Genomic DNA, 115,343 nt, shown 5'->3' with positions numbered 1-115,343 from the left:
TATCCACTTTCTGCTCCAAATCGGGGAAGGCTACCGAATGGTGCTCTATCCTGTCGCCCAGTTGGCTGGTGTAATAACCATTCTTGGGCGTTATTTTTTTGAGGTCGATAGGTGTAAAAAAATCGGATAGAGACATATGTTTTTAATGTGCAGATATGCGGATGTGCAAATGTGCAGATTTTTTTGGACGTGCCGATGTGTGGATGTTTTAATTGCGTGTACCTATCACTAACAATGTTGCGCTTTCATCTGCACATCTGCACATCTGAAATCTGCACACCTGCACATCTTTCGCACATCTGCACATTAATTTACATATTTGCACATATGATCTTAGTTACTGGTGCAACAGGTTTTTTAGGGGCCGAACTGGCGAAGGAGCTTATCCTGCGCGGCAATACTATCCGTTGTACCAAACGGGCAAGTTCTACCATTCCCGAAATACTGATACCCTACCCCGGCAAAATAGAATGGGTAGAGGCCGACCTGATGGATGCCTTTGCTCTGGAAGCTGCATTGGAAGATGTTACGCAAGTTTACAATTGCGCGGCCTGGGTATCGCTCAAAGCTGCCGACAAAGAGCCCATGATACGCACCAACGTTACCGGCACAGGGTACCTGGTTGATCTTTGTACCGAACGCGGCATCCGCATGGTGCACACCAGTTCGGTAGCAGCCGTGGGCGAAGCAAAACCCGGCGAACTCATCACCGAGAACCACCATCTGGACCCAACGCTGGAAGAAGATGGTTACGCCATATCCAAACTGGAAAGCGAGATGGAAGTATGGCGCGGCATTGCCGAGGGGTTAGATGCCGTCATAGTAAACCCTACCATCATCATCGGCCCAAGCGCCGGCATCGAGGGCAGTGGGCAGATATTCGAGACTGTGCGCAAAGGCTTAAAATTTTATACCCGCGGCACTATTGGCTTTGTTGATGTGCAGGATGTGGCCAAATGCATGATAGCCCTGATGGAAAGCGATATCACCGCCGAACGTTACATTATTAACGGCGAGAACCGCCCCTATCAGCAAATATTTACCGAGATAGCCAATTGCCTTGGCGTACCGGCGCCGGCAACATTAGCCAAACCCTGGATGATGGAACTGGCCTGGCGCGGCGCAGCTTTCTGGGGAAGGCTTACCCGGCAGGCACCTGCTATTGATAAAACCAGCGCCCGTGCCGCATCTGTAACCCGCGAGTTTGATAACAGCAAAATAAAGAAGGCCATCGGGTTCGAGTTTAAGCCGGTGAGTGAGACGGTGAAGGAAGTTTGCGAGGTGTTAACTAAGTAAATACAGGCATTACGCTTGCGTTGTGGCTAACCCCTCCCTGCCTTTGCGCACATCCGGCCTCACCCCTCCCCGAGGAGGGAGTTTTGAAAACTCCCTTTATTAATTGTCGTTTCTCAATTTCAACAGCACCACATTCTCCACGTGCTGGGTATGCGGGAACATATCAACCGGTTGAATTTTTACGGTGTCGTATTTCTCTTTTAGCACCAGCAGGTCGCGGGCCTGGGTGGCGGCGTTGCAGCTTACGTAAACTATTTTTGGTGCTTCAATTTCCATCAGTCGGGCCACAACATCGGCATGCATACCGGCCCGAGGCGGGTCGGTGATGATCACATCGGGTTTACCGTGCTCGGCCACAAAATCGGCTACCAGCACATCTTTCATATCACCGGCGTAGAATTTTGTATTGGTGATATCGTTTATCTGCGAGTTTACCTTGGCATCCTCAATAGCAGTTGGTACATACTCCACCCCTACTACCTCGCGCACGTGGCCGGCCACAAAGTTGGCAATAGTACCCGCGCCGGTGTAAAGATCGTAAACCAGCTCGTCGCCTTTAAACTCGGCAAAATCGCGGGTTATCTCGTAAAGTTTTAATGCCTGTATAGAGTTGGTTTGATAGAACGATTTGGGGCCGACCCTAAAGCGCACCACTTTGCCGCCAGCAGCGGGCATTTCCTCGTGGATGTATTCGGGGCCCTTCCAGCTTTTTACCTCCTGGTCGAAAATGGTGTCGTTCATTTTAGTGTTCAGGATGTACAGCAGCGAAGTTATCTGCGGGAAGTTAGCATCCACAAAAGTCATCAGCGTGCTTACCTGCTCCTCGGATGCATGGGCAAAAACTACGATCACCATTATTTCGCCGGTTGATGCCGTGCGGATAATGAGGTTACGCAACGCGCCGGTATGCTGGCGAACGTCGTAATAATCAATGCCCTGCTCTTTGGCGAAGGCGTTAATGCTGTTGCGCAGATCGTTAGATGGTTCGGCCTGCAGGTAGCAATGGTTTATATTCAATATCTTATCGAACCTGCCGGGGATATGGAAACCCAGGGCGTTCATATCCAGCGTTTCGTCCTCGCGGTTCTCGCCATCGAACAACCAGCGTTTGCTAGAAAAGGTGTATTCCAGTTTGTTGCGGTAGTAGCGGTCGGCAGGCGATGGTACTATGGCGTCCATGTGGCCAACTTCTATCTTGGCAATGCGTGTTAGGGCATCGTGCACGGCTTTTTGTTTAAATTTCAGCTGTGCCTCGTAGGTCATGTGCTGCCATTTGCAGCCGCCACAAATACCGAAATGTTCGCAGAAGGCATCGGTGCGGTATTCAGATGGCTTTGCAAGTTTTATGATCTTGCCTTCGCCAAAGTTCTTTTTGCTGCGGTAAACCTCAATATCTGCCACATCGCCGGGTACGGCCTTTTCTATAAACAAAACAAAATCATCTGCCTTGCCTACGCCTTTACCCTCTTCGGCTATATCAATAACCTCAACGTTCTCAAATACTTTATTTACCCTTGGTTTGCCCGATCTGCCCATAAGGGTGCAAAGGTAAGGGAAATTATTATTTTTTAAATGTGCTTACCGCCATTAGAAAATGCTTACAAGTTTCAAGCATAATACAGCCCCTGGAAGTTAATCTGCCAATTGCAAATTACCCTTTTTAGCAGTATTTACCGGCTGAGGAACTTTTACATAATAGCCCGTACCATCGTATTGGCGTTTGCGCGGGTGCTCTTTACAGGCATCGCTGCAGCAGCCTTCCATGGCGGTGCCGCATTCGTCGCACTGGGTGAAATGCTCGTTGCACTCGGGGTTGGCGCAGTTGATCATTTTTGGCGTAACCTTGCCGCAGTTGAAACAGGTAGATATCACCACCGGGTTCACGCTGTTCACTTCAACCGAAAGGCGGTTATCGAAAACGTAGCATTTGCCGTCAAAATCTTCACCGCCGGCTTCTTTGCCATATTTAATAATGCCGCCGTGTAGTTGGTAAACATCTTTAAAACCTTCGTGCAGCAGCAGGGCCGATGCTTTTTCGCATTTGATGCCGCCCGTGCAGTAGGTGAGTATCTTTTTATCTTTATACTGGGCCAGCTCGTTTATCATGGCCGGGAAATCGCGGAAGTTCTCGATATCCAGGGTTACGGCGTTTTTAAATTTGCCCAGGTTGTGTTCGTAGTTAGAACGTACATCCAGCACCACAACATCTTTCTGGTCTTTCATGGCCAAAAACTCGGCAGGCTCCAGGTGTTTGCCGGTTTGCTGTTGCGGGTTTATCACGTTAGGGTCGCGCAGGCCCGAGTGTACGATCTCTGATTTATATCGACAGTGCATTTTAACGAACGAAGGCTCGTCTACCTCATCTATTTTAAACTCCAGGCTGCCGAAACGGCCATCGGCACGCACAGCATCCATATAGGTTTGGCAAGCCTCGACCGTGCCCGAAACAGTACCGTTCAAACCTTCTTCGGCAACTATAATGCGGCCGGTTAACCCTAAGCTTTTACAAAATTTTAAATGATCGGCAGCAAATTGCTCCGCATTGGCTATTGTTGAATAACAATAGTACAGTAGTGTGTTATACTTTGCCATAAATACATTGATACCGCTGCAAACGGTGTTAAATGAGGTGCAAAGATAAGTGTTTTTAGTGAATGGTGAAATGGTTGATTAAGTGAGTGGTTTGCATGGTTTAGTGGTTATGGCAACCACTCACCACTCTCTCAATCAACCATTCACTCAACGTTACCTTATACCATAAAATATCCTGAATCCCTGCAGGTACTTTTTGTTCCCGGCGTAGGATATACCATAATCTACACGGAATATCAGGCGCTGTACGCCTACATAGAACTCACGGTAGTTGGGGTTGCCTTTGGTGGTTAAAAAGTTGGCACCTATTACTTCTTCCAGTTTCAGGCGGCGCAGATAGGGCACCTTGTTGAGCAGCGAACCGGCGAAGTTATGCTGGTAGTGCGCCTCCAGGAAGCCGCCATTGGTGCTATAGGTGTAAAACGGCAGGAAGTGGAAGCTACCGATGTAGGTAGGGTCGAACGTGGTACCCTGGTTACCCAAATAGTGGTAGTAATCCATAAAGTACACGCGTTTGTTATTGAAGTAACCGCCTGTGGTTAGCTTGAACGACGAGAAGCCCGATAGGCCGATACGCATGTTGTATTGAGAAATATCGGCCGAGGCAAAATCGTAATTAACATCCGACCCTAATACCCCCTGGAAGCCTTTGCGGTAGGTAACCGTAAGCGTTGGGTATTTTGATGGCAGGTTGAATTTGCCGGTAGGGCGGGTGATATATTGCTGATCGAACGTAAAGGTAGCCGCCGTTGTGAAGGATAGTGCCTGGTGCTCGGGGAACAATGGCGTGCGGTCGTCAGGTGGCGTACCTGCCGGTACCAATGGGTTGTTGGAAGTAAATTCCCGGTCCTTTACATCAACCAAATGCCCCAGGTTGGTATTGTATAACTGGCTGCGGCTTGAGTAGTTCAGGCTGGCACTCCATAATACACCGTTGGCCACCTCGCGCTGGTAACCGCCGCCAAAATAGTGCGAACGGTAGTATTTTACGTAGTTGTTCTCGCTCAAGATGGTACTCAGCGTGTTGAAGTATAGCGAACGCGTACCCACGTTGTTCAAATCGAGCACATCGCTACCGAAGCTTACCCAATACTTAGCGTTATGGAAAGGGTCGTTCTTATATTCGGCGAGCATATTAGCGCTGAATATTTTGTTGGAGAAACCATAGCGCAAGGCGGGCGTAATAGCCAGCGAATGGAAGTCGTCTATAGTGCGGGTATACCTCACCTTGGCGTTTATGCCGAAACCCTCCACCGTATTGTAGTAGAACGTTTGCAGGAAAGGGAAAATGTAAAGCGAGTCGCGTTCGGTGCGGTCGCTGGCGCTGTAGCCGAATATCAGGTACCCGGGATAGTTAATGTGATTTTTAGTGTGCTGCAACGTATCAAGGTAGGCCTCGGTTTTATGGTAAGCTGCTACGCTATCCTTTTTCTGAAAATCGCGTGTTTCCTGTTTGGTAAGCGGTACGGGGCGGTTGGCATACCAATAGCCGGCGTTCTTCATGTTCGCAGCGGTATCAACCCGCAGTATTTCGCCGGTGAAAAAGCCTTCCGGGAAAGTTGGGTTAATTTTATAGTTGTTGTAAATGCCCTCGTAATACCCGCCGAATTTAAAACCCAGCACCGAGCCTTTAAAGTTGAAAAGCGTTGAAACCGGCATCCAAACACTATCGGTTATCGGGATGAATTGCTGGCGCACCTGCAGGGTATCCACCAGGTTAAGTGAGTTGGCCTTACCTTCCAAAAGCAGGTCGGCACTATAAATGCGCCAATCGCCCTCTACAATGTAAATGCTGCCGTTAAAGCACTGGCTCAGTTCGCTACGCGGAATAACCTGAATTTTATCTATAGTAAGTCCGTTTTGTACTGTGCTGCCGATGAGTTTGTAGCGGTAGAACCTGAAGGCGTCTGATGCCACCGGCGAAACATAACCGCGTGTGCTTAGCCCCGGTATGCTGAAAATGTTTCGGTAGAAATTTGCCTGCAAGTCCGATGCCTTGTTGTAGCCAAAGGCGGTATTGATACCCGCATTGCGCGATGCAATGGTAACCTCGTGCACTTTATCCGGTTCTTCGTAATTGAAGGTAGAAAGTGATTCTGATTGGTAGAGGATGCCCCGGCCCAGAGAATCGAGGTCGAGCGCGCGGGTAACGGCTGCACTGCGTAAAGATTTTGGAGTACTCAACAATTTCTGTACGCCCTTAATATATACCGCGCAGGAATAGCCTTTTACTTCGTTGAGGTGTTTAAGGCGGTTTTTGATAACCATGCGCATAATGGTATCGCCGGGGTCGGTATTGTTGCGCCACCTCTCCGATACCTGTGTAAATCGGAACTCCTCGCTCTGCATTTGTACGTTGTGCAGCTCATCCTGCTCACCTATGGTAATTTGGTCGGTTTGTACCGCATAGCCCGCAAGGCGGTAAACTACCGTATAAGTGCCGGGGGCTAACTTTAGGGTATAAACGCCTTCCTCATTAGCGGTTGTGCCATAAGTTGAGTTGCGCACATAAACTGACGCGAAAGATACCGCTTCGTTTTTAGGCCCCGTTATTTTTCCCGATAGGGTATATTGTTTTTGCTGCGCCGATACGCTGAGGGCGGCAAGTATAAAAACGCAGAGGAGTAGATATCTTTTCATAGGTTTTTACTTTAATATCTTTTAGCGCAAAATGTTTGTTTACAATGGTAATATATTAAAAATGTTGCAGGTAGGCATTCCTTTCGGCATTATGTTTAATTTTGCGGCCTAAACAGCTATTTTATGTATACAACATTGCAGCCGGTTTTACAACAGGAACTTGCCGGGATAGAAGAAGCAGGGCTTTACAAACGCGAACGTATCATCACCTCGCCGCAGGGCGCAGATATTACCGTACAAGGCGGTAAAGAAGTTATAAATTTTTGTGCCAACAACTATTTGGGGCTATCGGGCAACCAACGTGTAATAGATGCGGCCAAAGCAGCTATGGATACGCACGGATACGGTTTATCGTCGGTACGCTTTATTTGCGGTACGCAGGATATACATAAACAACTGGAACAAAAGATCGCCGAATTTTTAGGCACCGAAGACACCATTCTTTATGCAGCAGCATTTGATGCCAACGGCGGCGTGTTCGAGCCTTTGTTCAATGATCAGGATGCTATTATCTCGGATGAGTTGAACCATGCCTCTATCATCGATGGCGTACGCCTGTGCAAAGCTCAGCGCTACCGCTACAAGCACGATGACATGGCAGATTTGGAAGAGAAACTGAAAGCAACGCAGGAGCTTCGCCACCGTATTATTGTTACTGATGGCGCATTCTCGATGGATGGCACCATTGCCCAACTGGATAAAATTTGCGCACTGGCCGAGCAATACAATGCTTTGGTAATGATAGACGAGAGCCATTGCAGCGGCTTTATGGGCAAAACCGGCCGCGGCACGCACGAACACCATAACGTAATGGGCAAAATAGATATCATCACCGGTACGCTGGGTAAAGCCCTTGGCGGTGCGTCGGGTGGTTTTACATCGGGCCGTAAAGAGATCATTGATATGCTGCGCCAGCGTTCGCGCCCGTACTTGTTCAGCAACACGTTGGCTCCGGCTATTACCGGTGCCTCGATAGCTGTACTGGATATGCTGAGCGAAACTACCAACCTGCGCGATAAACTGGAAACCAACACTCAATACTTCCGCGAGCAAATGACCGCCGCCGGCTTTGATATTAAGCCGGGCGTGCACCCCATAGTACCGGTAATGCTTTACGATGCTAAGCTGGCGCAGGAGTTTGCTGCCAAAATGCTGGACGAAGGTATTTATGTTATTGGTTTTTACTACCCGGTGGTGCCTCAAGGCAAAGCCCGCATAAGGGTGCAGATATCTGCCGCTCATGATAGGGAGCATCTCGACAAAGCTATTGCTGCCTTTACCAAGGTAGGTAAGGAGCTTAGGGTGATTAAATAAATTCGTAAATTGCAGGTTTAAAGCAAATATGAAAAAGCGAGTTGTCTTAGATCTACCGGAGGAGACCATCAAGTATTTGAAAGCCTTGGCAAAGGCCAATAAAACTACGGTTTCGCGATTAGTTGAAGACAAGTTCAGGAGCTATCTTATTAGCTTAGATAATAGAATATAAGTAATGCAAAACATAATAGACCAATATACCAGCGAGATAAAAGCTTTCACCGCTGCTAAGGCGGAGGAACTGGAATCTTTCCGCATTAAATTTTTAGGCACCAAGGGTATCATTAAGGACCTTTTCGAACAGTTCAAAACTGTTAGCAGCGATGAGAAACGCACCTTTGGTAAAGTGCTTAACCAGTTTAAACAACTGGCCGAAGCACGTTACGAAGAAGTGAAAGAAGGTTTGGGTTCAGCGACTGCTGATACTAAATCGGATATCGACCTTACTTTGCCCGGCGATGGTTTGGAAGTTGGTTCGCGCCACCCGCTATCGTTGGTACGTAACGAGATCATCGATATATTCAAACGCCTTGGTTTTGTGGTTGCCGAAGGCCCGGAGATAGAAGACGACTGGCATAATTTCTCTGCCCTTAACTTCCCCGAGGAGCACCCCGCCCGCGATATGCAGGATACCTTCTTTATCCGCAAAGGTGATAAAGAACAGGGCGATATCGCTTTGCGTACGCATACTTCATCGGTACAGGTGCGCATGATGGAGAATGGTAAACCGCCGTTTCGCGCCATTATGCCCGGCCGTGTTTACCGTAACGAAGCTATCTCTGCACGTGCACATTGCTTCTTCCACCAGGTAGAAGGTTTATATGTTGACGAGAACGTGAGCTTCTCCGACCTGAAACAAACCCTTTACCACTTTGTGCAGGAGCTTTACGGCGAAGGCACCAAAGTAAGGTTCCGTCCGTCGTACTTCCCGTTCACCGAACCATCGGCAGAAATGGATATCTCGTGTACCATTTGCAAGGGCAGTGGTTGTAATATGTGCAAATACAGCGGCTGGGTAGAAATATTGGGCTGCGGCATGGTTGACCCTAACGTTTTGGAGAACTGCGGCATCGACAGCAAGAAATACACCGGCTTTGCCTTTGGTATGGGTATGGAAAGAATTGCCAACTTAAAATATGTAATACGCGATCTGCGTTTATTCTCTGAGAACGACGTTCGTTTCCTGAAACAATTCCAAACCGAAATTATATGAGGCAGGCACTTATCATCTTTTTTGCTGCTATGTTGTTTACCGCCTGTGGCAAAGTTGAAGGTGTAGTGCCAAGCGTGCCTGTTAATTTCCGGGCCTCAAGAACCGACCCGCGTTTCACTGCATTGAACAGCGTTGGCGGGTCGGTTGTAATATCAGGCTATGGAGTGGCCGGCTTGTTATTGTACAAACAGGCCGACGGCACGATATCCTGCTACGACCGTTGCAGCAGCTACCAGCCCGAAAAACTCTGCGCCATAACGCCGGACGAAACGGGTTTTACAGCTACCGACCCCTGCAGCGGAGCAAAATTTTCATTGTCGGACGGGAGCCCCGTTAAGGCGCCCGCCACCAAATATCTCCGCTCGTACCTTGTAAATACCACGCAATTTGAGATATTTGTATCTAACTGATGCATGGAAGCCGATAAAATTAAAGAAAGTATTAAGCGGGCAGCGCAGGATCTGTTCCGCAAATTCGGTTACCATAAAACAAGTGTAAACGAAATAGCCAAGCGCGCAAAAATTGCCAAGGCCACTATTTATAAGTACTTCGAGAGCAAAGAGGCCATTTTGCATGTGCTGCTTATGGATTATATTAAAGCCAGTGTAGATGACCTGGTGAATACCAATATCCCCGAGATGGATGAGGAGGCACAACTGAATAACCTCATCATGAAAACCTGCCGCCTCTCGTACACCGTTTGCAACGAATTTATCGGTTGGGATTTTATCCGCGAGAGCACCAACTCGCAGGATTTCCTGAAAAACTTATCGAACGAACTGGAAGACCTGCTGGTAATGAGCTTTACCCAACTGGCCGGTATCCGCAAGCACGAAACCTACCAGCAACGCATCCGCTTTTTGATCAAGTGCAGCAAAAGCATCGTATTCAGCTTTGCCTTTACCTCGGTAAGCGATAGCGACGTGCGAAAAAACTTCGTATCCTTCCAAAAAGAGATATTGCCTTATTTGGTAAAGGCGGCGATATTGGTGTAGTATCCTGCAGCGGAAGTGCAATAGTAACTGTTTCGCCTTCCGGCAACCAAACCCATGAATTCGTGGTATCGATAGCATTTACATTCAAAAAGGAATCTATCTGTTTTACAAGTTCTTCTTCTGTATATGCTTCCCCAAGACGAGGCAACTCCAGTATTGATACATCCCCGGCTTTTAAGAGCCTAATCTTATCCTGAATAAATTCAACAGAACCAGGCGAATAGCCAGACACTGTACCTTCTGCAAGATCAAGATTTTCGTCGAACATGAAATAATCGCAAAGGTGTATGGAGAAGAATACCGCCTCTCTTTTATCAAAATAATACAACTCGGTAAAATAGGTAGGGGATTGCGAGAAAGCGTTTCTAAGCCAGTTTACTATTTGCCCCCTGAGTGCCATACCAACTAAAGTATTAAAAATATTAGGAAGTATGATTTTGATTTATTTACTTTGTTATTCAAAGTACTTTATATCATTAGAAGAATAGCCGCTTTGCCATGAGCGGTATATTTTTAAATGTATACTTTGAACTGCAAAGAACTTTCAAATTAAATCATGATAGAATACTACGAACCTCCGAAAAACAAATGGTACCAGGGTTCCATTTTTGTGAAACTATTAGTGATGACGCTGATAACGCTTGCCCTGCTCATTCCATCTACATGGATACAGGGGCTGGTAGATGAGCGGCAGGATATCCAAACCAAAATGCTGAGCGGGGTAGCTGATAGCTGGTCGGGCAGCCAGTTGGTGCAAGGGCCTGTGCTGATCATCCCCTATAATAAAAACCCGGGGGCGATCGCCAATGCTACGGGATACATTTATTTGTTGCCCGATAACCTGTATATAAACGCCAAACTAAAAACACAACCCTTTACGCAGGGCGTGTTCGATGTAACGGTTTATGGTTCGGCAATTGAAGTGCAGGGCAATTTTGCGCAGCCCGACCTAGCCAAGCTGGGTATAGATGCGGGGCAGGTGATGTACGATAAGGCAAGGTTGTTATTCGGAATATCGGACATTAAAGGGCTGCTGAATAACCCTTCGGTGAAGATACAGGGGCAAACCTATACGCCCGAATCTGCGCCGGCAGATAACAACCCTTTCGAGCAGGCCTTACAGGTGGGTTTTACCGCCGCAACCAACGGAAACATCGCTTTTAGTTATAACCTCGACCTGAAGGGGAGCAATGATATCAACTTTCTGCACCTGGGTAAAACTACCGATGTGCAGTTCAAGAGCGATTGGCCAACGCCGCAATACACCGGGCATTACCTGCCCGACATGCGCGACAGTACCGCCACCGGTTCGGGCGCCAAATGGCACCGATTGTATTACAACAGGCCCTTCCCGCAGCAATGGCTTAATGATAACTCGGTGCTGAATAACCCCAAATCAATTGCCGAAGCCACCTTTGGCGTAAAGCTGCAGCCCCCGGTAGATGAGTACCGTAAAGTCACCCGCACCAACCGGTATGCTACGCTAATCATTGTGCTAACTTTCGTATCGCTGTTTTTAACCGAACTGATACGCAAGCAGCCGGTACACCTGTTCAATTATACGCTGATAGGGGCGGCGATGATTGTATATTACATATTGCTGCTGTCGCTGGCCGAAAAAATAGGTTATAACTATGCTTACCTCATTTCATCGGTAGCTACTATAGGGCTCATTGCTACGTTCACGGCATCGCTGCTGCACAATAAGGCGGCCGCTGCACTGTTCGCCTTTATCCTCAGCATTTTCTACGGCTTTATTTTCATCATTATACAGTTAGAAAGCTATGCGCTGCTGGTTGGTGCAATTGCACTGTTCATTATTGTGGCCTCGCTAATGTATTTCTCGAGGAAGATAAACTGGGATGCCCAATAAAAATTTACCTAAACCCTATCACCTAAACCTTGCGCCCGCCGCTGCAATTGCATGCGGGCGCTAATTAACCTTAACAAACTATTTTACCATGCATACAAGTAATTATTGGATAAGGCATTTCAGGGAAAATGCCCGCCATCAGCGGATTGATTGGCACCTGTACCCCAAGCTCAGCAAAGAAGAAATGGACATTATCTTGCCATCGCTGCAAGCCTGGCAACTCGGCGAAACTTCTGAAGGAAAGCACCTGATAGCTGCATCGGCCAAATACGCCGCCAAAATTGGCGACCCGGATTATGTGGAGGCCGTAAAGCTGTTTATAAAAGAAGAGCAAAAGCACGGCAACAACCTGGGCAGGTATATTGATGGCATTGGCAAAACCCGTATACAAAAAGATTGGGGCGATACGCTTTTCCGTAAAGTGCGCTACTACAACACCAATATGGAAATATGGACCCTGGCCGTAATTGTAGTGGAAAGTACCGCCCAGATATTTTACCAGGCATTAAAAGATGCTACCGGTTGCCGCCTACTGAAACAAATTTGCACTGATATTTTAATAGACGAAGCGCCGCACATCACTTTCCAAACCGAGCGGTTGGCCATTATATACGAGGGCAAAGCGGCATGGTCGAAAGCATGGCGGAACTTTGCGTACAAGGCCTTCTTCTTTTCAACGGCCTGCGTAGTTTGGGCGGGGCACCGCAGGCTGTTCATAGCAGGTGGCAATACCTTTAACTCGTTCACCCGTAAAATGATATTTAAATACCGAAAAACCATCAAACAAATAACCGAAAGGCCCGCAGAAGCGGTATCGTGGGTAGATGAAAAACAAAATACCATTTTGGTTTTTGGTATAATTTTACTATGCTTGCATAATAAAATACAAGTGCCATGAGTGTAGAATTAATAGAAGTTTCGGAGCAGATAGATGAACTTTTCGAGATGGAGGATATAAGTTTTGAAGGAGTGATGGGGGTGGTTCATTTTTTAAAACCATTGTTGTAAAACTTCCCTTTAGGAAAGGAAGCGCATTGGGCTTAACCGAAACGGCAGGGAAGCTTAGCCCCTTATTTCTTTTTATTCAATCGCAAAACTGTATTTTCGTGTTGTAAATGGCAGCAACCCATCGCTGCATAAGCCTATGCGTAAATACGTTCTGCCGTTAATACTCTCTCTGTTCATTGCTATTGGCGCGTTTGCTACCGATATAAAAAGTATTGGTGTGCCCTATGTACAAAATTATACCAAGGCGCAATACCAAAGCGGCAACCAAAACTGGTCGGTAACACGGGATGAGCATGGCGTAATGTATTTTGGTAACGATGAGGGACTGCTCTCATTCGATGGTAAATACTGGCAGCTAAACCGTATGCCCAATGGGCTCATCGTACGTTCGGTAGCGGCCGATGGCAAAGGCAAAATATATTCGGGTGGCTTTGGCGAGTTTGGTTATTGGGAAAACCAAAATGGCTTCCTGAAATACCGTTCGCTTACACACCTCGTCCCTAAAAAATACCAGCCCGTTAACGAGGAAACCTGGAAAATATACATCGAACCAAACCGCGTTATCTTCCAATCCTTCGGCTCTTTATACATCTATTCCGGCGGCAAAATAAGCGTAGTAAAGGCACCTAAACCATTCCTGTTCCTGTTCCGCACGGCGGGAAGATATTTTGTTGAGGAAGTGGATGCAGGGCTGTTCGAGCTAAAAGGCGAAAAGCTCACTTACATCGAGGGCAGTAATATTTTAGGTAGTCGCGTACTTTCGGTACTCCCCTTCCGTCCCGGCCAATACCTCATTGGCACAGCAAAAAACGGCTTGTTTATTTACGATGGCAAGCAAGTAACTCCATGGCAAAACCAGGCAACTGATTTCCTGAAGAATGCGCAACTAAACAATGGCGTAGTAATAGCAGGCAAGTACTTTGCCTACGGCACCATCCTGAATGGTATTGTCATCATAGATAGTGCGGGCAACGTGGTGCAACACATCAACAAATCGGGCGGGCTGCAAAACAATACGGTGCTGAGCCTTTATATAGATGCACAGCAAAACCTTTGGGCCGGCCTGGATAACGGTATCGACCGTATAGAGGTAAACTCACCCCTCTATTTCTATTTCGATAAAAGCGGCCGCTTTGGTACGGTGTATTCCAGCATTATTTTCAACAACAAAATATACCTGGGCACCAACCAAGGCTTGTTCTATAGCGATTGGCCGGGCGCCGGTGCCAAACGCTTGTTCCAAAGCTTCGATTTTCAACTGATACCCGGTTCTCAGGGGCAGGTATGGGAATTATCGCTACAAGACGGCCGCCTGCTTTGCGGCCATAATGATGGCACTTTCCAGGTAAATGGAGGCAGCATCACCAAAATATCTTCGCTCAACGGCGGCTGGACGCTCAAAAAATTCAATACCGATAAACTGATACAGGGCACCTACACCGGCTTGCTCATATACCATAAAGATGCCGCCGGCAATTGGGTTTTCGAAAATAAAATAGAAGGCTTCGGCGAACCATCGCGCTATGTAGAACAGGATAGTAAAGGTCAAATATGGGTGAGCCACGCTTACAAAGGTATTTATAAAGTTACCCTTACGCCCGACCTGAAACGCGTAGCCAGCAAAAAGTACTACGACAAAAACTCGGGCCTGCCCGATAGCTACAACATCGGCGTTTTCAATTTAGATAACCGCGTGGTATTCTCGTCCGAATCGGGTTTCTACGTTTACGATGATATTACCGACCGCTTTTACAAATACACCCAGCTCAACAACAGCTTGCATACTTTCTCATCATCGAACAAAGTAATAGCTGCTGTTGGCAAAAAGTACTGGTTCATCAACCATGGCAAAGTAGCACTTGCCGACTTATCAGTCCCCGGCAAACTGAATATCGATTCGGCCCGCTTCAGTATGTTAGATGGGCAGATGCTGCGCAATTACGAGAATATCAACCTTATTAATAACCAGGTGTATCTCATCAGCGTGGATGATGGCTTTGTTATTTTAAATGATGAAGACGCCAGGCAGCAGCAACGCCAAAAACTACCGGCAGTGCTGATGAGGCAGATAGAAAACATTACCGATAAGGTTACCGTGATAAGCGATATTGGTGCCGGTAACAACAACCTTGAGTTACCTTACAACCAAAACAACATCCGCATATCCTATAGCTTGCCTTATTACCGGCAGGGCAAGGTAAAATTTCAATACTACCTTGATGGTTATTCGCGCCAATGGAGCGATTGGACGCTGCAAAGCCAAAAAGATTTTACAAACCTGCCGCAAGGCACCTACAGCTTTAAAGCCCGTGCAAAAATTAACGATGAGAACGTATCCGAAATAACTACGCTCACCTTTACCGTTCTGCCCCCGTGGTATTTAAGCAAGATTGCCTTTTTGTTTTATGCTGCGCTGGCGGTACTGGCTTACTATGTTATCAGGCATTATTACCGCCTCAAACTTCGCCGCCACCAGGCCCAGATACAGCAAAAGCTACAACGCGAGCACGAAGAGTTTTTGCAGCGCGAAGCCATCGCCAATGAGCAGCACATCGTCACCATAAAAAACGAACAATTGCAGGCCGACTTGGCCAGCAAGAACCGCGAACTGGCCAACAGCGCCATGAACATTGTTTACAAAAACGAGCTCCTGCAAAAGCTGAGCGAAGAAATAAACAAGCTGAAAGATAACGCCGGCAAAAAACTTCCTGAAGAGCAGCTCAAAAAGATACATCACGTAATAGACGAGGGCATGAGCGATGAGCGCGACTGGAACATTTTCGAACGCAGCTTTAACGAAGCACACGAAAACTTCTTTAAAAAGCTAAAAACAGGCCACCCCGACCTGGTACCCAACGACCTTAAACTATGCGCCTACCTGCGCATGAACATGAGCAGTAAAGAAATGGCCTCGTTGCTCAATATCTCGCTCCGCGGGGTCGAAATTCGGCGTTACAGGCTGCGTAAGAAGCTCAATCTGGAGCACGATAAGAACCTTGTGGAGTTTCTCATCGAGCTATAACACTACATCATTACCTCTCATAGCACATAGTGTAAAAAATACATCTTTTAATAAGTTTGTAGTATGTATTTTATACACTATCTATAGTTCAAATAGTTGATTATCTTTTGTTTATATTTTTCATTAGAATTTCATGAGAAAGTAAACAGTTGATGATGTAATAATGTAGAGTAACATTATTTGATAAAATTATTTTAACTCCGCAATTTCGACCTCACAAAAAACCAATTAACCCAAGTACTAACAAACCAATTACCCACTATGAAGAGAATTTACAAAATCTCAGGGTTACTTCTATTGTTTACTTTTTTCTCAACTTTCGCTTCAGCGCAAAACATTATCGTAAAAGGTAAAGTTACCGACGCTAAAACCGGCGAGGCGCTTATTGGCGTTACAGTTGGCGTACAAGGTACATCAGCAGGTTCCCAAACAGATGTTAACGGCAATTTCTCGGTAAATGCCGCATCTACCGCAACACTCCAGGTATCTTATATAGGCTATACCACCCAAACCGTGCCTGTAAGCGGGCGCACCAACATCGATATTAAATTAGAATCATCAGCCACCGAATTACAGCAGGTAGTGGTAGTAGGTTACGGTACCCAGCGCAAGCTGGATGTTACCGGATCTGTTGCTTCTGTGAAGGGGGATGACATATCTAAGCAAGCATCTACCAATGCAATAAGCTCGTTACAGGGTAAAGTTGCCGGCGTACAAATCACCAATAATGGAAATCCAGGTGCTTCACCGGAGATTCGCATTCGCGGTGTTGGTACAGTATACGGTAACGCCAACCCTCTGTATGTGGTAGATGGTGTATGGTTTGATGATATCAGCTTCCTGAACCCTAACGATATCGAGAACATGAGCATCCTTAAAGATGCTTCTTCTGAATCTATCTACGGTGTACGCGCCGCCAATGGTGTTGTACTTGTTACTACTAAAAAAGGTAAGGGTGCACCAACCATCAATTACAGCGCATATGCAGGCTGGCAAAAAGTAACCAACCAACCGGCGTTAGCAAATGCCACCGAGTATGCAACCATGATAAACGAACTGAATAAAATACAGTTCCCAAATGATCCGCTAACCTTTGCCGACCCTAATAAGTTTGGGCAGGGCACCAACTGGCTTAATACAGTTCTGCGCGACGCATTTACCATGAAGCATGACCTAACCGTTAGCGGAAGCACCGACAAATCGAGCTATTCGTTCTCAGCGGGCTACCTTAAACAGCAAGGCGTAGTAACCGGTAACAATTACGACCGCCTTACTACCCATATGCAACAGGATGTACAGGCAACTAAGTTTTTAAAATTAGGCTACAACGCTGTTATTCAGCACAGCTTCTCTAAAGATGCACCGGGCGGCCTTATTTACAAAGCGTTTACAGCCGCACCTGTTGTACCGGTATTTTACGCCGATGGCACTTACGGCGACCCTGCCGATTTCCCTATTGGCAACGCTACCAACAACCCCAAAGCACAGTTAGATTTCTTTAATCAGCGCTCTAAAAACTACCGCATTACAGGTAATATGTTCGCCGAGATAAAGCTGGCCAGCTTTTTAACTTTACGCAGCAGCTTTGGTGGCGAATTTGGCGAAGGCGAAGTGTTGGGTTACAGCCCGGCTTATAAAGCTACGGCGGCACAATTCAATGACAACAGCGACCTCAACGTATCAAGGGCAGAGGTAAGGAATTGGATACAGGAGAACACGCTTACTTTCGATAAAACGTTTAAAGACCACCACCTAACCGTGCTTGCCGGCCAATCCTCTCAGCGTTACAAATCGTATAACATTGTTGCTACCGCACAAAATGTACCTTACACCAGCGATGCCGACCTTTACCTTCGCGTTGGTTCTAACGACCAGCAATTCCCTAACACGGTAACTGATAGCGGCGACCTTGCAACCTATCAATCTTACTTTGGCAGAATAAACTATTCTTTCAAAAACAGGTATTTGCTTAATGCCTCTATGCGTGCCGATGGTTCTTCTAAATTCATCGGCAACCAGCGCTGGGGGTACTTCCCGTCGGTAGGTGCCGGCTGGGTTATCAGCAGCGAGCCTTTCATGCAAAACCAGCACATTTTTGACAATTTGAAACTTAGAGGTAGCTGGGGTAAAATTGGTAACGCATCGGTGCCAGCCAACCTTTCGGTACAAACTGTTAACAATTCGGCAGGTTTTGCCGCTATTTATAATGGCGTAGCTTCTACAGGTGCTAACATTACTACTATTGTACCACCGGTTACTTATTGGGAGCGCGGCGTTGGTACAGATATAGGCCTTGAAATGGCCTTCCTGAATAGCCGCTTAACCTTCGAGGCCGATTATTACAAAAAGAAAACGGAGCAAGGCATATTTGCCATACCTATTTTAGGGTCGTTAGGTACAAGCGGTGGCACCATCATTGGCAACCAGGCCACCTTCCAAAACGAAGGCTTTGAGTTTTCTGCCGGATGGCGCGGCCAAATAAATGCCGATTTCTCATACACCGTCAACGGTAACTTTAGTATCAATAACAACAAAGTATTATCTACCATTACAGGCCAAAACCCTATTTATGGCGGTGGCGCAGCGGCAACAGGTGGCCAATTGAGCACCCGTACCATTTTAGGCCAGCCTATTGGCCAGTTTTATGGTTTGGTAGTAGACGGCGTATTCCAAAATGCTGCGGAGATAGCTGCATCCAGCCAAAAAGATGCAAAACCAGGCGATTTCAGGTATAAAGACTTGAACAACGATGGCGCTATAGATGCCAAAGACCGCGCGGTTATTGGCAACCCTAACCCTAAATACCTTTATGGCTTAAACACAACCTTGAATTATAAGGAATTCGACCTTACCATCGACTTGCAAGGTGTTGCCGGTGTTGATGTTTATAATGCCAATAAAGGCCTGCGTTACGGTTCTGAAAACTTTACAAAAGATTTTTATGACAACCGCTGGCATGGCGAAGGTACTTCTAATACCTACCCATCTGCCAATATCGGCGGTGGCAACAACTATAAACCAAACTCATTTTTTGTAGAAAGCGGCGCTTACTTCCGTATCCGCAACTTGCAGTTGGGTTATACTTTGCCATCGGCCCTGGCCACAAAAATGTTCATGAAACGGGTGAGAGTATATGCGAGCGCTCAAAACATTTACAATTCATTTAGCTACAAAGGTTTCAACCCCGAAGTTGGCGGCTCGCCTACCAATGCAGGTATCGATAATGGCGCATTCCCGCTATATGCAACCTACAATTTTGGTGTAAATGTTTCTTTTTAACCGTAAAAATACGCTAAGTTATGCTTAACAAAAACTTTAAATACGCACTGGCTTTAAGTACTTGCGCGGTGCTGATGATATCGCAGGGATGCAAAAAAGATTTTTTAGATGTCCCACCTCAGGGCCAATTGCCCAGCCAGGAATTTTTTAAAACTCCTGAAGATGCCGCTAAGGCAGTAAATTCAATATATGGTAACCTGCGCGAATGGAAACAAACCGCATTTGCGCCCATGGCCGTAGAAAGCCTTGGCTCAGACGAAACTGAAAAAGGCAGCACGCCTGCAGATGCCAGTTTTATGAACGCTTACGATAACTTTACCGTAACCGCAACAGATGGCCAATTAGAAGACTTTTGGAAAGGCCAATACCAAAGTATAAACCTTTGTAATCAGGTATTGGACAACGTTCCGGCTATTGCCATGGATGCCAACCTGAAGTCAAGATACTTGGCCGAAGCAAAATTTGTACGCGCCTACAATTACTTTAGGTTGGTACGCGCTTTTGGCGATGTAGTTTTAAGAGACCATGTGCCTGTAGATGCAAGCGAATATAACTTGCCTCGCACAGCCAAAGCAGATGTTTACGCCTTTATTGAGAAAGACCTTACTGAAGCCGCAGCTGTTCTGCCACAAAGTTATGGTGCAGCCGATATAGGCCGTGCAACAAAAGGGGCAGCACTTGCCTTACATGCAAAAGTGGCCATGTACCTTAAAAAATGGGCGGACGTTTTAAATTACACCAACCAGGTAATGGGCATGGGTTACTCATTGTTCCCTGATTTTGAAAAATCATTCCGCATTGCCAACGAAAACAATTCGGAGTCGGTATTCGAGGTGCAATGCCAAAATTTGGCCAGTATTCCGGGTGCTTCAACAAGCCAGTATTCGCAAATACAAGGTGTACCTGGCAACCTTAACCTGGGCTGGGGCTTCAATGTACCTACCGATGCTTTGGTAGCCGCATTTGAGCCGGGCGATCCGCGTATGGATGCAACCATCATCTTCCGTGGCGAAACTACTCCGCAAGGCGATGTAATTGAGCTTACCGGGCCAAACCCACGTTACAACCAAAAATCGTACGTACCTAAAAGCGTGCCTTTTACCTCTAACCAGGGCGAAGACCAAAACGTAAGGGTGATACGTTACGCCGAAGTATTACTGATGAATGCAGAAGCGGCCAACGAAACCGGTAACGCTGCACAAGCAATCGCTTCCTTAGAGGTGGTAAGGGCACGTGCACGTGCAGGCAACGCGGCAATATTGCCAAAAGTAACCACTACCGATCAGGGCGCATTACGTACCGCCATATGGCACGAGCGCCAGGTTGAATTGGCTATGGAGTTTGACCGCTACTTCGATGTGATACGCCAGGGCCGCGCGGCCGAAATATTTGGCCCTAAAGGCTGGAAGGCTAATAAAAACGAAGTTTGGCCTATACCGCAAAACGAGATCGACCTTGCAACAGGCGTTTTAACACAAAACCCGGGTTATTAATCATTCAGAAAAGATCATCATGAAAAAATTAAATATAAAATTGATGGCCCTGGCACTTATCGGGGTTGGGTTGGCATCATGCCAAAAACAATTTGACGCTTCAACTTATGCGCCGCCGCTGGATATTGGCGGTTACACCAGCGCTAATGAAGTAGCCACATCAAACCTGGTGGCAAAATGGTCGTTCGACGATAATTTGGTAGACAGTGTATCTAAAACAGCGGGCACCGCTACCGGCACCACGTTCAATACAGGTGTTAAAGGCAGCGCCTTACAAGGCGCCAGCAACGCCTGGGTGCTTACCGATCCATCGGCAAGCGTAACAGGCCTTAAAAGCTTTACACTTACCGAATGGGTAAATACGCCCCCGCCATCAAACGGTGTTATCGGCTTATTCAGCCTGGCTAACACAACCCAGTTTTGGGGTAATTTGGAAATATTTATTGAGAACGGCAGTACTAACGCTGCAGGTAAATTAAGAATACACATGTTCAACGGCACTGATGATAAAACCTTTGAGGTGAACGATGTGCCAAACCTGTTTGATAAGTTTGTGAACATCGGTGTATCGTATGACGAAGCCACCGGTAACTGCAAACTTTATGTTAACGGTTCGCGGGTGAAACAAGCAACGGTTGGCGGGCTTACCGGTCCGTTAAACTTCAAAAACACCGGCAAAATTGTATTTGGCTGCGTGCAGTTCATGACCTCACCAAGCCAAACAACATCGCATGGTGCCGAACCTTGGGCAAGCTACTTAACGGGTAAACTTGATGAGGTAAGGATATATAACAAAGCCTTAACAGATCTGGAAGTTAGTGCCATCGTAAAACTGGAAGGCCGCGGAAAGTAATATTGGGTTAATTTGTAGGTTGCCCCGGCGTAATGGCCGGGCAGCCTTTTTTTATGAACTTTTTGAGGCTGCGGCCGGTTAATATAACACGTGAGAGATGAGAGAATTAAAGCAATTTGCCGGGATATGTTTATTGTTTGCGCTGGCCGCCTGCGGTAAAAGCAGTACGCCTACGCCAACACCGCCGGTAAACCCGCCAACGGCTACCTCGTTCAGCTTTAATACGCTAAAGGTTGATGGGGTTACCAACGGGCTCACTTACAACAATGTTGGCAAAGCCCCCTCTATCGAAATTTCGTTTCTGGCAGCAGTAGACCATAATTCGGTTAACAACGCATTGACTTTAAAAGACCGTAGTGGCGCAATGGCCCCCTTTATGGTGACCTACAAAAACGGCGATAGCACGGTGGTAGTTGCACCTACTCTTGGTGCTATCCAAAAATATACGTTAAGCGTTACTACGGCCTTAAAGTCTACCAAAGGCGGTTTTCTGCAGTCGGGTGTTGATGTTAGCCTGACCACCGCTGTTGACCCTAACGACAAATTCCCCACCATTTCTGACGATGCCCTGCTTGAGCTCGTTCAAAAGCAAACCTTTAAATACTTTTACGATTTTGGGCACCCTACCAGCGGCCTTGCGCGTGAGCGTAACAGCAGCGGCGATGTTGTAACTACCGGCGGCTCGGGCTTCGGCATTATGGCTTTGGTGGTTGGCGTTAACCGCAACTTCATTAGCCGTGCCGATGGTTTGGCCCGTATGCAAAAGATAGTGGGCTTTTTAAAAACTAAGGCTGCTACTTTTCATGGCGCATTCCCGCATTGGCTGAACGGCGCTACAGGTGCCGTACAACCCTTCAGCGCACTGGATAACGGCGCCGACCTGGTAGAGACAGCTTACCTGATAGAAGGATTGCTTACTGCCCGCCAATATTTTAACGGTGCCGGTGCTGATGAAACCGCTTTGCGTGCCGATATCAACACCATTTACCAAAATGTAGAGTGGGACTGGTTTAGGCAAGGCAACCAAAACGTACTGTACTGGCATTGGAGCCCAAGCAACGGCTGGGCCATTAACATGAAAATTGCCGGCTGGAACGAAGCGCTTATGGTGTACGCCCTTGCAGCGGCATCTCCAACCCACAGCATCCCTAAAGAAGTGTATGATAACGGCTGGGCACAAAACGGCGGCATGAAAAATGGCAGCACCTATTACGGTGTGCAACTACCCTTAGGCCCTGCACAGGGCGGTCCGTTGTTCTTCGAGCATTATTCTTTCATGGGTATAAACCCTACGGGGCTTACCGATGCTTATGCCAATTACGAAGAGCAGGCCAAAAACCATACGCTCATCAACTACAACTACTGCGTGGCCAACCCCAAAAGCTATAACGGTTACAGCGCCAATTGCTGGGGCCTTACCGCCAGCGACATTGAAAACGGCTACACGGCAAGCGCGCCTAATAACGATGTAGGGGTAATTGCACCAACGGCGGCAATATCATCGCTGCCTTATACGCCAACCCAATCTATGGCGGCACTGCGCTTTTTCTATTACAAGCTGGGCGATAAGCTTTGGGGCGATTATGGCTTTTATGATGCCTTTAACCTGAGCAACCCATGGTTCGCTAACTCGTATTTGGCTATTGACCAGGGACCCGAGATAGTGATGATAGAGAACTACCGTAGCGGCTTATTGTGGAACCTGTTCATGAGCTGCCCCGAAGTAAAAACCGGTATGAAAGGCCTCGGCTTTAGCAGCCCTAACCTCTGATAATTTAAAAAAACGTTATGAAAAAAATTTCCTCCTTATTGCTGCTATCGCTGATAGCACTGGGCGGTTTTGCTCAAAAAACCAAACAAGCCGCCGATGGCATTAAGCCGGTAGGCATTATAAAAAACCTGGGCGACAGCGCGCTTTTAGATGTAGTGCAGCGCCAAACTTTCCGTTATTTTTGGGATTTTGGGCACCCCACCAGCGGGCTTGCGCGTGAACGCAGCAACGTTGCTTTCGATTATGGTAACGAGGTAATTACCACCGGCGGCTCGGGCTTCGGCATTATGTCGCTCATCGTGGCCGACCACCGCAAATTCATCACTCACGAGCAGGCGGTAGACCGCATGACCAAAATGGTGGATTTTTTATGGAAGGCAGATGCTTACCACGGCGTTTTCCCGCACTGGCTAAATGGCGAAACGGGTAAAACCATCCGCTTTGGCCGTAAAGATGATGGCGGCGACCTGGTAGAAACATCGTACCTGTTCCAGGGGCTTTTATGCGCTAAGCAATACTTCACTGCCAATACACCAAAAGAACGCCACATACGCGATGTAATAAGCTGGATGTGGGGCGAAATTGAGTGGAGCTGGTATACCCAGGGCGGCCGCGATAACCTTTATTGGCACTGGAGCCCCAACAACGGCTGGGTGATGAATTTCCCTATCCGTGGCTTTAACGAGTGTTTGATCACCTACATCCTTGCCGAATCGGGCGAGCGCTACCCTGTGAGTGCCGACCTTTACCACCGCGGCTGGGCCCAAAGCGATTTCTTTAAGAACGGGCAAACTTTTTATGGCCATAAGTTACCCTTGGGCTTCGATTATGGGGGCCCGCTGTTCTTCTCGCAGTATTCGTTCCTGGGCTTAAATCCTACCGGGCTTAAAGACCGCTATGCCGATTACTGGGAACAAAACCTTAATCATACTTTGATCAATCACGATTACTGCGTAGATAACCCTAAAAAGTTTAAAGGCTACGGCGAAAACTGCTGGGGCCTAACCGCCAGCGATAATTACGAGGGTTACAACGCCCACTCGCCCACTAACGATTTGGGGGTAATTACGCCAACGGCAGCGCTATCGGCATTCCCGTACACGCCAAAACAATCGATGCAGGCACTTCGCCATTTCTATTACGACCTGGGCGATAAGATTTGGGGCGAATATGGCTTTACCGATGCTTTCAGCGAGCAGAAAGATTGGTACGCCAAATCATACTTAGCCATCGATCAGGGGCCGATAGTGGTAATGATTGAGAACTACCGCAGCGGCTTACTCTGGAACCTTTTCATGAGTTGCCCCGAAGTACAGAACGGTTTGAAGAAACTGGATTTCCAAAGCCCGTATATCAGCAAAAAGTAAGCAGTTTTAAGGTGCCGGCGGTTTAAATGTTTAGGTAGCGTAGATTAATTTCAATTTATTTGCGTTTACTAAACATGTCCGAGGCCCTGAAATAAGAAGATACGTCATGCCGAATTTATTTCGGCAACCCACACGGCAGGTAGCCCGCATGCAAATCGGAAGTGCAATGCGGCTTATATGATGGGGGGCTGAAACAAGTTCAGCATGACGTGGTTTATATCGGGCTGGGATAAACATATACAGCTTACCTTAAACTGATAACATGACGCTAAAGAAACTATTAATAACCGGAATGCTGGGTGCTTTGTACCTGGCATTTCCTTTTTTTGCGCAGGCGCAGATACAGGACAACTCTGCTTTCGACAGGGGCACCTTCATCAACAAAACCGATACCCTACCCTACCGCATCCTGTTCCCCCGCAATTTCGACCCAAAGCAGCAATACCCGCTGCTATTTGTATTGCATGGTGCAGGCGAGCGCGGTAACGATAATAATGTACAGTTAGCCTATGGCCCTAAGCTATTTTTGGCTGATACCGTGCGCGATAAATACCCCGCTATTGTAGTGTACCCGCAATGCCCCAAAAACAGCTACTGGAGCAATGTAAAAATCGATACCAACCAATTTGGCAAACGCCAGTTCCATTTCCAGGAAGGCGGCGAACCTACGGCTGCTATGGCCACATTGCTTGGTCTGGTAGACCAAATGCTGGATAAACCCTACATCAACAAAAAGCAGGTTTACATAGGCGGCCTATCCATGGGCGGTATGGGCACGTTTGAGATGCTGCGCCGTAAGCCAAAAGTATTTGCAGCTGCGTTTACCATTTGCGGTGGCGATAATACTAACAATGCCGAAAAGTATGCTAAGAAAGTACCTCTGTGGATATTCCATGGCGGCAAAGATGATGTAGTACCGCCAGATCATTCGGAAGTGATGGTAGCAGCCCTTAAAGAGGCTGGTGCCGAGCCAAAGTTCACACTCTATCCCGATGCCAACCACAACAGCTGGGACAGCGCATTTGCCGAGCCCGGGCTAATTCCCTGGCTATTCTCGCACAACAAAAAATAAAAAAGCAACGGCCCCGAAAACTCGGGGCCGTTCTTACATAAAAACTATAAACTCAACTAAACAAAGGCTTTTAGTTTACCTTGCCGCTAAAGGTTCCGTTCTCAACAAAGCCGTCTTTACCTGCCGAGTTATGCCCTACAATGTAAAAAGTACCTTCTGCAGTAGTACTGGTTAAGGTGGTAATTTTTACTTCACCGCCACCTTTTACGCCGGTAGGGCTTGGCAGGCTGGTAGAGTAATTTAATGTGCCATCTGCCGGTTGGGTGTAATCTTTAGAAAGTATTGCCCCGTGGCCTGCGCTATTGTCTTGCAGCAGGCCGAATGTACCTGTACCGGTTACATTTTGTAACACAATGGTAATAGATTCTTTACTGCCTTCTTTTATTGCCGTAATGGTAAGCATGTTGCCTACTTTTACAATGCCTGCAGCTGTGCTGGAAAAGGTTGTTCCGCTGGTGCCGTCGAAACCGTAAAGTGATGCTTTCACGGTGGCTGCTCCTTTGCCTGATGTATTGCCGTTACTATCTTTTTTGCAAGAAGAGAAACCGGTGGTGGCAACTATCAGTGCCAATAAAATTGCGCTTTTAAGCTTTTTCATGGTGTATTTGTGGGTGTTAGTGTACACCAAAATTGCCAAAGAAAGCTGTGCGCTACAATGCCGCCATACGGGCATATTTAAGTACGTGCTAACACGTATGTGGCAACATGTAAAGGGCTTGAGGATTAAATGATCTTACGCTCGTAAGCGTATTTAAGCAACCCCACTACCGATTGTGTGTTGGTTTTGCGGAGGATATTTTTGCGGTGAGTTTCTACCGTGCGCTCGCTGATGAAAAGCATATCCGCTATTTTTTTATTACCAAAATCCTGCTCTATCATCCTGATGATCTCTATCTCCCTGTCGGTAAGGCGGCTTTCCTCCTGGTTGCGTTTGAATGATTTCATCAGCTGCATGGTGATATCCGGCCCAAAATAGTTTTCGCCTGTAGCTACCTTGCTCAAGGCCTCAATCAGTTCCTGCTTGCCGGTGTTTTTAAGGATATAGCCTGATACACCTGCGTCTATCATTTCGGCAACTACCTGGCTCTCGCTGAACATGCTTAGGGCTATAACCTTTATCTGCGGGTATTTTTTGCGCACCAGCCGGGTAAACTCAATGCCGCTCATTTCGGGCATACTTACATCGGTAAGCAATATATCGGGGTTAGCCGTGGCCAGCATATCTAAAGCCCGTATGGCGCTAACGCTTTCGCCAATAACATCAAAGCCGGTTATGGTACTGATGATGAGTTTTAACCCGTCGATAACCATCTGGTGGTCATCCACAATAAAAATAGTTTTGGTGCTGCCCATGGTTTAGTTCAATGGTATAAGGATAGCTACCAACGCCCCGGCCCCCGGCGATGAAGAAATGTCCACCGTCCCCTTCAGGTACTCTACCCTTGTAATTATATTTTTAAGCCCTATGCCTTCAAAATTCTCCTTGTCGTTACTGTCGAAGCCTATGCCGTTGTCTTCAATAGTAACCGATACCTCGTCGCCCTCCAGCATCAGCTGTATATCAAGCAAAGTGGCTTTGGCGTGTTTTATCACGTTATTCACCGTCTCCTGTATCACGCGGTAAAGCACCACCTCTACATTATTGCTCAGCCTTTTATCCAGCCCCGATGTTTCTAAAACTATCTTCAACCGCTGCGAATCTATCTTATTCACAAAATCGCGCAGGGCCGATACCAGCCCCATCTTTAGCAGCACATTCGGCATCATCTGGTGCGCAATAGTACGCACTTCTTTGCAACTCTCGTCAACCATGGCCATTGTTTTGTAGGCCAGTTCCAGGTTCTCGTCGTTATTATGCTTCAGCCTTTCCAGTAAAGTGTCAAGGTTCATGCGCGTGGCCGATAATAGCTGCCCCACGCCGTCATGCAGGTCGCCTGCAATGCGTTTGCGTTCGTTCTCTTCAGCATCAATAATACCCTTTGTGGCAATATCCTGCTGTTTGATCACCGCATTCTGTAATATAGCTAATTGTTTTAGGCGGTATCGGTTATAAAACAGGTAGCCAAAGGCCACTGCTGCAATAAATATAATGCAAATTATAATGATAGTAGTATTACGTTCATTTATTTGAAGTTGCTGAATAACAGTTTGCTTATTAAGCAAGTTTATCTGTTGCTCTTTTCTTTCGGTTTCATATTTGGTTTGTATCTCGGCGGCTTGCAAGGCCGATGTTTCGTTCAAAATAGAATCCTTATAAGCATCGTAAAGGCGGTAATAGCTGATAGCCTTCTCAAATTGTTTCTTATCGTTATACAGATCGAACAGGCCCAGGTAGCCATCGCGCAGGCCTTGTTTAAAATTAAATGCCTTTGAAAGTTCTATTGCCTCCAGCAACATTTTCTCGCCTTTGGGTAATATCTTTTGCTGGCGGTACACATTGGCAATATTAATATACGAGGTAGCAATGCCTACTTTATCTCCCTGCTCGCGGCGTATGGCCAACGACTTATTATAGTAAGCCAAGGCCTCTTCCATTTTGCTGGTATAAAAATACAGGTTACCAATATTGTTATAAAGCGAGCCCAATCCGCGCACATTATTCAATTTCAGTTTGATTTGTAGCGATTTTAAATAATACCGCAAGGCTTCGTCATAAGCCTTTTGATACATTAATACGTTGGCAATATTGGAGTATATGTAGCTTTGGTTTAGCTCGTCGCCCATTTGTAACGATATATCCAGTGCCTTTTGGTAGTAGCTCAATGCCAGCGGATAATTAACAATGCCCTCGAGATAAACATTACCGATCCAGATGTATGAGCCCGAGAGTCCCTTTTGGTCATTTATGCGCTGGCGGATGCGCGCCGCCTGAGTATAATACCGCAAGGCGGGCACAAAATTATTCTGGTCGTAATTGTTGTGCCCCAGGTTCATGAGCGAATAGGCGGCCCCCATACTATCTTTAATGGCCAGCCTTATTTTGAGTGCCGAATTGATAAGCGAATCGCTTTTCCGGCGGTTGCCCCGGTAATTGTAGAAGGTGCCAAGGTTGTTTTCGATGTCTGCTTTCAGTTTATAAGCTTTGCTGTTAGTGGCCAATGCAAGCCCGTTAGTGGCATATTTCACCGCAGCAACACTATCCGCATCAACAACGGCCATCATCAGTTTATAATAAAGCCGCGCACGTGAAGAATCCACCTGCGTAATTTTCAGCCTTGCCGACAGCGAATCGATGACATGCTTATCCTGCGCGAAAAGGCTGTTCGCGAGCATGCAGAGGAGCAGTAATAGCAGGGGGCGTCTTAATTTAAACATACCTTGTAGAGCGATGCCGAAAGGGGCACCGGTATGCTTATAAAATTAGCCTCGCCTGCATTTTTCTATATACCGTATTCAGGGTATTTAAAGCTGCGCTTTCCCGAAACGAAAAACGGGTTTTCGTACGCCACTTTGGCGCGCAAAAACCCATCCCGAAAAATTAATTATTATTTCAATTCACCACGGGCTCGTCGCCGTTGGCATCATCGGTATTGGTAATAGCAGTATCGGTATTCAGTGCAGTATCCGGCTGGGCCTCGCTTACAGGGCTTTCGGCGGCTTCCTCTTCAGCGGGCACTTCATCGGTATTTACAATTTTGCCCGCTTCTTCGGCATTGGTAACCACTTCCTGTTCTGATGCTTCGGGCGTAGCATCTGGTTGGGATTGCGGGGTTTTATCTTTAGGGTCGGTCATGGGTGTTACGTTTTTAGGGATAACGCGTGGCAATAGTTGTTGTTTGAATATACAGGGCACGCCCCTTACCCGAATTAGTTATATTTGATAAAAAATTAACGCCCATGCGATCTGCACCATACCTTTTACTTGTTGCTGCATTTTTGATAATGAAAACAGAATTGTATGCACAAGAATTGATCGATGTAAAAGTTGAACCACAATCGGTAGAATTTAACCTGTACGCTGCACAGCAATCTATCAAGAATATAAAAACGCTTGTTTTTATTAATAAGCTCGACCAATATAAAGGTAGCCGGGTAGATACTTCGAGGCTTGAATTTTACGACAAGGCTGGCAACAAAACAAAAAGTTATTCTTTCTCGGCCGGCAGGCGTACTGGTGAACTTAACTTTCAAACACTTTACAACAACAAGGTATGGCAGTGGCAAAGCACCAGCTTTAACGACAAAAACAGGGTATCAGTAAGCCAATCGATACGAGACGCAAAAGGGAAAGACCTGATGTACCATAACCGCGATATTATGAATGGTGATACCATGAGTTTCGGCGACGCCATTTTTACTTACAATGCTTCGGGACAATTGATAAAGCGCGATGATTTCAGGAATGGCAAATTAGTGCTCCGGAAAACATTCGAGTACAAGGGTACAGATATGGTGCTGGCGCAGGTGCGCTCGAATTTCGACCCGCAAGATTTCCACCAGGAATACCGCTATACTTATAACAGCGATCACCTGCCTGTAGAAAAAAGCTATTCGCTTATACGATATGGCAAGCCCGACCCGGCACAGGTAACTTACTTTACTTATAAAGGCAAAAACCTGGTAAACGAACGCTATCCAGATTACTCAGTAGCCGGGAAATATATTGCCGTTGATTACACTTACGATGCACAAAACAGGTTATCAGAAGCGATGGCTAAACAGGATACCCTTTACAGGCACATCACCTACCAATACGAAGGCAACAAACTGGTAAAAATAAATGCCGAGACCAATTACTGGCTTAAGTTTACTAAGGAGCTAAATATTCCGGATGCTAATTCGCGCACACCTCTCCCTATGAAGTTTGAGCGGGCGTACACTTACGACAGCCACGGTCATATAGCAACAATTACCGAAAAGCTAAACGGGGAATTAAAAACTGAACGTTACTATTCCATAGCGTATTACGAATAAAAAAGCCGGCTTATTTTGCCGGCTGTAATTCTATTTCAAAAAGTGCTCGAACGTATCGCTCCTGATACCCAAACGCAGTGTTTCCAGCGGGATAATATCTGCCGGGGCAATATTCCCCAGGCTCACGTTGGCACCTATCAGCTTTATGAACCATACCTGCTGCGCCTTTTGGGGGGCCTCCCAAATAATGGTCTCTTCAGGTATCTGAGTGAGTATCTCGTCGACCAAGCCCTGCCTTACCTCGCCCGAATCGCGATAGATGCCTACGTTGCCACTTTCGCGGGCCTCGGCAATTACCTTCCAGCTGCCGGCCTCAATTTCGGCGCTCATCAGCTTTATCCATTTATAAGGGGCGAATATCTTTTGTACGTCTTTTGAACCTACTTCGGATATCACGGTGGTGAGTTTACTCAGTTTGCGGATGTATTCGCACTTCTCATCGTGCTCAATGGTGATGCTCCCGTCAGATACTTCGGCGTACTCCATTTGGTATTTATCCAGTATGCGGCAATAATCATCAAACTGCCCTCGCACGATCATCGCTTCGAAAAGCGTACCACCGAAATACACCGGCAGACCGGCTTCTTTGTATAACTTCAGCTTAGCATCAAGGTTGGGGGTAACGTATGATGTTGCCCAGCCCAGCTTCACCAAGTCGGTATAACCCGCGCCTACTTCAATAAAATCTTTCACCTGGCGCAGGCTAAGGCCTTTATCCATTACCATGGTAAGGCCGCTGTTGCGTGGTTTGGCGGTACGTTCGGGCAATCCTTTTATCTCGTAGTTCATCGCAGATGTGCTTATTTGTTATAGCTTATAACTAAAAGTATTAACGGCGCAAAATTGCCAAAAAAAAGCGATAAGAAAAAATTAGAATGAGAGTGGTTGAATGGTTGATTAAGAGAATGGTTGATTGAGGAATAGAACTACTCACTCAATCAACCATTCTCTAATAACTACTTCGTGTACCTATTGATAATATCAATGATCACCTTGTTCTCCTGCAATTGGGGCAGGTAATCGAACAGGATGTAATGCTTCTCCGGATCGGAGGTTAAAGCCATCTCCAAATGATTCAGGGCCTCGTTATACTCGCCGCGGGCGAACAGGTAAGCCACCATTCGGTAATAAAGCTCTGCCGCTTCAGGATTGTTTTTTATAGCCGAGGCCATGATCTCGATAGCTACATCCAACCGCTGTTGTTCGTACAGTATCGACGAATAATCCAACCATGCATCCACATCAAGCGGATTTAGTTCTACCACCTTTTCGTAGGCAGACTCCGCTTCGGGCAGGTGGCCCAGTTTATATTCAGCATCGGCAATGGCAAACCAATAGTCGGCATTGGCAATATCAAGGTCTAAAGCTTTTTTGTAAAAGTGCAGGGCTTCAAAGTAGCGTTCCTCAAAATCAAGCGTTACGCCTATCCCGAACCAGGCATCAGCCAGTTTAGGATCCATCTTAACCGATTTTTTGTAGAACGAACGCGCTTCATCCATCTGCTCCAGCTTTTCGTAGCACTCGCCAATAGCGCAATAAGTATCAGCATTGGGTTGCTCGTACTCAAAAGTCTCGCGGTATACTTCTATCGCTTCGGCATACTTCTCCAAATTCACCAATGCATTACCTTTATTAAAGTAGGCAGATGCAAAGCTGTCTTTAATGAGTATGGCGTAATCGTAAGCATCAATAGCTTTCTCAAACAGGCCCAGCTTGGTAAAGGCGTTGCCCAGGTTATACCATGCGGCATAGCTGTAAGGCTCGTTATCAATATACTGCTGGTAAAACTGCACACTCTCCTGCTGGTTATCCAAAACATCATAACAGAAGGCCAGTTCGTACAGGGCATCCTGGTTCTCCATGTTCTGTTTCAGGCACAGCTTCAGGTAAGTTATGGCCGTATCGTAATCGCCCATGTTTTGGTGCACGTAGGCTATATGCAGTAAAATTTCGTCGGTTTCTTCGGCAAGGTCCAGCGCCTTTTCGTAGTTCTCCAGGGCCTCGGCGTTGCGCTCCATACTCTCGTACAGGTTGCCGCGGATAATGTAGATATCCGCATCGCTGGCTTCCAGCATGGCTGCCTTATCAAGGGCGGCAAAGGCTTCCGATGTGCGGTTGGTTACAACCAGTAGCTGCGCTTGCTTTATTAAAAAAACCGCGGCAAAGGGGTGCTGGTTGCGTGCGTATTCTGATACCTGCAAGGCTTTCGCCGGATCGTTCTTTTCGATGTAGTAGTCGATGATGTTTTCAAAGGCCTGCGCGTCGAAAAAGTATTGATCGTGGTTGCGGATCATCTCTTCGTAACGTTCTACCGAAAACTTTGGATCTTCGGTAAAACCAAATTCAAATTCTTCTTCCATTCAAGTTTATTAGCAGAACACCATTTACCATGTTATGACGTTTAGGGGCCGTCAAGGTTTGATCGAATGAGTTCAAATTACAACAATAAGCGGCTTTAAAACAATTAAGTTTTCAACATACGCACATTCTTAACACCGTTTTATACAAGTGCCTGATAATAAATAGGAAGCATTTGACGGCGTGGGCGGTTGGTGAAATTTAATTTGCCCTAAAGATTTTTACCTTTGACAAAAGTAATAATTATGAGCCTGATAATTTCTGATATCCTTGATCATTTACATATCAACGACACAAACGAGGCCTTTAGTACAAGCAGTAATTGGGGCAGCAGCCCTGAGGCTGAGGTGAAAGAGATATTTTCGCCAACCGACGGAAAAAAAATCGCTTCAGTAAAATTTGCTACGGCAGATGAGTACAATAGTGTTGTAGAAACGGCGGCAAAGGCTTTTAAAACCTGGCGCAGCATCCCCGCCCCCAAGCGTGGTGAAATTGTAAGGCAGATAGGCGAGCAACTACGCGCCAACAAAAAAGAGCTGGGCACGCTGGTAAGCTACGAGATGGGCAAAAGCCTGCAAGAGGGCTACGGCGAGGTGCAGGAGATGATAGATATATGCGACTTTGCCGTTGGGCTTAGCCGCCAATTATACGGGCTTAGCATGCACAGCGAGCGCCCCAGCCACCGCATGTATGAGCAGTACCACCCGCTGGGCATTGTGGGCGTAATATCGGCCTTCAACTTCCCGGTGGCGGTTTGGAGCTGGAACGCGGCATTGGCCTGGGTTTGCGGCGATGTTTGCATTTGGAAACCATCCGAAAAAACACCTTTAACCGCCATTGCCTGCCAGCATATAGCACAGCAAGTTTTTAAAGCAAACAATATTGATGAAGGCGTAAGCTGCCTGATCATTGGCGGCCGCGAAATTGGCGAACTGATGGCCAACGATACCCGCGTGCCTTTGGTTTCGGCAACGGGCTCTACCCGCATGGGCAAGGCTGTTAGCGCGGCAGTTGGCGCACGTTTAGGCAAAAGCCTGCTTGAACTGGGTGGTAACAATGCCATCATTATTAGCGAGCAGGCGGATCTGGATATGTCGCTCATTGGTGCCGTTTTTGGCGCTGTGGGTACCGCCGGGCAACGCTGCACCAGTACACGCCGACTTATTATTCACGAGAGCGTTTACGATGCCTTTAAACAAAAACTGGTTAATGCCTACAAACAAATAAAAATTGGCAATCCGCTGGACGAGAACAACCACATGGGCCCCCTGATAGACCAGGACGCTGTAAGCCTTTATTTAGCATCGATAGAAAAATGCAAAGCCGAAGGCGGCAACTTTGTGGTAGAAGGCGGCAAACTGGAAGGAGATGCTTATGCATCGGGTTGTTACGTAAAACCCTGCATTGCCGAAGTGGAGAACCATTATGAAATAGTGCAGCACGAAACCTTTGCGCCTATCCTTTACCTCATTAAATACAAAACCTTAGAGGAAGCCATAGAATTGCAGAACAGCGTGCCACAAGGCCTATCATCAGCCATCATGACGCAAAACCTGCGCGAGGCCGAAACATTTTTATCGGCAGCGGGTTCTGATTGCGGCATTGCCAACGTGAACATTGGTACTTCAGGCGCAGAAATTGGCGGCGCATTCGGCGGTGAAAAAGAAACCGGCGGGGGCCGCGAATCGGGTTCGGATGCCTGGAAAGTGTACATGAGGCGCCAAACAAATACTATTAACTACTCAAAAACGTTGCCTTTAGCACAAGGTATCAAATTCGACCTTTAATATTTATAAACCGATAAATTGTTATATGCACAAATTTGGAAAGATATTCCCGGGCGCTTTATTGTGCAGCGCCCTGTTATTAAGCGGCTTTAACGGGCTTGCCCAAACCGCCGCCCCCGAGCCGCCAAAGGCCTGGCACATGATGGACCTGAAAACCGATGGTTACTACGGCATCAGCCTGAAACAAGCCTACCTGCACCTCGCCGGCAAAAAAAGCAAACAAGTAGTAGTTGCCACTATTGATAGCGGGATAGATACTGCGCAAAAGGACTTAGCCCCCATCCTTTGGGTAAACACCAAAGAGATACCGGGTAATGGTATTGACGATGACCATAACGGTTACGTTGACGATATACATGGCTGGGACTTTTTGGGTGGCCCCGACGGTAAGTGCGATTTTACCGAAACTACCGAAGAGGTACGCGAGTACAACCGCCTGAAAGAAAAATACGGCAACGTGGCAAGCGCTCCTGCAGGCAGCGAAAAAGAGTTTGCTTACTGGGAGAAGGTAAAACTTACTTACGAAACTACCTTCAAGAAATCGTCGGAAGAGCTCACGCAGATGCAGCCCAACCTGAACATTTTGATGGCTACCAGCGGCTACATTAAACGCGCATTGGGCTTAAAGGCAGATGCTTCGTTTACCGCCAAAGACCTCGATAAACTGAAAACCACCAACGATACCGTTAGGCGCAGTAAAGTGGTATGGGCCTCTATTTTTGAGCAAAGCGGCGGCACCGATAATGCCTCGTTGTTGAAAGACTGGACCGAATACATGGCCAAGCTAAATAACGATGTAAACCCCGACCTGGACGCCCGCAAACGCATTGTAGGCGACGACCCCAATGTGCAGGATGGCAAACCTTACGGTAATGGTATACTGAAATTTGCCGATGCATCGCACGGTACGGGCGTAGCCGGCTTAATTGGCGCCGTGCGTAACAATGGCTACGGCATAAACGGTGTGGCAGATAACGTGCGCATTATGGCCATTAAAGCTGTACCTAACGGCGATGAGTACGATAAAGATATTGCTAACGCGATACGTTACGCGGTTGATAATGGTGCCAAGATCATCAACATGAGTTTTGGTAAAAAGCTGTCGCCGCATAAGGATTGGGTTGATGCTGCCTTTAAATATGCAGCATCTAAAGATGTGCTGTTGGTACAGGCATCGGGTAACGACAATCAGGATGTAGATGCGAAACCGGAGTTCCCGAACGATATGTTCGAGGATGGCTCGGCTACTGATGCAGATAACGTGATCAGCGTAGGTGCCTCGGGACCAAAATTGGGCGAGGACCTTGCGGGCAGCTTTAGCAACTACGGTAAAAAGAATGTAGATGTATTTGCGCCTGGCGTAAAAGTAACGTCGGTAGATACCGATGCTGAATTTAATACGGCAGATGGTACCAGCTTTGCTTCGCCTATCACAGCAGGTGTGGCAGCGTTGGTATTGGAATACTACCCTAACCTAAGCGCCAAACAACTAAAGCAAGTGATACTGGAATCGGCCACGCCGCTTAATGGCACCATGGTGAATAAACCCGGCGAACAGGTGAAAGTTGATTTTACCACGCTATCAAAAACAGGTGGCATTGTTAATGCTTACAAAGCCTTGGTTATAGCTTCGAAACTAAAAGGCGAAAGAGCAGGGATATAGATTTGCGCTAAGCCTAAAATGAAAAGAGCCGGATCGTATGAGCCGGCTCTTTTTGGTTTCCTCCCCCCGCAATGTCATTGCGAGGAGCGGAAGGGAATTGTGTAGTGGGGCGACGCGGCAATCTCGTCGTTATGCATAGCGGTAATGCTTAGCGACGAGATTGCCACAGCCCTCCATCGCGCCAAGCCACCTAAGGGCTTCGCAATGACAAAGTTTTATAGCTATCCCTAAAATATCGCCTGCGCTATCCTCTTGGTTGGCCCCGCAGGGTTGCTCATGGTGTAGAAGTGCAATACCGGTGCGCCGAATTTTACCAGCTCTTTACACTGGTTGATGGTCCACTCGATGCCAATCTCTTTTACATCTTTTTCTGACTTGGCGGCGTGTACTGCATCACTCAGGTCGTCCGGGATATCGATATGGAAAGTTTTTGAGAGGTTAACCAATTGCTTCGATGTAGTTAACGGTTTCAGGCCCGGTATAATGGGCACATGGATATCGTTCGCGCGGCAGGCGTTCACAAAATCGAAGTACTTCTGGTTATCGAAGAACATTTGGGTTACAATAAAGCCTGCACCCATATCAACCTTTTGCTTCAGGTATTTAAAGTCTGTTTTCAGGTTCGGTGCTTCGAAGTGCTTTTCGGGGTAACCGGCAACGCCTATGCAGAAATCTGTTTTCAGGATACCTTCGTGGTTTTCGTGCAGGTAAATACCCTTGTTCATGTTAGTTACCTGTTGCAGCAGGTCAGTAGCGTAGCAGTGGCCGTTTGGCGTTGGTACGAATGATGCATCACCACGGCGGGCATCGCCTCGCAGCACCAGCACGTTCTCTATGCCGAGGAATTGCAGGTCGATGAGGCCGTTTTCTGTCTCATCCTTGGTGAATCCGCCACACAGCAAATGCGGAACAGTATCTACCTTGTACTTATTCATGATAGCCGCGCAAATGGCAATAGTACCCGGGCGTTTGCGGTAAGCCAATTTCTCCAGCAGGCCGCTATCGTGCTGCTTATAAATGTAATCTTCGCGGAGCGACGTAACATCTATAAAAGGCGGTTTAAACTCCATCAACGGATCGATGGCGTTATAAATGCCCTGTATACTTTCGCCCTTTAAAGGCGGTATCAGTTCAAAAGAGAATAAGGTTTTGCCGTTCGCGTTGGCAATATGTTCGGTTATTTTCATGCCCCCTACCCCCCTGAAGGGGGAATTTTGGTTTTAATTTTATTTTACACGTTGCCATTGCGAGCGAAGCGTGGCAACCTCGTGGTATGCACGGCGTTCATGCTTATCTACGAGTTTGCTTCGTCGTCCCTCCTCGCAATGACAAATTTATTTAATAGTTAAGGTTAGGCCCTAACCATCTTTCAACGGTTTCAATATCCATGCCTTTCCTCACCGCATAATCTTCCACCTGGTCTTTACTTATTTTGCCCAAACCAAAGTACCTCGATTGCGGGTGGGCAAAGTAAAAGCCGCTTACCGATGCGGCCGGCATCATGGCCAGGCTTTCGGTAAGGTGCATATTGGCATTGTCTTCTGCATTCAGTATCTCGAATAGCGTTGTTTTCTCGGTATGATCCGGGCAGGCGGGATAACCCGGTGCCGGGCGTATACCCTGGTAGCCTTCTTTTATCAACTCCTCGTTGCTCAGATGCTCATCTTTATCGTAGCCCCAGTATTCTTTACGTACCAGTTCGTGCATTTTTTCGGCGAAGGCTTCGGCAAGGCGGTCGGCAATGGCTTTGGCCATAATGCTGTTGTAATCGTCGTGGTCGGCCTCAAACTCAGCAACCAGCTCGTCGCAGCCAATACCGGTGGTTACGGCAAAGCCGCCCCAATAGTCGGGTACGCCGCTTTCTTTCGGTGCGATGAAATCCGACAGCGCATAGTAATGATCGTTCTTCACCTTTTCTGCCTGCTGGCGAAGGGTGTGAATGGTGGTCAGTACAGTTGTACGGCTTTCGTCGGTATACACCTCAATATCGTCGCCCACGCTATTCGCCGGCCAAAACCCTATCACGCCATTGGCGGTAAGCAGCTTTTCGTCTAATACACGTTTCAACAGTACCTGCGCATCATCAAAAAGCTTTTTGGCTTCATCGCCTACGTATTTATCCTCAAATATCTTTGGATAGCTGCCGCGCAACTCCCAGGTATGGAAGAATGGCGTCCAGTCGATATAAGGTACCAGCTCTTCCAGCGGGAAGCCTTCGAAAACTTTGGTGCCGGTTACGGCAGGCTTTGGTGCCACATCGCCATCCAAACTGATCTGGAATTTCTGAGCGCGGGCCTCTTCTATGCTGATAAAGCGCTTATCATTCTTTTTATTGGCGTGCGCCTCGCGTGCTTTGGCGTATTCGTCTTTTATGCCCTGTATGTAAGCGTCGCGGCCGTCTTTGTTCATCAGGTTGCTGCACACGGTAACACTTCGCGAAGCATCAAGCACGTGTATGGCTGCACCCGAATAATTAGGCGCAATTTTAACGGCAGCATGTATGCGCGATGTGGTAGCACCACCTACTATCAGCGGAATGGTAAATTCCTGGCGCTCCATCTCTTTGGCAAAATGCACCATCTCATCAAGCGAGGGGGTGATCAAACCGCTCAGGCCGATGATGTCTACATCCTGTTTCTTAGCTTCTTCTATAATTTTTTGCGCAGGCACCATCACCCCAAGGTCAATGATCTCGAAGTTGTTACAGGCCAGCACTACGCCTACAATGTTTTTACCAATATCGTGCACATCGCCTTTTACGGTGGCCATTAATATTTTGCCTGCATTGCTTTTGCCTTGCCCTTCGGGGTTGGCTGCTTTCTCTGCCTCGATAAAGGGCAACAGGTAAGCCACGGCCTTTTTCATCACACGGGCCGATTTTACTACCTGCGGCAGAAACATTTTGCCGGCGCCGAACAGGTCGCCCACCACATTCATGCCGTCCATCAGCGGGCCTTCTATCACTTCAAGCGGACGGGCAAATTTCTGGCGGGCCTCTTCCACGTCACCGTCAAGGTACTCCACGATACCTTTCACCAGCGCGTGCGACAGGCGTTCTTCTACCGTGCCTTTGCGCCACTCTTCATCGCGCACCACCTCTTTGCCTTTGCTTTTTATGGTATCGGCAAACTCCACAAGGCGCTCGGTAGCATCCTCGCGGCGGTTCAGCAGCACGTCTTCTACAAGTTCCAGCAAGTCTTTTGGTATCTGCTCATAAACTTCCAGCATGCCGGCGTTTACGATACCCATATCCAAGCCTGCCCTGATGGCGTGGTACAGGAATGCCGAGTGCATAGCCTCGCGCACCACGTTATTACCGCGGAACGAGAAAGAAATATTACTTACCCCGCCACTCACTTTGGCGTAGGGCAGGTTTTGTTTTATCCAGCGGGTAGCTTCAATAAAATCTACGGCGTAGTTGTTATGTTCTTCCAAACCGGTTGCCACGGTAAGGATGTTCGGGTCGAAAATGATATCCTGCGGCGGGAAGCCTACTTCATCAACCAAAATGCGGTAGCTGCGTTCGCAGATTTCTTTACGGCGCTCCAGCGAGTCGGCCTGGCCGGTCTCATCGAAAGCCATTACTACGGTAGCAGCACCGTAGCTTAATATTTTGCGGGCGTACTCTTTAAACTTCTCCTCCCCTTCTTTCAGCGAGATAGAGTTTACGATACCTTTCCCCTGCAAGCATTTCAGACCTGCTTCCAGTACGGTCCACTTACTCGAATCGACCATGATGGGCAGTTTGGCAATATCCGGTTCGCTGGCCACCAGGTTCAGGAATTTCACCATAACGGCTTCAGAGTCTATCATCCCCTCATCCATGTTAATATCTATCACCTGCGCACCGCCTTCTACCTGTTGCAGGGCAACGGTTAGGGCTGCCTCGTAATCTTCGGCGAGGATGAGTTTGGAGAATTTTGGCGAACCGGTGATATTGGTACGCTCGCCTATGTTCACAAAGTTGGTTTCGGGCGTAAGGGTTACGGCCTCCAAACCACTCAGGCGCAGGTAAGGCTCTACCTCGGGCTTTTTGCGCGGCTCGTGTTTGGCGGCTTTTTCGGCAATGCACTGGATATGGTCGGGCGTGGTGCCGCAGCAACCACCAACAATGTTCACCAGGCCGGCTTTAATAAAATCATCAACCTGGTGGGCGGTTTCGTGCGGGGTTTCGTCGTACGCGCCAAACTCGTTGGGTAAACCGGCATTAGGGTATGCAGAAATATAAACGCCTGCTTTTTCGGAAAGCTCTTCTAAGTGCGGGCGCATTTCGCGTGCACCCAAAGCGCAGTTCAAACCTACCGAAAGTAAGTTCGCATGACGAATAGAGTTCCAGAAAGCCTCCACCGTTTGGCCCGAAAGCGTACGGCCCGAAGCATCGGTTATGGTACCGGATATCATCACACCACCGCTATCGCGGAAAGCAGGGTAATCTTTCCCTGCTTCTTTACATTCTTTTTTATAACGGTCGATAGCGAACAAAGCCGCTTTGGCATTCAGCGTATCGAAGATGGTTTCAACAAGCAATACATCCGAACCACCATCAACCAAGCCACGTACCTGCGCGTAGTAAGCTTCGGCAAGGTCATCGAAGGTAACGGCACGGTATCCCGGGTCATTCACATCGGGTGATAGTGATGCTGTACGGTTTGTCGGACCAACGGCACCTGCCACAAAGCGCGGTTTTGCCGGGTTTTTAGCCGTGTATTCATCCGCTACTTCGCGGGCTATGCGGGCGCCTTCGTAGCTTAGTTCGTAATCAAGCTCCTCCAGGTGGTAATCTGCAAGGGATATTTTTTGGGTACTGAAGGTATTGGTTTCAATGATATCTGCGCCGGCATCCAAATACTCGGCATGTATGGCTTTTATCACATCCGGACGGGTGATATTCAGCAGGTCGTTATTGCCTTTCAGGTCGCTGGCATGATCGCGAAAACGCTCGCCGCGGAAATCATCCTCGGTAAGCTCATACCGCTGTATCATGGTACCCATTGCGCCATCAATAACCAGGATGCGTTTTTCTAATTCTTCTCTTATATTCATTGTTTCAGTGCGCAGTTGCCGGTTTACAGTGGGCAGTTATAAAATACCGCATAGCAAAACTGCCAACCGTACACTGATAACTGCAAACTGGTATATAGCTTATCTCGAAAAGTCAGGTGTTAGTATTTTGACTTTCGCTTATCTGTCCTAACCTGTTTTTGTTGTTGGTTAAGTAGAATGTAGCACCTTGTAAGCACAGGTTGCTAAGACATCGCAGGGTCTAATCCCTCCGCCTTTCTCCATAAGCAATACAAATATGAATATTAATGTTGTAAAGTGCAAGGGTGTGCAACAGAGGGAAAATAAAGTTGCCATAAGATAAGATTGCCGTCATTTCAAAAGGTTTGTCATGCTGAGGAACGAAGCATCTATTCGCGGATTAGCATAGCGGCAATTGCTTGGTGGCTATTAGATCCTTCGCTATCGCTCAGGATGACAAATAACATGGCGATATATAAAAAAAGCCGCACAAGGCGGCTCTTTCAATATCGTTATGCAAGGCTATTACCTTCTGTTACCACCGAATATACGGAGCAGCATCAGGAACAGGTTCACAAAATCAAGATAAAGGGTTAAAGCGCCCATTATGGCTATCTTTTTGCCTTCGGCATTGCCGTATTCTATACCGGCACCAATGCGTTTTAGTTTTTGCACATCGTAAGCGGTTAAGCCTACAAATACGGCAACACCTACATAGCTAATGATCAGATCCAGGCCGCTGCTGTGGAAGATCAATAAATTAAGTATCGATGCTACAATGATACCTACCAACAGCATGATCATGATAGAACCGAAGTTTGTCAAGTCCTGGTGGGTGATGTAACCACCAATGGCCATTACGCCAAATACTATGGCAGTAGTGATGAACACGCCCGAAATAGTACCGATAGAATACATCAGGAATATGTAGCTTAAGCTAATACCCATAACAGCCGAGAAGGCGATAAATATGAGCGCCAGCGCGAAAAAGCTAAGCTTATTAAAGCTGAACCTTACGATCAAAACAAAAATAAGCGGCGCGAACATAGTGAGTGTACCCAACAGGTTATTTCTGCCGGTTTCAGGATCGCGCAGTGCGTTGCTCAGTTCGGGCACAAAAGCGAATGTATAAGTACAAAGGGCAGATATACCCAATGCCACAAACATCCACATAAATACGTTAGCTATAAATTTACGCGAAGCCTCGGCGTTTTCTACGTGGCTTACACTATCGTAAATAAAATCAGTTGATTTGGTTTCCATTTTTTATTGAAAATTAATTAGTTCGAATATAGTGATTGTTGTAACGTTTTAAGGTTTAAATGTTTTTAAGTCTAGCGCCTATTTTACAATGCCCTTACAGATGCAGGCAACTTAAGTAAGCCGTTTGGTCAATTGTTCTTCTACCAGTTTAAATACCTGTATAGGCTTTTGCGAACGCCAGTTCAGCTCATCCAATTGCCCGCCAAAGTTAATATAGTAATCAATATTACTGCGTTTAAACTCATCTATCACATGCTCGCGGAAGTTTACGCCGGCTATCCAGCCATCCTCTACTTCCTGGAACCACTCTTCGTAATAGCTATCGTCGGAGTAGTGGAAATTGAGCACATTCTCGCCTATCAGCACAAACTTATTGATGCCATTATCCATCATCAATTCCAGTATCTCGCGCTTCAGCATCATAATATCGTTGTTAATGGCATCGTTCCATTCGCCAATAAATTCTATGATGCTGTACCCCCGGTCGTAATCAGCAAAAAGCACCTTCAGGTAAAGCGTGTTAGAGCCGAACGAATCCCACTGCGGGTGCAACAGGTAATTGTATATCTGTTTATCAAATTCAAATTCGCTGTATTGCGTAGCATAAAAAGGCGAATACTCGTCTTCCGATGCTACATAATCATCGCGCCATTTGTAATATGGTTCTATCTCGTGCATTTCTTCTCTTTCTCAATTGAACTTTTCCCAAAGCTTCGGATAAAGCTTGGAAAGGTCTTCTGTTTTCCAGTCCTTGCCCTTAGTCGGTGGCGCCCCAAAATCATAATCGAGCCCCTTCTCGTAGGCTACATCTCTCGGGAAGGACTCGTCTTCTTTTTGCCTACCCGTTTTCTTCATGTAAGCCTTGGTAGAAACATAGAGCAAGCTTTCGAAATCCGGCTCTACTCCACTATCAACAACGTCCGCCAGGTAGTCGGGATTTTTCAATGCCTCTTTAAAGGTTTTTTCACCTAAACCAATCAACCAAAACCTGAAATAAAGGTAAGGGTCATCGGTAACTACCCCATCAATTATTTTAGCAGCAGCCATAACTTTGTAGTCGTCGGCCTCTATTACTTTCTTTCTGAAGATAACTTCAAACTCAATTATCTGCTCCGGCGTGTAGGCTGATAGTTTTTGCGTGATGATGTCGTCTTGCTTCTGTTTGTTATCGCCAGCCACCGAGTAGGAGTGATCAATGATCTTCCAAAATTCCTGTTCATCCATTTTGTCAGCTTTTTCATAAGATGCCTGCGCCCGGGGCGTCTTTTTTTGAGCATTGGGTTGGCTGCATCCAAAAACCAAACACAAAAGCAAAAGAGCGAAAATCGGTATCGATCTCATTGCAACTACTTCTTAAAATGAAAATCTACAGCGCCGCGTACGCTGCCATGCTCTTGCAGAAGTTTGGCGGCGGTTTTTTCATCGAGCCCTGTTTCGTTCATTACCATGCGGGTGCCGCGGGCTACCAGTTTGTTATTGCTTAACTGCATATCCACCATTTTATTACCCTTCACACGGCCCAGCTGTATCATTACGCTTGTGCTCAGCATATTCAAAACCAGCTTTTGTGCGGTGCCTGCCTTCATGCGGGTGCTGCCGGTAACAAACTCGGGGCCTACAATTACCTCAACCGGGTATTGCGCTTCGGCGGCTACCGGGCTTTTGCCGTTACATACAATGCAGCCTGTGGCAATATTATGCTCGTTAGCCATTTGCAGGCCGCCAATAACATAAGGCGTAGTACCCGATGCTGCTATGCCCACCACTACGTCGTTCTCGTTTATATTAAATTCCAGCAGATCCTTCCAGGCTTGTTCGCGGTCGTCTTCGGCAAACTCAACGGCTTTGCGTATAGCGGTATCGCCACCGGCTATAATGCCAACCACCCAGTCGAAGGGTACGCCAAAGGTTGGGGGGCATTCTGAGGCATCAACCACGCCCAGCCTGCCGCTGGTGCCTGCGCCAATGTAGAACAGGCGGCCGCCGATGCGCATTTTTTCGGTAACGATGGTTGCCAGGTCCTCTATCTGCTCCATGGCTTTTTCAATGGCCTGGGGAACGGTTTTATCCTCGTTGTTGATATTGCGCAGGATATCTGCCAAAGGCATTTTCTCCAGGTTATTGTATTTCGATTCCTTCTCGGTAGTTATTTCCATTTTAAGGCAGCAAATTTTTAACAAAATTGAACAAAAAACATCAAAGCAAAGAAGAAGCAGCCAAAAGCATTAAAATTTACGCTGCGTAAAATTCAACAGGTGTGAATTTCCGTAAATAAAACAAATAGGCCTGTTGAGTCTTTAATACAATGTATTATAAACAACATCATATATAATTATAGGCAATAAAGCTTATTATTTAAATTTGCAGGTATTACCTACATGAAACAAACCGCCGGCGTAATATTCCGTACACTTATACTCATCCTTATCGGGATATGCATTGGGCTCATTATCAGCAAAAACAACAATGCCGGGCGCAGCTTTGGCTTTGGTTTTTCGCAGGGCGATGATAAGGTATCGCGCGTATTGCAGCTGGTGCGCGAAAACTATGTGGATTCGGTAAACGTTGATAGCATTGAAGGCGTAACCCTTAACGAGATGCTGCAAAACCTCGATCCGCATTCGGTTTACCTGCCCGCCCAACAGGCACAAAACATGAGCGAACGACTCGGCGGCGGCTTTAACGGCATTGGGCTGGAGTACCAGGTACTGCGCGACACGTTAGTAATTACACAGGCATACGCTGGTGGCGCAGCGCAAAAAGCAGGGCTTAGCCCCGGCGATAAGGTGCTGACGGTAGATGGTAAACCTTTCTCGGGCACCAAACTCACCCAACAGCGCATCAGCAAAAGTTTCCGCGGCGAAAAGGACTCGCAGGTAACGCTTGGCGTTATCAAATTCAACGGGCAAAAACATAGTTACCTACTCAAACGCGGGCGCGTTACGCTCAGCAGTGTAGATGCTTATTACTTAAGCGGCACTACGGGTTATATCAAAATAAGCAAGTTTGGTTACACTACCGATGCCGATTTCCGCGAAGCACTGGCCAATTTAAAGGTTGATGGTATGAAGAAACTGGTATTAGACCTGCGCGGCAACGGCGGCGGTTACCTAAACACCGCAACAGCTATGGCCGACGAGTTTTTACCCAAAGGCAAACTGATAGTTTATACCGACGGCGTTCACGAACCACGTACCGACTACACCGCTACCGACTCGGGCAGTTACGAGCAGGGCGACCTGGCCGTGCTGATAGACGAATATTCGGCAAGTGCCAGCGAGATACTGGCGGGTGCCTTGCAGGACCTTGACCGCGCCACCATTGTAGGCCGCCGCTCATTTGGCAAGGGCCTGGTGCAGCAGCAATTCCCGTTTGGCGATGGCACGGCCGTTAACCTAACCGTGGCAAGGTATTACACCCCTTCGGGCAGGTCGATACAAAAATCGTATAAGAACGGCATACGCAGTTACCATGCGGAGCTGGCCAACCGCATCCGCAAGGGCGAACTGCTTTCTGCCGGGAACAGCCTTGCCGATAGTGCCTTTGTTGGCGCATCAACCTTCCACACCACCAAGGGGCGCAAAGTTTTTGGCGCGGGGGGTATTATGCCCGATGTATTTGTACCGGCAGATACCACCCGCGAAACGCAATTGATAGGCACATTGGCCGATAAGCAATTATTTTCGGCCTATGTGATAGATAAGCTGCAAGCCGAATTACAAAACTTTAAAAGCGAGGCCGATTTTATGAGGCAGTTCAGCATCAGCGATAACGAACTGATGGCCTTTGTACGCTATGCCGAAAAAACTACCGGCCTACTTGATGCACGCGAGTTGCGGATATCATCCAACACCATTAAAACCCTGCTGAAAGCTAACACCGCACGCTTTAAATGGGGCAACAACGCCTACTTCCGCGTACTGAACGAGAACGACGAAACCTTTAAAAAAGCAGCGGAACAATAATTAATTAGTTACCGTCATGATGCCGTTGAAATAAGAAATGGTTGCGGCATCGTCATCTTTAAAATAAGCAACCGGGTATTCGCGGTTAGCTGGCGTAACTTTCCAAACTTTTGCCCAAACGGGTTTTGTGGAAACCGAAGAATGATCGAGGTTTAAATAACCAAACTCGGCTTTAAAGCACGAATCTTTTAGCGAATGGTTTTCTGTGAAACCATCTTTTTCTATTTCGTTCAGAAACAGCTTACGTACCTGTGCAACTTTTAAATGCTTACTTGTGTTTAAGTTAACGCCATCGTATTTGGTACCGATAACCACCGTAAACTGGCCATTTTTGAAATGGTAGCCAATATCGCCGTTAAGCACCGGCAAACCGTTAAAGTATTGCAGAGCGGTGTAGTGGTAGTAAATATTGGTTTGCCCGTCGAGGTGAATGGTGTCGTTCTCGATAGCGCCATAAAAACTCAGGCTCTCGGTACTGATGCCATTGTTTTGGAAAACGGTTTTGATACGGGCATAGGTTGCTACACCAACGGGGTTTAAAGGGCGCACATATTCGCTTATGCAGCCGCCATCTTCGCCCAGTGGGGCTTTTTTGCATGCGGCATAAACGAGTATACAAGGCAATACTAAAAAAAGGAGGGCTTTTTTCATGATCATAATTGGTTTATAAAAGGCATTACGCCCATGCCCGGCGAAACGCTACAAACAAACCAAAAAAATCGCAATTAAACCACTGGTGTTTAAAGGCTTGCGCCGGCTCCCGTTGTAAAATAGGTATTCACGCTTACGGGCAGCTTTCCGGTCGGTTTTATTTTACCGGTAATAGCCTTTACTGCAGCGCGCTGCATGGCATCATCTTTTTGGTAGGCCACTAGTATCGAACCGCTTTTTTCTATACCAGGCAGGCCGGCAATGGTATAGGCATTGGCAAACACGCTGATTACCGAATTGCTTTTGGCAGCCAGATCGGCAATCAGTAGCTTCACATCGCTGCTGTAATCGAGCTTGCTTTGGGGGCGCAGGCGGGTATCATGTATGCCCACAAACACCTGCTCGTATTGCTTCAGGTTTTCCAGCATCTTGTTCAACGCAGGTACGGGGGTATCTTTACCTACCAAAAACAACATACTGTTAGGGTAGCTTTTTGATAGCTCCTGCTGAAAAACGGTTTGCCCCGTTACGCCAATGCTAATGATGGCGGTCTTTTTAGTCGTGTCTTGTTTCAACAAGCGGCTATCGCCTTTAATGAGGGTGATGGCGGCATCGCTTAGCTGCTGCACCAGTTGGGTAGCCTCGGGGCGGTTAAGGTCCTGCACCACGTTGTCGGTATTGGCGGGCGTATAGTTGCTCAGCCCGGCCCAGTATTTGGCAGCTAATATCCTTTTCACTTTCGCCTCAAATTCTTCCGGTGCAATTTCTTTATGGCGTACAGCTATACGTATCAGTCTTGCGGCTTTTTTGGAGTTTTCTGATAATTCCAACAGATCCAAACCGGCCATAAAAGCATGCAGATCGGCTTCTCCGTCGGGGAAGTATTTGGTAACGCCTTTCATTTCCATAGCATCAGAGGCCACCAGCCCTTTAAACCGCAGCGAATCTTTTAATATGCCGGTGATGATGGGGCGGGATAGTGTCGATGGTAAATTCTTCGTCGTATCCAGCGCGGGGATGTTCATATGGGCTATCATTACGCCGCTGATGCCTGCATTGATTGCTTCGTGGAAAGGGTACATCTCCAGCGAATCGAGCCTTTCGCGGGTGAAGGGCAGCAGCGGCAGATCGAAGTGTGAATCAACATTGGTATCGCCGTGGCCGGGGAAGTGTTTGGCAATGGTGATAAGCCCCGCATCCTGCATGCCTTTAAAGTAGGCAATGCCTTTGCGGGCAACGTTGTATTTATTATCGCCGAATGAGCGGTAATTGATCACCGGGTTATTGGGGTTGTTATTCACATCAAAATCGGGCGCGAAATTGATGTGGGCACCTATCCTTTTAAAATCATAAGCTACCATTTGCCCCATTTTGTAAATGAGGTTATTATCCTGCACGGCACCTAATGCCATTTGGTAGGGGTAGGATATGGTAGAATCTAAGCGCATACCCAGCCCCCACTCGCCATCCATGGCAATAAGCAGCGGTATCCGCGATAGTTTCTGGTACTCGTTAGTGAGAATAGCCTGCCTGCCCGGTCCGCCCTGGAAAAATACCAGTCCGCCAACGTGTTCGTGCTTGATCACTTTGCCTACCGAATCGGAATAGGCTTGCCCGCGGTTGGTATGCGCCCGCACAAAAAACAGCTGACCTATGCGCTGCCTGCGGCTAAGTTTATGAAAAACCGAATCTACCCAATGATTTTGCTGTTGCATGGCATCAATAAAACTTACCTTTTGGGCAAAGCTATTATCGGCTAACAAAACAAGGACGAGGGCAAAGGCGCGGAGGATGTATTTTTTATAATGCATGGCGATGTAAATGTAGCTTAAATTGTAAAAACGGGTAATTGTTTTTTGGAGGGATAGAAAAGTTTGGAGAGGACTAACGCCTTGCCGAATTTATTTCGGCACCTCACACGGCGGGCTCTTGTTCAAGCACTGTGGCTTGTATGATGGGGTGCTGAAAAGATTTCAGCATGACGTGGGGAGGGAGGGGCGCATTTGTAAAAAACACGCTACATCCCATCGCCCCAAATAAACCTTGACGAAAAAAATCACTCTATAGGCTATAAATCAACAACAGAACCGGGCGTGCATAACGGAATTGTGCGGTGCCGCCCCAATTAAAACACATCAGAAAAAAACATGAAAAAATTACTCTTTTTAGCCTTAGCCCTCTTTACCATTGCGGGCTCGGTACAAGCGCAGGATGGCCCCCGCCGTTATCCGCGCCGTGTGGTTAGGCGCTTACCTCCCGGGCAGCGCCCGCAGCGTTACCGCCAGGTTGATGATTGGTACAAACCCAAAGTAGGTATTGCCGGCGGCCTCAACATTAGCAATACGGTTGATGCCTACAATGCCGATTTTAGTACCAGCAGCATTGCCGGCGCGCATGTAGGTTTAACATTCGAGGTACCTATTGCCTACCCGCTTTCCTTCGCACCTGAGTTTTTATTTTCGCAGAAAGGCTATAAAGCTCAAACACCGGATGGAACTTTCCGCCAGCGCACCAACTTTATCGATATCCCGCTGTTAGCCAAATTCCGCGTAACAAGGGGCTTCAATTTTGTGGTTGGCCCGCAGCTTACCTTCCAAACATCAACCCGTAATACTTACGATGATGGTTTCAGCACCATTTACAAGGATAACTACGACGGGCTGCGCGATAAAAGCTATATCTCGGGCTTAGTGGGTGTTGGTTTCGATCTCAACCGCAATACCGAACTACGCTTCCGCTACGCCTTAGACTTTAATCAAAACCGTGGCGACTACAACTCCAGCCTGCCCGATTACCGCAACCAGGTATTCCAGATAGGTATTGGCTTTAAGTTCCAGTAAAAGCACTGAAATATTATAAAACAAAGAACGCCGGTTTGTTGCCGGCGTTCTCTGTTTATAGCTAATTTTTAAATATCATAGCCATAACCCTTAAATATCGGGCGCCAAAAATCGAGGTGCCTATCGAAGGCGTGGCAACCAAAGGGCAATTTGTTGTGATTGAGCTCCAGCCCGCGCTCGGGGTGGTTTTCTATGGCAAACTGCATGGCCTTGCGGTAGCCGGGGATATTTAAAACCTTGCGTTTGCGGTTAACTTCAATGCTCCAAAAAACATCCTCGTTATACAGGTGATGCGGGCGCTCAAAATAATGTGCTATTTCTGCCTGCATCTTAATGGTAGCATCGTAAAACTTGCGTACGTGGCGCAACGAGAAGCCGCCGTTACCTACTTTGTTCTCCAACTGCATTAGCGATGGCAGGTCATCTTTCATTATATTAAAGCGCGTGTGCAAATAGCTGATGAGTTTTGATTTGGTTGCCTTTACCACATCCGGGTAATCGTACTTATGTATCCATGGGGCGCCAATGTAATCGTAACCTTGGTTGCACCAATGCTGTAGCTCGTCGCGGAAAACGAATACATCCAGCTGGTATATCAGCATAAAATCGTACGCTAAAAACCGCTCGTAAAACTCGGTAGTCATTACCAGGTTATTGTAGCCTTTGGGGTCTTTAAAATACTTATCGTCGAACGCCTCCGTTAAAAAAGGCGCTTCGGTAAGTTCCGGCGGCATTTCGCGCGATTCGGGCTTTACCACCACCATGGGGTAATTGGGCAGTACTTTTTTTAACTGCTGTAACGATACCATTTCCAGCGGCGACAGCGTGTTTTTATGAAAGGGGATAACAATAACTACTTTATGGTCAGTCATAGATGTGGGGGTTAATGTACATTCCGGTTATTCGGCATTAAATGCCTGCATATCTATCAGTTTGCGGTAAAGCCCGTTTTGCTGCATTAGTTGCTGGTGTCTGCCTTGCTCTACCACCTTGCCGCCTTCCAGTACAATAATAATATCAGCGTTTTGGATAGTGCTGAGGCGGTGCGCTATAATAAGCGAGGTCCGGTTCTTCATCAGGTTGTTCAAGGCTTCCTGAACCAGTTTTTCCGATTCGGTATCCAATGCCGAGGTAGCCTCATCAAGCAGCATTATAGGCGGGTTGTTTAATACCGCACGCGCAATACAAATACGCTGCCTTTGCCCGCCCGAAAGTCTGGCTCCCCTATCACCTACATTGGTTTGGTAGCCATTATCGGTATCCATTATAAAGTTATGGGCGTTAGCAATACGGGCCGCAGCTTCTACCTCCTCGGGCTTTACATCTTTTTTACCGAAGGCTATGTTGTTATAAATAGTATCGTTAAACAAAAGCGATTCCTGGTTTACTATCCCCATCAGCCCGTGTAACGAATCGGCCGTAACGTTTTTAATATCGTGCCCATCAAGCGTTATGCGGCCCTCCAGGGGGTCCATAAAACGGGGTATCATATCCATCAGGGTCGATTTACCGCCGCCCGAGGGTCCTACCAAGGCTACCGACTTGCCGCTCGGGATGGTAATGTTTACATCTGAAAGTACCTGCCGCTCGTTGTAAGCGAAGGATACATGCTCAAATTTTATCTCTTGCGTAAAGTCATTTAACACTTCGGCATTCGCAACATCGGTTATCAGCGGCTTCTCGTCTATCAGCCCCAGCACGCGTTCGCCGGCGGCAATACCCGCGTGAATATTACTGAACGAATCGGACATGGCCTTTGCCGGGCGCATCACCTGCGAAAACAGGGCGATGTAGGTAATAAACTCGGGAGCCGATAGCGTTGATGTTTTATTCAGCACCAAATGCCCGCCGTATAACACGATACCCGCAACCATTGATACACCAAAAAACTCCGACACCGGCGAAGCCAATTGCTGCCGCCTGGCCATGGCGCGGGTGATTGATGAATACTTGCGGTTCTCGCTGTGGAACTTGTTTTTTATAAACTCAACGGCATTAAAAGCTTTGATGATTTTGATACCCGATAGCGCTTCATCGAGGTAGCTCGTCATGTTAGAGGCAGATTGTTGCATAGCCGCGGCCTGTTGTTTAAGCCTTTTAACAATGCGCGAAATAACCAATGCCGATACCGGTATAACAATAAGCGAGTAAAGCGTTAACGTTGGCGATATAGCAAACAGCCACCACAGGTAAGCGATGAGCGTAAGCGGCTCTTTAAAAACCACCTGCAAGGTAGCCGTAACCGAAAATTGCACCACCTGCACATCTGATGCTACCTTGGTGATAATATCGCCCTTACGCTCGTTGCTGAAAAAGCCGAGGTGCAGGTTCATTACATTATCAAAAACGGTGCGGCGTAGGTTAAGCAATGTATGCACACGCATATTCTCCATAATGCGCTGCGAAAGGTATTTGAACAGGTTACCCAAAAAGGCCGATAATACGATGGCTCCGCAAACAAACTGTAACGCCCCCCATGCGCCGTAACTGTTAATGCAATACTGCACGTAGTGTTTAAACGTGCCCATTACATCGAGGTACGAAGGTTGTGCACCAAGCGGCTTCAGCACCTCGCCTGTATCAGAAAAGAGGGTCTGCAGTAAGGGCGCAAGCAAAGCAAGGTTGAGCGTACCGAATACAATGGCCAGCAGCGTGGTAAATATATAAGGGATAGCAAACTTCTCGATCGGCTTGGCGAACGACAGCAGACGAAAATATGTCTTCATTAAAATTATTAAGCCGCAAAATTAGGCAAAATTAGCCATTAAGGCACATCTGCGTGTTTTGCATAATATCACTAAACTTATAAAACAGAACTATATACCCCTAAAGTATCGGTAACGCATCTTTTTACCGTAAACTGTTCAAGGCGTTCAGCACCCGCGTTTATAAGGTTCTGCCGCAAAGCCTTATCTTGTAAAACTTTACTTACAGCTTCAGCAATACTAAACTCATCCTCCGGGTCAAAATAAAGGGCGGCGTTTGCAGCAACTTCGGGCAGGCTGGTGGTTTTACTGCAAACCACGGGGCAGTTATTACCAAATGCCTCCAGCAGGGGCAGCCCGAAGCCTTCCTGTAATGATGGAAATACAAATACAGATGCCTGCCGGTATAATTGCTTCAGTTCGGCTTCGGAGGCAGATATTTGCCGGCATTTTTTCCAAATGCCCAGTTGCTGCAAGTGTAATTGCTCATCGTTTCCAAAAGGCCCTCCACCGGCACATACCAGTTGAAGACCTTGGCCTGTTGTTAGCAAAGGAGCCACGGCCTGTGCAAAAAGCTTAAAATTTTTATAATGCCAGCGCTCGCCTACAAAAAGCAGGTAATGGGCGGGTAGGTTCAGGGTAGCAGCGGCAATATCTGCCTGCATGTAACCATGATAAACTACTGATATTTTATCGGCCACCTGCGGGAAGAATTTCAGGATATCGGCTTTGGTATGCTGCGATATGGCAATGATGGCGTTAGCCTGCTCTATCAGCTGTTTTTTTTGCGCTATGATCTGCTCTGCATCAGGAAACAACCCGGGGAAGAGTTCGTGTATCATATCGTGCACCGTTATTATCAACGGCTTTCTCAGCACATCCAAAAAATAGGTATCGTAGTAAGTAGGATGGAAAATATCGAACTTGCCCGCTTTAATTTTCCAGCTGCAGTAGCGCGTATTCCAACGGATGATGCGGTTACGATGATGCCTGAACAGGCGATGGCCTAAGGCATTGTTAAACGGAAGATCGTAGTCTTTTAAGTATTCGTTCTCAGAATAAAGCGCACAAATGTGGCTGCCCACGCCGGGCTGCCGGTTAAGTCCCTCGTTCAGCCCCGCGAAATAACGGGATATCCCTCCGTAACGCTGCAGCGAAAACTTCTGATGATCGAATAGTATTTTCAATGCTTATTAAGGTTTATATTTTTTCGGGAACAAGTCTTCCTTCAGTTTCCTGAATTTAAAGCGGGCCCATATTTTAAAGCCGTGGTATTTTAATACCAATGCAGCCTGGTCGCGTTTAAAGGCGGTGTCGGTTTGCGTCATGGATACGCCGGTATCATTAAAGTGCGCCACCATTAGGTCTGCAAACTCAAAACTGTAATTCTTATCGGCCCAGCATTGCATATTCAGCACATGGTCGGCGGCTATGGGGTACCGTGTATCAAATTGGTACTTTTTAAATACCGATGCCGGGTAAATAATAGCCTGGTGGCAAATGGTATCTTTAGCATGCTTATAAGCATCCACCGGTCCGGGGGTTGGCTGGCCTTTTATCAGCACGCGCCCGTAATATATTTTGGATGCATCTTGTAACTCGTTCGCCAAATCCGAAAAACCCGGGTAAAGCTCATCATCGGCACCAATGAAATACACCCAATCGCCGGTGGCATAACTTAAAGCAATGTTCATGGCATCGTAAATGCCTCCATCCTTTTCACTCTTCCAAACGGCTATTTTACCGGCATTTGCCTTAATGATATCCAGCGTGCCGTCGGTGCTGCCGCCATCCTTTACCACTACTTCCAGGTTGGGGTAGGCCTGTGCAAAAATGCTATCCAAACAGTTTTGTAAAACAGGGGCAGCATTAAAGGTTACGATGATGACGGAAATTTTGGCTGGCATTTATTGCGGTATAAATTTCGGCAAACAGCTATTTTAGCTTATAATCGCCAAATATAGCTAACCATATTTATGAATGCTGCACAAAAAGCTACGGCCGAAACCGGCAGGGTATCCGTTATAGTGGTTACCTACAATGCCGCTGCAACCCTACAGGCTTGCCTCGATAGCATATTTGCGCAAAGCTACCCGGATATAGAAGTGGTTGTTATAGATGGTGCCAGCACCGATGGTACCGTTGATATTCTACAAGCGAACACCACGCGCATCGCTTATTGTAAAAGCGAACCCGACAAAGGCATTTACGATGCCATGAACAAAGCGCTGCGCCATATTACCGGCCAATGGGTTTACTTTTTAGGTGCCGATGATGAATTACTGCCCGCCTTCTCGGATTTTGCCTCCGCGCTCGACGACGGGCATGCTATATATTACGCCAATGTGTTGCACCGCGGCGTAAAGCGCGCCGGCGAGGTTACCCCCTACTACATGGCCAAAGTTGGCATTTACCATCAATCTATTATTTACCCTGCCATTGCCTTTACAGGGCACCAATACGATACCCGCTACCGCGTTTTTGCCGATTGGGCCTTCAATATGCAATGCTACGGACGCGGCTTTACCTTTACATACCGCGACTTAATTATTGCCAATTACAGCCACACCGGCTTATCATCGCACGCTGCCGACCCTGCCTTTGAGCGCGACCGGCAGGAAATAATCCTCAAAAACTTCGGGTTAAAAATCTGGATGCGTTACCGTTTCCGTCGGTTTAAAGAGAAACTTAAAAAGAAAAGTTAGCCTGCCAGCACCTCGGCATAAAGCGCCAGGTATTGCTTCGCGGTTTCGTCCCAGTTGTATTTGGCAGCATGGGCTATGGCTTTTTCGGCACCGTTGTTTTCGGCAAAATGCCTTAACCCTTCGGCAAAGGTTTGCTGCATATCTTCAGCATCAAAGCTTTTAAAATAGTACGCAGCATCGCCCGCAACTTCGGGCAGCGAAGTATGGGTAGAGCAAAACACAGGCTTACCAAAATGCATGGCCTCTATCACGGGCAGGCCAAAGCCTTCGGCTATCGAAGGAAAAACAAAGGCCAAACAGTTTTTATAGTACCAGGCCTTATCCTCATCGCTTACAGTACCTACAATTTTTATCCTGTCTTCGCAGTTCCATTTTTTGGCTTCTGCCAATATCTCATCTTTATAAGGCGTTTCAATACCGGCAATTACCAGTTCGTAATTATTGCCATGCAGCAGGGCGGGCAGTACCGCAAAATTCTTCTTTGGTGCAACATGGCCTATGGTGAATAAAAACGGATTTGCCGGGGTGTATGCAGGTACATGCCCTTCGGCAACTACCAATTTATCGGCACCGTTGTAAATAACTTCTATTTTGCCCTGCGCCGATGGAATGTGCTTTACAATATCCTGCGCTACAAAATGAGAGATGGTTACCACCTTATCGCACATGCCAATAAATCGGGTTAGCCGGTTCAGCTTTTTGTTTACCTTTTTGGCAGGCAGGTTCTCGTGCATAAAATTAATATCGTGCACGGTCACTATTTTTTTGCCCTTTACCCTATGCGGGCGCAGGCGAAGGTATTGATCTGTAAAGTGGGCCAAATCGTACCTGCGCGAACCGAGAAAAAGTATTTTATGCAATTTAGAGAGGTATTCAACTTTCACCCGCCCCTCAAACTGGTAAATAGCACGGCGATGCAGATAGTACGTCAGATCGAAGCGGCCGTTATTTTGATGTAGCAGGCAATCGCCCAGGCTTTTGCCAAAGTAGAAAAACCCGGAGTTTGGGTATTTCATCGAATCGAATGTGACTAAAACCTTTGGCTGCCGCATTTATCTTATTTAACTATCTTATAATTTTTGTACTCGCCAATTCGCCAGCCGGTAACGTCTTCTATCCATTGGAGTGCCTTGCGGCGGAAGTCCATGCGCGACATTTTCTTAACGTCGATATTCAGTTTCCAGTTTGCCCGGGCCACGCGCGCCTGCATAACAGCCGGGTGCGTATCTGTAAAACGCAGCAGCCTATCGGCATTGCCATAATCAAACTCGCTTTCTTCAGCAGCTTTTTCGTCGGGCACGTATTCGGGATTATAAAACTGCGTAAAGTTCTGTCCTTTTTGTATCAACCCTTTCGATGATTTTACCCAACCGTAATGGTAAATATAGGCATCAATTAATTTCACATTCAGCTTGCGCTCGTCGGACCAACGGAAGCCTTGTGCATCCCGGTACGAGCGGATGTTTTTATCATTCCGTACTATCCGTATCTCACGGCGGTAATACCTGCGCGATTGTGCATAAAAATCGTACGAGCCATAAAAATGCAGGTACTTAAATAATAGCCCCTCTATGCTCTTATCGGCAAGGCAGGCCTGCATTTCCTGTTTTATAGTAGCGTGATATTTTTCGTGCACGCACTCGTCGCCCTGTATATAAAAAGCCCAATCGGCATCCGGAGAAATAGCGTCAAAGGCCTTGTCGGTTTCTAAAGCAAACACCCGCCCGCCATCGCGCAGCCCGTTATCCCATGTGGTATTAACTACTCTTATTTTTGGCGAACCAATACTGTTGATAAGCGCTTGGGTACCATCATCGCTTTGCCCAAGCGCTATCACAAACTCGTCGCACAGGGGAAGCACCGAGGTTATAGCCTCCACAACGGGGTAATCGTTTTTTACGGCATTGCGTATAAATGTAAAACCAGCTATTTTCATTCGGGGCAAATATACTTATATAGCGGTTGCAATATAATGGTGTTTATTTAACTTCTATTTTTGTTTCTTTACAGCAATGGCAGCCCCCGATAAACATATAACAAGCAGTATCAACTTCCGTAAAGTAGCGCGGCAGCTTACAATGGTTGAGAATAGCCTGCCCGGCGCTGCCGAGCTTTTGCAGGGGCTTACCTATAATAATGTACCTGTAACCGGCATAACCGGTCCGCCGGGTGCCGGAAAAAGTACGTTGGTAAATGCTTTGATAGGCGCTTTATTGGCAAAAGGAAAAAAGGTGGCCGTACTGGCTATCGACCCTACCTCGCCCTTCAACTTTGGTTCGCTGCTGGGCGATAGGATACGTATGGCCCCGCATTTTAATAACCCCGATGTTTTTATCCGTTCGCTGGCCACTCGTGGATCACTTGGTGGGCTATCAGCAAAAACCATCGAGATGGCTGATGTACTGAAGGCCTCGGGCTTCGATCATATTATTATAGAAACCGTAGGCGTTGGCCAAAGCGAAGTAGAAATTGCGGGGCTTGCCAACACTACGCTGGTAGTATTAGTACCCGAGGCGGGCGACGAGATACAAAACATCAAATCGGGCCTGATGGAAATTGCCGACGCCTTCATCATCAACAAAGCCGACAGGGATGGCGCCGATGCATTTATTAATAACCTTAAAAAGATCATCCATCAAAAAGAAGGTGCCGAAATACCGCTAATACGTGCCGTGGCCACACAAAACCAGGGTATTGATGAGATAGCGGAATTAATATTATCGCCCCGAAACGAAAACACGTACCGCCACCAGCTATTGCTCACCCAAAAAGCATACAACCTCATCCAACAAAACCGCATGGCGGATGTAGACAAAAAAAAGCTTCAGCAACAAATTGCCGAAGCTTTAGAACATGGGGATTTTAACCTGTATAAGTTTATTGAGCGCTATGCGCGGTGAGTAGTTAATTAAGTTAAGTAGTTAGTGGTTTTCAACTCAATCAACTACTCACCAGGCAACCCCTCTCTAACTATTCATTATCTCTTCAATATGCCCCGGCTCTACAGGTATATCCGCCATTAGGTCGATGTTGCCGCCGTCGGTTATCAGGATATTATTCTCTAACCTTATACCCAAACCTTCGGCAGGGATGTATATGCCCGGCTCGCAGGTGAGGATGTTGCCAACCTCGAATGGTTTGTAACGGCTGGCGTAATCGTGCACATCTAAACCCAGGTGGTGCGATGTACCGTGCATAAAATACTTTTTATACAATGGCGCTTTAGGGTCTTGCTTGGCCACATCGTGCTTATCCAGCAAGCCAAGGCCAATCAGTTCGCTTTCCATTATTTTACCAACCTCTTCGTGGTACTCGTTCCAGATGGTTCCGGCCACAATCATTTCTGTGGCGCCCTTCATTACACGCAGTACGGCGTTATAAACATCCAGCTGGCGTTTGGTAAAGCGGCCGCTTACGGGGATAGAGCGCGTCATATCCGCATTGTAGTTGGCGTATTCGGCACCAAAATCAAGCAGGGCTACATCGCCGTCTTTGCAAGGCTGGTTATTATCTATGTAGTGCAGCACATTGGCATTGTTGCCCGATGCAATGATAGGGTTATAAGCATGCCCTGTTGCACGCTGTTTTATAAACTCGTGGATAATTTCGGCCTCTATTTCGTACTCTGTTACGCCGGGCTGTACAAATTTCAGTACACGTACAAACGCATCGCGCGTTATCCCGCACGCAGTTTTGGTAAGTTCTATCTCAGTGTCAGATTTCACCACACGTAAATCGCGCATTATCAGTGCCGAGCGCTCATACTTATGCAGGGGATATTTCAGGCGAAGCGCCTCGTACATACGCATATCGCGGTAAGGTACGGTATGCACGTAGCGGTCGTTCTCGTTAGTGTTAATGTAAACATTCTCAGCATAGTTAATAATGGTATGCAGTACGCTTTCGTAATCCTGCAGCCATAAGATGGTTTGTATGCCCGATGTAGCGCGTGCCTCATCCTTTGTATACTTGTGGCCTTCCCAAATAGCTATATGCTCGCTGGTTTGTCTTAAAAACAGTACTTCTTTGTACAGCGGATTAGGACAATCAGGAAATAAAACCAGTATGCTTTGCTCCTCATCTATACCCGAAAGGTAAAAAAAATCAGGGTTTTGCTTAAAAATGAAGCCCTGATCGCCACTGCGGGGGTATTCATCGTTAGAATGGAAGATAGCTATAGAAGATGGCTTAAGTCGCGAAACGAAATTTTTTCTATTTAATGTAAATAGTTGCTCATTTACAGGTAGATATTTCATAAGTACAGGATCTATGTTTTAAATAAAAAACATTTATTTTTATTATTTGTAGTAGTATTTGTGTTTTTTGGAACAAAGTTTGGTAATCGTTTCAAACATAATTACTAATTTTGAAAAAAATCACAATTAAATCGTTTAATCTTAAAACTATGAATTATTCTACATTGAAGAAAACAGCTGCCTTGTCGTTTGCTGCTTTGTTGACTGCTGGAATGGTTAGTGCACAAGACAGCACCAGAACCGTTACAACAACAACAACTGTATCAGACACCACAATGTCATCTGGCACCACAGGCGCTAAGGTATTTGGCGGCAGGGGACAGTACAAAACTTTTAGCATCGGCATCAACGGCGGTATCACTTCGCCATTCGTTGCAATTGGCGGTGTTAACGACTGGGAAAAAGCTCAAATCGGTATCGGTTACGGCTTATCTTTCCGTTCACAATTGGCTCACTCTTTCGGCTTGCAATTAGATTTGCACGGCGGACAAGTTAAAGGCCGTAACGAAGATGCTAACGGCAACCCAGAGCAAATTGGCTCACGTACAGCTTTCGCTACTAAATTCTATTCAGCTACTTTAAGCGGTGTTGTTAACGTTGCTACTATCGACTACATCCGTCGTAAAAACGCTATCAACTTCTTCATCACCGGTGGTGCTGGTTTAGCGTTCTACAAACCAAGCTACGCACAAACAGTTGCTCAATACAACCAAGGTACCGATGCTTTTGATTTTTACCTGAACGATGCTAACGGTAACCCAACTACTCCTGGCCAACCAGGTAGCGGTACCAGCAAACGTACTGTAAAAGAGTTGATCATCCCGATTGGTGCCGGTGTTAAATTCCGTTTAACTGACGCGGTTGCCCTTAACTTAGGTTACACCATGAACTTCATTGATGGTTACAACTTCGACGGTACTGCTACTCAGCGCGACACTCGTGATAAATTCTCTTACGGTTACGCTGGTTTAGAGTTCACTTTAGGTGGCAAAGGCAAACCAAACTTGGATTGGGTTAACCCAGTAGCTATGATGTACGACGAATTGTACGACGAAACTTTACGTAAAGAAGTTGCTGCTTTGAAAGACCGTATGACTTCTGTTGAAGGCGCTATCAACGACTTGAAAAAAGATTCAGACGGCGACGGTGTTGCTGACCAATTCGACAAATGCCCTAACACTCCTGCCGGTAGCGTAGTTGATGGTTCTGGTTGCGTTATCGTATTCCCTAAAGACACTACTATGAACGCTGGTACAGGTGCTGCTTACTCTAACATCCAGTTCGAGTTTGATAGCTCAGTATTGCGTACTTCTTCTTACCCTGCATTAGATGCAACTTCAGCTGACTTACGTGCTTCTGGTGCAACTGTACAGGTAAACGGTTACGCTTCATCTGAAGGTACTGCTGCTCACAACATGTCGTTATCTCGCGACCGTGCTAACTCGGTAAAAACTTACTTAGTTAACTCTGGTGTATCTGCTTCTAAAGTAAAAGTTAAAGCTTACGGTGAAACTAACCCAATTGCTGACAACTCAACTGAAGAAGGCCGCGTACTTAACCGTCGTGTTTCTTTCACCAAAAAATAATATTCTTTAAATAATATTATGCGAAAGCCCCGGATAACCCGGGGCTTTCTTTTTTTTGCTAATTTTGTACTATGTACTTCTTCAGGAAAAAGGACCCTAACCGGCCAACCAGTTTTAACCTTAAGGTGATGCACGCCATTAATGCTACGGCCATTATTATGTTTTTGGCAGGCATTATTTATAAACTCATCCACTGGTTTATCTTAAAGAAATAACACTACCCACCCCTATTATTTATACACCACAACCGCACATGAAAACCATCATTAATACTACCAATGCTCCTGCTCCTATTGGCCCCTACAGCCAGGCAGTTGCCGCTAACGGTTTACTTTTTGTATCGGGCCAAATACCCATGAACCCTGCAACAGGCGAGATAGTTACTACAGGCATTACCGACGAAGCGAAACAGGTAATGGAAAACCTGAAAGGGATATTGGACGAGGCCGGCGTAAGCTTCGATAGCATTATAAAAACCACCATCTTTTTAACCGATATGGGCACTTTTGCGCAGGTTAACGAAGTGTATGGCTCGTACTTTACTGCTGATTTCCCGGCGCGCGAAACAGTGCAGGTATCGGGCTTGCCTAAAGGCGTTAATGTAGAGATATCGGTAATTGTATTAAAACCCTGATAGGTAGAAATTGAGCCAGCCTTTTCAAACACCTATAGAATATTTAAAGGGCGTGGGCCTTGCCCGTGCCGAGGTGCTGAAAAAGGAGCTGCAAATTTTCACCTTCGATGACCTGCTGAAGCATTTCCCGTATAAGTATATCGACCGTACGCGGTATTATAAGATACGCGATATACAGCCCGATATGCCCCATGTGCAGGTGGTAGCGCGCCTGCTATCAAAAGAAATTGTTGGCGAAAAGCACACCAAACGCCTTGTTGCAAAGGCTAAGGACGATACAGGAATTATAGAGCTGGTATGGTTTCAGGGCATAAAATGGGTAGAGAAAACCCTGATGCCCGGTAAGGCCTACATACTTTTTGGCAAGCCCGGCTTTTTTAACGGCAGCCCACAAATGGCTCATCCCGAAATGGACCTTTGGGGCTCGGCAAACCAGCAGCAACGCGGTGCACTTACACTGCAGCCAGCCTACAGCTCTACCAAAAAGCTGGAACAGTTTACGTTAGACAGTAAAGGCCTTCAAAAGCTAATAGCCGGCCTGCTCGACCAGTATGCCCGCGAGATACAAGAGAACCTGCCCGCTTATTTGCTTAACCGCTTTAAGCTAATAGGCCGTGCTAATGCCTACCGCAACATCCACTTCCCTAACGATGCCGCGCAATTGAACGAGGCTACGCACCGCTTAAAGTTTGAGGAGCTGTTCTTCCTGCAACTTAAGTTGCTCAAAAATAAACTCAGCAATAATGCAAAATTCAAGGGCAACGTTTTCGGCACAGTAGGCCCTTACTTTAATGATTTTTACCACAGTAAACTCCCCTTCCCGCTCACGGGTGCGCAAAAGCGGGTATTAAAAGAGATACGTACCGACACCCAGCGAGGCGTGCAAATGAACCGCCTGCTGCAGGGCGATGTAGGCAGCGGCAAAACTGTGGTAGCGCTAATGAGTATGCTGATAGCTATTGATAATGGTTTCCAAACCTGCATAATGGCCCCTACCGAAATTTTGGCCAATCAGCATTTTCAAACTATCAGCAGCCTGGTGGGTGATGGCTTTGTGGAGATAGCCTTGCTTACCGGCTCGGTACCTGCAAAAAAACGCCGTGTTATACATGAAAAGCTGGAAGACGGCAGCCTGAAAATATTAGTAGGTACGCATGCCCTGATAGAAGATAAGGTACAATACCAAAACCTTGGGCTGGTGGTTATAGACGAGCAGCACCGTTTTGGTGTAGAACAGCGCGCCAAACTCTGGCGTAAAAACGTAGTGCCGCCGCACGTATTGGTAATGACAGCCACGCCCATCCCCCGCACACTGGCCATGACGCTATACGGCGACCTGGATGTATCGGTTATTGACGAGTTACCCGCTGGCCGTAAGCCTATAGAAACCCTGCATTACTACGAGAATCAGCGCCTGCGAATGTTCGGCTTTATGAAACAGGAAATTGCCAAGGGGCGGCAGGTGTATGTAGTTTACCCGCTGATAAACGAAAGTGAGAAGCTCGACCTGAAGAACCTGATGGACGGTATTGAGATCATGAGCCGTGAGTTTCCGCTGCCGCAATTCCGTATTAGCGTTGTGCACGGCAAAATGGCGGCTGCTGATAAGGAATTTGAGATGCAACGCTTTATTAAAGGCGAAACCCAGATAATGGTGGCTACAACGGTGATAGAGGTTGGCGTGAATGTACCCAACGCTTCGGTAATGATCATCGAAAATGCCGAACGCTTCGGGCTATCGCAATTGCACCAGTTGCGCGGCCGTGTGGGCCGGGGTGCCGAACAATCGTATTGTATACTTATGACAGGCCCCAAATTAAGTAACGACGGGCGCATACGCATCAACACTATGGTGAAAACCAACAATGGTTTCGAGATAGCCGAGATAGATATGCAACTGCGTGGCCCGGGCAATATAGAAGGCACCCAGCAAAGCGGCGTGCTTGACCTTAAAGTAGCCAACCTGGCCACCGACCAGGAGTTGCTGGTATTGGTACGCAAATGCGCCGAAGCCATATTGGAGAAAGACCCGCAGCTTGCCCATCCCGAAAACCAATTGCTCAACCAAAACTTCCAGAGCAAAAACGAAGGATTGAGTTGGGATAAGATATCGTAACGTAGCGGTATTTCGGGTGCAAATGTTATTTTTGCTAAAACACCCATCCACAATGAAGAAATCTTTACTCTTCCTATCCCTACTATTCGCGGCAGGCTCGCTTAAAGCGCAGCAAGATTCGCTGATGATACGCAAGCTGTACGACGAAGCTTTGGTGAACGGCCAGTGCTACGAAAACCTGCGTTACCTTTGCAAAAACATTGGGCAGCGCCTGAGTGGTTCTGCCGGCGCCGAAAAATCGGTTACCTGGAGCAAAAAGCTGATGGATAGCTACGGATTCGACAAGGTTTACCTGCAGGAGTGTATGGTACCTCATTGGGTGCGCGGCGCCAAAGAACAAGGTTATATAATTGATGGCAAAACCCGTATACCCGTGCCAATTGCGGCATTGGGCATGTCGGTAGCTACACCGGCAGCAGGTATAACAGCCAATATAGTAGAGGTGAAAAGCCTTAAAGAACTGGATGCCCTTGGCGAGAAGGTAATAAAAGGCAAAATAGTTTTCTTCAACGGCCCGTTCGATCAGCGCTTTATTGAAACAGGTGCCGGCTATGGCGCGGCAGGCATACAGCGTTTTTTAGGGCCTTCGGCTGCTGCTAAATATGGTGCAGTGGGTGCTATAGTGCGTTCTATTACCCCTGCGTTAGACGATTACCCGCACACAGGCGGCACCGTTTATGCCGAAGGCGGCGTTAAAATTCCGGCTGCTGCTATTTCTACATTGGCAGCAAACAAGCTGAGCGCAATGTTGAAGCTGCGCAAGTTGCCGTTGATCAAATTCTACTTTAAACAAAATTGCCAAACACTGCCCGATGTAAAATCGTACAACGTAATTGGCGAAATAACCGGTACCGAGAACCCTAACAAATTCATCAGCGTTGGCGGGCACCTCGATTCGTGGGACCTTGCCGAAGGTGCGCATGATGATGGCACGGGCGTAATGCAATCTGTAGAAGTACTGCGCATATTCAAAGCTGTTGGGTACAAACCTAAAAACTCGGTACGTGCTGTATTTTTTATGAATGAAGAGAACGGCCATAAAGGCGGCTTAAAATACGCCGAAGTTGCCGCAGCAAATAAAGAAGACCACATTGCAGCTATCGAGACCGACGAGGGTGGCTTCACCCCGCGTGGTTTTAGCTTTGACGGCATCCCGGCATCGCGATTAAAATCGATCAATGCCAAATATAAAGCCTTATTTGAACCGTACGAAGCTGACAGGCTGATAGCTGGTGGCAGCGGTACCGATATTGGCCCCTTGAAAGAAACCCGCCCGGATATTGTGTTGATCGGCTTCCGCCCCGATTCGCAGCGTTATTTCGACATCCACCATACGCCTAACGACGTTTTTGAGAACGTAAACAAGCGCGAACTGGAACTGGGCGCAGCAGCTATATCGGCCCTGGTTTATTTGATAGACCAACACGGCTTATAAAAACATTACCCAAAGGCGCGGCACACACCGCGCCTTTTTTGTACGCGCAACGTAACAAATACACATTGCAATTGCCTTAAGCGCAAACAGGTTGTAAATTGCAGCCCTCAATACAAATACCATACACATGGCCGAAGAAGGTAGTAGCCTCCCCGTTAAAAAAGATTCGTTCGCCGCGCTGCGGTATAAAGATTTCCGCTCTTATGTAGGCATGCGCTTTTGCTTTACGTTTGCCTACCAAATGCAAACCTATGTTTTAGGCTTTTACATTTACGAACTTACACACAGCAAAGCTGCTTTAGGCTACGTTGGCCTTGCCGAAGCCGTGCCAGCCATATGCGCCGCTATTTATGGCGGTTATATAGCCGATAAGCACGAAAAGCGCAAAATGCTGCTCATTATATTCTCGGGCGTTTGCCTGGCAGCGCTTACCATGTTTTTGGTAACCCTGAATGATATGCGCCCTTACATAGCATCGGGCTGGGTATTACCCGTGCTATATGCTATGATATTTTGCAACGGGCTGGCAAGGGCATTTTACGGCCCCGCTACATTTACTGTTTATGCGCAAAGTATCCCCAAAGAAGTTTACCCGAACGGCAGCACCTGGAGCAGCTCTACCTGGCAAATAGCATCTATATTGGGGCTGGCTGCGGGTAGCTCTATCTATGCATTTGCCGGCCGCTTTATTCCGGGGTTGAGCGGCATCACGGCCTCTTTTGCTGTTATTTTGGTGATCATGCTGATATCGTTATTGCTTGCTTACCGCTTGCGCAAGTTCCCACCGGTTTATATCCCCAAAGAAAATGTTTGGCAAAGTGTAAAAGAGGGGCTTGCATTTGTTTTCAACAACAAAATAATGCTATACGCCATGAGCCTTGATATGTTCTCGGTTTTATTTGGCGGTGTTGTTGCGCTTATACCTGTATTTGCCCTTGATATTTTGCACGTTGGCCCCGAAGGCGGCGGCATGCTACGTATGGCTACTACTATAGGTTCGGCGCTTACACTAATTGCCATGGTGCGGTTTTCGCCCATGAACAGGCCCTGGCGTAACTTGTTAATAGTGGTGGCAGGTTTTGGTATTACAATTTTCGGCTTTGGCCTTTCACGCAATTTCTACCTTTCGCTGGTGTTCCTGTTTTTCCAAGGGGCCTTTGATAGCGTAAGCGTGGTGATAAGAGGTACATTAATGCAATTGCTCACGCCCGACCAAATGCGCGGCCGTGTGTCTGCAGTAAACTCAATGTTCATTGGTTCATCTAACGAGATAGGCGACTTTGAATCGGGCATGGCGGCAAGCTTGCTGGGCACCTTGCCGGCAGTAATGTTTGGCGGCACCATGACACTGCTTATAGTAACTTTTACTTTCTTTAAAACGCGAAAACTTATACCCTTATCTTTGGATGAAATACAGCATCCCAAGGCCGCAATAGAAACCCAATAGCTACCGTTTACGTACTATAAGTTAATGCGCTGTTTTTAATTGATGGTGTGCAATTTGATATATACTAACAATTAAAAAATTGCTTTAAAATTTATTTTTCAAGAACAGTGCAAAACCCTATTTTAGTTGGCTAATTGGATTTACGCATTGACCCCTAAATGTTTAAATAGTCCGTACTGCTTGCTGCTGAAAGTGTTTTTCATTTTTGGCCTGCTAATGGCGTGCACCTACAGCACAAGTGCCCAAAACAAATCACCCAATAATATATTTGCCGGCATAAAAAACCTTCCACCCGAGAAGCGGGTTGCCGAGGCGCGTGAACTGAGCAAAACCTACTGCCGCAAAATGCCAGAGGCAGAGGCCATGCGCAACCTCGACACACTTGACGCAATTGCCCGCGATTTGAACGACCTGCCGCTGGAGTGCGCCGTGTTTGATATGCGTGCCGATTACTATTCGGTAAACCGCGGCTTTAATCCTCTAAGCACCAAATACTACCAGGCTGCCGAGCAATTTGCCGAAGACCACGGGCTGGCGCTGGAAGAAGCTATTTACACGCACCGCCTTGGCGTTTACTACCTCATCTATAAAAAGAATATAGAGGCTTGCAGGTACTTCCTGTTTGCGCAGGATAAATTCCGCGAAATTGGTTATAATAATGTGCCCGATATGGCAGGCTACTTTATACAGGCCGCAGATTTTTATTATGCCATTGGCGATTACGAAAACGTACGGCAAAACCTGCTGCAGGCCCTAACGTACGATAAATCGGGTGCGCGTACCAAGATAAACGTGCTGAATACCTTGGGGCTTACCTATCGCAACAGCGGTGCCGTTGGCTTGGCCATGCAATACTTTAACCAATCGCTGGCACTGGCAGAAGCTAAACGCGATAGCGTATGGATAGGCATAACCAAAGGCAACATCGGTTCTATCTACTTCATCCAAAAAAAATACGATAAAGCCCTGCCTCTTATACAAAACGATTACGAAGTATCGCTGCGGTATAACCAAATGCTTAATGCGGGCATAGCCATGCTGCGGCTGGTACGCATAAACCTTGAAGGCGGCAACCTGCAATTGGCAGGGCAACAGCTAGCCACTGCCGATACCTTACTGGCTAAGGCGCGCGAAGACGCATTAAATTACCGTGTAGAGTTTTACGAGCTAAAAGCACGCCTGAGCGAACGGCTGGGTAACATTGCCGAATCTAACTTATTTAACAAAAAATACAACGCTGCTAAAGATAGCCTCGAGCGCCGCGATAATGTTGCCGCGGTAGAGCGTGTACGTTTGCAATGGGAGCTGGAGAAAAATAAAGCCCAGCTTAGCGAGATTAAAACCAATGCAGCAATTGGTGCATATAAGCGCAATATGGTTATTGTAACGTTAGCCCTGCTGATAGTAATTGGCGGGCTGATATTTAACCGGCAACGGCTGAAAACAAAAAAAGATAAAGAGATAGCTGCATCTGAACAACTACGGCTGAACGAAGAATTAAAGAACGCCACCTTAGAGCTGCATGGGTATACCGAAAGCCTTGTACAAAAAAACCTGGTGATAGATGAGATAAGGCAGGAGATGGAGAAAATGCACCTGCAATTTACCAACGAAGGTGATGCCCGCGAGCTGGATAACATGATGAAGGCCCATATTATGACCAACGAAAGTTGGGACGAATTTAAAAAGCTGTTCACCAAAGTACACCCTGCCTTTTTTTACCGCCTGCGCAACGCCCACCCGCACCTTACCGATACAGATGTAAGGCTAATGGCATTACTAAAGCTAAATCTGAATAACCGCGAGATGGCCGGTATGTTGGGTATAACCTTAGATGGTGTGAAGAAAGCCAAACAACGCCTCCGTAAGAAAGTTGGGCTTGATGCCGGCGGCGAAATTGAAGACATTGTAGACAAATTGTAACGCAAATTGTTAACCATTGCGCAATTTGTCTTGTTTTTGTCCACCCCAGTTACATGCTTAAAAGCGCTGTAATACACCATATTTGGGAACCCTTTTCCCGATTAATTGTTTGTTCGATTTAATTTTTAAACAAGCCATTGGTTTTGTTTAAAGCACAATGCAAGCAGCATGCCCTGGCAGGTTGTATGCAATGCACTATGCCTGATTAAAACAAGGGCCTTGTTTGCATGCGTATGCCAGCCATGGCGCTCATTTTAATTTAGCCATGCATACATGGCTAAAACATGTCGATACACCTAACCTGTTTTTAAACGTGCGATGCTTAGGATAACCTAAGTGTATGGCGTTTTATTACATAATTATTTCTAACGTTTACACTAACCCCATGGAAACAAAAGAAACCAAACCCAAATGCCCTAAATGCCAAACGGGCCACCTAACGCGCAGGGCCAAAAGGCCCTTATGGATGAAAACCCTACTTTTTTGGCTACCCATAAAACGTTACGAATGTGGCAGCTGTTACCGCCGTTCTTATGTATTCGGCACTTATAGTACCGGCAACCCTATTGGCTAAGAGGCCTACATAGCACTTAGTTTAACCGGCGAAGTATTTGACATAGCCCTATATAAAACATAGCTTCCTCCTGCATCAGTAACAGGCAACAGTTTCAACGTTTTTTTGCCCTGTATCATTTTTACTATCTTCCAATTGGCGGGTATGTAGGTTTTCAGGCTGAGGGGAAGGTTGTACTGATTCTTATCGAGCGGATGGCTTAAGTTGACAGTAATGGCAGCTTTACCGGCGCTTGCCGATATTTTGGCGCTTTGCCGTTCGCGCATATAACGGGTAACATCGCCAAAGGTGGCTATCCAAAGCTTATCATCGGCTGCTTTTATATAGCCAAAGTATTCGGCCAATTGCTCGTGCGTTAATGCTTCCCAGCCAATGCCATCTACCCCGTGGAAGGTGAGCACCAGCCAGGTATTATCTTTATTGGCGGTAGTATCAACCCAGGCCTTCATCATGGGCATAGGGGTTTTGGTAGTTGCCCCGCGCTGAAACTGGATATACTCTTTATCGGTATTGCCGGGGTTTGCCGGGTTGCTACGGCTTATTTCTTTAAGCCATGGTTCGGGCATGCGGTTACGCAAGGCCGGGTAAACTTTATGCAGGTACCCCATTACGCGCTCGTTCTCGGTACCAAAGGGGCCTTCGGCCGAAAAGGTGTAGCGCGGGCCCAGTTCGTGCAGAATATCCAACCGGCTGCTTTGCATTTCATACAGCATATTGGCTTCATCAAGCGCGGCAAGGCGGGGGTGGGTTACCATGTGGCTACCAAACTCGTGGCCCTGCGCGGCGTATTTGCGCATATCGGCCCAGGTGGTGCCGTGCGCATCCAAATATTCGGTGTTGTGTTGTATGCCTTCTTTAAAATCGTTGTTGCGTACTTTTTGGTATAGCTCATCAATTACCTTGTAAGCTTCTGTAGGTTTACCGGCGTCTATCAGCGAGCCTGCTTTGTAATGGTAATCCAGCGGGCCAATAAGCCCAAGGTAGCCCGCAGCAGCAGCGCGTTCATAAAAATTTGTGCTATTGGTAGGCGTGGTGGCAGTTTCGGCAATAATGGTTTTCACCGGCCGCCCTATAAATTTCCCGGCGAATTTTGAGCCCGGGATTTGCCCTGTAATAATAAAAAAAGTAGCTTTAACATTAAGCTTATTTAAGATGGGTAAGGCCTGCTTAAACTGGTTTACCGAGCCATCATCGAACGTGATAGATACGGCGCCCCGCTTATTACCCGGCCAGCGGGATATGGTGGTTTGCCCGGGGCTTTGCGCTTTTACTGTTACTGCAAAACTTATAAAAGCAAACAAAGGCAATGCAATAAATTTCATAAAGGTTGATGTTGAGGTGTTTACAAAAGCCAATATAGCATATAAAAACAACCGACAGCAAGCTGTAGCGATAAAGTGACATCCTCTATCCCACTTTGAAAAAAATTTAATTTGAAATTCATACCGTGTTTTCACCCTATTTTTTAGGGTGAAAATCGGGTAGTAGTACCTATATGATATTCGGCGATCTCACCCTATCTTTATTGCGCCCCTAAACCTTATCACAATCTAATAGATACCACGGGCTGTGATGAATAAAGAAGCTGAAGCCCTTCGGCACACCCTAATAAAACTCAAGCAAGCCATCAGCCGGTAATTATCGCTCCGGCTTTATCCCATTAAGTTTTTTAAATATCTGCCCCGCAAAAATTTATTTTTTTCACTTTATAAATAAATGAATATTCATTTATATTTGTGGCGTAATTAACAACTATGCGCACAAGAGATAATAACAAAGAAGAACTGGTAAAAGAAACAGCCATTAAAATGATTGTGAAAAACGGCATGGAAGGCTTCAGCATGAACAAGCTGGCCAAAGAGTGCGGTATATCGGTTGCTACCTTGTACATCTATTATAAAGACCGCGACGGACTCATCATCAGCATTGCATCAGAAGGCGGCAAAATGTTCAACGATGCGCTTATCAAAGGCTTCGATCCGGAGGCCTCCTTTGAGGAAGGGCTGCGCGTGCAATGGCAAAACCGTTACCAGTTCAACAAGCAGCACCCGCACCTGGCCATGTTTTTTGATCAGTTGCGAAGCTCGAGTTATCAAAAGGAATTCCTGTCGGGTTTTCTTCAGGAGTTTAGGCAACTGATGGGCAAGTTTATGTGCAACATTATTGAGCGAGGCGAAATTGAAGAAATGCCCTTCGAGAGCTATTGGTCTATAGCTTACTCGCCTTTGTATGCTTTGGCTCGTTTCGATTATGAAGGGCGCAGCCACAGTGGTAAGCCTTTTGTTTTAACCGAAGAAATTTTGTGGGAGACATTTAAACGGGTAGTGAAGGGATTGAAAAAATAAATATTCGGTTGGCACTGAAATGTTCGCCGGTAATATTCGTCAACATGTGTAGGTATCGGTTTACTGAATTAATTAAATAATTGTCCAATAATACATTTGATAATAGATATGCGGATAAATAATGTACCCATGGAAGACTTTAGCCACATACTGCTTTTTAAAACCAACATAGCCTGTGATGCCGATAAGGCGCTGGTATATGCCATGCTGAGCAATACACCCGGAATTGAGAAATGGAGTGTAGACCTGGAGGACGAGGATCGCGTGCTACGCATAGTATCGCACAGCTATTGCCACCAACAAATAATTGAACTGATAACCTATCACGGCTACAACTGCTGTGAATTAATATAACCAAATGAAAACAGAACAGCCCCAAACAGCCTTCACCGGCTATCAAAAATTTGTAATATTTATTTTAGCTCTCACCCAATTTACCGTGATACTGGATTTTATGGTGATGAGCCCCCTGGGCGATATGCTCATGAAATCGCTCAGCTTAAAACCGCAGGCCTTCGGCTTTGCGGTATCGGCTTATGCTTTTAGCGCAGGTATTTCCGGCTTGCTCACCGCAGGCTTCGCGGATAAATTCGACCGTAAGAAACTCCTCCTATTCTTTTACTGCGGGTTTATTATCGGTACCATATTTTGCGGGCTTGCGCAATCATACGCTGTGCTTTTGGCAGCGCGTATTATCACCGGCCTGTTTGGTGGGGTTATTGGCTCTATCTCTATGGCTATTATTACCGATATATTTAGCCTGCAACAACGCGGCCGTGTAATGGGTTTTATACAAATGGGTTTTGGTGCCAGCCAGGTTTTAGGCATACCTGTGGCTTTATACCTGGCCGATCATTTGCGTTGGGAAGCTCCTTTTTGGATGGTAGCCGCCATTGGCGTAGCTGCGCTTATAGCCATAGCCATTTACCTGAAACCTATCACGGCGCACTTGGCCATTCAGAAAGATAAATCGGCCTTGCTGCACCTATGGCATACTGCCGCCAAGCCCGATTACCAGGTGGGCTTTGTTGCAACGGCGCTACTATCTATCGGCGGGTTTATGATGATGCCCTTCGGTACTGCATTCGCTGTAAATAACCTGAAGATACCCAATGCCGATCTGTTCAAACTTTTTATGGTATCGGGCCTTAGCACCCTGGTAATTATGCCCCTTATAGGCAAACTAAGCGACCGGATAGATAAATTTAAAATATTTATGGCCGCATCTATATGGACCATGATCATGTGCGTAGTGTACACCAACCTTGGCCCTACCCCGCTTTGGCTGGTAATGATACTAAACGTAATGATGATGATGGGCGTAATGAGCCGCATGGTACCATCGAGCGCACTCACCAGCGCCATACCCGATATGGCCGACCGTGGCGCCTTCATGAGCATCAACTCATCGTTACAACAAATTGCCGGCGGCGTAGCAGCTGTAGCAGCAGGAGCCATAGTAACCAAAAAAACAGATTACAGCCCGCTGGAGCATTACGATATAGTGGGCTATGTAATAGTTGTAATATCTGTACTGAGCATATTAGGAATGCTGCGCGTTGATAAGCTTACCAAAAAGAAAATGGAAAGTAAAAAAGTGGTGATACCCGAGCAGGAAGCAGTGCTGAGCGAAGGGTTTTAACAGCATCACCTTATAACATTAATAAGCCCTTTTCTACGCAAGTTGAAAGGGGCTTAATAGTTAAAACCTTACCGAGAAGTGCGTAATTGCGGTATTGCAGCAATACAACAAGCGCCTGGCACTAAAATAATGCATCGTATGGTTCTGCCGCGTGCCCTTACCCTTCCTTACCTCTTCATCATCTCCCGCACTTCTTCTGCAGTGCCGGTGAATGGACCAGCCTTCTCTATTTTCAGCCCCGCCATGGCCGAGGCAAATTTACCGGCATCGGGCACGGCATCACCTTTTATGCGGCGGTATAAGTAGCCAGCCATATAGGTATCGCCGCAACCGGTGGCATCAACTACCTCGGTAGGTTTGTAGGCGGGTATTTCGTAAAACTCGCTATCGTATAATATTACTGAGCCCATGCTGCCCAAGGTTACTACCACTTCTTTAACGCCCCATTCGGCTAATACTTTGGCTCCTTCGCGTATATCGGCAATGCCGGTGAGTACTTCCAATTCGTGCTCGTTCACTTTCAATACGTCGATGTATTGCAGGGCTTCTTTTTTGTCGGCCCAGTCAATAGCATGTACGCCTTTTTCTATTACCTCGCGCAGGTAGCCCTGTGCATCGCAGGACACATTGCCCCGGCCAAACAGGTTTTTGATCAATTCGGTTGGGATATCATCTGCCAGCAAAGGCCCCAGGTGGAATATCACTGCTTCGGTATCAGCAAGGTCGGCCACGCTAAAAGCATCGGCTTTTTGTAATACGCGCTGGGTGCGGTTGTCCTGGTTCTCCTCGTAAATATTTTCAAAGTATACGGTATGCTTGCTATCGAGGGCTTTTACTTCAATGCCCAATTCGCGCAGATCAGTAACACTTTGCATTTCGGTTTTGGCGAGGGCCGTAACCAAGCCATACTTTACATCCATATGGCGCATAGCATGCGAAAAGTAAAAGGCAGTGCCACCGGCCATGTGCATTACAGCACGCGGAGTTACAACTTTATCGAGGGTGATGTGGCCAATACAGCAAATATCCAGCATATTACATTCAGAAATTGAGGCGTGCAATTTAGGCAATTAGGCGGGATAATATTTAAGTTTCATGAGACGAAAAAAAATGTATCTTCAAGCGGCCTAATAACCTGTTTTTGAAAAAGCGTTCACTTCTTATATTTTACTGCTTGTTGTTGTCTTTAGCAACAAAAGTATTAGCCGTACCTGCAACTGCCGATAGCCTTAAACTTTTAAAAACTATGCCTGCTGCAAACTGCGGTATCGATTGGGCTACCTGGGGCAATATTAACAGTAATGTGGCTGAGGGTGAAATAGCAACGTCGACAGGTAATGTAAGGGTAACCCTTACTTCGTATTTTGCCGGCAAAACAGATATTTTTAACCGTGCTAAATTTGATGCATCGCCTTATCCGGCGCCAAATGGCATGGTGCCACAAACTACCTGGGGCAGCGGGCAGCGAGGACGCAGTACCGTTTGTTTCTCGCGCAAGGTAACCAACCCGGTGATGCTGATATCGTCGCTCGGCAGCGATGTTGGCAATAATACTACTGCATTAAATTTTTCGGCCCCCTACATAGTTTTATACGACGGTGGCGGCATGACGTACAACCACGACTCGAAACTTACGGGGCATGAAGGTTTCGCGATCGTTCTGTTCCCCGGCGAGTTCGAGTGCATTGATATCGGCTCTGATAATGAAGAATTTTATTCGAACATTACCTGGGGCTTAGCCCCGGTAACTTCACCGGTTGATATAGAGTATACATCGGGCCCTTGCGGCGTATCTAATTTCAAAGCCGTGGGCGGCAATGGCGTATCATACAAATGGTATGGCGGCGGCGATTCGCCAACATCACAAATAAACCATGTTTACCAAAGCGGGTTTTATGCCGTAGCTGTTACCGATGCCAACGGCTGCAGTAACTTTTACGGTCGTGGCTTTGCATTACCTGTTGCCACCTCGCCACAAGCCTACTTAACCACTGTTGCAACAAGTTGTAATAGTATTACCATTGCGGCAAGCCCGGGGCAAACTTACCAATGGAATGGCGGGCTAACGCCAACCGAACGCGAAAACACTTTCACCACCAGCGGCAAATATTCGGTAATAATAACCCAGGAAAATGGCTGCACCTCCTACGCCGAGCAGGAAGTAACACTTGGGGCAACCATTACCGGCAACTCCACCGGCTGCGGCAGCCTAACGCTTACGGCAAGCGGCGGGCAAACTTACCTTTGGGATGGCGGCAATACACCCAATTCGGCAAGTAATACTTTTACTCAAAGCGGTACATATACCGTATTGGTAACTAATGCCGATGGCTGCACAGCTTCTGCATCAAAAACCATTACTATTGAAGCTCCCACCCTTACCATAACCGGTAATACAAAAGGTTGCGACCAGGTTACCCTAACGGCAAGCGGAGCAACTTACTACTTGTGGAGCGGCGGGCTGACGCCAACCAATGCCACTAATACCTTTACCACCAGCGGCACCTATACGCTTTTTGCTACCGATGCTAATGGCTGCAGCGCTACCGTTTCCAAAACTGTTGAAATAGCAAACTCCGGGGTAAGCATAACAGGCAACCCGCTCAGTTGCGAAAGAGTTACCCTGACAGCAAGCGGAGGTGTAGCCTATTTGTGGAATGGCGGCGAATCGCCAACCAGTGCGGTTAATACTTTTATAGTAGGTGGCTTGTATACCGTCACCATCACCACTGCCAATGGATGCCAAACTACGCTTAACCAACAGGTTACCATAAGCCCGCCCTACCCTACGCTAATACGCGTGAGCGATTGCGGATCTACAACCGTTACGGCGGGCGGATGGGAAAAGTATGTTTGGGATGGCGGCGAAACGCCCATAGGGCCTACCAATACTTTCAGGGCCAGCGGTACCTACAATTTAACCCTTACCGATGCCACGGGCTGCACTACCACAGTGCCCATCCCCGTTACGGTGGAGCCGCCCCTTAACCCAAAAGTTGAAATAACCAGCGACACCCAGGTAGCTGTTTGTGCAGGTACGCTTATTAGCTTTACCGCAACCGGTACCGATGAAGGGTTAGTGCCCCGTTACGACTGGTACCGTAATGATACCAAAGTTGGCGAAGGCAAAACCTATAGTGCAAACAACCTTGAAAACGGCGACCGCATTACCTGCCGGTTAACCGCAACACGCGAATGTACCGTCCCGCCGGTAGGCATAAGCGACCCTATTATTATTCAAATTACCCCATCGCCAACTATTACGTTTAACAAAGGCTTTGTAGCTATTGATGGCAAGGCCGTACAGATAGAGCCTGTTATTACGGGTAATATTACAAGTTATCGCTGGTCGCCGGCTACGGGGTTGAGCGATGCCACAGTTAAAACCCCTTTGGCAAACCCGGAGGAAACAACCGTGTACACGCTAACTGTTGTGGGTACCAGCGGGTGCGAAAACTCGGCTGAAGTAACCGTTAGTGTTGCCCAAAGTATGAATGTACCCAACACCTTTACGCCAAATGCCGACGGGGTGAACGATACCTGGGCGCTTACCTTCCTGCCTGCTTTCCCGCAGGCACGGGTTAATGTTTATAACCGGTACGGGCTGCAGGTTTTCCATTCGGTAGGCTACAAAAAACCTTGGGATGGCACCTCCGGCGGCAAGCAACTGCCCGCGGGCGTTTACTATTATATCATCGATTTGCGAACTGATGGCCGAAAGCCACAAACAGGTTACATTACCATATTGCGCTAATGCTTTTTTAATCATTAAATTAGCCGGGCAACCACATCTCCCTCGTAATGAATACTAAAACTTTGCGCCTGCAAGCGGCATTACTGCTCTTTACACTCATAGCGTCAACACTATCTACCAAAGCACAAACACCTGCTGCCGACCCATACCTGGGCATTATACCGGCGCCGGCATCGGTAAAAAAAGCATCGGGCACATTTACCTTTAGCGGGCAAACCTTAATAAAGACAGATAAGCCGAAGGACAAAACCATCCTTTTCCTGAAAAGCTTTTTGAAGGATAACCGCCATCTTAACAATAAAATATCTAAATACAACCACAAGGCCAAACCCGCAACAGGCTTGGTACTTACTTCGGTTGGTGCCGATAAGCTGCCTGCAGAAGGCTACAAACTTACCATCACTCCAAAAAAGATAACCATCATAGGCAAAGGCGCCGGCTTGTTCTACGGACTGCAAACGCTTATACAGTTGTTCCCTGTTGAAGCCGGGGCGAGCAGCAAATTGCCCTGCGTAACTATAGAAGATGCACCAAGGTTTGGCTATCGCGGGATGATGCTGGATGTATCGCGCCACTTTTTTACCGTAGAGCAGGTAAAACAGGTGATAGACGTACTGGCTGCTTACAAGCTGAATACCTTCCACTGGCATTTGGTTGATGGGCAGGGCTGGCGCATCCAAATAAAAAAATACCCCAAACTTACCGATGTGGGCGGCTTTCGCCTGCAAACCATGTATGGCAATAACCGCGACTGGCCCGACAGCCTAAGCTATGGCGGCTTTTACACACAGGACCAGATACGCGATGTGGTAAAATTTGCGGCCGACCGCTACATTAACGTAGTGCCCGAAATTGAGATGCCCGCCCACTCGGATGCTGCCCTGCGCGCCTACCCCGAACTGCGCTGCGAACCTGCCGACCCTAATAATCCACCCCGTAGCATCAATGGCCTCTACTGCCCTACCGAAGAAACATTTAATTTTTTGCAAAACGTACTTACCGAGGTGATGGACTTGTTCCCCAGCAAGTACATACACATAGGCGGCGACGAGGCTAATAAACAGCCCTGGAAAGAATCGGCCTTTGTGCAAAGCCTCATGAAAGAAAAAGGGCTAAAGGATGAAAAGGAAGTACAAAGTTATTTCATCCAGCGGATGGAGAAATTCATCAATAGCAAAGGCCGCAGCATTATTGGCTGGGATGAGATATTAGAAGGCGGCCTGGCACCTAATGCTACCGTAATGAGCTGGACCGGCGAAGATGGCGGTATTGCCGCTGCGCGCCAGCACCACAATGTTATCATGACGCCGCAAACCACCGGCAACTATTTCGACCATTACCAAAGCGGCTCGCCTCAAGAGCCTGTATCGTTCGGGCGCTATGCGGTGCTGAAGGAAACTTACGATTACGACCCGGTATCGAAACAATTAGCGCAGGATGAACGCAAATATGTGATAGGCACCCAGGGCAACTTGTGGACAGAGTACGTACCCACCATGGCTAAGCTACAGTACCAGATATTCCCACGATTGTTCGCCTTATCGGAAGTAGCCTGGAGTAAACCTGAGAACAAAAACTACGATAACTTTGCCAATGTGAGGCTCGCCGGGCATTTCGATAAATTGGAGAGTATGGGCTATAACTACAGGGTGCCAACGCCGTCTGCGGTGATAGATACCATTGTGTTTGGCCCTAAGTTTACCTATACACCGAGTTCGGTCGTTCCGGGTGCACGCATCTATTACACCCTAAACGGCCGCGACCCGCTGGATACCGATTGGGAATATACCTCGCCGGTTACCATCACCATCCCGGCAGGCGAAAAGCGCGAGTTTAAAGCCCGAGTAATAACCCCCACAGGCCGCCGCAGTATTGCAACCCGCGTGCTGATGTATAACCGTCCGCTGATACCTGCAACCGTGTACACCAATGGCAAAAAAGGGCTGAAATATAAAATGGTGAAAGGGCGCTTCACCTCGCCGGATCAACTGGACTATGTTGCCCTCACCGATTCGGCAACTACTGATAAGCTGAACGCCGAACCGTTAAAGAAAGACAACCCTTACTTTGGGGTGGTTTACGATGGCTACATCGATATCCCCACCGATGGCGCCTATAACTTCTCGCAGGCCTCATACACCGATACCCAGCTTTTTATAGATGGCGAAAAGATAACCGAAACCGAATACATGTTACCATTAGCCGAAGGCCTGCACAAAATAAAAGTGAAATACATTTACCAGGCACCCGTGCAAACACCCGGCAGCAGGGTAAGGCAAACGCCTTTACATATTTACATGATAGAGCCGGGCGATGCTAATAAAGGGGAAATTGAGGCAACAAGTTTGGTTTATTAACTTAACACTACCCCGTTTTTCAAGGCTTCATCGTACCGTTCCTTATCGAATTTATACAAATGTGGTGAGCGGTGCGGGCCAATGCTACGCTTTTCGTCAAGCTTGGTGAGCAAGCCAAGCGCTATAAGTTTTTTGGGGAAATTACTGATATCAAGTTTTTTGCCAAGCAGGGTTTCGTAAAGGGCGTGTATCTCGGTAAGCGTAAATTTCTCAGGCAGCATATTGTAGCCAATGGGGTAATGGTACAGGTGTATGCGCATGGTATGCAGGGCTTCCTGCACCATCTCATCATGGTCAAATTCCAGCGGTGGCAGGGCATCTATATCAAACCACTCGCACTCTACACTCATTACATCAGGCTGTAAAGTAGTGCGCGAAAAATCGGTTATCGAATAAAAGCCGATGGAGATAGTTTGGTCTATCAGCCAGTTATCGCGCGTTACGCGTACGCCTGTCGCCTCGTACCATCGTTCCTCGTCAAACTCCTCAAAACGGGCGCGGTTCGGGTCACCAAAGGTTTTAAATTGCTGCAAAAACAGGTTATCTATACCAGTGCGCTCTCTCACGTTTCGCGCGGCGGCTTCAACAAGTTTTTCCGTTCGCTTAATGTAGCCGCCGGGCAGGCACCAGCCATCTATCGCTTTGTGTTTGATGAGCAAAAGCTTCAGCTGCTGTTCGTGATAGCCGAATATGGCACAATCTAACGATACGTGCGGAATATACTCCTTATGCCCGTTCAGTATAAAATCTTCTATTTGCTCTTGCCGTACCATCGGGTTAAAATTAACATTCCCTGATAAAAAAACGTATTTTAAATTTATTTAGTGAAATTTACTAAATAATAAAATATTGTGTCTACCTTCAATTTCATAAACCAATTATCAATAAGCCAATATCATGAAAACCAATCGCAGAGATTTTATCAGGCAGGCCGCTATGGGTGCCGCCGGCATTGGGCTTGCCGCCAGTGTGCCCGAATATTTGTACGCCAACACGGGCAAAGATTTGTTTTTTAAAGTTGCCGTGTCGCAATTCTCGTTCGCCAGCCAATTTTGGACAGGCAAGCTGAACGCTTTGGATTTTGCGGCGAAAGCAAAAGAACTTGGCATAAGCGGACTCGATTACTGCTCGATGTTTTTTGCCGATAAAGCCAAAGATGCAAAATACCTTGCCGACTTGAAACAACGCGCCGCCGATAACGGCAGCTACAACCTGCGCATTATGATTGATGGCGAAGGCATACTGGGCGACCTTACCGAGGCAACCCGCCTTAAAGCCGTAGAGAACCACTATAAATGGATAGATGCCGCCGCCACCCTTGGCTGCCCCATGATACGCGTAAACTTAGAAGGCGACGGCGACCCTAAGGCAGTAGCTACTGCGGCGGTTGACAGCCTGGGCAAACTGATAGAATATGGCAGGAAGAGCAATGTTGATGTTATTGTAGAAAACCACGTGGGTATATCGTGCAATGGCGCATGGCTGGCCGATGTAATGAAACAGGTGAACAATAAACACTGTGGCGTGCTGGCCGATTTTGGAAACTTCTGTATCAACCGCACCAAGCCTGCAACTAATGATATTGCCGGCTATATGGCTACCAAATGTTTGGAAGAATACGATAAGTATAAAGGCATGACCGAACTGATGCCCTTTGCAAAAGGCGTGCACGCCAAATCGCACTATTTTGCCGAGAATGGTGACGACCCCGAAACCGATTTCTACAAGATGATGAAGATTATTAAAACCTCGGGCTTTAAAGGCTGGATAAGTATTGAATACGAAGGCGGCCTGTTTAAAATGTATACCAAGGATGCCAAATACCTTGACGATTATGCCGGAACTACTGCCGTTAAAAACCTGGTAGAAAAAGCCGGGCGCATGGCTTAATTGTAATTCCCCGCAACATATTTGAAGGCAGGCTGTTGAAATTAAAACAGCTTGCCTTTTTTATGAAAGCATTTATTCTGAATTGTACTTTAAAGCCTTCGCCGGAGTTTTCGAATACCGAAGCGCTCATCAATAAAGCGATTACCCAACTACAGGAGCAGGGTGCCGAAACGGAGGTACTGCGGTTGGTAGACCATAACGTTTTGCCCGGCACCGAAAGCGATATGGGCAACGGCGATGAATGGCCCATTTTATTAGAGAAGATACGCACCTGCAATATTTTCATTTTGGCTACGCCAATATGGATGGGACGGCTGGCATCAACTGCGCAGCGGGTAATTGAAAGGCTTGATGCTATATTTCATGAAAAGGATAAAGCAGATGAAGAAACCGGGCAGTACTTTACCTATAACAAAGTAGCCGGCTGCTTAATAACCGGCAACGAAGATGGGGCGCACTCCTGCGCAGCACAAATATTGTGGGCCATGCAAGAGTTTGGCTTCACTATCCCTCCTAACGTGAATGCCTATTGGGTAGGGCTTGCCGGCCGGGGGAAAGATTATGTAGAGGCAGGCGGCGAACAGCATTACTTTACCAACCAAACCTTGCGTTATACGGTGGCTAACCTATTGTTCTTTGCAAGGCTGCTAAAACAACACCCAATTGACACCAATCTTAAAGAATTAAATGAACTGGCAAGAGCGGAAAGCACTCATCATTCGTAAGTTAGCGGGTTAATTTTGGAGAAATTCTGAATTAATTCCGGAGAAATTGCTTAAATTGGCAATACTAAACTCCTATACCTCACATGATGAAATTTGCGGATGTTATTGTTGGATGCTGTGCTATTGTCATTATGTCTTCTTGTGCAAAAAAGTTAGACCGGGTGCAAGTTGATCCTCCACCGGAAGAAATACCTGTATCGTTATTACCGCCGGTAGAAACCTTGCCAAAAGTTGCTCCTGAACAAATACCATCGTTCCCTTTTCAAACACGGGTTGGTTCGGTACAAACTACAACTCCGCTTAACGTAAAAATCCTAACCTCCGATCTTTCGTACCCATGGTCGATGGCGTTTTTGCCTGATGGGCGGATGCTGGTTACCGAAAAACCCGGCAACATACGTATTGTTACCGCTTCCGGGGCTATCGGCAACAAAATAAACGGAGTACCCGCCGTAAAGTACCGAAGCGACAGCGGGCTGCAGGATATTGTGCTCGATCCCGACTTTGCCACTACAAGGCTGGTGTTTTGGTCGTTTGTGGAGCCATTAACGGCAACCGATTTTATAACCAGCATTGCCCGGGCCAAACTATCGGCTGATGAAACCACTTTTGAAGATGTAACCATTATCTATCGCGCTACCCCATCGTACACTGGTGTGCAGCACCCCGGCTCGCAGTTGTTGTTTGATAAAAACGGCTACCTGTTTGCTTGTTTTGGCGAGCGTTACGATGATGGTATACGCATAAAGGCACAGGCAATGGATTCTCCTTTAGGTAAAATAGTACGTATAAAAAAAGATGGCAGTGCAGCACCCGGAAACCCGTTTTCGGGGCAAGCAGGAGTAATACCCGAGTTATGGTCGTTAGGGCACCGCGACCCGCAAGGACTGGCATTTAACCCCGCTACCGGCGAACTATGGGAAGCAGAACATGGCCCCATGGCTGGTGACGAAATAAACCTGATAAAACGTGGTGCAAACTATGGCTGGCCTGTAATTGCCTACGGATTGGAAAACAGCGGCCCGCTTATTGGCACAACAGTTGGCAATGGCACCCAACAAAGCGGGATGGTACAACCCATTTATTACTGGGACCCTGCCATTGCGCCAAGCGCTATAGCATTTTATACCGGTACCCTTGTACCCGAATGGAAAAACAACCTTTTTGTTGCTGCGCTAAAGGGAAGGCACATTATCAGGCTGGTAATAAGTAATAACAAAGTTGTTGGCGAAGAACGCCTGCTTGCAACGGAAGGGCAGCGCATGCGTAAGGTAATACAAGGGCCCGATGGTGCGCTTTACGCCCTTACCGATATGCCCAAAGGCAGAATTTACCGCATTAGCAATTAAGCGCCGGCTACTTTACCGTTTTTAGGTATTGCAGCATATTGCCTGCGGGGTTGGCACCAATGGCCTTTAGCCTTTGCAGGTAATACTTTTTAACCTCATCCCAAGTGTAAAAATTGGGGCTGGCAGCCTTTAGCCCGGGGATATTGGCATCCTTTTCGTTAAGCAGGCAGCGTAGTAAATATTTGCCCGCATCGTTTTTATACAATACCCACTGTATATTGGCGCTAAGCGGTATCACCTTTGCCGATTCCCATTTTTTGTTGATAAGCTGAATATAGGTGCCCACCTGGTTAGTGGTGTTCATATTCAGGAGGGCGGCAAAAGGCGCAATAGTTTCGGCGTGCGAAAAACGCAGGTTAGCGTTTATTTTTTTGTTTTTGATGTATTCGTCTGTTGTCTTTATAAAATCGGCAAGTAGCGGAGCCGCAATTTTCACCTGTATGCCATTGATATCGGTACCGGGGCCTTTCAGAAAGAAATCTTCGGCAACATCTATCCTGCTAAGCGAGGCCAGTTCGCCGCAAGTAAAAAATCCCTGGAAGTTGAGGTCCTGTATGTTAAAGCCGGCTTGTTTTATTTCCTGCTGAAGCGAATATACAATGGTTGCAAAGCCAAACAGATCGTCAACAAAAGTATTCTTGTCGGCGGGTTTCATCGCTTTAGTAAACTCGGGGGTAAAAAAACGCGTAGTAACCTTTTCGTTGGTTTCTTTTATGCTGAGGTATTCTTTCAGGTCGGCAACTATCTTCATCCAGCTACCACTCTTTTCAAATTCGAGGTAGGCGGGTGCCAAATCGTAAAAGCGCAGGGTGGTATCGTTAATGCCTTTTTCAATAACAGTAAGGTTCTTTAGCAATGGTTGCAGCCCTTTCATGAAGGCATCGGCACTTTGGCGGGTGCGGATCTCTTTGGTTACCGATACCGCAATTTTAGGTTTATCGGCAAATACAGCGCTGTTGTTCTGATAAAGGCGCTGTGCTATGCCCATCAGTTCGGTAGCTCCTTCGGCAGAGATGGATTTGGTATTGCCCTTCTCTACCTTATCAAGCAAGAGCACCATTTTACGCAGGCTTTGCCCAATCGGGGTTAAGGCTTTGGCACTATCGGCACTTGCCAATATTTTATACAAATAGCTAACTGATGGTGCCTTGGTAAGGTGCCTTGCACCATGCCTGCCTACATAGTTAATAAACACAGGCTTATACCCATCCGGAATTTTAACGGAAGCTGCGGGCGGGGCGGTGTAAAGGGTTTTAGTGCCCAAAAAATCGCCATCGCATTGCTGGGCGCGCACAGTAAACGATGCCGCCGAAAGCAGCAAAAGGGTTAACAATAACTTAGGCATAGGGGTAAAATTGCGTATAAATATATAAGGATCGGCCCGTAAAAGCCAATCCTTATATTTGTTAATAGTATTAAACCATTAATTAGTGCTGGTTACCGGTACCATCTACCTGGTATGCGCCAAGGTCTTTACCGGGTAAAGTAATGTTGGCACCAAGGTCGCCGGTAGCGGTTACAAAGCCAAAAGGTGCAAAATCTGTTTTGCCTTTACCCACAGCAGGCGAGCCAGTTTGCAGCCTAAAGTTGTTAGCACCTACTAATACAGTAGCCGCAGTTTGTTTGGCAACCGTTAATGGACCGGGGTTAGCAACATAATCGTACTGGTTTACATCGTAGCTTATAAACAGCGGTGCGTTTTCTTTCGGGGTAGCCGAATGTATATCTGCCGATTGGAATGCAGCAACACCGTCTGATGATAAAAACTGGCCAACAATACCGGCAGATGAGCCATAGTACAATTGGTTATTGTATTTGATGTTGGCAATATCGGCATCGCTTACAAAACGGGTACCAAAGCGGCAATTAACAATCAGGTTGTTGTATATCATGCCACGTGCAGCCTTCTCAAAGTTGATAGAGCCGCCACGGCCCGATTTGGTTTGGCGGAAACCGCAGTTAACCATGGTATTGTTATACATACTCACGTTTGTTTGCGTACCCGAGCTACCCGAATCTGATGCTTTTAAAGCGTTGGTTGCAGCACCTATTAACAGGTTATAGGCAATATCGCCAACGGTACCGCTCTTCATGTTGAAGAACTCGCCGCCACCTTGGCCGCAAAGCTCGAAGGTGTTGCGCATTACGCTTATTTTACCACCTACTACGCGGATAGCATCATCCTTGCTACCAAACACCCACGAATCTTCGATGATGAAGTTGTGTTTGATATTACCGAAGTAGATGATGTAGCGAGGGTCACCGGCTGCGTAAATAGCCGGGTCGTTATTACTGCCCGATGGGCCGCCCGCCATTTCCAGGTGTGTCCATTTCAGTATCAGGTCGCCACCGTTAGGCGAAGCATTGGTTGGCGTAGCTGCCGATGGTGAGCATACTATGCCACCCCAGTAGCCTTTAAATACGTTTGTGAAATCGCCACCGGCAGCCTGCGTGTGAATATCTGCATAGTTTTGCACCGTGATGTAGTTTGGCGCATCCTTAGTCCCCAGGCTGATGAAAGTACCGTGGTTTATGATCTCGGGGCTGGTTTCGGCCGTTTTACCATCGCCAATGGCAATAAGTTTTACGCCTGCCTGCATTTGCAGGGTATCGCCATCGTTTATGGTAATGTCTGATTTGAAGTAATAAGTTTTGCCGGCAAGCAGCGTCCCCTTTACCGCACCTTCCAGGTTTTCGTTAGTGATAGGCTTACTTACCTGTATAACGGCTTTTGATATATTCAGGGTTTCTGCCTTGTGGCAGGCGTTAAGCAATAACATACTGCAAAACGCGGGAATTAATAATTTTAATGCTTTCATCGTTGTGGTATATTATAATCTGTAACGTAGGCCCAATAAATAGTAGCGGTTGTAGTTGTCGCGGCGCACAAATGCGTTTTCGCCCGCTTTCTGAAACTCCGAAGAAACGGTTACGCTTGTTGGGTATGGCCTTTTTATCTCCAGTTCGAAAGGCGTGTTCAGCAGGTTGGTTGCTTTAAAGTAACCATACAGGTTTTTAAACAACCTTTTCTCGGTAGAGAAATCCAATGTGGTGAAGCTTTTCTGCCATACATCGTTATCCAAATAACCCGATACCAGGTTAATGCGTGAGCCGGTATACACCATCGATAATTGCGCATCTAAACCTGCTTTGGTATCCTTATACAGGAACGAGAAGTTACCAATGTGTTTAGACTGGCCCTGCAGCGGGCGGGTTTGGTTCTCTAAACGGTTAGTTACAAAACCATTGTCGTCGCGGTAGGCGTATAGTTTGCTTGTGGTGATGTTAGAATTGGTGAAAGTGTAATTTAAACGTACACCAACTCTGCCTACGTATTTAGTACCCTCCAACTCGAAACCGTAGTTATGTGCCGTACCAAAGTTTTGCGGTTGCAACACAATGTTGGTGCTTGTACCACCTGTACCGTTCTGCTGGCGCACTAAGGCAGCTTCTATAGGGTTCTTCAATTCTTTATAGAAAACACCTACCAACAATTGGTCGAAACCTTTAGGGAACAACTCGTAACGCAGGTCGAAGTTTTCGGCAGTGGTACGTTTCAGGTAAGGGTTGCCTACTTCCATGTATTCGTCGGCATCGGCATCGCCCGATGTATGCGGCACTATCTCGTAAAAGTTAGGGCGGCTAATGGCCGAGTAATAAGTTAAACGCAAATTCTCTTTACTGCTCAGCATGTATTTAAAAGCAAGGCTTGGCAGCAGGTCGTAATATTTATTATCGCCGCTGGTGCCTGCCAATACATTTGATGCACTGGTTTGGTATGCCTGGCTGGTATGCTCGTAACGTAAACCACCAATGGTTTGCAATTTACCCACAGTGAATTTGAACTGGCCGTAAGCTGCACCAATTTTTTCGCTGAACGAATAGTTGAGGGCGTTATCAGCTGTACCCTGCCCGTTAAATACTTCGAAGGTGTTTTGGTTGATATCGCCGGTAAACTCCTGTGCAGTATTACCGCTTACACGTAACGAGTAAGCATCATAATCGCTGCGGCGCTGTTTATCGCGGTACATACCGCCGGTGCTCAGCTCTACATTAGTACCGAACAATTTTGGCGAGAATATCAGGTTGGCATAACCTGTTTTATCCTCATCAGAGTTATAACTGAAGGTGTGTACTACCGATTGCAAGCCATCAAAACGGGTTGGCTGCTGCTGCACCGAACCATCGGGCTGGGCAGTAAGGCCGGTGTTCAGGTTTATCTGTGCGCGGTCGGGTTCGTTGGCTATAGCTTTTGAGTATACGGCCATCCAGTTGAAGCGCACCCAAGGTGCAAGCTGGTGGTCGCCCTGTAAGTTAGTATTGTATATTTTCTGGATAGCGCGGTAGCTGCGGTAGCTTTGCGTAACGCGGCCATTGCCTACTGCGGTACGGCCCAAAAAGCTGGTATCCGAAGTAAACCTGTATTGGTTTTGGGTAAGGTTAATGTACGAACCATTCAGCGTTAATTTATTGGCCGAATTGAAGCGGTAATCCAATTTACCAATTAACGATGCACGCTGCTGCTGTATGCTATACTGGCGGCGCGAGAAATCTTCTACCTGTGGCTCGTTATTGGTTAAGTTAACCTGTGTGTTAAAAAACAAGCTGTTGGTTTCGCGGTAGGTGTTTTGGTAGCTGGCGGCCAACAAGGCACCAAACTTTTTATCGGCACTGCGGCCACCAATGCTAAGGCCCAATATGCTGGCCAATGGCACTTTTTTGCTGCCGTAGTTAAAAGGGTTGGTTGGGAAATCTTTCAGTGTAGCTACGTAGCTATTGCCATTTGTACTACGTGGCGATCGGTTTAAGCTTGCGCTATGGTCAAATTTGGTGAAGCTGTTATTAAAGAAGTTTTCGGCATAACCGGTACCTACATTCACACGCAGGGTGAAGTCTTCAGGGGCATCCTTCAATGCTAAGTTAATGGCACCACCAATTGCGTCTCCTTCCTGGCTTGGTGTTAGTGACTTGTATACTTCCAAACGGTCAACAATGTCTGCCGGGAAAATATCCAGCGGTACGTAGCGGTTGGTATTGCTCGGGCTTGGTATTTTTATACCATCTATCAACGTATACTGGTAACGCTGCGGCATACCACGAATGATGGCATATTGTGCCTCGCCGTTGCTACTGCGCTCCACCGACACACCCGAAATACGCTGCGTAACGTTGGCAATAGTTATATCCGGAGAGGTTTCAATGCTGCGGGCAGATACGGCGTTCAACACCCTATCTGAGCGTTGCTCGGCGCGGCGGGCGCTTTGGTCGCTCTCGCGGCCGCCTTTTGCGGTTACCCTTACTTCGCCAAGGTCGCGCGATTTGCTTTCGAGGCTAAAGTTTACGGTTATTATACCGCCACCTGTTACCTGTACGTCTTTATCATCCTCTTTGTAGGCTACATACTTAGCTTCTACTTCGTAGCTGCCAACGGCAACATCTTTAAAAGCGTACGAACCATCTAAGGCTACGCTGGTGTAGCGCTTGGTACCGGTGGTTTTGTTTTTGAGGGTTACGGTGGCACCAACCAGTTGTTCGCCGGTGCGCTTATCGTTTACCACACCTTTTATAGTTCCTGCCAACGAGGCATAGCTTAGGGTGATAAAACTTAAAAAGGTGAGGAGGGCTTTCATCAAATTTTAAATTTTCCGCAAAGAAACCCCTCCGGTATAATGCGAGCATTAGCCAAATATTATGTAATTGTTAACGTGTATTTGTATTGATAATATTACATACAACATAAATTAACATAGCTATAAACAGCAAACGCCCGGAATTACCGGGCGCCTGCTGAGAAAAAAACCGAAAAAATTTATCTGATGTTTAGAAAGCGTAGCGCAAGCCAAACTGCATCTGCCAACGTGAGGCAAACAAATCAACCGAATATGGTACTCCCGGGTCTGCGAAAGTATATTTAGGATAAGTTGTTGATGCTGCTGTGAATGCAGGAGTAGTTTTTGCGGTTAAACCTACGCTCGATGTTGAGTTGAAGGTATTAGCCGAGAAGTAGTACTGGCCCCAGTTTTTGTTTAACAGGTTGGTTAAGTTTACTATATCGTAAGTAAAGGTTAAAACTTGTTTGCGTTTGCCGCTACCAAATTTAAAATCCTGCGAGAAACGGAAATCAAGGTTGTTGTTCCATGGTGTAAACGCTGCGTTACGCTCGGTAAACTGGCCACGGCGGGTAGATAGGTATTTATCTTTATCAATAAAGGCATCAAAAGCTGCTGCTTGTTGTACCGCAGTTGCGCCACCTGCTATATCGCTAAAGAAGTTAACCGTTTCGCCAACTTTAGGGATGTAAGCTAAACTAACTTGCTGGCCTGTACCGTTTATTGAGTTTGGCAGGAAGCCGTAAGTATACGGGTTACCCGATTGTGCACTCAGGAAGAAGGTAAAGTTTGCAGTGTAGTTGGTATTACCGCCCCAGTTAACCATGTAGTTAACGGTTGATACGATGCGGTTACGGATATCGAAGTTCGAGTTGGCCAATACGGGGCTGTTTGAGTTAAGCGCCTGGTTTAGTTGCCAGTTACTCTCCATTGAGTTACGTATACCGTTGGTAATATCTTTTGAGTGGCCATAGGTATAAGCTACCGAAGCATTCAAACCAAAAGGGAATGTTTTAGCCACCTGCGCAGTTGCACTGTAGCGGTAACCCTGGTTGGTGTTTGATAACAGGTAAGCGTTGGTGTATGATGTATTAACAGGCTTGTTAACAAATATTGGCTGCTGTTTATTCACATCGTACGGGTAGTAAGTTACCTGGTCGGTGGTGTTTATTTGCTGGAATTTAAGGTCGCGGATAACTTTGGTGTAAATACCTTCTACCGTAAATTTCCATTTATCGGCAGTGGTATAATCGTACGCTAAGTTGGTACGCCATACCTGCGGCATTTTAAAGTTATTATCGATAAGGTCGACTTGTGTTGGGCCACTTGCCGAAGTGTTAACGGCAGGCACTTGCTGGTTAACAAACCCTAAACCACCATTGCTTGGTGCCTGTACCGGGTTGGTAAGCGGCGTAATTGGCGAAGTTGCCGAAGGCTTTTTGTCGTAAGCGCCATAAGTATCGCCATTGTTGTAGAATGCGTAACCAAACCAGGCAAACGGAACGCGGCCGGTAAACAAGCCAGTACCACCACGCAGTATAGCAGTTTGGTCGCCGTTGATATCGTAATTGAACGATACCCTTGGGTTTATCTGCACATTGCCTAAATAGTTGTTTTTAATATCTGCAGGTTTAGTGTAGGTAAAGGTATTACCGTAATTAGGATCAACAGGAGCATTTGTTGTTTTGGTGCTCAATGGCTGTTTGGTAGGCACATCGGCATAATCAAAACGTACACCTGCAGTCAGTTTAAAGTTATCGGTAAGTTGTATCTCGTCCTGGCCGTATAAGCTCAGCAGGTTTACATTAAACTTAGCCGATGGGTTAGCCATTATATAATCGCGCGTGTTGTTGGTGTAGTTGTAGTTAGCACGTATACGCGATGGGTTGTTTGCCAAGAAGTTGGCAATGCTGCTGTAAGCAACGCGGCCGTTCCAGGCGTTAACAAAGTTGTAGGTGATGTTGTAAAACTCGTTGTGTGTACCGAAAGTGAAAGTGTGCTTACCTTTTATCAGGGTAAGATTATCGGTAAACTCGGTAGTTTTTTGGCGCATATCAAATATAGCGGCTTCGCGGTCGGTACCTAAAAAGATGGTAGTACCAGGGGTGTTACCGGTTATCTCAATCTGCGGTAAAGCAGGGTTAGAGTTAGGGTCGCGGAAATCGTGAACGCTTGAGTAACCCAATACCAAACTGTTGTTTACACTGTTGCTGAAACGCGATTTCAACTCGGCAACGGTAGAGGTTGAGTTATTGTGCGATGTATAATCGATACCGCTGAAACGGAAGTTCTGCTGATCGCGCTCTAAGTTGGTAGCGGTTGAAGTAATGGTGTTATTACGCAGGGTTAACTGGTTATGGTCGTCAATATTCCAATCCAGGCGGTTGAAATATTTGTTGCTGCGCGAATAGATAGAGGTATTGTTATAAGTCCCCGGATCGATACCGTTAGGGTGTGCAGCATCGGTAGTATATGCTCTAAATGCAGCTACAATTTTATCACCATCGGCCTGGCTTAATATGTTAGCCGAACCGTTGTGGTCTAAGCCACGGATAACCGGATCTTGCCTGCGGGCAATCTCGGCATTGGTGAAGAAGAATAACTTGTTTTTTACGATAGGGAAACCTAAACGGATACCAGTCTGGTAATCGTGGAATGATGAAGGCAAGCTGGTGCCATCGCCACCCGAAGCGGCTTTAGCATTGTTTGGGCCTACCAAAAATGCGCCACGGCCGTAACCGTAAACAGCGCCTGTAAAATCGTTTGTACCGCTGCGGGTTACAGCGTTAATACTACCACCCAATACGTTACCAATTTTAATATCATAAGGGGCAACCAGTACTTGTATATCCTGTATAGCATCTAACGATACCGGGCTGGTCCGGGTGCTGCTACCCACCTGGCCGGATGCATTGCTTTGACCGCCCAATGAAGGGCTGAAACCGATAGCATCGTTATTGATAGCACCATCCAACGTTACGTTGTTGTAACGGTAGTTAGTACCCTGAAACGAGTTGTTATTGCTTTGCGGCGTGGTGCGGGTAAGGTCTTGCAAGCTGCGGTTAATGGTAGGCATGTTGCGTATCTGGCTTTGGCTGATACGGGTGCTTGCGCCGGTTTTGCTGGCACCGTTATTGGCAATTACCTTTACTTCTTTCAGCGAGGTAGTTTCGTCAACCAGTAAAAAGTTGAAGGTGGCGCTGCCCAGTTGCAGGTTAATATCTGTGCGTTCGTCTTTTTTATAACCTATAAAAGTGGCGCTAATGGTGTAGGGGCCACCGGCGTTAAGGTTAGGGATGGTGTAGCGGCCATCGGCGTTGGTTTGTGCACCGTAGCGGGTACCGGTGCTGGTGTTTACTGCCGATATAGATACGCCCGGCAGCGAAACGCCCTTTTGATCAACTACTTTACCGCTGATAACGGCTGTAGTTATTTGCGCATTTGCAACTACGGCAAACAGCAAAGCAATGAGTATAAAGTATAACTTCTTCATGTGTATTTTTTTACACCACAAAGATTCAGCTACAATGTTAACCCAATGTTAACGAAAGATTATGTTTAACTACCCGTGTTTACACTTGTGTAACCCGCTGCGGGGCTGCTTCAAATTTAATAAAGGCTTGTGTAAGGTTTTCTGCAGGTTCGTAAACGGCCTTGGCCAGCAAAGTTAATTTATTTTCGGGAAATGGCTTTTTTCCGCCTTCTATGCGGCTTAGCAAGGCCCTGTCTATCCCTATCTTTTCGGCAAGCGCCGCCTGCGATAGGTTAAGTTCTTGCCGATGCCATTTTATTAGCGCGCCAAAGTGCTCGTGTGTAATAACCGATTCGGGTGCTGTATCAACACCTGCTTTATCCTCCGGCTTATCAGCATCGCCGGCAGGGTTAAGCAATTCCTGCCCAAAAAACAAGCTAAAGTTTGCCGACATCTCACCAAACAGCTTCTCATCAATATAATACGTTACCTGCGCCTTTACCGTTTTGGCTTTTATAATACCCAGCGAGCGCAGCTCGAGCAGGTGTTTATTAAGCGTTTTGGCATTATATGCAGTAGTTACAATGGCATCTTTACTAAGGCTGTTGCCATTCATGGCAATCATCCGGAGGATAAAAACGCGTATAGGCAAAGCAATTGCACGTGCAAAGGCAGATATCTGGGTGTCTATTTCGGCAAGGTGTATGTGTAAGCTCATCTATTATTAATCCCCTCTCATTATTACAAAAAAAGCCGCTCCTAATAATGGAACGGCTTTTCTGTTTATTCGTATTGTTGCAAATTATTTTACAGCACCAGGAGTGGTGTAAGGAGTAACTTGTGCGTTAAAGTTTGTCCAACCGGTAGTCCAGTCAGTTGCACCAACTGCACCGCGGTAAGTAACTTTATCAAAGAAAGCGTCAGTAACTTTTGCATTTGTGAAATCAGCACCGGTTTCGGCAACTGAACCGGTTTTAACTGTAAATACAGGTGTACCAGGGTTAGCAAAGTCTGAAGCGTATTTGTACGGATCGTTTAACACTACTGCAGCAGTTATAGTGTTATCGAAAGTATTAGCTGCACGTAAAGCAGTTTCGAACAAAGCTTTGTTTTCGCCTTTAACAGCGTTAGCAGTGTTACGCACGCTACCAACAATGTTGTTTGCAAATACCAGGCTACCCGAAGTGTAGTTTGTTGATGTAGAACCGGCAGTAGTTACTTTAGAATCGTCGATGTAAACACCATCCACAAAACCTGCGAATACAGAGTTCAGGATGCTTTGTGATGAGTTACGACGGATCTGAGCAGCATGTTGGTAGTTAGCGTTAACAGATGGGATAGTAGTAGCACCGCCTGTTGGGATAACCGGGCCAACCAAAGTCATGTTAGAGAAAACAGCCGAAGTTTTTGGAGTTTTATCTGAACCTGAACCGTCGTTGTCAGACTCGAATGCGTTAGAACCCGATACGTCAGCAACTGTTGGGTAACGCTGAGCGATACCGAATTGTACTTTACCAGAGAAACCGAAGTCGGTATCAAAGTCGTCATCAAGGCTGCCGATAGCTAATAAGTGTTTAGCATTAACAGTACCACCGAACCACTCGAAAGCGTCATCGCCAGAGCGGAACACCATCACATAATCAATAGTAGTACCCGAACCAACACCGCCCATAGTTAAGCCGTTGATCTCGTTATCCGGTGAGAAAGGAATACCGGCGTACTCAATACGTACATATTTTAAAGTACCAGAGTTATCGTTAGCTACGCTACCACCGTACTGGATGTATTTAGCAGCATCGCCTTTTGCATCAAGGCCACCTTCGATACCTACGTTGTCGCCTTGGTTAACAGGAGCTTTACCTAACAGGATTATACCACCCCAGTCGCCAGCGTTACGTGTACCGGCAGCGAAAGATGAAGTGAATACGATTGGTTTATCAACAGTACCAACAGCTTCTATACGTGAACCGCGGGTGATGATCAAAGTACCTTTGGTAGATTTATCGCCTTTAACGATAGTGCCGGGCTCAACAGTTAAAACTGCACCGTTAGTTACATAAACGAAACCTTTAAGGGTGTAAATTTTGTCGGCTGTCCAGGTAGTGTTAGTAGTGATGTCGCCACTAACTTCAACAGATGTAGATGCAGGAGGGTTTACAACGGGAGGATTCTCGTCGATAACAGCCTCTTTTTTCGAACATGACGCGAAAGCAAGCGATGCGCCTAATGCTAAAAACAATAATGATTTTTTCATAATGAAGTCTTTCAGATTTTTTACAAAGTAATGTTAAATGTGTTAAGCCAATGTTACGTAAGTGATAACAAATAGCCTCCTTTAGAATGTATAATTAAATGATAATGAGTAAGTTGAGCCAATATTGTACTTCCTGAAAGTATACCCCGTACCCGATGGGATATAAGGCTTTCCATCCAATTCATATTGGAAGTTGTAGTTGTTTGCCAGTATATCTGTAGCGCTTAATTTAAACTCGCCTTTGTTTTTAAATACCTTATAAGCTACCTGGGCATCAAGCACATTTCGCGGCATTTCGTACACGCTCGAGAACCTTGCACCACCTGCCAGGAAGATGCGTTTGCCAAGGCGGTTGAACAGCACGTTAACCGATAACTTGTTATCCAATTCGCTGTGTGTTAAGCCCGCGTTGATTACGTATGGCGACTGCCCAACCAGCTGGCGGGTTTTTTCTAACCTGGTAATACCATCATCCGGGTTGGTAACTTTCGATTTGTTGATAGATACGTTGGCATAAGCCGTAGTATTTTTCATGAATTTGCTATCGTTAACAAAATCGAGGGCTTTGCGTGCCTCTAACTCGAAACCGTATACATAAGCCGATTTAGAGTTGAAGTAGCTGATAGTTGTAGTAGAGTTACGGTCGTCAAAGTTTGGCTCGATAGCGTTCTGGAACCTTTTGTAGAATGCAGATACCGAGAATATTTGGCCGGCAGCGGGGTAAAACTCGTAACGGATATCGGCATTATCAATGCTGGTACGTTTCAGGTTCGGTTCACCCTGTACACTTGCAAGCAACTCATAATCATAATACGAGAACAGCGCCAATTCCCTAAACTCGGGGCGGGCAACTGAGCGGTAGTACGATGCACGGAAGTTAGCTTTCGGAGTTAAGGCATAAGTAAAGTTTACCGATGGCAGGAAGTCGGTAGTATTCAATTTAACTTCCGGCTTGGTAGGGTCAAGCGTTTTCAGGTCCAGATCGAATTTTTCAACGCGTAAACCGTATACTAAACGTACGGCTTCGCCCATTTTGCTATCCAACATAGCGTAACCGGCATTGGTGTAGCTATGGCCGTTGTACCTGTCAGACAGGTTAGAAAGCTCCTGCAGATCGTAAGCACCGGCAGAGATAGCACTTGGGCCAAACAATGTTTGAATAGGCCTTTGCAGTAAAGCATCAAAATCTATGTTTTGGTTAGAGCGGTCGGCCAGCAAGCCAATAAAACGAGCGTTAAAATTCCTGTCGCGGTATTGAGAATTTACACCCAGTTTTAAAGTGCTTGATTTGAACAAGCCAACCGGCATAGAGTAATCTACTTTACCTGAGTAGATGTTTTCTTTCAGATAAGAGAATAAACGTGCGTTCTCTTTACCCAAACTTTCTACAGTAGCAATATAAGGGTCGCCGGCGTTGTTCTGTTTGTAATTTACTTTACGCTGATCGGGCTGATCGTTAATGATGTTACTGAAACCTAAGTTCCATTTTAGTTTAGATTTTGCGCCCAAACCGTGATCACCTTCCAGCGTGCTTTTAAACAAGCCTTTCTCCAGCATATCATAAGCGTAGAAACGGTTATCGTTAGATGAAGTAGCGGTGTTAGAGCCTGTGCGGTAAGTGAACTGGTCATCAAGAATACGATTGTACAAGTTCTTTAAAGTGATCTTGCTCTTACCAAAGCTGTATGCAAAGTTTGCCAATGCACCAATGTTGGTAGAGAATTTATTCAGTTGGCTGGTATAATCGTAGTTATCGTAACGCTGTATATAATTTGGCGTTATGTTTTGGCTGTTGCGGTAAGTAAGGGATACAGTTGTACCAAAACGATTCTTGTTTTTACCAATCTCGGTAATGTTACCCACGGTTACCTGGTAGTTTTGCGTAGGCAGGGCCTTTGAGCGGTAGATACTAAAGTCATTGTTCAGGCTGCGCGCCGATTGTATCTCCTGCGCTTTGGTCAACTGGTTGTTTACAATGCGATCGGTGCTTGGGAAATTGCTCACCAATGCGCGGCTGCCATCATCAAAACCAAAGTAGTCGCTTGTAGCGCGGTAACCGCTCTCGAAATCTTTAAAGGTACTTTTGGTGTTGTAACCTGCGCCCACACCAATGGTAACAAAGTTTTGATCGGGGATGTCTTTGGTCAGAATCTGTACGTTACCTCCTGCAAAATCGCCAGGAAGATCGGGGCTTGCGGTTTTGCTGATAATGATATTATCGATAAGGTTAGAAGGAACGATATCGAACGAAAAAGCTTTACGGTTAGGCTCGGTACTTGGCAGTGGCGAACCATCAAGCGAAGCGGTGTTGTAGCGGTCGCTCAAACCACGTACTACAACGAATTTATTATCCTGTATGGTAGTACCGCTTACACGTTTCAACACGTCGCTTGTGCTTCTGTCAGGCGAGCGGCGTATCAATTCAGAAGAAATACCATCCGAAATAGAAACACTATTCTTTTGAATAGCATACAGCGCGTTTACCGATTCCTGGCGATAAGTAGCTTTAATAACTACCTCGTTAAGCGCTGTTGTTGCCGACGCAGACATGGCTACATCTAAAGGAGTAACAGCGTTGGCTTTTACTTCGATATCCGATATCGATTTTGCCTGATAGCCAATGTAGCGTACCAATATAGTGTAACGGCCCGGCGCAATACCGCTAAGCGAGTAGTGGCCTTCCACGTCGGTGGCAACACCTTTGGTGGTACCCTGTATGCTTACAGTGGCGCCAATTAAAGTTTCGCTTGTTTTTTGGTCTATAACCTTACCGGTTATTTTACCGGTATTTTGTGCCATTAGGGCGCTGGCATAAAATGTTGTAATAATAGCTACAACGGTTGCGTAGATAATTTTTTTCACGTGTGTGGTTTTAATCACCGCAAAAATATTACCCACGTGTTAGCGATGTGTTACCAACACATTACCATAACATAGCCATTGCATTACCAAATTGTTAACAGCCACAAGTGCGGTTATATAAGCCGCACTTATACAGCAGCTAATATTTTCCGCTCGGCAAGTAATGCCAAATCGTCGAAGTAGCGTGTGGCGAGTTCGTTCCAACTAAAGCTTTGGCTATACGCCAGCCCTTGCTTTACAAAATGCGCGCGAATAGCATCATCTGCCAACAATAAGTTAATTTTATCGGCATAGCCCTGTGCATTATAAGGTTCGCATTTAAAACCGTTTACACCTTGCTCAATAAAATCGGCAGAGCCGCCGCCATCGGCAATAACGCAGGGCAGGCCAGATGCCATTGCCTCTAACACCACGTTACCATAAGTTTCGGATACGGAAGGAAACAAGAAAACATCGGCAGAAGCGTATAGCACTGCTAACTGGTTATGCCCTACTTTACCCGTAAAAACTGCATCGGGCATGCGGCTTTTGCTGGCCTTTGCTGCAACGCCATCGCCGGCTATTACAAAATTTACGCGCGGGCCTTTTTGTTTAAAAAGGTCATAAACCGCAAAAAGTGTTTCGAGGTTTTTTTCCCATACCAGGCGGCTGGCAAATAAAATAGTTGGCAGGGTATTACCGGTGAGCTTATGCAAGGCGGCTTTATCTCGTTTAGCGGGCGAAAAAAGCTGCGTATCTATCCCACGCTTCCATAATTGCATGCGGTTGGGTTTTACCCCCATTTCGCTCAATTCGCCGCGCATACTTTCAGATGGTACGTATATTTTACTACAACGGTTATAAAAGCCACGATGATTGGCTTCAACCATACCCTTGACCGGGCGTATCAAAAAAGGCGCGTATTTAAAATAATAATCAATGTAGGATATAAAGTGCGTGTGGTATATAGAAATAACGGGCACCCTGTGGGCCGTAGCGTAGTTAAGGCCAAACACCCCGAGCATTGATGGCGTGGCAATATGTATAACCTGCGGTGCAAATTGTTGTAAGGCTTTTTTTACTTTATGCTCGGCAAGGGCAGGCAGGGCAAGGGAATAGCCCGGGCTGGGTAATTTAAGTGTGGGTACTTGTATGCTCTCAAAACCATCAATAGCATCGGGACCATCACCATAAATAAACAGAAACTCAAACCTGCTTTTATCTATACGGTTTATCAACTGGTACATGGTGCGCACGGCACCATCCAGCCCTTCGGTAAGTATTTCGGCAAAAAAGGCTACCCTTATGCGGGCGGCAGGGCCCGGCTCGTAAGCAGGCCACTCATTTATCATAGTTGCTCCCTTTTTAAAACGGCACCGGATGGCTGCGGCGGCCCTTGCGGCGTATCTTGTACTGTAATTTTTCTTCTTTTGATAAAACTTCTTTTGATGAAGCCTCTTTTTTTGGCACGCGCGTGGCCGCCCAAATTATAAATGCAGCTATAGCCAGCATTACCAGGTCAATTGTGCTGTATCCCGCTTCCATAATTGTAATGTTTTAACTACCATAAAGGTAGCGGCTTAGTTTTACGGCGTTGTTAACTTTCTATTATGATATAGTTTTATACAAACAGATGAGAAAAGGCATCGGGCCGCTGCCGGGCTGCCATGCTTTTTGGCGATGCGCCTTCGTTGTTTTGCAGGCTGCTATCAGCGCCATGTTGCAGCAATAACTTTATAAATTCAAGGGGGTATTTTTGTTTTACGGCAATGTGCAGGCTGGTGTTACCCTTACTATCGGCAGCGTTAACATTGGCGCCATTTTGCAGCAACCATTCGGTAACAACAAAACGCTTCCACCCTACTGCCGAAAGCAGCGGGGTAACGCCAATGCTGCTATCGTCAATATCGGCACCGTGTTGTTTAAACAAGACGGCAGCTTCGGCATCATCGTACCAAACAATGGCGAACATGCAATTTTGCGGATTGGCGCCATTTTGTAAAAGCCAGCTGTAAAGCGTTTTGTTGCGCCCGCGGGTGTAGGCATACCACACCGGCCGCGCCGGGAAAGAGCCACAGCCATCCTTTATTTGATGAACGGCATCAATAGCCATCCCTTTATCAATAAAAAGCTTCAGCATTTGCAGGCTAAGTACTTCTTTACCCAGATGCTTAGCTATCACAACGCCGCATAAATAATGCAGGGCATTTTTGCCATCGTCCTCCTGCCAGTGCACCAATTCGGGGTGCTTGGCAAGCAGTTGCTCAATGGCAGCTATATCCAGGCTTTTTATGGCGGTGATAAATTTATTCATACGCTGATATAAAAGTAATCACAAAGCACTGATAATAAAAAGCGCAGTTATTGTCGGGAAATATATCGGGGGGGGGCGAACGAAGCAGGGCGTGGGGGAGTTTGCCGCTGACGTTGATCTATTGATCGTGCCGGCGGGCATGCCGGTTAAAAGATCAATAGATCGGTGTACTTAAGGTCGATCTTAGGAGAGTAGAAATTATCCTACCAGGCAGCGCAGTTCGCGGGTTGCCAGTTGGTTCAGTTTATCTTTCAAAATAGCACGGGCGCGGTGTAATGTAGTGCGCGATAATAATTCGGACATACCCAGCGTGCTGCCAATCTCCTGGTGCGAGTAACCTTCAATGGCATACATATTAAAAACCGAGCGGTAAGTGGTTGGCAAGGCCTGCACCATTTTCATTAGCTCCTGTGCTTCTAAACCATTACCATTGCGGCTGGTGCTTACGGGTATATTCTCTTCAGCAAAATCATCAACCAATACCATGGTTTTTGCTTTGCGGTAACGAGAGATAGCGCTGTGAACCATAATGCGGCGTATCCACCCTTCCAGGCTGCCTTCGCCACGGTAGTTCTTCATGTTTTTGAACATTTTGATGAAGCCCTCTTGAAGGATATCCTGTGCTTCATCTTTATCTTTTGCGTAGCGCATGCAAACGGCCAGCATTTTAGGGGCAAGCATACGGTACAACTGTTCCTGTTGTTTCCTGTCGTTCTGTAAGCATCCTTCCCAAAGGGCGCTTAGTTTTGTGTCGGTGTTCGGTGTCATGGCGTGATATTGTAACTGTTTGGATATATGCCAAAACTCAACCATTTTTATAAGTAATTAATTATCAATTACTTAAATTTAAAAGAAGATTTAAAACCGTCCGCTTCCGTACAGTACATCGTTCTGTACCGAACGCCAATTGATATTGATCATTTTAAGTATTGTGTTTGATTTAACCGCAAAGGCCGCAGAGAAAAAACGCAAAGAGCGCAAAGATTTTTAAGCGGATTTGAATCTGTAATTGCCTAAATAACTACGATCATAAGCAATAACTTTGCGGACTTTGCGGACTTTGCGCTCACTACCTTGCAAATCCTTTGCGTTCTTTGCGGTAAAACTTGCCGCCGCACTAATCACCCTGCAAATCATTATCTTTGCCCTACATCCGGGATAAAAACCCGGCAACACCATGATAAAAGAAGCAGAAATTGTTTGCCCTCCCGGGCAGCACGAAGACGAAGCCGTTTTAACCACACTGGCATCAACCGCTACCAACACCCCGCAGAAACGTATAAAAGGCATTAAAATACTCAAGCGCTCTATTGATGCGCGTGGCCGCAAGGTGGTTTACCGTATGCAAGTCGCCGTATACATCGACGAGCCTTTTGTGCCCGAAGTTTATAACCACGAGTATAAAAACGTGAAAGATGCCCGCCGCGTTATTATTGTTGGTGCAGGGCCAGCCGGTTTATTTGCCGCGCTGCAATGCATCGAACAAGGTTTTAAACCCATCATCCTCGAGCGCGGCAAAGACGTAAAACAACGCCGTCGCGATCTGGCGAATATCAATAAACAAGGCTTGGTAAACCCCGAATCGAACTATTGCTTCGGCGAGGGTGGCGCGGGCACTTATTCCGACGGTAAGCTTTACACCCGCAGCACCAAACGCGGCGATGTTACCGGCGTACTGAAAACCTTTGTTGCCCATGGCGCTACCGAGGATATTTTAGTAGACGCCCGCCCGCATATAGGCACCAATAAACTGCCGCAGATCATCACCGCCATGCGCGAGAGCATCCAAAATGCAGGCGGCGAAGTGTTGTTCGACACCAAAGTGACATCGCTATTGGTGGAGTTCGGTAAGATAAAAGGTGTGCAATTAGCCGATGGCGAAAAGCTGTTAGCTGATGCCGTGATATTGGCTACCGGGCACTCGGCGCACGATGTTTTCAGGATGCTGCATGCGCAGGGCATTTTGATAGAAGCAAAACCTTTTGCCCTTGGTGTACGCATAGAACATCCGCAGGAAATTATAGACCGTGCCCAATACCATTGCGAATACCGCGGGCCCGACCTGCCCCCATCCTACTATAACCTGGTAGAGCAGGTAGACGACCGCGGCGTATTCTCATTCTGCATGTGCCCCGGCGGTATTATTGCCCCCTGCGCTACTGCGCCCGATGAAATTGTAGTGAACGGCTGGAGCCCCAGCAAACGCAATAACCCCTTTGCTAACAGCGGCACCGTGGTACAAATAAACATGGAAGACGTGAAAGGCGACATGAACGACCCGTTCAGGATGCTGAACTTTCAGCAACAGGCAGAGCACCTTGCCTTTAAAGCTGGTGGTGGTAATTTGGTTGCACCGGCACAAAGGATGGTGGATTTTGTGGAAGGGCGTGTATCATTCGACTTACCCGAAAACTCTTACCTCCCCGGCTGTAAAAGTGTAGACCTGCTGGAAGTATTACCCGACTGGGTACATGCCCGCCTGCGCAAAGCCCTGCCCGTTTTCGGGCGTAAAATGAAAGGGTATTACACCAACGAGGCGTTAATGGTAGGTGTAGAATCGCGCACCTCATCGCCCATAAAAGTGCCGCGCGACAGGGAAACTTATCAGCACCCGCAAGTAGCCGGTCTATTCCCCTGCGGGGAAGGTGCTGGTTATGCCGGAGGTATTATATCTGCCGCTATTGATGGGGTGAATTGTGCGAACGGGGTGAAGGCGTATTTGGGATAAAAATCCCACCCGATGTCATTTCGAACCATGAGGCGAGGGGTTGGTGGGGAAAGGGGTGAGAAATCTTGTTGGATATGCAAATCCACTATGCATAGCGTTCGTGTATTATCCAACAAGATTCCTCGTCGCTTCGCTTCCCTCGGAATGACAAAGTTATTTTAGTTCTATTTACCCGCCGCCTTTATAGTAGCTGTAACCTTACCGCATTCCATCATATCCTCGCCGTAGTAAGGGTTGCGGATATCGGTAGATTCACTAAGCCATGATGCTTTTTTCATGGGGCAATATTGCTGGTAAAGCGGTGCACTGTTCAGGTTCAAGCCTGATAATAGCGAGTACATATTTTTTGATAAACTTTCGAAATGCTCGCGCTGGTGGTCGATAACGGTTGTTTCGCTAATGTGGCGGCTATCAAATTTTAGTTTGATAGCATAAGCGTTAAAGGTTTTCTGCTGTGCAGGCTGCAAGGTTTTTACCGGGAAGGCTGTTAAGCTGTTCAGCAACTGCGCCGATTTACTTTTGGCCAACTCGGCATTACCATTCACCAATGCCTCTTTCAGGCTGATGTAATGGCTTGCCAGTTTATCTACATTGTTTATTTGCTGCGCGCCGGCGGTTGCTACGCTGAACGCGAAAATGAGGCTTAAAAAAAGTGCTTTCATGAGTATTGCTCTAAAAATTGAGTTGGTGTAATAATTGGTATCTCTTTGAATGGGTTCAATATTAACAAGTCTGTATCGCCAGATATAATGCACTCCGCATTCCAATCAAATGCTAAGTTCAGGAAAATATTATCTTTCACATCCCTGCAGTCCGTAAAGTTGCTTGTGGTTACCCGTATCGTTGCTTCTTTTTCAACCCGCTGAAGATATACCAAGCGGTCTTCTAAAGAGATATATTTGTCGAATTTCCGCCGCATCAAAACAAGCGAGAGCTCGTTTAAGGTTTCATTTGAAAACAATAGCTTTCCAACCCGCCTTGCTTTATCAACAGCCTTTTTGGGATTTGAAGTATAAGCAATAGATGCGCTGATTAAAGTGTTTGTATCAAAAACAAAGAACTTATTCTTCATTCAACAGTTTATTCAAAACATTCTCTGTTAGCCCGTTTGCTTCCGCTTTACGACCAAAGCGTTCTAAAAAATCCGAAAAGTCCTCATCACTGTTATCTACAACACTGTTTAACGCGCGGCTTATAGCATTTGAAAACCCAACTTGCTCTTCTTTTGAAATGTGCTGCCAATTTCGGGCAGCGTTATCATCAACTTCCAAAATTATCCTATCCATAACATTTGGTTTTACTCAAATATACGAATTACTTGTTTTTATATTGCCTGATAATTTCTTTGCAGCCCGCTTCTATCAGTTTAAAAACAGGCGCAAACTGGGTGTCGTCATAATACGGGTCGGGCACAATGTCGTTATCCAACAGCAGCCTCACTTTGGCGCGCTGGCGGTCGTTACGGGCTTTTGCCATTATATCGCTCAGGTTATTGCGGTCCATCACCAGTATCAGGTCGAACTCATCGAAATCCGTGGGGCGAAAAACGCGGCAAACCTGTTTACTGATATCAACGCCCTGGTCGGCAGCGGCACGGATGGAGCGCCTATCGGGCGGCGAACCTACGTGCCAATGCCCCGTACCGGCAGAGTCAACCTGCCAATCTAAACCTTCTTTATCGGCCAGGTGCTGCATTATCCCCTCTGCCAGCGGCGAACGGCAAATATTGCCCAGGCAAACCATTAGTATCTTCATGTGGGGTGAGTGGTTGATTGGGTTGATTAGGTGAGTAGTTAGAAAAGCAACCATTCACCTAATCAACCATTCTCCATTTAACCAAAAATCTGATTCAGCACCCCGGCAAGCCTTACGCCGCCTTGCAGTAAACGCTGGTTTACTACGCTGATAAATTTAAAATTGTAGGTGTAGCCGCTTATTTTATCGCCGTCTTTTGAGTAGGCGTAAATGTCCTGGCATATCTTGTTCGATTCGTACAGCCATTGGCTGATGGGGGCTTTTTGCCACTCGGCGCGTTGTGCCGCAGTGCTGAAGTTTATGGCAGCCGCGTATTCGGTATAGCTCATCTGCTGAAAATCTATCAGTTGCGAATCCCAAATAGTATGCAGGTTGGTAGGGTTATTAAACCAGGTAACCTTTACATCGTTACCGCCCCTGTCAAAGCTGTGCGCAGTATGCATAGGCTGGTGGATATCCTCAATAAGGTGGATAAGCATGTGCAGGTTAAAGAATTTCTGCTCCTGGGTAAGGTTCTTTTTCTTGAATTCGCCCATCAGGAATACCAGTTTGGTGTAGGCATCCGTAACGGTATCGGTTTTCAGGTATGCCTGCATTTCCGATGGCGTGTAGCCTTTATCAAGGTTGATGTAGTGCCAAACCTCGGTGTATTTATAATCGGGGTTCGAGCGTTCAAAATCTGCCCAGTTACCCGCTAAGGCTAAGGATTCGTTACCCAGGATGGCTTTAATAGCTGCCTTTGCTTTTGGCGTAAGGTAGCTTTCGGCAATTAGCCCGGTGATGCGGTGCCCTTGTGTGCCCCATGCAAAACTTGTTGCCGGGAGGTAAATAATGGCGGCGGCCAGTAACAGCTTTTTAAATAAGTTCTTCATATTAAAGTGGTTTGGGGATGCAAGTACTGCGTTTTATCAAGCGCCCGTTAAAGGGGATAACGCTTGTTGTTGGAAAAAATTGAATTACCGAATCTGTTTTTTTGCGTAGCGTAAACACCTCGTTGTAATTACCCGAGCGGAAACAGCCGCCCTCGTTTTTGTAACTGAAATCGGCATTGCAGAACAAGCCTTTCAGTTGCAGGGTATCGTGCATTTGGCGGTACACGCCCTTGGCATACTCTGCCCACTGCCCGTTCTTCACGCAGCTATCGGGGTAACCGCCATTAGCTTTGCTGTGATAGTTAACACTCACAAAAAACGAATCGCAACTGAAACGGAAGTGATAAAGCGAATAGTTGAGCAATTTCTTCTGCAAAGCAACGGTATCCTGCTGCCACTCGCCCTGCAAAGCCGCTTCGCCGGGTTTTTGCATATTAGGGTTGAACTTGCAGGCGGTTTGCAGTAGGCAGTTAGCAGTTAGCAGTAGCGTAAAACCCAAAAAGTATCGGCGGAAAGTTTTCTGCATATTAAACAAAAAAGCCCCTCTCCTTTCGGAGAGGGGTTTGGTATAAGGCTTATTTTAGCGAGCCTATCATATTTTCGGGGCGAACCCACTCGTCGAATTGCTCGTTGGTAAGCAAGCCTAAACCTATGGCAGCTTCGCGAAGCGATAAGTTCTCTTTCAGAGCTGTTTTAGCAATTTTAGCTGCATTATCGTAACCAATGTGCGGGTTAAGGGCGGTTACCAGCATCAGCGAGTTTTCGAGGTGTTTTTTAATACCATCGTAGTTCGGCTCTATGCCCAGGGCGCAATGGTCGTTGAACGATACGCAGGCATCGCCAATTAAACGTGCCGACTGTAAGAAGTTTGCTGCCATTACGGGCTTAAACACGTTCAGTTCGTAATGCCCGTTGCTGCCGCCTATCGAGATAGCAACATCGTTACCCATTACCTGTGCAGCTACCATAGTAACCGCTTCGTTTTGGGTTGGGTTTACTTTACCCGGCATAATTGATGAACCCGGCTCGTTATCCGGAATGTGTATCTCGCCAATACCCGAACGCGGACCTGAAGCCAGCATGCGGATATCGTTAGCAATTTTCATTAACGATACGGCTATTTGTTTCAAAGCACCATGGCTTTCTACAATAGCATCGTGCGCTGCCAAAGCCTCAAATTTATTTTCGGCAGTGATGAACGGCAGGTTGGTGAACTGTGCAATGTACTCGGCAACTTTTACATCGTAACCTTTAGGGGTGTTAATGCCTGTACCCACGGCAGTACCGCCAAGGGCAAGCTCGCTAAGGTGGTCTAAAGTATTACGCAGGGCTTTTAAGCCATGGTTTAGTTGCGATACATAGCCCGAGAACTCCTGACCCAAAGTAAGCGGCGTAGCATCCATCAGGTGCGTGCGACCAATTTTTACCACAGTTTTAAAAGCTTCGCTTTTTGCCTGCAGGGTATCGCGCAGTTTTTCGACGCCCGGGATGGTAACATCGATCAGTATTTTGTAAGCAGCAATGTGCATTGCTGTGGGGTAGGTATCGTTAGATGATTGCGATTTGTTTACATCATCGTTCGGGTGGATAAAGGTTTTGCCTTCGCCCAGTGCATTGCCCTGCAATACATGCGCACGGTTAGCCACTACCTCGTTCACGTTCATGTTAGATTGTGTGCCCGAACCGGTTTGCCAGATCACCAACGGAAACTCGGCATCCAGTTTACCTTCTAATATCTCGTCGCATACGGCGGCTATCAGGTCGCGTTTTTCGGCAGGGAGAACGCCGCAATCGGTATTGGTGAAGGCGGCTGCCTTTTTCAGGTAAGCAAATGCTTCAATAATCTCCTTCGGCATCGAAGCCTCGGGACCAATTTTGAAGTTGTTGCGGCTGCGTTCGGTTTGTGCGCCCCAGTATTTGTCGGCCGGTACCTGTACCGCGCCCATGGTATCATATTCGGTTCTGAAACTCATATTGATAGTATGTTTTGCGGGGGCAAATTTATGGTTTTAAATGGGTTTGAGCCATTAGCAATAAAATTAATACAGTGTTTTAAGGCACATTTCTGCCCCAAATAGCTATTTTACTAAGCCAATACGGCAACTTGCCAATCGGCATTTTTTTGTTGTGCCTTTTCACCTCATTCTTGCATAAATATTCAGAACTATGAAAAAGATCTTACTTGCTGTTTACGCGCTGGCTACGTTTATCATTATTGCCCTGCATTCGCAAACCATCCCATTTATTTTAATGATGGTATTTATATTGCTCGCTTCCGTTTTTTACTATCGCCAAAAAAAGCGGCAACAAAATGAGTTTAATGAACTAACGCTGCAAAAAGATGCCGCTACTTTACAGCTGCAACATATGAACAAGCAGCCCGATTCGCAAGTACTATTCTCTGCTTTGGCGGGCATACAGAGCCAGATCATCCAAAACGAAATAAGCAAATTCGCCACTAAACCAGCCCCCCGTGTAGCATTGCCCCTATTTAACGAAACACGTTACGTAGCAGTCAATGATATTGTAAGATGCGAGGCTGACAATACTTACACCAAATTTATGCTGATAGGCGGCGAAGAAATACTGGTATCTAAAACCTTAAAAGAATATACCGATGTATTAAGCGAGCATCTGTTTGTGCGCACGCATCAATCGCACCTGGTGAATACTTTTCACGTTAAAAGCTGGCTGCGCGAAGATGGGGGCAGTTTATTGCTGAACGATGGAACCAAAATACCTGTAAGCAAATTAAACAGGGATAAGGTAAAAGAAATATTAAAAACATAGTCGCCGCAAAGCATGGCTATCTGCTCCCCCTTCAGGGGGCTGGGGGGCAAACTAATACTTCCTATACACATTATACAACACATCCATATCGCAGCAGCTGAGCACCGGCGAATCATCGGATTGTACAAAGTGGCGTTTAAAGGCGCTGATGGCGGCGGGGAGGTTGCTGGTATCGTAACCTATAAGCCTTAGGGCGGTTACATAGTCGAAGCCTTCGGGGGCGGGTTGTTGCTCTACATCTGCCCATTGCCCGAAACCCTTTTGAGCCAGCAATGCCCAGGGGAACAGTATACCCGGGTCGGGTTTGCGGGGTGGGGCTATATCGCCGTGACCAATGAAGTTATTGGTGGGGATGTTATACACCTTTTTTAATTGCGCCAGCAGCAGCAGCAAGCTGTTCATTTGCGCCGGGGCGAAGGGCTGCTTGCCGGTATTATCCAGTTCGATACCGATGGAGCAGCTGTTCATATCGGTAACGCTTCCCCATTTGCTGATGCCCGCATGCCAGGCGCGCAGGTAGTCGTTCAGCATGTGTACTATTTTGCCATCCTTACTTATCACGTAATGCGCGCTCACCTGCGGCTTCACCAGCGTGAAGGTTTTCAAGGTTTGCGCCAGCGAATCCTGCGCGGTGTAGTGTATAATAACATAGTTGGGCTTCCGCAGGTTAAAGTTTACAGTGCCCACCCATTCGCTGGCAATAGGTTTACCCAGGCTATCCAACAGGGCAACGGTGTCCTGCTTTTGCACCACGGCAATAAGGCTATCGGTTTGGGTGGTGTAAACTTTATTGGTAGCCGCAAAGGGTACTACTTTTTTAGAGCAGGAAGAGAGGGCAATAATAATAACAAGCAGGGGGAAGAGGTAGTTTTTCATGAGCTGTTTGGCATGGTGTGAGCCGATGCGTTTTTGTAACGCCCGTTTAGGCGTAGTGTTTTATAAAGGTAGTAATATTGGCGATGTCGCGGTCGTCTCGTATCGAAAAGCTTTGTTCTTAAATGAGCGCATGGTGCTGCTCATTGCCGCAGGGGCTATTTCTTTTGAAGCACCAAAAGAAACAAAAGTGCTTGCAGCAGGGAGGCTTCTTTGCCGCACCAGCCTTTGCCCTGCAAACCGCGCAGAACCACGGGCTGGGATAATTTGCCCCTTGCTTCGCCGCTCCTTCCCTGCGCTTCTGCAAACAATCCCTATGCCCTTGCAGCCGCACGCGCCCACCACGTTCTGCCCGCTTTCGCCCGAAGCTTCTCTGCTGCCGTTCTAAGAAATCGTTGGTCGATATGCAAAGCATCAAACAATCCTTAAATCAAGCGCATCAAGGTTCAGACAACTCAACGGTCGTGCTTACTCACATAGCTTTCCAGTTCGCGTTTGCTGTCTTCGTCGGCGAAGAGGTCTTTTAGTTTATCGTATTGTTTATAGTCTACGGTGTAGGGGTAGGCAAATTTGGCGCTTACCAGTTTCCCCGGGTCGGCGGCGAACTGTTTGAGCAGCGGGGTGAGCTGTTTGGTGGTAATGCCTTTATCTTTTACGCCGGCGGTTAGCACCAGCACTTTATCGCCGTCGCTGCCTTTTTGCTGCATGGCGGCGAGGATGGCGTGCGCCTGCTCGTCGGGCATGGCTTGTTTAGGGTGTTGTATCTTTTGGTGTACGGGCACCTCGAAACGATGGCGCACCTGTTCGGCAGATAATTTTGCCCCGAAGCTTAAAGCCAGCAACAAGGCGGTGTAAAGTACTTTTTTCATGCAGATGGTAGATAGATGCTTGGTGTAAAGCAACCATTGTACCAAAAATTAGGAAGGGTTTGTGCACGTTGTGTTTGTTGTGCTACACCTTTTTCAGTAGCACAACGTGCACAGTATGCACAACAAGTTATCCACAAGGCGTAAACAGCATACGGGCAAATAATACTTATGAGATAAATAAGTAGATATGCAAAACACCAACAACACACCGCTCCGTATGTCGGTACAGGAGTTTGAACAAAGCGTTAACCAAATGCTGGCTGATGCTGAAAACGAAAACAACGCTTTTATTACCCGTACGGGTGCCGAATGGTTGGAGCACGAAAGCAGCCGCCCAACGCCCAAAAAGCTATTTGGCGAAATATGGCATCAGAACGAATTATGTATTTTGTTTAGCGATACCAATGTGGGCAAAAGTATACTTGCCGTACAAATTGGCGATAGTATTGCCCGGGGCGAAGCTATAGCGCCTTTCACATTTGAGGGCGAGGCGCAGAAGGTAATTTATTTCGATTTCGAACTATCGGGCAAGCAATTTGAGACACGTTATGTAGATGGGGCTAAGCAGCGATACAACTTTGGTGGCAACTTTTTACGTGCCGAACTTAACCACGAGCATATGGTACCCGAAGGCTTTGATGGCTTTGAAGATTATATATGTTATTGTATAGAGCATGAAGTAATAAGGCGTGGGGCACAGATAGTTATTATTGATAATATTACCTATCTGCGTAGCGAAACCGAAAAGGCTAAAGATGCCCTGCCGCTAATGAAGCAGCTTAAAGCCCTTAAAAGCAAACATAACCTTAGCATACTTGCCCTTGCCCACACCCCCAAGCGCGACCGCAGCCAACCCATATCGCGCAACGATTTGCAGGGCAGCAAAATGCTTATCAATTTTTGCGATAGCGCTTTTAGTATTGGCGAGAGTACTAAAGACCCTTTTATAAGGTATCTTAAACAAATAAAACAACGCAACACCGAAGAGCTTTATGGTGCCCATAATGTTATACAATATCAAATAGTAAAGCCTGGCAATTTTTTGCATTACGATTTTATGAGCTTTGGTTACGAGGGCGAGCACCTAAGGCAACGTACGGATGAAAGCCAAAAACAAACCGAAGACGAGATAGTAGACCTACGCAAGCAGGGTTTAACCGTGCGGCAAATAGGCGAGCAGTTAGGCATATCCTTCTCAAAAGCAGCCCGCGTTCTGCGCGACAAAGCCTAAATTCTTGTACTCCCTCTTTTGTGCACCTTGTGCTACGGGTTTTGTGTGACACACCGTGCACAACATGCACAAGCCAATTCAAAACCCCGCCATGCATCGTTACATATTACAACCCTATAGCAGCCCCAGCAGCCGCTACCATTGCCCTGCTTGCAACCATCGCACCAAAACCTTTAGCCGTTATATTGATACACAAACCAACCAACACATTGCCCCGCACGTAGGGCGTTGCAGCCGCGAAGATAACTGCGGATATCATTTTACGCCGAGGCAGTTTTTTGGGGAGTTGATAGTTGATAGTTCATGGATGATAGCAAAGAAGCCCAAAGCCAGATTTTCGGCTATGAACTATCAACCATCATCCATGATCACTTTGGCTATGAACCATGAACTATCACCCATGAGCCCTCCCCTCAACCGCATCCATGCAGATATTGTGAATGATAGCTTTGTAAACTATCACCAAAACAACTTTGTGCAGTATCTAATAAAAAGGTTCGGGTTTAATAAAGCCGACGAGTTGGTGGGGCGTTACCGTATCGGCACCAGTAACCATTGGCAGGGTGCAACCGTGTTTTGGCAGTTGGATATATTGGGGCAGGTGCGTACGGGCAAAATAATGCTTTACCATACCGAAACAGGCAAACGCGTAAAGCAGCCTTTTAACCACATCACCTGGGCGCATACGCTTATAAGTAAGCAGTTGGCATGCTGCGATGGGCAACCCTCGGTAGGTGTGGTGCTACCCAATAATGGGAAAGCGCCAATACCCGCATCCGAACTCCCCAAATTCCATCTTGAGCAATGCCTGTTTGGCGAACACCTGCTTGCCGATGCGCCCTTACATCAACCCGTTGCCATTGCCGAAAGCGAGAAAAACGCCATTATAGGCAACGCCATATTGCCCCAATTTGTGTGGCTTGCAGCCGGTAGCCTGCACAACCTGCAAGCCCACAAATGCATAGTGTTGCAAGGGCGCAGCGTGTTTTTATTTCCGGATGTGAACGCGTACGAAAAATGGGAAAAGCAAGCAACCCTTTTGCGCCAATTAATGCCCGGCACAAGGTTTACCGTATACCGCTACTTAGAGCAAATGGCAAGCGTAACCGACCGCGAAAGAGGGGTTGATTTTGGGGATGTGGTGGGCTGATAGAGTTATATGCCTGGGGCTTTGTACCTGTCTAAGAAAATTATATCTCTATGGTATTCCAAGTATTGGTTATTGCTATCGAAGTGTTTTCTCAGTTTTAAATCGGCAGATAGGTTCAGTTTTTTTGAAAAGCTTTCTAACTCCTTTGCCATTAAAATGTGCCCATTGTTTTCGAAACTAATAAAGCCTTTATCAAACAAGGTATCTAATGTTGGCGTAAGTATTAAGCCATTAAAGGGGTCTAACCGTTCCAAGTTGCTTGAGTCTTTCCACGGTTTTATATGCGATGCTTTAAGAATTTCGGGCACCTTTACATCGGTTATGGCACATGATCCCCATACGTCTAACAAATCCACCCGGTATTTGCCTTGCCCTACTCTACTTAGCCTGAGCGATTGTTTCTCTGTTTCCCTTTCTTGGTAATTGTAAACAGGTTCACTTACCATGTCGGTTCTAACTTCGTCTTGTAGTACGGTGTTAAATACAAACTCAAAAGGCTTGTCCGTTCTGGCAATGTGCTGCTCCAAACGTATTTCACCCATATAGATGAAATCGGTATGGTGTTTATATCTGTAAAATAAATGTATCGGGTGGTTGTAGTAGTCGGCGTTTATGATCCTATTGTTATTTAAACCCTTTTCTTCACCTTCCCAATAAAGAAAATTATCGCTTATGTAATCAACGTATGGGGTAGAAGATTTTTGTTTCTCTTTTGTAACGAACAGAATAATAGCCTTGGAGTTTGCCGGCGTAACTACGCCACGGCTAATTGCCTGCCTGCCCTCGTACCCCCACAACGCAGTCAAGTCATTCCTGCTGTAGGAGTGACCAATAGTTAAACTACTAAATGTGATGTTGATTGCCAAAGGATACTTTATTAGGTACGATTAATAAAGGTATAAAAACTATCCTAAACAATATATGCTTGTGCACGCTGTGCAAGTTGTGTTACTAAACCTGCGTAGCACAACAAGCACAAACGAGGACAGTAACTTTACGTTTTCTTCTTCCGACTTTCCGACTGCGGACTTCCGACTTAAAACCTCAATACTGCCCCACACTCAGCAACACCAGCGTGCAGGCGTAGTCGGTAGCAATGCCGTGTTCGTGAGCCATGCGGCGGAGGTCGGCGTTTTCGGTGCCGGGGTTGAAGATGATGCGCTTGGGTTTGGTGTTCAGGATATAGTCGTACAGCGGCGGTTGGTTTTGCGGACCAACGTACAGGGTAATGGTATCAATATCGGTGTGGATGGTTTCGGGCTTTTCGATGGGTACGCCCGCTACTTCGCCGGTTTTTATACCAACGTTCACAATGCTGTGCCCGTAGCTTACCAGTCGGTTAGCAGCAAGGTAGGCGTAGCGGCTGGCATCGGGCGTAGCGCCAAGTATGAGTGTTTTTTTATTGGGCATGGTGTAATAACGTGCAAGGATATTGAAAAGTTTGCAGTTGGCGGTGGGCGGTTTGCTTTTTACTTTGGGTTTACAGTTTGGCTTTTCGGTTTTGAGGGGGGCTAAAAACTTCGGTGCAAAATGAATGCATTGGCTCGCTCATTCGCCGCGAGGGGGCTTGTTACTTTTTGAAGCACCAAAAAGTAACCAAAAAGTGCTTGCAGCAGAAATGCTTCTTTGCCGCACCAGCCTTTGCCCTGCAAACCGGGCAGAACCAAGGGCTGGGATAATTTGCCCCCTGCTTCGCCGCTCCTTCCCCGCGCTTCAGCAAACAATCCCTATGCCCTTCCCACCGCACATGCCCACCGCGTTCTGCCCGCTTTCGCCCGAAGCTCCCCTGCTGCCGTTCTGAAAGTATCTTTTATCCTTACAAAACAGAAATCAGAGAATCCCAAAATCAAGCGCATCATGGTTCAGAAAAATCCCTATGCCCTTCCCTCCGCACACGCCCACCACGTTCTGCCCGCTTTCGCCCGAAGCTTCCCTGCTGCCGGTTCTGAAAACATCTTCCACCCACCATCGAACCCAGTAATCAGACAATCCCAAAATCAAGCGAATCAAGGTTCAGAAAAAATAGCCACAATCTCCTCTGCGAACCTCCGTGTAACCTCTGCGCCCTCCGTGGTAAAATCGCCGTCGCGTAGCCACCCCACAATCAACTCCAAAAATTTCTTAATTTTGCCCCCTCATGGGAAAAGATAAACTAAGGCGCTTCGCCGAGATAGAGACCTTTAGCAACGTACTACAGCTTGATGAAGGCAAACCTTACCAGGGTAAATGGGCTGCCGACTTCTTTAAGAATAACAACCCTGTAGTGCTGGAGCTTGCCTGCGGCAAGGGCGAATACACCGTTAATTTAGCGCAGATGTTCCCTGAGAAGAATTTTATCGGCATCGACTATAAGGGCAACCGCATTTGGCGCGGCGCTAAAACCGCGCTGGAAGAGGGCGTACCCAACGTGGCTTTTGTGCGTATGCAGATAGAGAACCTCGAAGACTACTTCGCCCCCGGCGAGGTGGACGAGATTTGGATAACCTTCCCCGACCCGCAGCCCCAGCTAAGCCGCGAGAAGAAACGCCTTACCTCGCCCCGCTTTCTGGTTAAGTACCGCAGCCTGCTAAAGCCCGGTGGCTTCGTGAACCTTAAAACAGATAACGACGGCTTGCACGCCTACACTGCCGAAAAAATTGCAGAACTTAACCTGCCCCTCCACGTACGCACCGAAGACCTGTACCACTCCGAATTTGCCAACGAGGTGCTATCTATAAAAACCTACTACGAAAAAAAGTACTTGCAGCATAACAAAAACATTAACTACCTTAAGTTCTCGTTTTAACCCAACATGCCCGACTATAACTTTTACGACAATGTGTACGATGTAGTGCGCCTCATACCGCGCGGCAGGGTAACCAGCTATGGTGCCATAGCTGCGTATTTGGGCA

Annotated in this window: 95 protein-coding genes and 1 riboswitch (2 of these 96 only partly in view); of the genes, 45 read left to right on the top strand and 50 right to left on the bottom strand. The window is 46.8% G+C overall.

What is annotated here, in order from left to right:
* Positions 1-136, bottom strand: partial view of a formimidoylglutamase gene (locus BC343_RS08920; protein WP_078347426.1) — the 5' end (the start) only. Its footprint begins 1,046 nt before the window's first position; 136 of the gene's 1,182 nt are visible here — the first part of the coding sequence; its start codon is at positions 134-136; its stop codon lies beyond the left edge, outside the window.
* Between the two features lie 191 nt (positions 137-327).
* Between BC343_RS08920 and BC343_RS08915 the strand changes: the two genes are divergently transcribed.
* Positions 328-1,296 (top strand): NAD-dependent epimerase/dehydratase family protein, encoded by a 969-nt coding sequence (locus BC343_RS08915; RefSeq protein WP_078347425.1) that lies wholly within the window; start codon positions 328-330, stop codon positions 1,294-1,296.
* A gap of 99 nt (positions 1,297-1,395) precedes the next feature.
* Here BC343_RS08915 and rlmD read toward each other — a convergent pair whose 3' ends face one another.
* The 3 genes from rlmD to BC343_RS08900 form a co-directional block, all read right to left on the bottom strand.
* On the bottom strand, positions 1,396-2,832 hold the full coding sequence (gene rlmD / locus BC343_RS08910; RefSeq protein ID WP_078347424.1) for a 23S rRNA (uracil(1939)-C(5))-methyltransferase RlmD: 1,437 nt from the start codon (positions 2,830-2,832) through the stop codon (positions 1,396-1,398).
* A 96-nt stretch (positions 2,833-2,928) separates the two neighbouring features.
* A complete protein-coding gene (trhO, locus tag BC343_RS08905; protein ID WP_078347423.1) occupies positions 2,929-3,888 on the bottom strand; it encodes an oxygen-dependent tRNA uridine(34) hydroxylase TrhO in 960 nt (319 codons plus the stop codon).
* Between the two features lie 153 nt (positions 3,889-4,041).
* Positions 4,042-6,528: a DUF5686 family protein gene (locus tag BC343_RS08900; protein ID WP_078347422.1), complete on the bottom strand. Its 2,487-nt coding sequence runs from the start codon at positions 6,526-6,528 to the stop codon at positions 4,042-4,044.
* 123 nt (positions 6,529-6,651) lie between these two features.
* Between BC343_RS08900 and kbl the strand changes: the two genes are divergently transcribed.
* The 14 genes from kbl to BC343_RS08835 all read left to right on the top strand — a co-directional run bounded on the left by kbl (position 6,652) and on the right by BC343_RS08835 (position 25,788).
* On the top strand, positions 6,652-7,842 hold the full coding sequence (gene kbl, locus BC343_RS08895; protein ID WP_078347421.1) for a glycine C-acetyltransferase: 1,191 nt from the start codon (positions 6,652-6,654) through the stop codon (positions 7,840-7,842).
* A 28-nt stretch (positions 7,843-7,870) separates the two neighbouring features.
* Positions 7,871-8,014 carry a DUF6364 family protein gene (locus BC343_RS31945; RefSeq protein ID WP_394333361.1) on the top strand — a complete coding sequence of 48 codons (144 nt, stop codon included), beginning with the start codon at positions 7,871-7,873 and terminating at the stop codon, positions 8,012-8,014.
* A 3-nt stretch (positions 8,015-8,017) separates the two neighbouring features.
* Positions 8,018-9,055 carry a phenylalanine--tRNA ligase subunit alpha gene (gene pheS, locus BC343_RS08890; RefSeq protein WP_078347420.1) on the top strand — a complete coding sequence of 346 codons (1,038 nt, stop codon included), beginning with the start codon at positions 8,018-8,020 and terminating at the stop codon, positions 9,053-9,055.
* On the top strand, positions 9,052-9,465 hold the full coding sequence (locus BC343_RS08885; protein ID WP_078347419.1) for a Rieske (2Fe-2S) protein: 414 nt from the start codon (positions 9,052-9,054) through the stop codon (positions 9,463-9,465). Before pheS ends, BC343_RS08885 begins: the two co-directional genes overlap by 4 nt.
* 3 nt (positions 9,466-9,468) lie before the next feature.
* Complete coding sequence (locus BC343_RS08880) at positions 9,469-10,050, top strand: TetR/AcrR family transcriptional regulator (RefSeq protein WP_078347418.1); 582 nt, start codon at positions 9,469-9,471, stop codon at positions 10,048-10,050.
* A gap of 556 nt (positions 10,051-10,606) precedes the next feature.
* Positions 10,607-11,923, top strand: a complete 1,317-nt coding sequence (creD, locus tag BC343_RS08875) for a cell envelope integrity protein CreD (RefSeq protein ID WP_078347417.1) — start codon at positions 10,607-10,609, stop codon at positions 11,921-11,923.
* Positions 11,924-12,011: 88 nt separating this feature from the next.
* Complete coding sequence (locus BC343_RS08870; RefSeq protein WP_202909754.1) at positions 12,012-12,821, top strand: ferritin-like domain-containing protein; 810 nt, start codon at positions 12,012-12,014, stop codon at positions 12,819-12,821.
* 246 nt (positions 12,822-13,067) lie between these two features.
* Positions 13,068-15,953 (top strand): triple tyrosine motif-containing protein, encoded by a 2,886-nt coding sequence (locus tag BC343_RS08865; protein WP_078347416.1) that lies wholly within the window; start codon positions 13,068-13,070, stop codon positions 15,951-15,953.
* A gap of 261 nt (positions 15,954-16,214) precedes the next feature.
* A complete protein-coding gene (locus BC343_RS08860) occupies positions 16,215-19,232 on the top strand; it encodes a SusC/RagA family TonB-linked outer membrane protein (RefSeq protein ID WP_078347415.1) in 3,018 nt (1,005 codons plus the stop codon).
* Positions 19,233-19,252: 20 nt separating this feature from the next.
* The gene (locus BC343_RS08855; RefSeq protein ID WP_078347414.1) at positions 19,253-20,725 is read left to right on the top strand and encodes a RagB/SusD family nutrient uptake outer membrane protein; all 1,473 of its coding nucleotides are present in this window, start codon (positions 19,253-19,255) and stop codon (positions 20,723-20,725) included.
* A 19-nt stretch (positions 20,726-20,744) separates the two neighbouring features.
* Complete coding sequence (locus BC343_RS08850) at positions 20,745-21,578, top strand: LamG domain-containing protein (RefSeq protein ID WP_078347413.1); 834 nt, start codon at positions 20,745-20,747, stop codon at positions 21,576-21,578.
* Positions 21,579-21,675: 97 nt separating this feature from the next.
* Positions 21,676-23,349, top strand: a complete 1,674-nt coding sequence (locus BC343_RS08845) for a glucoamylase family protein (RefSeq protein WP_078347412.1) — start codon at positions 21,676-21,678, stop codon at positions 23,347-23,349.
* A gap of 17 nt (positions 23,350-23,366) precedes the next feature.
* Positions 23,367-24,716, top strand: coding sequence for a glucoamylase family protein (locus BC343_RS08840; RefSeq protein WP_078347411.1), 1,350 nt, complete (start codon positions 23,367-23,369; stop codon positions 24,714-24,716).
* Between the two features lie 262 nt (positions 24,717-24,978).
* Entirely contained in the window at positions 24,979-25,788 is an 810-nt protein-coding gene (locus tag BC343_RS08835) for a carboxylesterase family protein (RefSeq protein WP_078347410.1), read from the top strand.
* 70 nt (positions 25,789-25,858) lie between these two features.
* On the opposite strand, the gene BC343_RS08830 is transcribed toward BC343_RS08835, so the two are convergent.
* The 4 genes from BC343_RS08830 to BC343_RS08815 form a co-directional block, all read right to left on the bottom strand.
* Entirely contained in the window at positions 25,859-26,386 is a 528-nt protein-coding gene (locus BC343_RS08830) for a hypothetical protein (protein WP_078347409.1), read from the bottom strand.
* Between the two features lie 125 nt (positions 26,387-26,511).
* Positions 26,512-27,141 (bottom strand): response regulator, encoded by a 630-nt coding sequence (locus BC343_RS08825; protein ID WP_078347408.1) that lies wholly within the window; start codon positions 27,139-27,141, stop codon positions 26,512-26,514.
* A gap of 3 nt (positions 27,142-27,144) precedes the next feature.
* The gene (locus BC343_RS08820; protein WP_162276841.1) at positions 27,145-29,061 is read right to left on the bottom strand and encodes a tetratricopeptide repeat-containing sensor histidine kinase; all 1,917 of its coding nucleotides are present in this window, start codon (positions 29,059-29,061) and stop codon (positions 27,145-27,147) included.
* A gap of 217 nt (positions 29,062-29,278) precedes the next feature.
* Entirely contained in the window at positions 29,279-29,581 is a 303-nt protein-coding gene (locus tag BC343_RS08815; protein ID WP_143822120.1) for a hypothetical protein, read from the bottom strand.
* A gap of 89 nt (positions 29,582-29,670) precedes the next feature.
* Between BC343_RS08815 and BC343_RS08810 the strand changes: the two genes are divergently transcribed.
* Positions 29,671-30,702 (top strand): hypothetical protein, encoded by a 1,032-nt coding sequence (locus BC343_RS08810; RefSeq protein ID WP_078347405.1) that lies wholly within the window; start codon positions 29,671-29,673, stop codon positions 30,700-30,702.
* Between the two features lie 30 nt (positions 30,703-30,732).
* Here BC343_RS08810 and BC343_RS08805 read toward each other — a convergent pair whose 3' ends face one another.
* Together BC343_RS08805 and BC343_RS08800 are read right to left on the bottom strand one after the other, a co-directional pair.
* Positions 30,733-31,491 (bottom strand): phosphosulfolactate synthase, encoded by a 759-nt coding sequence (locus BC343_RS08805; protein WP_078347404.1) that lies wholly within the window; start codon positions 31,489-31,491, stop codon positions 30,733-30,735.
* 167 nt (positions 31,492-31,658) lie between these two features.
* On the bottom strand, positions 31,659-33,062 hold the full coding sequence (locus BC343_RS08800) for a tetratricopeptide repeat protein (RefSeq protein ID WP_078347403.1): 1,404 nt from the start codon (positions 33,060-33,062) through the stop codon (positions 31,659-31,661).
* Between the two features lie 243 nt (positions 33,063-33,305).
* Here BC343_RS08800 and amaB point away from each other — a divergent pair, with 243 nt between their 5' ends.
* On the top strand, positions 33,306-34,847 hold the full coding sequence (gene amaB, locus BC343_RS08795) for an L-piperidine-6-carboxylate dehydrogenase (protein WP_078347402.1): 1,542 nt from the start codon (positions 33,306-33,308) through the stop codon (positions 34,845-34,847).
* A 25-nt stretch (positions 34,848-34,872) separates the two neighbouring features.
* Entirely contained in the window at positions 34,873-36,510 is a 1,638-nt protein-coding gene (locus tag BC343_RS08790) for a S8 family serine peptidase (RefSeq protein WP_078347401.1), read from the top strand.
* A 227-nt stretch (positions 36,511-36,737) separates the two neighbouring features.
* Here the strand turns inward: BC343_RS08790 and BC343_RS08785 are convergent, their stop codons facing one another.
* From BC343_RS08785 to murQ, 6 genes are all read right to left on the bottom strand, one after another.
* Positions 36,738-37,697: a methylenetetrahydrofolate reductase gene (locus tag BC343_RS08785; protein WP_078347400.1), complete on the bottom strand. Its 960-nt coding sequence runs from the start codon at positions 37,695-37,697 to the stop codon at positions 36,738-36,740.
* Positions 37,698-37,848: 151 nt separating this feature from the next.
* Positions 37,849-41,553: a methionine synthase gene (metH, locus tag BC343_RS08780; RefSeq protein WP_078347399.1), complete on the bottom strand. Its 3,705-nt coding sequence runs from the start codon at positions 41,551-41,553 to the stop codon at positions 37,849-37,851.
* A gap of 135 nt (positions 41,554-41,688) precedes the next feature.
* A riboswitch (SAM riboswitch) is annotated at positions 41,689-41,801 on the bottom strand.
* 256 nt (positions 41,802-42,057) lie between these two features.
* Positions 42,058-42,795, bottom strand: coding sequence for a Bax inhibitor-1/YccA family protein (locus BC343_RS08775; RefSeq protein WP_078347398.1), 738 nt, complete (start codon positions 42,793-42,795; stop codon positions 42,058-42,060).
* Positions 42,796-42,906: 111 nt separating this feature from the next.
* Positions 42,907-43,473 (bottom strand): hypothetical protein, encoded by a 567-nt coding sequence (locus BC343_RS08770; RefSeq protein ID WP_078347397.1) that lies wholly within the window; start codon positions 43,471-43,473, stop codon positions 42,907-42,909.
* Between the two features lie 12 nt (positions 43,474-43,485).
* The gene (locus BC343_RS08765) at positions 43,486-44,019 is read right to left on the bottom strand and encodes a DUF4240 domain-containing protein (RefSeq protein ID WP_162276840.1); all 534 of its coding nucleotides are present in this window, start codon (positions 44,017-44,019) and stop codon (positions 43,486-43,488) included.
* Between the two features lie 122 nt (positions 44,020-44,141).
* Entirely contained in the window at positions 44,142-44,951 is an 810-nt protein-coding gene (murQ, locus tag BC343_RS08760; protein ID WP_078347395.1) for an N-acetylmuramic acid 6-phosphate etherase, read from the bottom strand.
* Between the two features lie 222 nt (positions 44,952-45,173).
* On the opposite strand from murQ, the gene BC343_RS08755 reads away from it, so the two are divergent.
* Entirely contained in the window at positions 45,174-46,760 is a 1,587-nt protein-coding gene (locus BC343_RS08755) for a S41 family peptidase (protein ID WP_078347394.1), read from the top strand.
* Here the strand turns inward: BC343_RS08755 and BC343_RS08750 are convergent, their stop codons facing one another.
* Positions 46,761-47,411 (bottom strand): hypothetical protein, encoded by a 651-nt coding sequence (locus tag BC343_RS08750; protein ID WP_143822119.1) that lies wholly within the window; start codon positions 47,409-47,411, stop codon positions 46,761-46,763.
* An 89-nt stretch (positions 47,412-47,500) separates the two neighbouring features.
* Positions 47,501-49,222 (bottom strand): glycoside hydrolase family 3 protein, encoded by a 1,722-nt coding sequence (locus tag BC343_RS08745; protein ID WP_078347392.1) that lies wholly within the window; start codon positions 49,220-49,222, stop codon positions 47,501-47,503.
* A 336-nt stretch (positions 49,223-49,558) separates the two neighbouring features.
* Between BC343_RS08745 and BC343_RS08740 the strand changes: the two genes are divergently transcribed.
* The gene (locus BC343_RS08740; protein WP_078347391.1) at positions 49,559-50,251 is read left to right on the top strand and encodes a porin family protein; all 693 of its coding nucleotides are present in this window, start codon (positions 49,559-49,561) and stop codon (positions 50,249-50,251) included.
* A gap of 68 nt (positions 50,252-50,319) precedes the next feature.
* Here the strand turns inward: BC343_RS08740 and BC343_RS08735 are convergent, their stop codons facing one another.
* From BC343_RS08735 to BC343_RS08720, 4 genes are all read right to left on the bottom strand, one after another.
* The gene (locus tag BC343_RS08735) at positions 50,320-51,123 is read right to left on the bottom strand and encodes a DUF5672 family protein (RefSeq protein ID WP_078347390.1); all 804 of its coding nucleotides are present in this window, start codon (positions 51,121-51,123) and stop codon (positions 50,320-50,322) included.
* A gap of 27 nt (positions 51,124-51,150) precedes the next feature.
* Positions 51,151-52,977 (bottom strand): ABC transporter ATP-binding protein, encoded by a 1,827-nt coding sequence (locus tag BC343_RS08730; protein ID WP_078347389.1) that lies wholly within the window; start codon positions 52,975-52,977, stop codon positions 51,151-51,153.
* Positions 52,978-53,054: 77 nt separating this feature from the next.
* Positions 53,055-54,143, bottom strand: a complete 1,089-nt coding sequence (locus tag BC343_RS08725) for a glycosyltransferase family 4 protein (RefSeq protein ID WP_078347388.1) — start codon at positions 54,141-54,143, stop codon at positions 53,055-53,057.
* Positions 54,144-54,149: 6 nt separating this feature from the next.
* Positions 54,150-54,863, bottom strand: coding sequence for a glycosyltransferase family 2 protein (locus BC343_RS08720; protein ID WP_078347387.1), 714 nt, complete (start codon positions 54,861-54,863; stop codon positions 54,150-54,152).
* A 69-nt stretch (positions 54,864-54,932) separates the two neighbouring features.
* Between BC343_RS08720 and BC343_RS08715 the strand changes: the two genes are divergently transcribed.
* Positions 54,933-55,661: a glycosyltransferase family 2 protein gene (locus tag BC343_RS08715; RefSeq protein WP_078347386.1), complete on the top strand. Its 729-nt coding sequence runs from the start codon at positions 54,933-54,935 to the stop codon at positions 55,659-55,661.
* Here the strand turns inward: BC343_RS08715 and BC343_RS08710 are convergent.
* Positions 55,658-56,677, bottom strand: coding sequence for a glycosyltransferase family 4 protein (locus BC343_RS08710; RefSeq protein WP_162276839.1), 1,020 nt, complete (start codon positions 56,675-56,677; stop codon positions 55,658-55,660). The two genes, BC343_RS08715 and BC343_RS08710, sit on opposite strands and share 4 nt — an antisense overlap.
* Positions 56,678-56,718: 41 nt before the next feature.
* A complete protein-coding gene (locus BC343_RS08705) occupies positions 56,719-57,597 on the bottom strand; it encodes a glycosyl transferase (RefSeq protein WP_078347384.1) in 879 nt (292 codons plus the stop codon).
* Between the two features lie 76 nt (positions 57,598-57,673).
* Here BC343_RS08705 and meaB point away from each other — a divergent pair, with 76 nt between their 5' ends.
* Positions 57,674-58,561 (top strand): methylmalonyl Co-A mutase-associated GTPase MeaB, encoded by an 888-nt coding sequence (meaB, locus tag BC343_RS08700; protein WP_078347383.1) that lies wholly within the window; start codon positions 57,674-57,676, stop codon positions 58,559-58,561.
* Positions 58,562-58,627: 66 nt separating this feature from the next.
* Here the strand turns inward: meaB and BC343_RS08695 are convergent, their stop codons facing one another.
* The gene (locus tag BC343_RS08695; RefSeq protein WP_078347382.1) at positions 58,628-59,917 is read right to left on the bottom strand and encodes an aminopeptidase P N-terminal domain-containing protein; all 1,290 of its coding nucleotides are present in this window, start codon (positions 59,915-59,917) and stop codon (positions 58,628-58,630) included.
* 149 nt (positions 59,918-60,066) lie between these two features.
* Between BC343_RS08695 and BC343_RS08690 the strand changes: the two genes are divergently transcribed.
* The 8 genes from BC343_RS08690 (at position 60,067) to BC343_RS08660 (ending at position 69,632) form a co-directional block, all read left to right on the top strand.
* Positions 60,067-61,503, top strand: a complete 1,437-nt coding sequence (locus BC343_RS08690) for an OmpA family protein (RefSeq protein ID WP_078347449.1) — start codon at positions 60,067-60,069, stop codon at positions 61,501-61,503.
* A gap of 71 nt (positions 61,504-61,574) precedes the next feature.
* On the top strand, positions 61,575-61,718 hold the full coding sequence (locus BC343_RS31350) for a DUF6728 family protein (RefSeq protein WP_202909753.1): 144 nt from the start codon (positions 61,575-61,577) through the stop codon (positions 61,716-61,718).
* Between the two features lie 38 nt (positions 61,719-61,756).
* Positions 61,757-62,137: a RidA family protein gene (locus BC343_RS08685; RefSeq protein ID WP_078347381.1), complete on the top strand. Its 381-nt coding sequence runs from the start codon at positions 61,757-61,759 to the stop codon at positions 62,135-62,137.
* A gap of 10 nt (positions 62,138-62,147) precedes the next feature.
* Entirely contained in the window at positions 62,148-64,253 is a 2,106-nt protein-coding gene (recG, locus tag BC343_RS08680) for an ATP-dependent DNA helicase RecG (protein WP_078347380.1), read from the top strand.
* A 52-nt stretch (positions 64,254-64,305) separates the two neighbouring features.
* Positions 64,306-65,688: a M20/M25/M40 family metallo-hydrolase gene (locus BC343_RS08675; protein ID WP_078347379.1), complete on the top strand. Its 1,383-nt coding sequence runs from the start codon at positions 64,306-64,308 to the stop codon at positions 65,686-65,688.
* Between the two features lie 127 nt (positions 65,689-65,815).
* The gene (locus BC343_RS08670; RefSeq protein WP_078347378.1) at positions 65,816-67,135 is read left to right on the top strand and encodes an MFS transporter; all 1,320 of its coding nucleotides are present in this window, start codon (positions 65,816-65,818) and stop codon (positions 67,133-67,135) included.
* A 216-nt stretch (positions 67,136-67,351) separates the two neighbouring features.
* Positions 67,352-69,058: a helix-turn-helix transcriptional regulator gene (locus tag BC343_RS08665; protein WP_143822118.1), complete on the top strand. Its 1,707-nt coding sequence runs from the start codon at positions 67,352-67,354 to the stop codon at positions 69,056-69,058.
* A 385-nt stretch (positions 69,059-69,443) separates the two neighbouring features.
* Positions 69,444-69,632 carry a hypothetical protein gene (locus tag BC343_RS08660; protein WP_143822117.1) on the top strand — a complete coding sequence of 63 codons (189 nt, stop codon included), beginning with the start codon at positions 69,444-69,446 and terminating at the stop codon, positions 69,630-69,632.
* A gap of 5 nt (positions 69,633-69,637) precedes the next feature.
* On the opposite strand, the gene BC343_RS08655 is transcribed toward BC343_RS08660, so the two are convergent.
* Entirely contained in the window at positions 69,638-70,954 is a 1,317-nt protein-coding gene (locus BC343_RS08655) for a polysaccharide deacetylase family protein (protein ID WP_143822116.1), read from the bottom strand.
* 432 nt (positions 70,955-71,386) lie between these two features.
* Between BC343_RS08655 and BC343_RS08650 the strand changes: the two genes are divergently transcribed.
* The 3 genes from BC343_RS08650 to BC343_RS08640 all read left to right on the top strand — a co-directional run bounded on the left by BC343_RS08650 (position 71,387) and on the right by BC343_RS08640 (position 73,619).
* Positions 71,387-71,977 carry a TetR/AcrR family transcriptional regulator gene (locus BC343_RS08650; RefSeq protein WP_078347374.1) on the top strand — a complete coding sequence of 197 codons (591 nt, stop codon included), beginning with the start codon at positions 71,387-71,389 and terminating at the stop codon, positions 71,975-71,977.
* 108 nt (positions 71,978-72,085) lie between these two features.
* Entirely contained in the window at positions 72,086-72,331 is a 246-nt protein-coding gene (locus tag BC343_RS08645; RefSeq protein ID WP_238381732.1) for a hypothetical protein, read from the top strand.
* Between the two features lie 4 nt (positions 72,332-72,335).
* The gene (locus tag BC343_RS08640; protein WP_078347372.1) at positions 72,336-73,619 is read left to right on the top strand and encodes an MFS transporter; all 1,284 of its coding nucleotides are present in this window, start codon (positions 72,336-72,338) and stop codon (positions 73,617-73,619) included.
* Between the two features lie 167 nt (positions 73,620-73,786).
* Here BC343_RS08640 and BC343_RS08635 read toward each other — a convergent pair whose 3' ends face one another.
* Positions 73,787-74,680, bottom strand: a complete 894-nt coding sequence (locus BC343_RS08635) for a PfkB family carbohydrate kinase (protein ID WP_238381731.1) — start codon at positions 74,678-74,680, stop codon at positions 73,787-73,789.
* A gap of 119 nt (positions 74,681-74,799) precedes the next feature.
* On the opposite strand from BC343_RS08635, the gene BC343_RS08630 reads away from it, so the two are divergent.
* Positions 74,800-77,373, top strand: a complete 2,574-nt coding sequence (locus BC343_RS08630; protein ID WP_143822115.1) for a gliding motility-associated C-terminal domain-containing protein — start codon at positions 74,800-74,802, stop codon at positions 77,371-77,373.
* 47 nt (positions 77,374-77,420) lie between these two features.
* Positions 77,421-79,730 (top strand): family 20 glycosylhydrolase, encoded by a 2,310-nt coding sequence (locus BC343_RS08625; protein WP_078347369.1) that lies wholly within the window; start codon positions 77,421-77,423, stop codon positions 79,728-79,730.
* Here BC343_RS08625 and BC343_RS08620 read toward each other — a convergent pair.
* Positions 79,727-80,503 carry an NUDIX hydrolase gene (locus BC343_RS08620; protein ID WP_078347368.1) on the bottom strand — a complete coding sequence of 259 codons (777 nt, stop codon included), beginning with the start codon at positions 80,501-80,503 and terminating at the stop codon, positions 79,727-79,729. The genes BC343_RS08625 and BC343_RS08620 overlap by 4 nt on opposite strands.
* A gap of 124 nt (positions 80,504-80,627) precedes the next feature.
* Between BC343_RS08620 and BC343_RS08615 the strand changes: the two genes are divergently transcribed.
* The 3 genes from BC343_RS08615 to BC343_RS08605 all read left to right on the top strand — a co-directional run bounded on the left by BC343_RS08615 (position 80,628) and on the right by BC343_RS08605 (position 83,694).
* Positions 80,628-81,620, top strand: coding sequence for a sugar phosphate isomerase/epimerase family protein (locus BC343_RS08615; protein ID WP_078347367.1), 993 nt, complete (start codon positions 80,628-80,630; stop codon positions 81,618-81,620).
* A gap of 62 nt (positions 81,621-81,682) precedes the next feature.
* Complete coding sequence (locus BC343_RS08610; RefSeq protein ID WP_078347448.1) at positions 81,683-82,345, top strand: flavodoxin family protein; 663 nt, start codon at positions 81,683-81,685, stop codon at positions 82,343-82,345.
* 83 nt (positions 82,346-82,428) lie between these two features.
* Positions 82,429-83,694 carry a PQQ-dependent sugar dehydrogenase gene (locus BC343_RS08605; protein WP_202909751.1) on the top strand — a complete coding sequence of 422 codons (1,266 nt, stop codon included), beginning with the start codon at positions 82,429-82,431 and terminating at the stop codon, positions 83,692-83,694.
* Positions 83,695-83,701: 7 nt separating this feature from the next.
* On the opposite strand, the gene BC343_RS08600 is transcribed toward BC343_RS08605, so the two are convergent.
* From BC343_RS08600 to BC343_RS08550, 11 genes are all read right to left on the bottom strand, one after another.
* Complete coding sequence (locus tag BC343_RS08600; protein WP_078347366.1) at positions 83,702-85,039, bottom strand: histidine-type phosphatase; 1,338 nt, start codon at positions 85,037-85,039, stop codon at positions 83,702-83,704.
* Positions 85,040-85,121: 82 nt separating this feature from the next.
* Positions 85,122-86,513 carry a hypothetical protein gene (locus BC343_RS08595; protein WP_143822114.1) on the bottom strand — a complete coding sequence of 464 codons (1,392 nt, stop codon included), beginning with the start codon at positions 86,511-86,513 and terminating at the stop codon, positions 85,122-85,124.
* A gap of 12 nt (positions 86,514-86,525) precedes the next feature.
* Positions 86,526-89,324: a TonB-dependent receptor gene (locus BC343_RS08590; protein ID WP_078347364.1), complete on the bottom strand. Its 2,799-nt coding sequence runs from the start codon at positions 89,322-89,324 to the stop codon at positions 86,526-86,528.
* Between the two features lie 190 nt (positions 89,325-89,514).
* On the bottom strand, positions 89,515-92,796 hold the full coding sequence (locus tag BC343_RS08585; RefSeq protein WP_078347363.1) for a TonB-dependent receptor: 3,282 nt from the start codon (positions 92,794-92,796) through the stop codon (positions 89,515-89,517).
* Between the two features lie 79 nt (positions 92,797-92,875).
* Positions 92,876-93,493 (bottom strand): helix-turn-helix domain-containing protein, encoded by a 618-nt coding sequence (locus BC343_RS08580; RefSeq protein ID WP_078347362.1) that lies wholly within the window; start codon positions 93,491-93,493, stop codon positions 92,876-92,878.
* Positions 93,494-93,577: 84 nt separating this feature from the next.
* A complete protein-coding gene (locus BC343_RS08575) occupies positions 93,578-95,029 on the bottom strand; it encodes a hypothetical protein (RefSeq protein WP_078347361.1) in 1,452 nt (483 codons plus the stop codon).
* 81 nt (positions 95,030-95,110) lie between these two features.
* Positions 95,111-97,891, bottom strand: coding sequence for a TonB-dependent receptor (locus tag BC343_RS08570; RefSeq protein ID WP_238381730.1), 2,781 nt, complete (start codon positions 97,889-97,891; stop codon positions 95,111-95,113).
* Positions 97,892-98,019: 128 nt separating this feature from the next.
* A complete protein-coding gene (locus tag BC343_RS08565) occupies positions 98,020-99,222 on the bottom strand; it encodes a glycosyltransferase family 4 protein (protein ID WP_078347360.1) in 1,203 nt (400 codons plus the stop codon).
* Between the two features lie 13 nt (positions 99,223-99,235).
* On the bottom strand, positions 99,236-99,415 hold the full coding sequence (locus BC343_RS08560; protein ID WP_078347359.1) for a hypothetical protein: 180 nt from the start codon (positions 99,413-99,415) through the stop codon (positions 99,236-99,238).
* A gap of 76 nt (positions 99,416-99,491) precedes the next feature.
* Positions 99,492-100,184, bottom strand: coding sequence for an ankyrin repeat domain-containing protein (locus BC343_RS08555; protein WP_078347358.1), 693 nt, complete (start codon positions 100,182-100,184; stop codon positions 99,492-99,494).
* 198 nt (positions 100,185-100,382) lie between these two features.
* A complete protein-coding gene (locus tag BC343_RS08550) occupies positions 100,383-100,952 on the bottom strand; it encodes an RNA polymerase sigma factor (RefSeq protein ID WP_078347445.1) in 570 nt (189 codons plus the stop codon).
* 409 nt (positions 100,953-101,361) lie between these two features.
* Here BC343_RS08550 and BC343_RS08540 point away from each other — a divergent pair, with 409 nt between their 5' ends.
* Positions 101,362-102,912: an NAD(P)/FAD-dependent oxidoreductase gene (locus BC343_RS08540; protein WP_078347356.1), complete on the top strand. Its 1,551-nt coding sequence runs from the start codon at positions 101,362-101,364 to the stop codon at positions 102,910-102,912.
* 164 nt (positions 102,913-103,076) lie between these two features.
* On the opposite strand, the gene BC343_RS08535 is transcribed toward BC343_RS08540, so the two are convergent.
* From BC343_RS08535 to fumC, 7 genes are all read right to left on the bottom strand, one after another.
* Positions 103,077-103,574: a DUF3347 domain-containing protein gene (locus BC343_RS08535; RefSeq protein WP_078347355.1), complete on the bottom strand. Its 498-nt coding sequence runs from the start codon at positions 103,572-103,574 to the stop codon at positions 103,077-103,079.
* The gene (locus BC343_RS08530; RefSeq protein ID WP_078347354.1) at positions 103,571-103,984 is read right to left on the bottom strand and encodes a putative toxin-antitoxin system toxin component, PIN family; all 414 of its coding nucleotides are present in this window, start codon (positions 103,982-103,984) and stop codon (positions 103,571-103,573) included. The genes BC343_RS08535 and BC343_RS08530 overlap by 4 nt, the downstream gene beginning before the upstream one ends.
* Positions 103,974-104,198: a hypothetical protein gene (locus BC343_RS08525; protein ID WP_078347353.1), complete on the bottom strand. Its 225-nt coding sequence runs from the start codon at positions 104,196-104,198 to the stop codon at positions 103,974-103,976. The genes BC343_RS08530 and BC343_RS08525 overlap by 11 nt, the downstream gene beginning before the upstream one ends.
* A gap of 28 nt (positions 104,199-104,226) precedes the next feature.
* Positions 104,227-104,667, bottom strand: coding sequence for a low molecular weight protein-tyrosine-phosphatase (locus tag BC343_RS08520; protein WP_078347444.1), 441 nt, complete (start codon positions 104,665-104,667; stop codon positions 104,227-104,229).
* A 77-nt stretch (positions 104,668-104,744) separates the two neighbouring features.
* Complete coding sequence (locus BC343_RS08515) at positions 104,745-105,539, bottom strand: S1/P1 nuclease (RefSeq protein ID WP_078347352.1); 795 nt, start codon at positions 105,537-105,539, stop codon at positions 104,745-104,747.
* Position 105,540: 1 nt separating this feature from the next.
* Positions 105,541-106,065, bottom strand: a complete 525-nt coding sequence (locus BC343_RS08510) for a hypothetical protein (protein ID WP_078347351.1) — start codon at positions 106,063-106,065, stop codon at positions 105,541-105,543.
* Between the two features lie 49 nt (positions 106,066-106,114).
* A complete protein-coding gene (fumC, locus tag BC343_RS08505) occupies positions 106,115-107,512 on the bottom strand; it encodes a class II fumarate hydratase (RefSeq protein WP_078347350.1) in 1,398 nt (465 codons plus the stop codon).
* A gap of 193 nt (positions 107,513-107,705) precedes the next feature.
* Between fumC and BC343_RS08500 the strand changes: the two genes are divergently transcribed.
* Positions 107,706-108,329 carry a LytR/AlgR family response regulator transcription factor gene (locus BC343_RS08500; protein ID WP_078347349.1) on the top strand — a complete coding sequence of 208 codons (624 nt, stop codon included), beginning with the start codon at positions 107,706-107,708 and terminating at the stop codon, positions 108,327-108,329.
* Positions 108,330-108,380: 51 nt separating this feature from the next.
* Here BC343_RS08500 and BC343_RS08495 read toward each other — a convergent pair whose 3' ends face one another.
* On the bottom strand, positions 108,381-109,205 hold the full coding sequence (locus BC343_RS08495) for an N-acetylmuramoyl-L-alanine amidase (RefSeq protein WP_078347348.1): 825 nt from the start codon (positions 109,203-109,205) through the stop codon (positions 108,381-108,383).
* Positions 109,206-109,230: 25 nt separating this feature from the next.
* On the opposite strand from BC343_RS08495, the gene BC343_RS08490 reads away from it, so the two are divergent.
* The gene (locus BC343_RS08490; RefSeq protein ID WP_143822113.1) at positions 109,231-109,590 is read left to right on the top strand and encodes a hypothetical protein; all 360 of its coding nucleotides are present in this window, start codon (positions 109,231-109,233) and stop codon (positions 109,588-109,590) included.
* Positions 109,591-109,657: 67 nt separating this feature from the next.
* Here BC343_RS08490 and BC343_RS08485 read toward each other — a convergent pair whose 3' ends face one another.
* The gene (locus tag BC343_RS08485; protein WP_078347346.1) at positions 109,658-110,071 is read right to left on the bottom strand and encodes a DUF4476 domain-containing protein; all 414 of its coding nucleotides are present in this window, start codon (positions 110,069-110,071) and stop codon (positions 109,658-109,660) included.
* Positions 110,072-110,258: 187 nt separating this feature from the next.
* Here BC343_RS08485 and BC343_RS08480 point away from each other — a divergent pair, with 187 nt between their 5' ends.
* The gene (locus BC343_RS08480; protein ID WP_143822112.1) at positions 110,259-111,302 is read left to right on the top strand and encodes an AAA family ATPase; all 1,044 of its coding nucleotides are present in this window, start codon (positions 110,259-110,261) and stop codon (positions 111,300-111,302) included.
* 64 nt (positions 111,303-111,366) lie between these two features.
* Positions 111,367-112,452, top strand: coding sequence for a DUF6371 domain-containing protein (locus BC343_RS08475; protein ID WP_078347345.1), 1,086 nt, complete (start codon positions 111,367-111,369; stop codon positions 112,450-112,452).
* 5 nt (positions 112,453-112,457) lie between these two features.
* On the opposite strand, the gene BC343_RS08470 is transcribed toward BC343_RS08475, so the two are convergent.
* Together BC343_RS08470 and BC343_RS08465 are read right to left on the bottom strand one after the other, a co-directional pair.
* Positions 112,458-113,318, bottom strand: a complete 861-nt coding sequence (locus tag BC343_RS08470) for a DUF3427 domain-containing protein (RefSeq protein WP_143822111.1) — start codon at positions 113,316-113,318, stop codon at positions 112,458-112,460.
* A gap of 178 nt (positions 113,319-113,496) precedes the next feature.
* Positions 113,497-113,862 carry a CoA-binding protein gene (locus BC343_RS08465; protein WP_078347343.1) on the bottom strand — a complete coding sequence of 122 codons (366 nt, stop codon included), beginning with the start codon at positions 113,860-113,862 and terminating at the stop codon, positions 113,497-113,499.
* 727 nt (positions 113,863-114,589) lie between these two features.
* Between BC343_RS08465 and trmB the strand changes: the two genes are divergently transcribed.
* Together trmB and BC343_RS08455 are read left to right on the top strand one after the other, a co-directional pair.
* Positions 114,590-115,237, top strand: coding sequence for a tRNA (guanosine(46)-N7)-methyltransferase TrmB (trmB, locus tag BC343_RS08460; protein ID WP_078347342.1), 648 nt, complete (start codon positions 114,590-114,592; stop codon positions 115,235-115,237).
* Positions 115,238-115,243: 6 nt separating this feature from the next.
* Positions 115,244-115,343, top strand: the 5' portion of a protein-coding gene (locus BC343_RS08455; protein ID WP_078347341.1) for an MGMT family protein. 233 nt of this gene lie beyond the right edge of the window; 100 of the gene's 333 nt are visible here — the first part of the coding sequence; the start codon lies at positions 115,244-115,246; the stop codon falls past the right edge of the window.

Origin of the sequence: Mucilaginibacter pedocola, assembly GCF_002013915.1 — a bacterium.
Lineage (GTDB): Bacteria > Bacteroidota > Bacteroidia > Sphingobacteriales > Sphingobacteriaceae > Mucilaginibacter > Mucilaginibacter pedocola.
This window is presented reverse-complemented; position numbering and strand designations above follow the sequence as displayed.

Coding starts and splice junctions, on each gene's coding strand:
- BC343_RS08915 (WP_078347425.1), top strand. CDS start 328: ATGATCTTAGTTACTGGTGCAACAGGTTTTTTAGGGGCCGAACTGGCG.
- rlmD (WP_078347424.1), bottom strand. CDS start 2,832: ATGGGCAGATCGGGCAAACCAAGGGTAAATAAAGTATTTGAGAACGTT.
- trhO (WP_078347423.1), bottom strand. CDS start 3,888: ATGGCAAAGTATAACACACTACTGTACTATTGTTATTCAACAATAGCC.
- BC343_RS08900 (WP_078347422.1), bottom strand. CDS start 6,528: ATGAAAAGATATCTACTCCTCTGCGTTTTTATACTTGCCGCCCTCAGC.
- kbl (WP_078347421.1), top strand. CDS start 6,652: ATGTATACAACATTGCAGCCGGTTTTACAACAGGAACTTGCCGGGATA.
- BC343_RS31945 (WP_394333361.1), top strand. CDS start 7,871: ATGAAAAAGCGAGTTGTCTTAGATCTACCGGAGGAGACCATCAAGTAT.
- pheS (WP_078347420.1), top strand. CDS start 8,018: ATGCAAAACATAATAGACCAATATACCAGCGAGATAAAAGCTTTCACC.
- BC343_RS08885 (WP_078347419.1), top strand. CDS start 9,052: ATGAGGCAGGCACTTATCATCTTTTTTGCTGCTATGTTGTTTACCGCC.
- BC343_RS08880 (WP_078347418.1), top strand. CDS start 9,469: ATGGAAGCCGATAAAATTAAAGAAAGTATTAAGCGGGCAGCGCAGGAT.
- creD (WP_078347417.1), top strand. CDS start 10,607: ATGATAGAATACTACGAACCTCCGAAAAACAAATGGTACCAGGGTTCC.
- BC343_RS08870 (WP_202909754.1), top strand. CDS start 12,012: ATGCATACAAGTAATTATTGGATAAGGCATTTCAGGGAAAATGCCCGC.
- BC343_RS08865 (WP_078347416.1), top strand. CDS start 13,068: ATGCGTAAATACGTTCTGCCGTTAATACTCTCTCTGTTCATTGCTATT.
- BC343_RS08860 (WP_078347415.1), top strand. CDS start 16,215: ATGAAGAGAATTTACAAAATCTCAGGGTTACTTCTATTGTTTACTTTT.
- BC343_RS08855 (WP_078347414.1), top strand. CDS start 19,253: ATGCTTAACAAAAACTTTAAATACGCACTGGCTTTAAGTACTTGCGCG.
- BC343_RS08850 (WP_078347413.1), top strand. CDS start 20,745: ATGAAAAAATTAAATATAAAATTGATGGCCCTGGCACTTATCGGGGTT.
- BC343_RS08845 (WP_078347412.1), top strand. CDS start 21,676: ATGAGAGAATTAAAGCAATTTGCCGGGATATGTTTATTGTTTGCGCTG.
- BC343_RS08840 (WP_078347411.1), top strand. CDS start 23,367: ATGAAAAAAATTTCCTCCTTATTGCTGCTATCGCTGATAGCACTGGGC.
- BC343_RS08835 (WP_078347410.1), top strand. CDS start 24,979: ATGACGCTAAAGAAACTATTAATAACCGGAATGCTGGGTGCTTTGTAC.
- BC343_RS08830 (WP_078347409.1), bottom strand. CDS start 26,386: ATGAAAAAGCTTAAAAGCGCAATTTTATTGGCACTGATAGTTGCCACC.
- BC343_RS08825 (WP_078347408.1), bottom strand. CDS start 27,141: ATGGGCAGCACCAAAACTATTTTTATTGTGGATGACCACCAGATGGTT.
- BC343_RS08820 (WP_162276841.1), bottom strand. CDS start 29,061: ATGCTCGCGAACAGCCTTTTCGCGCAGGATAAGCATGTCATCGATTCG.
- BC343_RS08810 (WP_078347405.1), top strand. CDS start 29,671: ATGAAAACAGAATTGTATGCACAAGAATTGATCGATGTAAAAGTTGAA.
- BC343_RS08805 (WP_078347404.1), bottom strand. CDS start 31,491: ATGAACTACGAGATAAAAGGATTGCCCGAACGTACCGCCAAACCACGC.
- BC343_RS08800 (WP_078347403.1), bottom strand. CDS start 33,062: ATGGAAGAAGAATTTGAATTTGGTTTTACCGAAGATCCAAAGTTTTCG.
- amaB (WP_078347402.1), top strand. CDS start 33,306: ATGAGCCTGATAATTTCTGATATCCTTGATCATTTACATATCAACGAC.
- BC343_RS08790 (WP_078347401.1), top strand. CDS start 34,873: ATGCACAAATTTGGAAAGATATTCCCGGGCGCTTTATTGTGCAGCGCC.
- BC343_RS08785 (WP_078347400.1), bottom strand. CDS start 37,697: ATGAAAATAACCGAACATATTGCCAACGCGAACGGCAAAACCTTATTC.
- metH (WP_078347399.1), bottom strand. CDS start 41,553: ATGAATATAAGAGAAGAATTAGAAAAACGCATCCTGGTTATTGATGGC.
- BC343_RS08775 (WP_078347398.1), bottom strand. CDS start 42,795: ATGGAAACCAAATCAACTGATTTTATTTACGATAGTGTAAGCCACGTA.
- BC343_RS08770 (WP_078347397.1), bottom strand. CDS start 43,473: ATGCACGAGATAGAACCATATTACAAATGGCGCGATGATTATGTAGCA.
- BC343_RS08765 (WP_162276840.1), bottom strand. CDS start 44,019: ATGGATGAACAGGAATTTTGGAAGATCATTGATCACTCCTACTCGGTG.
- murQ (WP_078347395.1), bottom strand. CDS start 44,951: ATGGAAATAACTACCGAGAAGGAATCGAAATACAATAACCTGGAGAAA.
- BC343_RS08755 (WP_078347394.1), top strand. CDS start 45,174: ATGAAACAAACCGCCGGCGTAATATTCCGTACACTTATACTCATCCTT.
- BC343_RS08750 (WP_143822119.1), bottom strand. CDS start 47,411: ATGAAAAAAGCCCTCCTTTTTTTAGTATTGCCTTGTATACTCGTTTAT.
- BC343_RS08745 (WP_078347392.1), bottom strand. CDS start 49,222: ATGCATTATAAAAAATACATCCTCCGCGCCTTTGCCCTCGTCCTTGTT.
- BC343_RS08740 (WP_078347391.1), top strand. CDS start 49,559: ATGAAAAAATTACTCTTTTTAGCCTTAGCCCTCTTTACCATTGCGGGC.
- BC343_RS08735 (WP_078347390.1), bottom strand. CDS start 51,123: ATGACTGACCATAAAGTAGTTATTGTTATCCCCTTTCATAAAAACACG.
- BC343_RS08730 (WP_078347389.1), bottom strand. CDS start 52,977: ATGAAGACATATTTTCGTCTGCTGTCGTTCGCCAAGCCGATCGAGAAG.
- BC343_RS08720 (WP_078347387.1), bottom strand. CDS start 54,863: ATGCCAGCCAAAATTTCCGTCATCATCGTAACCTTTAATGCTGCCCCT.
- BC343_RS08715 (WP_078347386.1), top strand. CDS start 54,933: ATGAATGCTGCACAAAAAGCTACGGCCGAAACCGGCAGGGTATCCGTT.
- BC343_RS08710 (WP_162276839.1), bottom strand. CDS start 56,677: ATGAAATACCCAAACTCCGGGTTTTTCTACTTTGGCAAAAGCCTGGGC.
- BC343_RS08705 (WP_078347384.1), bottom strand. CDS start 57,597: ATGAAAATAGCTGGTTTTACATTTATACGCAATGCCGTAAAAAACGAT.
- meaB (WP_078347383.1), top strand. CDS start 57,674: ATGGCAGCCCCCGATAAACATATAACAAGCAGTATCAACTTCCGTAAA.
- BC343_RS08695 (WP_078347382.1), bottom strand. CDS start 59,917: ATGAAATATCTACCTGTAAATGAGCAACTATTTACATTAAATAGAAAA.
- BC343_RS08690 (WP_078347449.1), top strand. CDS start 60,067: ATGAATTATTCTACATTGAAGAAAACAGCTGCCTTGTCGTTTGCTGCT.
- BC343_RS31350 (WP_202909753.1), top strand. CDS start 61,575: ATGTACTTCTTCAGGAAAAAGGACCCTAACCGGCCAACCAGTTTTAAC.
- BC343_RS08685 (WP_078347381.1), top strand. CDS start 61,757: ATGAAAACCATCATTAATACTACCAATGCTCCTGCTCCTATTGGCCCC.
- BC343_RS08675 (WP_078347379.1), top strand. CDS start 64,306: ATGAAGAAATCTTTACTCTTCCTATCCCTACTATTCGCGGCAGGCTCG.
- BC343_RS08670 (WP_078347378.1), top strand. CDS start 65,816: ATGGCCGAAGAAGGTAGTAGCCTCCCCGTTAAAAAAGATTCGTTCGCC.
- BC343_RS08665 (WP_143822118.1), top strand. CDS start 67,352: ATGGCGTGCACCTACAGCACAAGTGCCCAAAACAAATCACCCAATAAT.
- BC343_RS08660 (WP_143822117.1), top strand. CDS start 69,444: ATGGAAACAAAAGAAACCAAACCCAAATGCCCTAAATGCCAAACGGGC.
- BC343_RS08655 (WP_143822116.1), bottom strand. CDS start 70,954: ATGAAATTTATTGCATTGCCTTTGTTTGCTTTTATAAGTTTTGCAGTA.
- BC343_RS08650 (WP_078347374.1), top strand. CDS start 71,387: ATGCGCACAAGAGATAATAACAAAGAAGAACTGGTAAAAGAAACAGCC.
- BC343_RS08645 (WP_238381732.1), top strand. CDS start 72,086: ATGCGGATAAATAATGTACCCATGGAAGACTTTAGCCACATACTGCTT.
- BC343_RS08640 (WP_078347372.1), top strand. CDS start 72,336: ATGAAAACAGAACAGCCCCAAACAGCCTTCACCGGCTATCAAAAATTT.
- BC343_RS08625 (WP_078347369.1), top strand. CDS start 77,421: ATGAATACTAAAACTTTGCGCCTGCAAGCGGCATTACTGCTCTTTACA.
- BC343_RS08620 (WP_078347368.1), bottom strand. CDS start 80,503: ATGGTACGGCAAGAGCAAATAGAAGATTTTATACTGAACGGGCATAAG.
- BC343_RS08615 (WP_078347367.1), top strand. CDS start 80,628: ATGAAAACCAATCGCAGAGATTTTATCAGGCAGGCCGCTATGGGTGCC.
- BC343_RS08610 (WP_078347448.1), top strand. CDS start 81,683: ATGAAAGCATTTATTCTGAATTGTACTTTAAAGCCTTCGCCGGAGTTT.
- BC343_RS08605 (WP_202909751.1), top strand. CDS start 82,429: ATGATGAAATTTGCGGATGTTATTGTTGGATGCTGTGCTATTGTCATT.
- BC343_RS08600 (WP_078347366.1), bottom strand. CDS start 85,039: ATGCCTAAGTTATTGTTAACCCTTTTGCTGCTTTCGGCGGCATCGTTT.
- BC343_RS08595 (WP_143822114.1), bottom strand. CDS start 86,513: ATGAAAGCATTAAAATTATTAATTCCCGCGTTTTGCAGTATGTTATTG.
- BC343_RS08590 (WP_078347364.1), bottom strand. CDS start 89,324: ATGAAAGCCCTCCTCACCTTTTTAAGTTTTATCACCCTAAGCTATGCC.
- BC343_RS08585 (WP_078347363.1), bottom strand. CDS start 92,796: ATGAAGAAGTTATACTTTATACTCATTGCTTTGCTGTTTGCCGTAGTT.
- BC343_RS08580 (WP_078347362.1), bottom strand. CDS start 93,493: ATGAGCTTACACATACACCTTGCCGAAATAGACACCCAGATATCTGCC.
- BC343_RS08575 (WP_078347361.1), bottom strand. CDS start 95,029: ATGAAAAAATCATTATTGTTTTTAGCATTAGGCGCATCGCTTGCTTTC.
- BC343_RS08565 (WP_078347360.1), bottom strand. CDS start 99,222: ATGATAAATGAGTGGCCTGCTTACGAGCCGGGCCCTGCCGCCCGCATA.
- BC343_RS08560 (WP_078347359.1), bottom strand. CDS start 99,415: ATGGAAGCGGGATACAGCACAATTGACCTGGTAATGCTGGCTATAGCT.
- BC343_RS08555 (WP_078347358.1), bottom strand. CDS start 100,184: ATGAATAAATTTATCACCGCCATAAAAAGCCTGGATATAGCTGCCATT.
- BC343_RS08550 (WP_078347445.1), bottom strand. CDS start 100,952: ATGACACCGAACACCGACACAAAACTAAGCGCCCTTTGGGAAGGATGC.
- BC343_RS08540 (WP_078347356.1), top strand. CDS start 101,362: ATGATAAAAGAAGCAGAAATTGTTTGCCCTCCCGGGCAGCACGAAGAC.
- BC343_RS08535 (WP_078347355.1), bottom strand. CDS start 103,574: ATGAAAGCACTTTTTTTAAGCCTCATTTTCGCGTTCAGCGTAGCAACC.
- BC343_RS08530 (WP_078347354.1), bottom strand. CDS start 103,984: ATGAAGAATAAGTTCTTTGTTTTTGATACAAACACTTTAATCAGCGCA.
- BC343_RS08525 (WP_078347353.1), bottom strand. CDS start 104,198: ATGGATAGGATAATTTTGGAAGTTGATGATAACGCTGCCCGAAATTGG.
- BC343_RS08520 (WP_078347444.1), bottom strand. CDS start 104,667: ATGAAGATACTAATGGTTTGCCTGGGCAATATTTGCCGTTCGCCGCTG.
- BC343_RS08515 (WP_078347352.1), bottom strand. CDS start 105,539: ATGAAGAACTTATTTAAAAAGCTGTTACTGGCCGCCGCCATTATTTAC.
- BC343_RS08510 (WP_078347351.1), bottom strand. CDS start 106,065: ATGCAGAAAACTTTCCGCCGATACTTTTTGGGTTTTACGCTACTGCTA.
- fumC (WP_078347350.1), bottom strand. CDS start 107,512: ATGAGTTTCAGAACCGAATATGATACCATGGGCGCGGTACAGGTACCG.
- BC343_RS08500 (WP_078347349.1), top strand. CDS start 107,706: ATGAAAAAGATCTTACTTGCTGTTTACGCGCTGGCTACGTTTATCATT.
- BC343_RS08495 (WP_078347348.1), bottom strand. CDS start 109,205: ATGAAAAACTACCTCTTCCCCCTGCTTGTTATTATTATTGCCCTCTCT.
- BC343_RS08490 (WP_143822113.1), top strand. CDS start 109,231: ATGCGTTTTTGTAACGCCCGTTTAGGCGTAGTGTTTTATAAAGGTAGT.
- BC343_RS08485 (WP_078347346.1), bottom strand. CDS start 110,071: ATGAAAAAAGTACTTTACACCGCCTTGTTGCTGGCTTTAAGCTTCGGG.
- BC343_RS08480 (WP_143822112.1), top strand. CDS start 110,259: ATGCAAAACACCAACAACACACCGCTCCGTATGTCGGTACAGGAGTTT.
- BC343_RS08475 (WP_078347345.1), top strand. CDS start 111,367: ATGCACAAGCCAATTCAAAACCCCGCCATGCATCGTTACATATTACAA.
- BC343_RS08465 (WP_078347343.1), bottom strand. CDS start 113,862: ATGCCCAATAAAAAAACACTCATACTTGGCGCTACGCCCGATGCCAGC.
- trmB (WP_078347342.1), top strand. CDS start 114,590: ATGGGAAAAGATAAACTAAGGCGCTTCGCCGAGATAGAGACCTTTAGC.